Source organism: Zavarzinella sp., assembly GCA_041399155.1.
Taxonomy (GTDB): Bacteria; Planctomycetota; Planctomycetia; order Gemmatales; family Gemmataceae; genus JAWKTI01.
The window spans coordinates 1,845,486-1,960,828 of record JAWKTI010000001.1 but is presented as its reverse complement, the minus strand read 5'-3'; the positions used below and the strand labels follow the sequence as shown (position 1 = coordinate 1,960,828).

Below are 115,343 nucleotides of genomic sequence, written 5' to 3'. Positions count from 1 at the left end.
ACCATTGATCTGACAACAACGGCTCGATCGGGCTTTTGCTGCGGTCGCTGTATTTCAGTGGGACGGTGCGGTCGGTTTTTTCAACAAAATACCCCAACTCTTCCATTTCCAGCACAATCGCTTCCCGTGCATGGTAGCGATCCTGGCCCGCATATTTCCCAGCAGCAGCATTGAGGGTGCCGTCGGGGTTCAGGATGTTGATAATGTCAATTTCAGGATGCCGCTGCCAGCAGGCATAATCGTTTGGATCGTGGGCAGGAGTCACCTTCACACAGCCGGTTCCCAGTTCCGGATCAGCCAGTAAAGCATCTGCAATCACCGGAATTGTCCGTCCACTGTGGGGTAAGAGAACCTGTTTGCCCACAAAGTCCTGATACCGTTCGTCATTTGGATGGACGCACAGCGCGGTATCACCCAGCATTGTTTCGGGGCGGGTGGTTGAAAAGCGAATCCGCTTTTCCGGCTGATCCACCAGTGGGTACTCGAACGTCCAGAAACCGCCCACGGTGTCTTCCGTGTAGGTTTCATCATCCGCAACGGAGGTATTCAACTGAGTATCCCAATTGACCAGCCGTTTGCCACGGTAAATGTAGTCATCGCGAAACATTTTGAAGAAGGTGGTGCGGACAGCACGGACGCACGTCTCGTCCAGAGTGAAACGTGTGCGTTTCCAATCGCACGATGAACCTAACTGCTTTAACTGTCCAAGGATACGTTTTTCGTACTGGTCTTTCCACGACCAGATTCGTTTGACCATTTCTTCACGGCCAAGATCGTGTCGAGTTTTCTTTTCTTTCGACATCACCAGGCGTTCTACCACAGCCTGGGTGGCAATTCCTGCGTGGTCTGTGCCTGGAATCCACAAGGCATTGTCGCCCATGGCACGCCGCCAGCGAATCAGTACATCCTGCAAGGTATTGTTCAGTGCGTGGCCCATATGCAACGCACCGGTAACATTCGGCGGGGGAATCACAATCGTGTACGGTGGGCGGGTGGGATCAGGCACAGTGTGAAAAATCCCGGCTTCATCCCATTGTGTCAGCCATTTTTCGTGTGCGGCTTTGTTGTCGTAAGTTTTCGCCAGTTCAATCGCCATCGCTTTCATTCCACGCAAGTCGTTTTGAGACAAGACTTTTCGAATCAATCCAGGTTCAGGTAAATTTATTTGTTGCAACAAATAAAATTCATTAATTAATAATTTGTCAGCCCCTGATACTGCGACCACTGCAGCAGCCAGGGGTATCGCCATGGGTTAAATGCACAGTATTGTGCGGCAAAAATGCTCAGTCCCAAGCATACATAGGCTGTCCAGCGCAGGATACATTTGCTGCCAAGGTAGTCACTGGCACGCACCAAGCCTAACAGTAAGGAGGGAATCAGCCCGAACAACCACCTTGGCCCACAACTCCATCCCGCGTAATTGTTGGTAGTGGCCACAAAATAGCCAATGACAGCTAAGATCATTGGGATCGATGTCCACCACAGGTACTTTTGCTCTCGTGAAAGCCATTTTGGTGCAAAAAATAGACCGATCAGACCAATGAGGAATACGGGAGTCAGCGAAAAGAGTCCGTGGTGTCCAAAAGTCAGGTTAACAGCGTAAATATGCTTTGGCTGATTCAGGAAATCAATCCCAGTCGGTGGTGGGGTGAGATTGACTTTATTCCAGTGGCTGCCCTCGTATTCATACCAGGCAGTGCCAAATTTGCTGTAAATCGGTTCGTAAATTCCATAGGCCTTGTAATTGATCACTGTTTGAATTGCGGGAAACACCAGCATTGCAAGTAAAAACAGAAGTGACGTTTTCCAGCGTGTGAGAAGCAACACGGCGAAAATACACCCACCCAGGGCTGCCATTGGATAATCGAAAGCAGTTGCAAGCCCAGCCAACAGACCTGCAAGGAATAACCTGCCAACCGACCATGTAGTATCCGGGGCAAACAAGAGATAAACCACATAAAACAGGCAGCACGCGGCTGGGACATGATTGTTAAATGTCATTGCGAATGTGGTCAGGAATGTGCCGAAGCAGGCAGAAGAAAAAGTGAATATTTTCCCCCAGTCCGATATTGCCCAGCTACAGATCAATCTGCCCAGCAAAAATAATGCCAATAACAGTGGCAGAATATGCAGCGTAGTCAGAATGGGAATCACCACGTGCCAGGGCTTTTCAGCCATGCGAATATTACAATATTTTAATATAATTTTGTATTCGCCCGCTGCCATCATCACTAAAAGTGGGGTTTTTGTACCATAAAAAACTTTCCGATCGGGGTGCAGCACCGCATCAACCGATTTGAAGCCGTCTTCAAATAATATCCCCTCATCACGGTAACCTTTTGGTGTTGTTGGATCTTCAATCCGCTGGCCAATTTCAAAAGTGTTGTTTTCGGCCAAAGAACGAACTGTAGCCCACCGAACGCGGTCGTTGGAACTGAAGGTCGGCCACGCACCAGGTGCCGAGGCCGGCCACTTACGCGATGGATTCTGCTTGTAGAGACTGGGTTCGACAAGCAATTCTGCATTCACCAGCCTCGCCATCATGATGGCACCAGTTACCACCAGCAAAATCGAAAAAATGGTTCGGATTTGTTTTTGTTCTGGGGTATTCATTTCATCACTTATTGAGGGGAATGCGATTAGTTTAACGAAGATGTGGGTGAATGCGAGTTAAACGATGTCAGAAACCCGATCTTCTCTGCAATGACATACGGTTTTTTGGGGTTCATGGCAGCTAATTGGTTACTTAACAGGCCGTTCTGGTACACAAGCGTACCCACTGTGGCAAACAGCGAAGCAACAATTCCCCAAAAAGCGAATCTGCTGGTGGGCCAGATCCAGGAAATCAGCACAAAAAAGGTGACCATCAACAGAAAAATCAGGCCCCAACTTCCAAAATAATGCATGGGACGCTGTGCATATCTTGTTTGAAACGTGACGCCGAGCAGATCAAAATAGCCTCTCAAAAACCTGCGAAATCCATATTTTGAACTGCCGAACTGACGTGGACGGTGCTGGATGATGACTTCACCCACACGAAAACCTCTATCTGCAGCTAAAACCGGGATGAATCGATGTAGTTCTCCGTACAAGCGGATTTCTTGACAGATTGCCGATGAGTAGGCTTTCATTCCACAATTGTGGTCATGCAGTGCTACCCCCGTAAGCCAACTGACCATTCCATTAAAGACCCGACTGGGGAAAACTTTATGCCATGGATCATGGCGAATTTTCTTCCAGCCACTCACCAGTTCAAATCCTTCCGACATTTTCTTGAGAAACTGGGGTATTTCTGCGGGATCATCCTGAAGGTCAGCATCCAGGGTCATGATGATGTCGCCACGACAGTGGTCGTAACCAGCTTGCAATGCTGCTGCTTTACCAAAATTTTTCCTTTGCCGAATCCCACCGATATGGCTACCTGCGGCTGAAAATTCCTGAATCATTTTCCAAGATTCGTCGGTGCTGCCATCATCGATGTAAATAATTTCCCATGGCTGGGAAAGTCCTGTCATCACTTCAGAGATTTGTTGGTGCAGAGCATGAAGGCTGTCTGCTTCGTTCCACAAAGGCACGAGAATGGAAATCTTCTTATTCACGTTGACTTTTTTCCTTGCTCATCTGGAACGAAAAGCAGTTAAGGTTAACTGGATCAGGCACTTTGCACGGTGGCAGTTAATTCCTTGGAAATTCCAGGACCAGGTACGAACCAATAAAGGCACCCGGCACAAAGAAGTTCGGCAACTGTCCAGGTCAGTCGCAGAACAATTGCCAATACAACGGCAATTGCAGTTGCCTGATTGGTGGCCATGATTGGTGCCAATTCAAGTGTCAGCAGCTTCTGCATAGCAAATTCACGCACACCGCTGCCAGCCGGCATGAAAAATGCCATAAAGCCAATGACATAGGCAATCGCGTTGATGGAGGTAAAATGCCCCACCTGATCCCAACTCATCAGGCTGGCCTGTGGGATAATTCCTTTGACCACGCACCAAAGGCTGGCACCCATGATAAACCAGCCTAATGAACCCATCAGGATGCCAAAAATCACCATATGTAACTTTACCCGAGGCAGTTGTGGGGCATTCGGGCCCTTTCGCCATCGACTGACACGGTTGATGAATCGATTTAGTCCAACCAGACCAATCGGAATCATCCCGAGTGGGATGACCCAATAAATGCTGATCCCTTCAAGCCCCATCTGTTCCGGTGCAAGTGTCGAGAGGAGCAGGGCACCAACAAAGGCACCAGCAGCCATTGAAACGAATGCTTCATAGGTAGCAGTAATTCCCACTGCGGTGCGGGAAATTCCCAGCGAATTACCGAGCATTCCCACCCGCAGAACTATTACCCAGACTTTTCCGGGTACATATTTGCCCATTTGACTGATGAAATAGGACCGGATCCCGGTGATCCACTTAACTGTTGCACCTTGATTGCGGAGCAGAATTACCCAGTAACTTGCCCACAACGTGTGGGCAGTAAGGTAAAGCAGGGCAGCCAGACACAACCATTGCCATCGAATGGTGATCAAACCGGAATACAGTTCCGGTTGACGCAATTTGGTGTAAAAATACCAGCAGATTGCTACCAAAATAGCAACAGGTAAAATTACTTTCCAAAAATACTCTGCCAATTTTCGCATATTCAAAGTTATAGTGAACAGTTCCTCATTGAACACGGCAACAATGGGGTAGTTTTTGAGCGAAGTTCCTGCATGTCAGCATGCAGACCAGTCAGAAATGAAGATAATGAGTGAAAATTCATTAATAGTGAATTTTTGTATCCGTAATTCGCTATTTGGCCTTGACCTGATTACCACGTATTCGCTAAACTGCCAATTCTAGGCTCCCGACTGGCTCAAAAGCCGGTTCTTACCGTATTGAACGATCTACAACGCAGGAAGCGTCAACACCATGTCCACCGCAAATAGCAATCATTATGGCTTGGTTCGAATCTGGCAAATCCCCGTTTTCCTGTTGGCGTGTGGCGTTTGGGTGGTGCTGTGGCAGTTTGGTGACCGTTTACGCCCAACACCAACGGAGCGATTTCAACATGCACTGGCACCACTGCGCAACTCAATAGACCGTACACCACCGTTAGTGGATCAGATTCATGCTGCCCTGCGGGAGATGCCAAATATTGACCCACCGGATCATCTCAAGACAGAAACCCACTACCTGATGGGTAGCGCATATACCGTACTGGCTGAATTTACGGAGGCCAGTACCGAGGCCGATGAATGGTGGAAGCTGGGATATCGACATTTACAACAGGTGGACCCGTCAAACCTCAGCGAAAAGGATCGGCCGAAGTACCTTTATCGTTATGCAACATCGTACGCACATTTGCCTGAAACAGACCCGAAAACTGCAGTGGAACAGTTAGAAAAATCAGTGGTTCTGGCTGATGATCCATCGGAGGGGCACCTGTTGCTTTCCAGGTTTTATCAACAGCATTATACCGGAGCAGCAAAAGAATTTGAAAAGCAGTTTGCAGAATTTTTTGAAGTATGCCACTAACCGATACGATGCCCGAGTATTGAACCAGGCTCGTCTGCAATTGGCACTGATTCACCAGCAAAGTGGGGAAATTGCCGAATCGCAAGTATTGCTGAATCGCATCGGAATCGAGGCTCCGCCTGAAATTTATGCTCATGCAAAAATTTTGCAGGCACAGATGCACCGTGATAAGAACGAATGGCAACCTGCAGTGAAATTGTGGGAAGAAGTTCGCTGGCTGCGCGGTGCGAAACAAGAACACCAGCAGGCCGCGTTACAGGGATTATCTGAAGGTTATGCAAAGCTCAACCGCCCAGATGATGCAAAAAAAGTGTTGCAACAGGTTCAGGCGTTGATGCCGATTCCTGGTGAGGTGCCCAATCGATTGCCAGATATTTCAGGTGCCGTGCCACAAGAAGTGGTGGCTGCATACACCCAAAAATTGCACGATTTGGATTCTATCGAGAATTATCTACCCAAAGAATTTGGCTCCCTGGAAGAAACCCGCACAAAACTAATGAGTGCTTACTACGCAGCGATTGATGGGGGTGACTTTGACACAGCGTTCAAAGCAGCACAATTAATGAGTAAAGTTTACGATGATGGACGTGGGGAGGAACTGCAGGCAATTATCTTTGATAATCAATCTTATATCAAAAAGAATGTCGAATCGAGCGATTTTTTCAACAAGGCTGCTTCCCTATGGAGTACTGCAGGTTTCCGAGGTAAATCTGATGGGATCAAAACTGTTCGTTGGATGCGTGCAGCGGAAACCTATTTGCAGGCAGAAAACAAGGAATTGGCCCGCACATCGCTGGATCAAATTTCGCAACTAAATCAGCCGTTTCCTGTAAACGCAGTAGAAGGGTGGTTGCATGTTGCTGAATTGTATTTGCAGTCTGGTTCTCGAATACAGGCGAAATCTGCTCTGCAGACCGCCGCACAGATCACCAGCCCAAGTCAGTATCGTGCACAAGTACAATTGGCACGCTACTTTCTGCGTGAAGAACCAGCCGCACAACAGGCGGGAATGCTTTTGCAAACTGTTCTGGCTCGACCAGACATAGATGTGAATGACCCTAAGGTTCATGAAGAGGCCTCTTTTCTCTTGGGAGAAAGTTATTTCCAGCAGGAAAAGTGGCTGGATGCCCGCCAGCAGTTGCAAAAATCCCTGGAAAATTATCCGCAGGGTGAATACCTCCCACGTGGGAAAATGCTGCTGGCACAGACTTCGTGGGCGTTGGCTGGATTGCAGGCACGCAAGATTGAAAATTATCGAAAGGAAATTGCAGAACTTGCCAACAAGCGGCTTTCTTTACGGGATAGCAGTTACAAGGTACAGGAACAGATTCAGTTAGAAAAACTGCGGGATACAGCTTGGGCTTCGTATCAGAACTATCTGAATGAAGCGGGCGAATTGCTACTGGCTGCCGATGAATTATACCAACAGAATCGCTCGCATGAGTTAGATGCCATCCGCACGGTCAAGTTTCTGCTGGCCGATTGTTATTTCTTCACCGGGGAGTACGAAAAATGCTTGCGGCAGTGCGAAAGCATTGTGCTGTTCTACCCGAACAAGGTGGAAAGTCTGGAAGGCTGGCGGAACTATGTCCGGTGCTGTGAAGAAGCAGCGAAACACCGTTTCGAAGCGAAAGATGCCGAAGGGACGAAACTATGGAAAAATCGCCAGCTATTGGCAATTGAAAAGGTCAAACAGGCATTAGAGACTATCCCTACCGAAGAGTGGGACCAGTCGTTGCCAGTGCGAACCAGGAGCCATTGGCAAACCTGGTATCAGGAACAGGTTTCAATGCCGAAGGTGCCCTGAAATTGATCATTCGCATCAATAAAGTCGAAAAGCAACTTCAACAATTCAATTCTGGGATCATCCTTTATCATCACGAAACAGGACACTGACAGATTCATTTTCGTGAATTCGGCGAATCGCATCGGCTAGCAGTTTGTCAACGCTGAGAACAGTAATTTTGTCGATTTGTTTTTCAGGTGGAAGTGGGATCGTATCGGTAATGATCACGCGTTCAATCGCCGATTTCTCCAGACGTGGGATTGCCTCTCCGCACAGCACACCGTGGGTGGCAAATACATGAATTTCACGTGCACCGTTCGCTTTTGCCACTGCCGCTGCACCGCAGATGCTGCCCGCAGTGGAAATCATATCGTCGAACATTAACACAATTTTGTCTTTCAGGTCGGCACCAATCAGATTTGCCTGCGTGGTGTGCATGGCATCTGATCGGCGCTTATCGACAATCGCCAGATTTCCGCCCAAACGGTTCTGGTAGTGCAGGGTCGATTTCACACGGCCTTCATCCGGGCTGAGGAAGACCACTTGATCCATCGGTGGGTTCCATTCTTTGAGGAAATTGATGAAAACAGGTGATGCCATCAGATGATCGACGGGGATATCAAAGAACCCTTGTATCTGTGGTGCGTGCAGATCCATTGCCAGGACACGGTGGGCACCGGCGGCAGTGAGTAAGTTTGCTACAAGCTTGGCCGAAATTGGAACGCGTCCCTGGTCTTTGCGATCCTGTCGTGCGTACGCATAGTAAGGCAGAACCACTGTCAGTCGCATCGGACTGGCACGTTTGAAGGCATCCAGAATGATCAAGAGTTCCATGAGGTTGTCATTCACACGATCGCATGTTGGCTGGATGATAAAAACATCCCGACCACGCACATCCTCTAATATTCGGACGAAAGTCTCGCCATCAGGAAAGGTGCTGACAGCCATTTCTCCCAGACTATCCCCAAGTTGGGCAGCGATTCTTGTAGCTAATGTGGGATTTGCTCTTCCTGTGAAGACGCGCATTTTATTTTCGATCATGTGGGATCTGTTCTGCCGTTCTGAGTAGAATTGATGAATATCGTAGCGATTTCCGACTCATTTTGAATCAGAACCACGTTCGTTGACATTGGCGACATACTCTTTGAAGTCGCCGATCTTGTACGAAATAAACAAAAAAGCGTGGTGTAACGCCAGATAGGTGGGGTCTTCGGGATCGTCTGCGTAATCTTTGCGTATTTCGTACAGTTTTGCCAACAACTGTTCTGTGTTCAACATGATTTCTATCCGATCAGATGGAGATGATGCTAGTTTAGATTTCTACCAGGAATTTTCATGCGAAATCTTTCTTGAATTCGCGGCGAATGTTGATTCTGCCTGACATGAATTGTTCGAAAAAGTTGAAAAAAAACCGCCAGTTAACCCATCACAGGTTAACTGGCGGTCTTGTTCTGGAAGTGTCCAGTTTCCAGAACGCTCTTCTCATCACCAGCCCCGTGCAGGTGGGATTCCCATCTACACGAAAGTAATCAATAGCAAGTTGTGTGCCAATTGGAAATTTATAAGATTTATTGTTGGAATCTTCACTATTTCCCCCCATTTACTTACCACGAATTTCTTCTCACAGCAAAAATTACAATTTTTTGCAAAAGTATGTAAAAAAGTTACAGACTGTGCGAGAGATTCATGCCTGAACTTCCAGAAGTGGAAACTGTTGTCCGCGACCTGCGCCCACTGTTGATTGGTCAAACAATTACTGAATTGCAATATAGTAAAGATAAACTGCGAAAACCCTGGCAGCACCAGTGGGCAAAAAAAATCGTCCGCCAGCAGATTCTTGCCATCGAAAGGCGTGCAAAATGGCTGGTCATTCGATTGGCTCAGCCCAGTGGGTTGGTGGTCCACCTCGGAATGACAGGGCAGTTACAGCTTTTTTCTGCAGATTCCCCACCTGCGGATCATACCCATTTCCGGTTTGTGCTGGCACCTTGTGCTGAAGAACTGAGATATCGAGATATCCGGAGATTTGGCAGTATCCAGTGGTATGCCGATATCCCCAAGTGGTATGCCGAAATCAACCAGACTTACGGCCCAGAGCCATGGGATATTTCACCGGACGACTGGTATAAGAGAGTGCACCAACTCAAAAGAAATTGGAAGGCAATCCTGTTAGATCAATCGATCATCAGTGGGCTGGGTAATATCTACGCCGACGAAACCTGTTTTCGAGCAAAAATCAATCCTAGCAGTTTACCCGTAAATTCTGATAAATCGACAATCATAAAAATATTGGAATCTGCACGAGATATTCTGACCGAAGCGATTGAATTGCGTGGCTCCACCATCCGTAACTACATTGGTGGCAGTGGGTTAAAAGGAAATTTCCAAGACGAATTCGCGGTTTATGGTCGCACGGAATTGCCTTGTCCAAATTGCGGCTCGCCCATCCAGCAGGTGCGTCTGGCTGGCAGATCTACTCATTTTTGCCCACAGTGCCAGCAAGTGTGAAATCAGGAGATTTTGAAGTTATGTCGATGAAATCGTTCAAAAATCTGCTGGGCGAAACAAATCTCGAGCGAAAATGCCGCATTTTGCTTGGTTTGGGAACCTTATTGCTGATGTCAGTCAGTTTCTGGATTTTTGCCCGAGAAACAGAAAATCTGGCTTTCAAGCAGACTACCACTTCAGGACAATTGCTGATCCCCACTATTCTGGCACGTCAACATTTTCAGCAGGAACAATTACAGTTGGTCGATGAATTTGAAAACCAGGCGGAAAGCAACTTTCCAGACGCTTTTGGCGATTACACTTACAAGTTAATCAAACCAAACGCCAAGCAGCCACAATTTAAGCCGGAAGCCACCGAAATTGCGATCGTGAACCGCATTATGGGGAACCCAACTTCAAAAGATGAAACCCAGAATGATCTTGAAAACGGCAAGTTTCACTATTACAGCGTGGTGCGTGCGGAAGCTTCTTGTGTGCAGTGCCACAATGTTACTCAGGCGACCCTGGATAACAACGGTGTTATCAAAGAAGGGGATATGATGGGAATCGTCAAAGTGACGTTATCCACCAAGTCGATTGAAACTGGAAAGAATGTCAACCGTGCTCTGTTGCTGTCATTTGCGATCATGACTTCGCTGCTGATTGTCGCTGGTAGCTATCTCATTATCCGATATGTCATTGTTCGACCTGTCAAGCATTTGAAAGAAGTGGCAAATGCCATTGTTACAGGTCAACTGAATGTGCGGTCGGAAATCCACACAGGGGATGAATTTGAGGATCTCAGTGAGGCATTTAATCGGATGCTGAAGCACCTGATGCAGGCCCAGGAAGAACAGGCAGCAATATATAACAGCCTTGATATGAAAGCAAATGAACTGGCGCGGGCGAATCTGGCACTGTATGAATCGAACAAAACCCAGCAGCACTTCGTTTCCACGGTCAGCCACGAATTACGCACACCGTTGAATGGAATCATTGGTTTCAGTGATGTCCTGTTATCTTCAGGTGGGTCTCTGAACGAAAAACAGGCACGTTGGGTCATGAATATTCGCAAAAGTGGGCAGCACCTGTTGAGTTTGATCAACGATATTCTGGATCTGGCTAAAATTGAAGCTGGGAAAATGGAAGTTCGGATCGAAGATTTCACCATCCCAAGTGTATTTGAACTGATCCAGTTCCAATTTCGTCTGCCATTGGAAGAAAAACAGATTCATTTTCAGGTGGAATTAGATCAGCGCCTGCCCACGGTGCGCCAGGATCCGGTCAAAATTCGTCAGATTCTGACAAATTTAATCTCCAATGCAATCAAATTCACCCCCACCGGTGGGCGGGTAACTGTAAAATCTCTGTTGGATGGTGAAAACGTGTTGTTTATTGTGCAGGATACCGGCCCTGGAATTGCAGAAGCTGATCAGAAACTGATTTTCGAAAAGTTTCGCCAAAGTAGTTCCATATGGACCAGAGAGCATGAAGGCACTGGGCTGGGCTTATCAATCGTGCGGGAATTGTGTGAACTGCTGGGTGGGGAGATTTCGCTGGAAAGCACACCCGGATCTGGTGCAACTTTCATGGTTCATATTCCTATCAATTACGTTGCACAAAATCGGACATCAGAAAGCAGCGAAATGAAAATACCGCATGAGTTGGCTGATAACGCCTAAGAAGCTTGAGAATTTGTCACTAGCTAACAGTTACAGATAAATAATCTATCTGCCCCAAAACCCAATTAAATTTCGGGTGTGTTAGGTGTTTTGTTAGCAATTCGATGCGGGTAGCGATCCTGTGGGGTACCATAACGGTTGGTTACCGTTCGGAAGATCACTTCCAGCAGCATTAATACCGCTACAATCCCGACAGCCAGGAAAACCCAGCCCCAAAGAACGGAAGACTTCATCACTCATCGCACGCATCCTCCTTAAATTAAGTTCTAACCTCAACATTGTTGATGCTGTACAAAAATATGATACACGACTTGTCAAGAAGATTCAACGAAAATTTGAAATTTTTACAGAAATATTCGTGCGAATAACAGAGTATGGAATTGAAAGCTAAATTCAGTCCCAGATGGCGGCATCTTCCCCATCTATCCGGATGGTGAGGCACTTAGCGCTGCCACCCGCTTTCAGGAATTCATCCAGGGTAATCTCAGTTGACGTAAATCCTTTTCTGGCAAGATCTTCCGCTAGTCTCGGGCAGCCACTATTGTGCACAATCTGTTTGCCCACTACCACTGCGTTGCAACCAAAGCGGGCCGCTTCATCATCATGAATCGGTATCAGGTGGGGGATGTGGCTTTCCAGTACCTTCCGACCGTAACTGTCAAACGCGGCGGGGTAGTAGATCGCAATTTCTGGTGCCAAAGGACAAAAACAGGTGTCAAGGTGGTAATAAGCGGGATTAACCAGTTCTAAGGGCAGAATACGTACTCCAATCTGATCTGCCAGCCACTGGTGAGCCACCGCATCGGAACGTGTCCGATAGCCTGCAAAGAGTTCTTTGCCACAAAACAGGGCATCGCCTGCTCCTTCGTGGTACATCTCATCGGGCCAATGGAGTACTTGAAAGCCGTTTCCTGCAAACCAGGCATCAAAATAAGGCGATTCTTTTGCCCGCACTTCGTGCATAAAGTGGGAAGAATAGAATCGATCCCGAAACACAATCCCAGCATTGGCCGTGAAAACCAGGTCGGGCAGGCCGGGTTGGGGTTTCAATTCATGGATGGTGGCACCGAATACAACCAGTTGGTCGCGAAGTGCCTTCCATTGCTGCCAGGCGACATCCCGCACACTGGCCATGGTGCGTTTCATCCATGGGTTAATTTCATATTCGATCCCATAGTGCTCCGGTGGGCACATCAAAATGGTTGGGTGTTCACGCATGACACTTCTCAGGCTGGCTTATTCTCATTTATTCTAAAGTTTTCAATGTGGTGCCGGTGATTTGTTGCCAATCTTGCCAATAGCCGGGGTACGTTTTGACGACGCAACCAGGATTCTGGATGATTACCCCCGGTATGCGGATACCGGCCAGCGCCAGACTCATTGCCATGCGGTGGTCGTTGTAGGTTTCAAGCGATGCTGCCTGCATGGCACCTGGAAAGATTGAAATTTCGTCATGTTTTTCTTCAACCTGCACTCCAAGTCGTTGCATTTCGGTGCAGATCGCCTTCAAGCGATCCGTTTCTTTGAATCGGATATGTTCCACGTTCCGAATTCTAGTGGGACCTGTGGCAAAACAAGCCACCACGGCCAGGGTCATCACGGTATCACTGATTGCGTTCATATCAACATCGATCCCCCGTAAAGGTTGACCGTTGACTGTAAGTGAATTTGCATCTGAAGTAATCCGGCAACCCATTTGTTCCAGCACATCAACGAACCGATGATCCCCTTGCAACGAATTTCGATTCAAGCCAGTCACTTTGATGCTGCCTTGGGTGATTGCAGCCATCGCAAACCAGTAACTTGCCGATGAGGCATCTGGTTCAATTGCATATTCGGTGATTGTTGTTTGTTGGGAGCCTGGAATGAGGTAAGTGCCTCTTTCGGAACGACTTACACTGATGCCAAACTGCTGCAGCATTCGCAGAGTCATTTCCAGGTAGGGCTCAGAAACAGTTTTCCCCACCGGGATAATCGTGCTGTCGCCTGTTGCAAAAGGCAGTGCCAGCAATAAAGCTGTGAGAAACTGGCTACTACGTTCACCATTGATCCGGACTGTACCACCATGTAGGCCATTCGTTGTCAGTTCTACAGGTGGGCAACCATTGTTTCGGGCACTACAGACATCGACATTCAGTTGGCGTAAGGCATCCAGCAAATCTTCGATCGGTCGCTCTCGCATCCGTGGGATGCCGTCGAACAGATAGCACCCGGGATAGAGTGCCAGAAAGGCAGTTAAAAAACGAATAGTAGTACCAGAATTGCCCACATGGATGGGCAGGGGATTGATTGCAGGGTGACTTTCTCTGGGAAAAATGGTCAGGTCATTTTCTACCCAGGTGCTTGACCAACCAAGGCTTGCGAGTGCGGCTACCATCAGTTCCGTGTCCTCACTGCGGAGAATATCTCGGATCAGGAACTTTTTCTGACCTGCCGCAGCCAGAATAAGTGCCCGATTAGAAATGCTTTTTGACCCAGGTACACGCACAGTAGCGGTAACGGGATGGTGAAAATCTGGAATCTGTATCGCTGCTGGATAGGTAAACAATGAATTTCCTTTCGTTTATTAAATAATTTTCATTAACATAACTTTCATTGCGTTGCGCTAACTGGCGAAACCAGGAATCGTGGGGAACTTTCCCAATATACTGGACATTTCATCCCACTGATTGCAGGATGAAGAGTGTAAAGTACTTCCTAGGGTAAATGATGCAACAGACGTTAATTTTATTAAAACCAGATGCCGTGCAACGACGTTTAGTGGGCACGATTCTTGAGCGGTTCGAAAGAAAAGGGTTACGACTTGTTGCATTAAAGCTGATTCATGTTTCGCGTGAACTGGCTGAGAAGCATTATTCGGTGCACAAAGGGAAGCCATTTTACGATTCGCTGCTCGATTTTTTGACCAGTGGACCCACCGTTGCAGTGGTTTTGGAAGGGCGGGAGGCAGTCGCAGTATGCCGCACATTGATGGGGTCTACCGATGGTGCAAAATCGCCCCCCGGAACAATCCGTGGTGATTTTGCACTCAGCGTACAGAATAATTTAATTCACGGCAGCGACAGCCTTGAAAATGCGGCTACTGAAATAGCACTTTGGTTTCGACCTGAAGAACTGACCAATTATGAATCAGTGGATTCCGCCTGGGTTGGCTGAGTCAGGTCAACCGCAATAATTTTAATGCGGTATTTTTCTGCGAGTGCCACTGTTTCTTCCTTTTCCAGCATGATGGTGTTTCCACCTTCGATTGCCAGAACTGTCCCACCTGCTGCCCGCATGGTTTCGATAGTTTGTTTCCCCACCGTGGGGACATCGAATCGAGGATCCTGATTCGGTTTTGCCACTTTGACAACGACAAATCCCCCACGGGTGCGACAAAGTTCGCCTGCTCTGCGGATACAGGCATCGGTACCTTCGATCGCTTCGACAGCCAAAACGGCTCGATCGCGTACGCACACGGACTGGCCAATATCGAGTCGCCCCATTTCCTTTGCTAGGTGGCAGCCAAACTGGATGTCGGCCATTTCACGTTCTGTGGGTATTTGAGCAGTGATCGCACCGGTTTGCACAAGGATCTCCGGACAAATTTCGAAAGGCGAAATACAGGACAGGCCCTCTTTTTGCAGTTCATTAATAATTGCAAGAGTGATTGTGTCGTCGGCGTTATCTTTCCCACCAAAAAACAGCTTCAGCATCCGCCAATCAGGCCATAAAGTAATCATTCTCATGGGGCGAAACAGGGTGATTTTGTGAATTTTCCCCGCAAAAATCAGGTTGGAGACATGAAATTTCTTTAATATTTTGACCGGTCGGTTGAAAGCTGCTAGCCGAGTCCATGCAAAGTGGTGGCAGTATGGGGCTAGTTTTTCCTTTTCTGCCATCCCCCGAATGCCAAGGCAAATCACTGGGATGTTTTTGCTTTGTGCTGTTTTGGCAATTTGAACCGGAAAGTCGCCCCAGCCAGCAATCAAGCCCACAGGGGGTGGCATATCAGGAATCCTTTAAACCCAGGATACGCTTTATTTCATCCAGATCACGCCGCATATCGGGTAATTTGGAGAGGCTAACCATAATCCGTTTTTGATCATTGATAGGAGTTGCGGGTGCCCCCAACAACTTCTGGTTGGAGGGAATCTTGCCGGAGATGCCCGATTTGGCACCAACAACAGTGTAATCGCCCACGGTGGTGTGGTCGGCTGCGCCCACCTGACCTGCAAGCACCACATAATCGCCAGTGGAGCAGGATCCAGCGAGACCTACTTGCGAAACGATGAGATTATGTCGCCCGATCTGGCAATTGTGGGCAATCATCACCAGATTGTCTATTTTTGTGCCTTCACCAATTCTGGTGGCCCCAAAAGTTGCCCGATCAATGGTGACACCCGCACCAATTTCTACATCATTGCCAATTTCTACATGCCCAACATGTGGGATTTTGCAATGTTTGCCACTGATCATTCGATAGCCGAAACCATCCCCACCAATTACAGAATTGGCATGAATACGGACACGGTCGCCAATAATGCAACCATCATACAACACCACACCGGGTGCCAGAAAAACTTCGCTGCCGATCTGGCAGTGGTTGCCAATGGTCACATTCGCGCTGATTTCAGCACCCGGCCCAATAACAGTACCCTCGCCGATGGAAGAAAACTGTGCCACGGAAGAGTGATCACCAACGATTGCGGTGGGATCGACAACAGCCAGATGGTGGATTCCAGTCGATTTTCGAGTAGGCTTCACATGCATTCGTTCAAAAATGGTCGCGAATGCCAGAAGAGGGTCCTTTACCCGGACAAGGGTTTTGCCATTAAGAGGTACTGTCTCATCCACAACCGCTGCACCCGCTTTCGAGCCGTGCAATTGTGGGAGATTCTTTTCAGACAACACCACGGTAATGTCTGTGGGCGCAAGCATCTCCGTCAGCGGGCGAGCAGCATGAATCGCCAGTTCGGGGTTGCCTAACACTTCCCCTTCTACCCATGCCGCCAGTTCTCGTACGGTGAACGTCACTTTCATGCTCCGTGCACTGCATGCCCGATGAAACACCCTCAAACTTCAGGCAGCTTACCTAATTTTACAGCTTTTACCAATGCGATGCAATTGGAATCGCTTACTTGGCTCAAAACCGTAACACCTTTCCGCATCAAATGTTACGACGCATCTGTCTTTAATCTAGATAATTGCGTAACAGTGTATCGGATTTGCTGGCAATTCTGGTGAGAAAAAATACGTCGAGTTTAGCTGGAGAACTGATCGTCGGCTGTCAAAACGATATTCCCGTAAGAATCGGTGCGTCGATCCCGCAAAAATGGCCAGTTTCTACGCACATCCTGTATGCGGGCACGCGAGCACGTTTGTATAATCAATTCATCGTTTGAGTGACTGCCACGCGCTAAAATTACTCCGAATGGATCTGCCACAAACGATGCACCCCAGAATTCCAATCCTTCACCCGTGGGAGAAGGTTCAAATCCCACGCGGTTGATTGCTGTGACGTACAACCCGTTCGCAATTGCGTGAGATCGCTGGATTGTTTCCCAGGCATCGTGCTGAGCAACGCCAAACTCGGCTTTTTCTTTGGGGTGCCAGCCGATAGCAGTGGGGTAAACCAGTAATTCTGCACCTTTGAGTGCTGTCAGGCGAGCCCCTTCGGGAAACCACTGATCCCAACAGATTAATGTTCCCACCTGACCATATCGTGTGGGGAATACTTTAAAGCCGAGATCACCCGGTCGAAAATAGTATTTTTCAAAGAATAATGGGTCATGGGGGATGTGCATTTTGCGATAAATGCCCGCCAGTGAGCCATCAGCATCGAAAACAGCTACGGTATTATGAAAAATTCCTTCTAATCTTTTCTCATAAAGCGAGGCGACGACCACTACGTTCGCCTGTTTTGCTGCTTTCGCCAACAAATCGGTTCCCGGACCAGGAATCGGCTCGGCAAGATCAAACAAATTCAAATCGTGCGTGTTACAGAAATAAGGTGACAAAAATAATTCTGGCAGGCAGACAATCTGGGCACCCAGCTTGCCTGCTTCTGCGATTCGCTCCAGTGCGTGGTGCATATTTTCGTCACGCACTGTCGAACATTTCATTTGAACCAGTGCCACCACAAATTCATCCGTCGGCATTCATGCACCTTTCAGTTGGCAGAAACTTTCGTCAATATATCAATACAGATTACGGCTTGGTATCGAACCCCGAGTGCAAAAATGAGCGATTCGTCTGCTGATGTTCGCCTGGATCAACAACTTATTTCCCACTTGGAATCGTTGTATGCTAGTGGAGTCAGTCGTCTGCCACCAAGTCTGGATGAACTCACCATCGAATTTGTGCCCACAAGTGCAGTAGAAGAAATTGATCCTAACACCTTACGAGCCAAAGAGTTAGCAGTACTTGCTGAGCGAGTGAGTCAGTGCACCCGATGTGGGGAACTGGCTTCTACCCGCACCCAGACGGTGTTTGGAGTGGGACCGATTGATGCTGAAATCTGTTTTGTGGGTGAGGCCCCGGGTGCCGATGAAGACCGACTGGGAGAGCCATTTGTAGGGGAAGCGGGTAAGCTTCTGAACAAAATTATTCAGGCATGTGGACTAAGTCGTGAAGATATTTTCATTTGTAATGTGCTTCGATGCCGCCCACCTGGTAATCGCACGCCAAATAAAACGGAGGCGAATAATTGTTGGGAATATCTTGAAAACACATTGAGACTGGTTCAGCCTAAGTTCATTGTTTGCTGGGGTTTAAGTGCTGCACAGACAGTTCTGAAGGTCAGTTCCCCGCTGGGCTCACTGCGTAACAGGATGCATGAATACGATGGGATACCAGTTCTGGTGACATACCATCCAGCATCATTGTTGCCCCACCGATCGCCCGAAAACAAAAAATTGGTTTGGGAAGACATGCAGAAAATGCTTCGGTATTTGGGAAAACCGATTCCGGAAACCAGAAAGGGTTAATCTGAAAGTCGTATCGCAATTAGCATAAAATTAGAAAATTTTCAGTATTTGGCGCTAATATTATTGTCAGGCGCGAATATTGTTCTGCTCTTAGGTCGAATGGTGCTATTTCGTTGGTGATTAAAGATTGTTAATGCACTAAAGAAATATTAGCCGCGTGGTTGATTCGCACACCTAGGGGTTTTTCCAATGTCCAACCAGTTTGATTCTGGTTTCAACTTTTCAGCCGCGCTGGCCCGTTGTGCAGACGAAAAGATCCAATTTCCAGGTGAGATTCAGTCGTGTGGGATGCTGTTGGCATGTAATAAACAAGGGATCATCGTTCAATGGGGTGGCCAACCAAGTCTTTTTTCGCTGCCCAGTGACCAAAATTGGTGCGGGAAGCCCATTCAGGAAATTGTTGGCAGTGAAAAATATGAAGAAATAATCCAAAATCTGAATAAGTTACAAAAAATTCATTCTGTATGGCATACGCACGTACGATTATTTGAACAACCCCAAGAGATCGAGGTTAAGGCACATCAATCGAATGAGTTGATAATAATAGAATTGCTTCTCGCTACGCCAGAAATTTCGGGGAGTACGCACTTCGAACTGCTCAACTCTTTCGCTAGTCAAACAGAGAATTTAACGACCTATGCACAGTTTTTAGTAGAGGTTTTGCAACGGCAAACTGGTTACCAGCGTATCATGGTTTACCAGTTTGATGAAAATTGGACAGGAGAGGTGATTGCTGAGGCGAGTGAAGACAATTTTAAAAAGTATCTAGGACTGAATTTTCCTTCAACGGATATTCCACCACAAGCCAGAGAACTGTATTTATTAAACAAAGTTCGGATACTAACCGATGCAAACGCTGCGACTTGTAAGTTGATTTCTAGCCAATCCACATGCGATATTTCGTCGCTAGATTTAAGTCATGCACAACTGAGAGCAATGTCGAAAGTTCATATCGAATACCTCAAAAACATGGGTGTGACAGCATCTTGTGTCGTATCGATTATTTGTAACGGGAAATTGTGGGGATTGATTGCCTGCCATCACTCCATGCCTTATTGTCCTTCATTTGCAGTGCAACAACAAATCCTGAATGCTGCTTTACTTTTAGAAACCAGAATTATCCTCGATGCAGAAAATCTGCGACGAGTTTGCCTGGAATCCGCGAGTAACCTTCTGTACACATTGAAAACTTCGTTAGATATGCACAGAGATTTGCATCAAGCGTTGATCCATGCTGATGCCCAATTAATGGAATTAGTTTCTGCCACTGGTATTGCGTTGGTTTCTAAAGATCGGTGTGAAACACGTGGGTCGGTGCCACCAGAATACATCATTCAACAGTTGGTTGAAGTTATCAACAATTCTGATCGTCGGTTTTATCACTCAGCATCAGCGGCATACGATTTTCCCATATTAACTGATTTTCACCAAGTTGCTGCAGGATTAATGGCGACAACTTTTGAATTAGATCAGCCTTACTGGTTGTTTTGGTTTCGACCTGAAGCAGCATCAACCGTCCACTGGGCTGGTGATCCGCGTAAACAACTACAATACGATCAGAAAAATGAACCGCTTCTAGTCCCAAGAAAATCTTTTGACTTATGGAAAGAGGAGGTGCGTGGGAAATCCAAGCCATGGTCCGAAATTGAAGTCAAGTGTATTCAGGAAACAGTAAGAACTAACCTTACCGAAGTGCTGCTACATGCGAGCAAACAGAAACTTTATTCAACGGAATCAGAATTAAGGCTGATGCAGACAGTTGTTGAAACTGCAAAAGATGCCGTTCTTGTACTGCAGGAGATCGATCTGGAAGCAGTGATTTTGTATTGTAATCCGGCTTTTGAACGATTGACAGGAATCCCAAGAACTCAATTAATCAGAAAAACCGCAAAAGAGCTAGACCTATTGTTGAAGACTGATCATCTTAACCGGCAGTTCAAACAATTATTTGACAGCCGGGAACAAGTAACGGTTGAACAACAAGCCGTTCGAGTGGACGGTACGGCTTTCTGGGCTGAAGTGAATGTGACACCGGTTTTACTTGGAAAAGAGCAGAATAAATCGCTGATTATCATCAAACGCGATATTTCAGAACGTGTAAAGACCCAAGAGGAATTAACTAGAAATCATCAACGGCTGGAAGCGATCCTTGCTGCGGTACCGGATCTCTTTTTTCTTTTTGATCGAAACGATTTCTTTGAGGAAATCCATACACGCCACCAGGAACTGTTAATCGCGCCGAGAGAACAGGTATTGCACAAACATATTCGGGACATTGTCCCATCGCAAGTTGCAGAACTGGCGATTGGAGCACTGGCGAATTGTCGTGCAACCCAGGAAATGCAATATTTTGAATATCCCATGCAGATCGATAATCAGGATTATTGGTTTGAAGCACGAATCGTTCCAGTTGATTCTGCCAGCGGTTTAACATTAATTGTGGCCCGTGACATCACAAATCGTATCAATACAGTCCGATCTCTGAATCTTGCAAACGAGCAATACCGTTTGTTGGCGGATGCCATCATGGATGTAGTGGCGATGAAAGACCTGGAAGGTAGGTTATTATATGTCAGTCCTTCGATAACTCGACTTATTGGTTACGAACCGAAAGAAATATTGGGCACCACTTACGTGGATTGGTGCCACCAGGAAGATTTGCCTGGATTACACCGCGCAAAAGAAGAATGCCAGGGGGGATTTACGAATTACACGGAATGGCGCTGTAAAAAGAAAAATGGCGAATGGTTGTGGGTAGAAAGTGTCACATCGCCAATTTTTGATTCCCAGGGGGTGCTTACATCCTGTGTATGCTGTATTCGAGACATCAGTCAGCGAAAGCAGGTAGAAGATCAGCTTCGCCAGGCACAAAAACTGGAGGCGGTGGGCCAACTGGCAGGTGGAATTGCACACGATTTTAATAATCTTTTAACTGTGGTTCTGGGCTGTTGCGATGTGTTATTACAAAACACGGATGTGAATGACCAGAATCGAGAATTTGTTGAGGACATCAAAATTGCCGGTGAACGTGGGGCAGGTCTGACGCAACAACTATTGGCCTTTAGTCGACAGCAGATGGTGCAGGTACAAGATCTCGATCTCGCGGATATCATCCAAAGTTCCTGCAAGATGCTGGCACGATTGCTGGGTGAAGATATTGAACTGGTCACCCATTGCAACGATCTGACAACGACAGTGCGTGCCGATCCGAGCCAGATTCAACAGGTGCTGATGAACTTGATGGTCAACGCTCGCGATGCGATGCCGAAAGGCGGGAAGTTGACCGTGACAGTGGGCAGCAGACTGATTACCGATGATTTTTCTGAGTTTCCCACGCATGGCCGTGCTGGAAAGTTTGCCACTTTTGCAGTTGAGGATACCGGGGGAGGAATTCCAGAAGATGTTGCCAAACGGATTTTTGAACCTTTTTTTACCACCAAAGCACCCGGGAAAGGAACTGGTTTGGGTCTGGCAACGGTTCATGGCATCATTTCCCAGGCTGGTGGGTTCATCCGTATGCATACCACGCTTGGAAAAGGCACGCGGTTTGAAGTGTATCTGCCAGATCAGAACATTTCGTTGCAAAAACAGTTGTATCGGATGGAGCAGAAAATTCAATTTCTGCCCAACATCCCCATTCTTGTGGTTGAAGATGAGCCGGGAGTGCGAAATTTGATGCGTACTATTCTGAGGAAACATGGCTTAGAAGTCATGGTTGCCAGCCACGCCGCAGAAGCGTTTGAGTTGTGTAGCTCTGGTAAAATAATTCCTCAGATTGTGCTGACAGATGTCGTGATCCCAGGTACAAGTGGCAGAGAGTTAGTGGAACAATTAAAGTTGCGTTATCCCAATATGGTTGCCGGGTATCTTTCTGGTTACACAGCCGATGCGATTCTGCGACATGGTGTTGAGGAAAAAGCAGTTGATTTCCTGCAAAAACCCTTTTCACCAGATGCATTGCTCCATTTTGTGGCAAAATTGTACGCCAAAGTCCCACTGACCAATGGGGATGGTGCGAATATCTGATGTGTCAGATAATTAGCATTAAGATGCTATGCGTTAAGTTTCTTTGTGTAAAGATGTTGATGTGTGATTCGTTGATCTGTTGTATTATTATCGGTAAGGAATCAATTTGTAACAAGACAGTTGCGAAAGTCTTCAACTAATTGTGCCCGATCAAGATTCTTGCCAATGAAAACCAAGCGGTTTGTACGAGGTTCATTTTCCTGCCAGGGTTTACCTGGTGCTGCATCAGATGTCATATGAATTGCCTGAAAGACAAATCGATTCGGATCACCTTTCAAGGATAACACCCCCTTGGTGCGATAAAGATCCGCCCCTTTTTCACTTAGCAGGCGGGAAAACCATTCGTTGACCCGCCCGGGGTGCAACTCGCCTGGCAACTCAATTCCTACGGAAGAGATCTCTTCATCATGGTGGGCATGAGCGTCCGATTCATGAGAATGCGAATGTTCGTGGTGGTGTTCATGGTCGCACTCCGGCCCACAATCAGCGTGTTCATCCTCAATCATTGGCAATCCCGAAAATTGCCCAGGGTCAATTTCTGCCACACGATCCAGGTCGAAACTTTGAATATCGAGTAATTGGTTGATGTCAGTCAGAGATCTGACGGTGCGAATTACTTTCGCAGTTCGATTAATATGACGTATTTTCGCTTCAAGCGCCTCTACTTCTGCCAATTCCACCAAATCGGTTTTGTTCAACAGAATTACGTCTGCAAATGCCAGTTGTTCTTTTACTTCGTGGTCATTCCAATGCATTAAGACATGCTTACAGTCGACAACAGTTACCACACCATCGAGTCGGCATTTACTCCGTAACTCATCATCAACAAAAAAAGTTTGTACCACAGGGCCCGGATCTGCCAGTCCGGTAGTTTCGATCAGGATGTAATCGAATTTGTCTCTTCGTTTTAACAGGTTGCCAATGATTTGAATCAGATCTCCGCGAATCGTGCAGCAGATGCACCCATTATTCATTTCAAAAATTTCTTCTTCAGCATGGATTACCAGATCCTGATCCACACCGATCTCTCCAAACTCATTCTCAATCACAGCAATTCGCTTACCATGCTGGCTGGTTAAAATGTGGTTCAGCAATGTTGTTTTGCCAGCTCCCAGGTAACCAGTTAACACGGTAACGGGCGTTTTTTCTTCGTTCTGTTTCATGTTTCTTAACAATTTCGCAAGTGATACCCTTCATTATAGAAATGCCGAGCACATTTGTGGTGCCACAATCAGGAGAGCAACAACTTCGAATTGTCTTCTGATCGACAGTAGCTTTTCTCGCCCCAATGTGGTAAAAGGGTGATACCGTGATTCACTTTCGATGGTCATCGGATTCGTTACTCTCCAGGAGAATGCATTTGAAAACGTTGTTGTTCAGTTCGGCAGTATTACTTTCGGCGATTTTCTCTACTGTTGGAAATGCTGCAGTAAAACTGCCTAGTGTGTTTACATCCAATATGGTTTTGCAAAGGGATAAACCCATTGCCATCTGGGGCTGGGCAGATCCGGAAGAAAAGGTAGAGATTTCTTTTGCTGGTACTAAATCCCTCGTTGATACCACCAAAGAAGGAAAATGGTTTGCCGAATTACCAGCTCAGAAGGCGAATGCCACCGGCCAGAATCTGACCATCAAAGCGTCGAACACCATTGAGCTTAGCGATATTCTGATTGGCGATGTCTGGATTGGTTCTGGGCAATCGAACATGGAATGGTCATTAAATGCTTCTGCCAGCCCGAAAGAGACAATTGCCGGTGCCAACCATCCCACAATCCGCCTGTTTCATGTGCCCAAAGTGCAGGCAAAGGAACCCGCTAACAGCATCAATGCAACCTGGAAAATCTGCACTCCACAGAATATCCCGAATTTTTCGGCAGTGTTGTACCACTTTGGTGTTCGTTTGCAGAAAGACCTGGATATTCCTGTGGGACTGATTAACAGCTCCTGGGGTGGATCTCGCATCGAACCGTGGACGGTTACCTCTTCTGGTTCCGGTGGGATGTACAACGGCATGATTGCCCCCTTGGTTCCGCTGACCTTCAAAGGGGTGATTTGGTATCAAGGCGAAAGCAACGTTTCCGAGGGAATGAAATACTACGAGCGTAAAAAAGCCTTGATTGAAGGCTGGCGAACTGTCTTCAAAAATGACATGCCATTTTACTTTGTGCAGATCGCACCGTGGGCAAATTATCAGCCCGGAAAACTGCCGGAATTGTGGGAGGCACAGGTTGCCAGTTTGAAAATACCAGGTACCGGCATGGCTGTTACGACCGATCTGGTAGATAACATCAAAGATATTCATCCCAAGAACAAGTTTGATGTGGGAAATCGACTAGCACTTTGGGCATTAGCAAAAACTTATGGTAAAAAAGACCTCGTTTATTCTGGTCCGCTTTTTCAATCTGCAAAAGCAGATGGTGCGAAAATGGTGCTGTCGTTTGCACACGTTGCCGATGGACTGAAATCGCGTGATGGCAAAGAATTGAGTGATTTTGAAATTGCCGGAGATGATGGCGTATTTGTGCCCGCTACCGCAGAAATTGTGGGCAAAACTGTCGTGGTAAGTTCCGAAAAAGTGAAAGCTCCTTCACAAGTTCGATTTGGCTGGAGCAATACATGCAATCCCAATTTGATTAACAGTGCAGGGTTACCAGCATCCCCATTCCGCACCAAAGATTGGCAAGGTGGCACTGGGGAATAATCTCAGTGGCAGCACATTTTATCGATTAGAAAAAATTCACAATTTTGTTATGTGGCACTGACCAGTTTTCTCAAGCCAGACTGGGCAGGATTCAGTCTCGAAAAGCAAATATCCTGCACCCGCCCAGCTTCCGATTTCAACACAGTTCGTTCACCGGGTCGCAAAATATCCCAGATCGTAATTGTTCCATCCCAACTGGAGGCTGCCACCAGCCCACCATCGGGACTGATGCTCATGCTGGAGATCCGATCTGTCGGTCCAGTAAGTACTTGTGTCAATTGCCCAGTTTCCACATCCCAGATCCGCACATTTTTATCCCAACTGGCGGTTGCAATGCCCAAGCCAGGAGCGAGAAAACCAACACCTGCAACGGCAGCGGTGTGGTCGGTAAATCGTCTGATTATTGTGTGAGTTTCCAAATTCCACAAAATTGCGGTGCGGTCCCAGCTACCGGAAAGAATACGTTTGCCGTCAGGTGAAAAACAAATTGTTTTCACCAGTTTATCATGCCCACGCAGCGTGCAAACTTCGTTCATGTGGGGGAGTTCCCACACTTTGATTGTACCATCGCGACCTGAAGTAGCTAACCGCTGACCATTGGAGTTGAAAGCAAGCCCCAACACTTCCGCACGGTGATTATGGAATGTAAACGTTTCTTTGCCAGAAGGCAGGTCCCAGAACTTGACCGCCATATCGCTGCTGGCAGAAACCAGGGTACGCCCATCTTTGGAAAACGCGACTGCGGTGATTTCACTGGAGTGGCCCACAAAACTGTATCGCAATTCGCCAGTTTGTACATCCCACAGACGGAGGGTTTCATCGTCGGCACCAGTCAGCAACCAACGACCGTCCGGGCTGAAGTGCAGGCAGGTTGACTCACGCAAATGTGCCCTAAGTTCTTTGGCAGTCTTGGTTTGCAGATCCCACAACCTTACTGCTGTATCTCCACCTACGCTGGCAAGGATCAGGCCTGATTGCTTCCGGAGAATTACCGAATCGTTGGCGTTCGGCACATCAACTGGTTCTGCAATTGGCAATACATCATCCGCTCTTGTACTCTCAGATGCCATCGTGGTCAATGGTACCTGCGATGGTAATGGAGTTCTTTTGGTCATTGGTGGTAACTGTTTCGGGCGAGGTGCCACCATTGTCGGGCGTGGGATGCGTGGTGGCGTAGTACGATGTAATACCACTCCTGGTTGTGGCACGAATCCTTGTTCTGTCAGTAAAGCCAACTGTTGTCCATTCAGTGGATCCCAGATGCGAATGGAGCGATCCCAGCTTGAGCTGAACAGTCTCTTCGCGTCGGGATTGAACGCCACGCCCGTTACTTGTGCCGTGTGTCCCACCAATTCCATCATCGACTGGCCGTTGTTGGCATTCCAGATCCGTACTGCCATGTCAAAGCCACCTGTGGCAATCATCTCTGCTTCAGAGGCAAACGCGATTGACGTTACGGAACGAGAGTGTGCTGGGATATTGAGCAACTGTTCGCCATCGCCGGCATCCCACAGTTTGACCAGGCCATCTCCTCCACCAGTTGCGAACCGTTCCCCTTCCAGCGAAAAGGCCACCGAGGTAATTTCGCGGTAATGGCCACGCACAAGGAACCTTTCGCGGCAAGTTTCGGTATCCCACAAACGGGCCGTACCATCTTCCCCACCAGAGACAAGTGCGGAACCATCGGGAGAAAATGAAAGCGAAGTAACACCGTCGGAATGACCAATCAGCGTGTATTCTTCTTTACCAGACAGCCAATCCCAGATTTTGATGGTTTTATCCCAACTGGCGGTGGCGAGCCACCTGCGGTTGGGTGAAAAAGCCATGGAAGTGATTTGTGCCATATGACCCTTGAGGGCACGCACCTGGGTTCCGCTGGCAAGCTCCCAGAGTTGCACAATCATGTCCGACCCTGCGCTTGCAAGCGCGGAACCGTCTGGTGAAAACGCAGCGCAATTCACGTCCCCACTGTGGCCTCGCAAACCCTGGAACAGTTCTCCAGAAGGAAATTGCCAAATCATTACCGAGCCATCGCCACGGGATCCACAAAGCAAAGTGCCGTCTGCGTTGACCGCAAGTGCATTAAAGGCTGCCCCACGGACAATCTTAGGAGAGGAGCGCTTGGTGGGAGTCAGTGTGCGAATGATGTCCGATGGAGCACTGAACGGATCAATTTTATCTGCATCAGTCTGCAGTGGCTTCGCCATAATTTCATCGATTGCAGAACCTTCAGCCATATCCGGAAGATTGGGGAGTTCTGCAGCTTTGCTCTCATTTATTGGGTTCGGTTCGTTCGAGAGTACAGGATCGAGATCCATGACCGGAAGTGGTGGGGGACTTTCGTAATGAAATTCAGCCACGGGTGTTTCAAGAATGGGGTTATTAACGGGAATTACTGGTTCGCGCACCAGGTTTTCCGGGATGGCAATCGTGGGTGTCGAGCCGGGCTGGGTGGGGGCATTCGGGAGTGGTGCGGTACCCACGGTAGGTACGGTAAATGGGCCAGCCACTTCTGGTTCAGAGGATTCCACGATTGGAGGTGCTATTTTTTCAGTTTTACCCTGTTTCGGCACAAATAATTCCCGCAAGACATCAGGCAGGAAATCCCAGCCCTGCGTTTTTTTCTCTGAGGGTGGCAATTCATTTTGTTTGGCCGGACTGTCTGGGACGGATAACTGTTGAGACTTTGCCAGTTGCTCTAATTCAAAAGGCGTCAGCGGTGGTGCACCCAAGGGGGTGGCTATGTCATTGATATCCGGCAGTGGAGGTGGTGATTGCGCGGGTGGTAACGGTGCGGATTGTTGATTGACTGCTGGAACGTTCAGTCCTGCCTGACCAGGCATGGGTGGCAATTGTTTTTGCAGTTCAAGCGGTTTTACTGGCACAGTTGGTTTGGGCGCTTCCTGTTTGGGGGCTACAGGCACTGTTGCGGGAGGTGTCTCTTTCGTTGGCACCTTGGGAATTAATGGTTCGGTGACTGGTAATTGGTCATCGGTGGGAATAGAAGGCAGAATAGGGGAGGCATTATTGCTGTTCCGAATCACCGGACCCAGAATATCGCCCAGAACAGCTTGCGGTGGTGTGAGGTTTGGATTATTTTCAGCGGTATATGAGGTTGTCTTGGCTGAACCGGAACTGTCATCTGCCCGATATTTCACAGTCTCTGCAGTGGCTAATCCAGATTGTGGGCTCGGCACGGGACCAGTTGGGATGCTGGTGGGAGGTTCCGACAGTAGTTGAATTCTGTATTGAGTCAGCTCGCGGTAGTTGTGTAGATCCCACAACCTAACTGTTTTGTCCAGGCTTGCTGTGGCAAATGAATTTCCAGTGGGGTTCATTGATATTGAAGTGATCACCCCCTGGTGTCCATCAATTGTCGCCAGACAACGCCCTGTTGCTACTTCCCAAATTCGGATAGTGCGATCCCAGCCTGCACTCGCCAGAATGTCCCCTTTCGGTGAAAAGGCAATGGTTGTTACTTCACTGGTATGTCCATTAAATACACGCAGTTCACGAAGCTGGCTTGTTGACCAGATCCGCACAGAACGATCCAGACTGGAACTCGCAAGCAGTTCACCATCAGGAGAGAAAACTACCGAAGTGACATCACCTGCATGTCCTTTTAAAGGTTCTCCAACCAAAGTGCCATTGGACGACCAGATTCGGATAGTGCGATCCCAGCTTCCAGAGGCGAAAAATTGCATTTTGGGGCTGATAGCAACGGAGGTCACCATTCGAGTGTGACCATTCATTTGCAGTTTCACAGAACTGTCGCTTAATTGCCATAAACGTACTTGTTTATCCCAGCTGCCACTCAGGATCTGCTGACCATCTGGACTGAAAGCAATAGAAGTGACTACCCCCGTGTGTCCAAGTAATGTGCCGTTTTCTTTACCAGTGGCTGTTTCCCACAATTTAATGTGCTTGTCCCAGCCAGCGGTAGCAATTTGCTTGCCATCTGGTGAAAATATCCCCTGGCTGATGACACCAAGGTGGCCTCTGAGGTTGAAGACTTCCCTGCCGCTGGCAACTTCCCACAACTTAGCCTGCTTATCCCAGCTGGTCGTCAGAAAATGCTGACCATCCGGACTAAAGGAGATCGATGTGATATCACCCGTGTGACCACGAGAGAGTGCTCCGGAAGATCGGGACGAATCTTTATTGTTCACGTTCGCTGCCTTTTCATTTGTAGATGGTGTGGGCTGTTTTCGACTTTCCTGATTATTTTTGTAATTCAAACCAACCATCGAGTCGAGCATTTCCTGCAAATCTTCGCCAATAAACCCACGAACATCCTCTGCAGAAATGCTGGATGGCTGGTCTGGTGGCATCTCGGCGGGTGCTGGGAACAGGTCGATGGCTTCTGTGTCATCTTTCATCAGCCCCAGGTGGGCTGCCAGTGCTGCATATTGCCGAGAGATCCTTGCACCCGGATCAGTTAGCAGCACGGGTTTATTTTTGTCTGATGATTTTGCAAGTGTTTGATCGTGTGGGATGGCGAAGGGGAGAATCGCCGTTGGAAAAATCTGTCGTAATTCCGTTTCCCAAGTGCCACCAGTGGGCTCTCCCTGAGGCAAAGTTAACAAAATTCCACGAATTTTCAGCCCGGGGTGGTAGTGCTGTGCCGTACGGGCAGTATGAAAAAAGCCCGGAACCGAGCGAAATGCCTGTGCTTCCGCACGCACCACAATCAGGGCATCGTCTGTGCATTCTAACAGTTGTTGCAATGTGTAGGTTGCAAGTGGGCAGGGGGCATCGATTAAAATCCAGTCAAATTCCACTAACTCTTTTGCAGTAAGGATTTGCTGGAGTTCTTTTGTCTGAAATTCTGGTTGATTTTCTTCCCGGTGGCTGGCCAGAACAGACAAATTAGGCATGCAGTCCTGCCAAAACGGTGCATTGTGTGCGAGAGTTACGGGGAATCGGTTATGTTGGCTTTCTGACAGACCCAGTGCTTTTCCTGCCTGTAAACGCGGATCAAGATCAACCAGCAATACCCGATTGCCCGACAGGGCACTTGCAACGGCCAGATTAATTGCTGCCGTAGTCTTACCGACGCCAGTTCGCTGACTTGTAATCAGTAATCGCTTCACAGCTATTTCTCACCCACCCACAATGGAAAAAGGCAATAATTGCCACAATCACGCTATTTTACCAATACGTGCAAATTCCCCAAACATGATGTGTGTGGGAATCTCTTAGAAAATATTCATAAAATGCCTGTTTTGCCTAGTATTCCTATTTTATCATTTCTTGTTGGTAAACTCGAGGCTGTTTTTTCAATGATCTGGGATCTATTTCACAAGAATGTTGCAGACAAATGAAAAATTTGTGATAATAGCTCGATCCTGTCGCGAGAAATTCCCATGGACCACCTGTCAGTATCTGATGATGTTACTCTGGCAAGAAAAATCGCCCGCCTGGTTGAAGAACGTGGGTGGAATCAAGAAGATTTTGCACGAATTGCCAATCTGAATCGGCACACGGTGCGGCAAATTATGAAGGCCGATGGTGATCGCAACTTGCGGAATGCGACCATCAGCCAATGTGCCCATGCTTTGGGCCTGCAGGTAAACGAACTTCGGGAAGTCGCCCTGGAACGACTGCTCCCACGGATGCAGGGGCGAAAATATGCGGACAACACTGCCGTGATTAATCGCCTGCTGAACCACAGCTTAACAGATCGTTTAAAAAATTGGATTCAGGAGAATCCAATCCGAGCTTCCAAAATCCGAAATGAAGAAATTGACCAGATTCTGCACATGGATGGGCCAGAAGGAATTTTCGAAAGATTTGGAATGGAACATGGCATGGAACGCCTGGAACGTCGTCGACGGTTATGCGAAAAAGTAACCTTGATCTACGAGACTGAGTACCTGGATTTCCTGGAACAGTTTGTGGGGATGATCTTCGATAAAATTCAGTCTGGCAAACATTCTTAATTTGTTTGAAGAACTGATTGTTAAATAGGTCACCGGCTATATAATCGTGTAATTATGTTGACTGCAGGCAGGCTTGATGATCTCTACTCGCATATTTCTGGTTCGGCATGCGGAAACAACACGACCAGATTTAATCCACGGTGCCGAGTCTGATGTGAATATTTCGGTGAATGGCTGGCAGCACGCACTGCGTTTGGGGCAGTATTTGCAGGGCCACACCCCCCACGTGATTGCAACTTCGGCGATGACGCGTGCGATTAGAACCGCTATTGCGATTAATCAATATTGCAATACGGAGATATTTGTTCAGCCACGTTTTCATGAACGGAAAGTGGGGCGATTTTCACAAACTTCCGTCCACGAACGCCCTTTTGATATGGACAACACTTTTCAGGATTGGCAGCAAGGCAATCTGCATAGCTGTATCGAAGGCACAGAGTCTTTTCTGGATATGCAGGCGAGAGTGATACCAGCATTTGAGGATTTTGTGCATCGCTTCCAGAATAAAACCCTGGTGATGGTATCCCACGGTATTGTGATTCGAATGATGCTTCACCACTATCAATTACTTCCACCTGAAACGGTGTGGACGACAGTGGGCCGGATTCACAATCTCGCTGTTACCGAACTGATGTGGGATCGCAATGGCCCCACACTGGTGCGTTGGAACGATCGTCAGCCTGTTCACGGAAATTAGCAAAAACTTCTAATTAAAAGTTCGGTCAAGTCACAACATTCCGAAGAAGTGCTTTCTCAAGCAAAATAAATTCGTCCCGTATCGAATCTGAGCCGAATTCGGGATTACGCCTGGGGAGCCATTTCAATTGCCGATGTGGAGCAGATCAGAGCACAGGCACTACAGGAGATGCAATCCGCTGGTGCCCGAAGCCATGGCAAATCTTCGGCAACTACTAGGCACTGCGTCGGGCAAATTAAAACGCAATCTGCACATCCAGTGCAACTCTGCTCATTTACGTACGGCAGTTCAATCATCAAACAACTCCGGATCGGCCTGAACTGGGATTGCCCGCTGAATAGCTGCATTCATTAAGCCAGCAGAGATATCTTCAATTACTGGCTGCTGCAGAGGGGGAAATAATACATAACTGGCACCGAGATCAAATGCCAGACAAGTAAGCTGTTCCCGCTGGGTGGCACTGTCCATTTTCTGGTCGCAGACCACCACAATGGGTGTAGCGGGGTTGGTTCGATGAACATCCACAATTAACTGCAAACTTGCGGGTATGTGATCTGCCAGTTGCAGTATTACCAGTGAAATTCGAGGTTCATCGATCAGTGCCATACAGGATTGCGGATGACGTGCTTCACGTACCAGCCATGAATTTTCCTGTGCCAGCCGCTGCACCTGTTTGGCCAGCCAGGAATCGTTGGCAATCACCACTATTTGAGGGTAGCGCATGTCAGATCAGGCACCAGACCAGGGAACGTAATCCATGTGGAAGGTTTCAGCAACAGCTTCGTTGGTGATTTTCCCATTTCGGATGTTAATGCCTGCTGCCAGTCCCACGTTATCGTTGCAGGCTTTCTCCAGCCCTTTTTTAACCAGTTGCATCGTGTATGGCAAAGTAACGTTGGTCAGTGCATAAGTGCTGGTGCGGCCCACAGCACCGGGCATGTTTGCCACGCAATAGTGCACGACATCATCCACAATGTAAATTGGATTCGCATGCGTGGTAGGGCGAGACGTTTCGATACACCCACCCTGATCAATTGCCACGTCGATAATCACTGCACGATGCTGCATCCGTGCAAGATCTTCCCTGCGAATCAACATTGGTGCACGGGCACCAGGGATCAGCACGGCACCGATCACCAGGTCAGCGGTGGACAGATAATGCAGGATGTTATGCCGATCGCTGAACAAAGTCGTCACGTTGGGTGGCATAATATCGTCGAGGTAACGTAAGCGATCAAGGTTGACGTCAAAAATGGTTACGTTGGCACCCAGCCCTGCTGCCACTTTGGCAGCATTGGCCCCCACGACGCCCCCACCAATGATCATAACATTCGCAGGTGCGACTCCAGGGACGCCTGCGAGAAGAATTCCACGGCCCTGTTGTGGGCGTTCCAGGTATTTGGCACCTTCCTGGATGCTCATTCGTCCTGCCACTTCTGACATTGGCGTCAGCAGTGGAAGGGTACCACGGGTATCCCGGATGGTTTCATAGGCAATTGCAGTGATTTGCTGTTCCAGCATGGCCGTAGTGAGCCGCTCATCTGCTGCAAAATGAAAATAAGTGAAAATCAGCTGCCCCGGATGCATGTATTGCCACTCTTCCGGCTGCGGTTCTTTCACTTTGATGATCAGATCAGCCTGTTTCCAGAGTTTGGCGGGGTCATCGATTATTTCAGCACCCGATTGCGCGTATTGCACGTCCAGAATTCCGCTTCCCAGCCCTGCACCTGCCTGGACCTGCACCCGATGCCCGGCCCGCCGTAATTCTTCCACACCCACTGGAATCAGGCCAACGCGGTATTCATCGGACTTAATTTCGGATGGTACGCCAATGATCATTGAAACTCCAGACCAACGTTTTAGCTTGGTGATTTAATTTTGGTTGTAAGGCATTAATTTATTGATTTATAATACGATACGTGAATGTGATAATATCCTTTCTGGCCTGCGTGGGAGCATCTATTGCCTACAAAACCTATCAGCATAGTAATCATTCTGGCCTGGCTGACCACCATGGGCTGGTTGGTCAAACGGGAGTACTACTATTATTGGAACGCTTCACCCATCCCACCTGTGGTGGCAGATCTGGCGGATGAAGTGGCACCTGAGCGGCATTCCTGGACAATCTATCGGAATGGTGATAAGGCTGGAATGTGCACCACCGTCGTTTCTCCACTGGGTGACGGGCTATACCAGTTGGAATCTACTATCCGCGATTTAAAATTACCGGTTGCACTGGTGACCGTACAAATTCCGTATTTACGAACTCAGAAAAATGTCAATCGGCTGGGCGAACTTCAAACCGCAGATGTGGAAGGTCGCTTTGTCATGATGGCACTGGGATTGCAACTGGAAATGAAAATCCACCTCTATGGTACCGTGGTGGGCGATGAATTCCGATCAGAAGCAGATTTTGATACCGCATTTGGCAAATCACACATTCAACTGGCACCCACAGAAATGCGGACGAAGACCGCTTTTTCCCCGCTGCAGCCCATGCACAAATACCCAGGGATTCGATCGGGACAATCCTGGAAAGTATCGAATTTTGATGTGATTGATTTTGCACTTACCTCAGCCTTTCAGCAATTTGCCCAGGACATGTTAAAAAAAGCAGGTACTGGGAAGTTGCCGATTAATCTGGCGAACAATCAGAAGGCACCGGAGGAACTGCTGGCGGTGGTGTTAAGTGATCGGGAAAATGTGCAATTGCGAAACAAAACCGTTTCTTGCCAGATAATCGAATTTCGTGGCAAATCTGTGCTGGCAAAAAGTTTTGTTGATCCAGCAACCGGTAAAGTCTTGAAACAGGAAGTTGGTGGTTACGGGGAATCATTAATCTTACAACGCGATTGAGGCCTACATGGTTACTGTCGACCACGTCTGGAAACGATATGGCGATAAAGTTGCTGTACGTGACTTGTCTTTCTCCATTCACCCAGGCGAATTGTTCGCTTTTCTTGGTCGGAATGGTGCCGGGAAAACAACGACAATCAAAATGATGTGTGGCCTGCTCTTCCCAACTGAAGGTGCGATTACCATTGGGGGGTTCAATGTCCAGACCCATGGTGAACAGGCACGTCAATTGATCAGTTATGTTCCTGATCAACCCTTTCTGTACGAGAAATTGACAGGGCGAGAATTTTTGACCTTCATTGCGAATCTCTATGGAATGAAGAGCGATTTCATCGCCGATCGATTGCAAACGGTGATCAGACAGTTCGAACTGACAGAGTTTGTGGATGATATCACCGAACGCTATTCCCATGGGATGCGGCAACGGACAGTGTTTGCTGCTGCGTTTATTCATCAGCCGAAATTGCTGATTGCCGATGAGCCCACGGTGGGGCTGGATCCCAGAAGTATTCGGTTGCTGAAAGATCTTTTGAAAACAGAAACTGCCCGCGGCACAACAATATTTTTATCTACGCACTCCTTGGATATTGCCCAGGAACTGGCAGATCGCATTGCAATTGTAGAAAAAGGTCAGCTGATCGGCTGTGGTACTCTGGCTGAATTGCGCCAGCAGGTCAATTCGGATGCATCCCTGGAAGAGTTGTTCCTCAAGCTGACCGAAGAAGTCAATGACCCCGCACCGGAGCTGGTAACATGAGTTCCGTGCAGCAAAGCACTATTTTTCAGCAGCTCCATTGGGCAATCTGGCGGCAGTCGACCAAAGGATTATTCCGTGGGCAACGTACCAAAGTCTTGACAATGCTTCTGTCGTGCCTGGTCATTGCTGGTGCTGCTTTTGTTCTGGGGTACTTTGGCTTTGATTTTCTCAGCCGACTGAAGTTTCCTGTAACTCCGATTGTGGAAATTATTTTCAACATCCTGTTTTTTACATTGGGTGGGATGCTTGTATTTTCCGCTGGTCTGGTGATGTATGCGGGCCTATTTCACAGTCCAGAATGTCGATTTCTGTTAACCACCCCCGCCAGGGAAGACCAGATTTTTGCGTTCAAATTCCGCTCGTCGATTATCTTCAGCAGTTGGGCATTCATTGTGCTTGGTGGGCCCATTCTGGTGTCTTACGGCATTGTTTTTCAGGCTATGTGGTATTACTATCTGATGCTGCCTTTGTTTATCCTGGGTTATGTGCTTTTGCCGGCTGCGCTGGGTTCTATTCTGGCACTGGTGCTGATTAATGTCTTGCCCCAGCGGAAAAAGCAGGTGCTGCTGCTGGTTATTTTTGCCACTGTTGCCGCTGGTGCTTATTGGGTCTATCAAACAATTTCGATTGCCAAAGACAATCTGAACAATCGCGATCAATTACAAAGCGTATTCGACATGTTTACCGGCCCAAGTGGGCCGTTCTCACCAAGTCAGTGGATAGCACATGGACTGGTGGAGGTGGCTCATGGCCATTGGCAGAATGCCTTATTGTCGCTCGCACTACTATGGTCAAACGGATTAATGGCTTACCTCGTCGCCGCATATCTGGCACGCAAACTCTATCGACGTGGGTACAATCGTCTTGCAACAGGTGGTGATCAACGGCGAAAGTATGGCAGTTCCTGGTTAGATTCGCTGATGAATCTGTTGGTCTGTTACCTGGATCCGAAAATCCGCCTGTTAATCATCAAAGATTTTCGCACCTTTCGCCGCGATCCTTCCCAGGTGGGGCAACTGGTCATTTTCATCGGTTTGTTGTTGCTGGCCGTGGTGAATTCCCGCCAGTTTTTTCAAGCCGATATTCCCATCCTGTATCAGCACTTCCTGAGTCTGATCAATCTCTGTGCGTCTGGTTTACTCATGAGTGCTTTCCTGGGCCGATTCATCTACCCCTTGATCAGCCTGGAAGGGAAGCGGTTCTGGATTCTAGGCTTATTACCACTACGCAGAGATCAATTACTGTGGGGCAAGTTTGCATTCGCATTGACCGGTTCGTTACTGCTATCAGGCACGATCATGGTGCTCAGCGATCTGCTACTGGGCATGTCCTGGCTGACCTTGCTGGTTCACATTTGCGTAATTGCGTTTACCGCGATCGGTCTCAGTGGGATCTGCGTTGGCCTCAGTGCGTTGTTACCCAGCTTCCGCGAAACAGACCCATCACGGATCGTTCTTGGTTTTGGTGGCACCATCAACATGCTGATTTCGCTGGGCTATCTTATTTTCATCGTTGCGATAACCTGTGGGCCTTACCACATGTCCGTAACACGGGAAAGTGTTACAGCAGGCAATAACCCCCTGCCATGGTGGGCATTTGCTGGCATGCCTGTCGGGTTGATTGCAACGATCCTGGCAACGTGGATTCCGATGAGGGCAGGCATTAGAAATCTTCGAACAATCGAGTTTTAAGCAGGCTTACTTTCCCGATTTTTTCGGTTCGGTTTTCTTTTTTGGATCCGGAATTGTCCATAAATGCAACGTGTAACTGTCGCCATCGACACCTATCACTTCAATTGTCTTTTCTGGTTTCCAGTCACCCAGCGTAAAGCGGTGCGAAACGATGCGTGCACCTGGCTTTAATGATTTTTGCAGCACCGGTCCCAGGCGTGCACCCAGATCATCACCAATATAAAGCAGAACTAAGGTTGCATCCGCACAATCCTGTGGTTTCACATCAAGGATATCACCTTGCTTAATGATGATCTTCTTTTCTAAATCGGCTTCCTTCACCTTTTCTTTAGCAATCGCTACCATCTTGGGATCGATGTCAATGCCCACCCCTTTGTCTGCTTTGCCCGTTTTGATGGGACGGATCAGCATCACTGCATCCCCACAACCGAAGTCGTAGACGACATCAGTTTTCTGGATTTTGCCGAGCTCGCACATCTTATCCACAATATCGTCTGGTGTGGGCACCCAGCGCACTTCGATTTTGTCTGTGGCTTTGTCTTCTTTGGTCATATCCAAAGTAACATTTTCGCCTGCTTTGAATGTGATTTCGCGGTTGCGAAAGATTTTGGTGTAGTTGTTGGGAATGATCACCACAGAGACTTTGTATGCGTAGGTCTTCCCCAGCTCGAGTGGGGGAGTTTCGATGAGCCGCTGTCCATCCTTCACGCTGTCTGGTGGCTCCACTTTTTTTCCTTCAATCGTTAATTCTGTTTCTGTTGGCTGTTTGGGAATCAGATTTTGATTGTTGTCGATCGCTTTTCCTGAGCGACCGTCATTGCAAGCGGCATCAGGCCGCACACCATAAAGCAGAATAGCTTCAATCGCATCATCGTTGCATCTCCTGGAAGATATCAAAAAGTTATCTTATCATCGGTAGCTCTGGATGGCAGAATACCACCCACTGAACTGATTGTGTGGGCCAGAATAAGCCATCCCCACGATTTCCGTGGATGAATTAAAGTGAAAATTAATTCACTTAACAAGTATAACTAAATCCATTCAAAAATGTTGGTTGTTTACTGATTTTTTTGCGATAATTTTTCTGAAATCGACGTAAATCCTTCATTTGCAATGATTTGTGAAAAATATTTTTTTGTTTTTTGAATCGATTTCTCTGGTTACTTTCGGGGTGTGGTATCACCTTTGAAGCGAAATTCTTTTCCTTCTTTAAGGATCATATTTGAGGTGAAGGTGGAGCAAATGTACTTTTCAATGTACTCAATAATTAACTGGGTGCCTTCAAAATGGCTGACGAATGGGGCCATTTTGGGGTTGTACATGGTGTCGGTTAAATCTCGTACAAGGAAGACCTGTTTGCCATTCTTGGCCATTTGTCGCAGCCCAAATGGGCGCCCCAGCACGCACATATTGGTGTGAACTCCCAGAATGATGACAACTCCCCGTTTTTCCGTTTCCAACAGATTCCAGATCTCAACACCAGAATCACTGATGGCATCTTTGGCATCAATGGTGATCCCTGCGTGCTGTTTCTTCCATGGTGCTTTGGGGTTGAGTCCTTTCGCCTTTAATTTTTCATGCCATTCTGCATGTTCTTTGGGGTCATCGTCTTCACCACCGTCCGATTGATCGATGGGGTATTTGGCTTTTTCTTCAATCGGGATGCGGTAGCACCATTTCCCGATATCTTTGGGCAGATTTTTTGCAGGTGGGGCATTTTGTGCCAGCTTTCGCCCCGGGGTGCCTGCGTAGGATTTCATGCAATCGGAAGGGGCATGGATGATCAATGCACCCTGCTTTCTCGCTTGTTCAATGAACTTATTCATGGTGGGCACCATTTCTTCGACCCGCCTCACCGCATTCAGGCAATGGTGGGCATCCCACACATCGCAAACGATTACTGCGGTGCGTTGGGAATTGATCAACACTTCTTCTTCGATTATCTTGGCATTTTGCTCATCAGCAGTCCGCTTTCGTATTTGAACACGAAATTCTTCCTCACCGCCGTATGAATTGTTGGCAAAAATTGGGGCAAAACAGAAGGTACAGATTATCAATCGCAACGCTTTTCTCATCATTTTCTCACAAATCCAGGGTGCTTTCTTCCATGATGCGACGTTCAACACATTTTCGCAATGCAATTTTAATCCGTTTAATCCGTGCATAAATTGACTGCACGGTGTTCCCGAACTTAGCTGCAAGGTGTTCGGCATCTCCCGATTGGGAATCGTACCGCTCCATGATCAGCAGCTTACTGTTGGGTGGGAGGTGATCCAGGCATTCAAGTAATGCCAATTGCTGTGGTGTCGCGGGCAGTTTTTTATCCACGCGATCTGCCGCATCGGTTAATGCCTGCACCAACTCCGGATCGATCGGTTTTTCTTTTGCTTTCGAACGACGGTGGGCTAAAACTCGGCGACGGGCAATTTCTCTTGCCCATGGCAGAAAACCTTTTTCATCCCGCAGTTGGTGGCAGGATTCCATTGCCGCAATTGTCACCAGTTGCAGTACATCTTCTGAATCGCTGTGATCCCGCAAGCAGGCAAAAATATACCCATACAGCGTTGTACGGTGCTGCATCATCAATCGGGCGATTTGGGTTTCAGGAGACATCGTCATGATCGTTACAACAGGTTTTCACTGTCCTGATTAGCCTATAATGAGTTTTTGTGGCTCATGGGTGGGTATCAAGATGTTAATCGATCATCGGTGTCGAAGGAAGTCCCGTATTGGAAAAATTCATGGAATCGTTCCATTGATTCTGATGGTGGTTTGTTCGTTGGCGTTATTGCTGCTGTGGCAAACCGGCATCATGGCAAGCAATTCATCCAACAAAAATATGATGAAGCTGGTATTTTTTATCACCTTGATCAGTTCGCTGGTGTGGTTTGTACTGGTGCAGAAAAAGCCAAAAATTGTCTGGAGAGCAGCCTTTCTAGTAGTAATTTTTAGTGTCCCAAACATTTTCCTCGTTTACGTGTCGATGGATGGGGAGTTTTTCCCAATCATTCGTTACCGCGACTGGGTGCTGAACACTTTCTTTGGTGGGAGTCACGAACAACGCTTGAAAAAGCATCGGGAAGAGCAGGGCAAGTCGACTATTGTTGCAAAATTAACCCCCAACACGACAGATGTGATTCAGTATCGTGGCCCCGACCGTGGTGGTGTCTACGATGGCCCACCGCTTTCTCATAATTGGGATAAGCAGCCACCGAAAATGCTTTGGCGGCAACCCGTCGGCGGGGGATATGCATCGTTTGTTACTGCAAACGGCTGCCTGATCACGCTGGAACAGCGAAAAAATGAAAATGGCGAAGATCAGGAAATGGTCGTCTGTTACGAGGCTGTAAACGGCAAAGAAATCTGGACTTCTGGCTGGAATGCTCTGTTTTCCGAACGGTTGGGTGGGGATGGACCGCGTTCCACGCCCACAATTGCCAATGGCGACGTATTCGCACTGGGTGCCACCGGAAAACTGGTTTGTATTGATGGCGAAAATGGCAAGCAGAAGTGGGCTGTTGAAACATTAGAAAACAATGAAAATATTACCTGGGGGATGAGTGGTTCTCCGCTAGTGATTGGAGATCAGGTGATTGTTAATCCTGGTTCCCAGACTGAAGCCAGCAAGGGCAGTGCGGTGCGTTCTTATGATCGCAATACAGGTAAGTTACAGTGGCAGGCAGGAAGTTATCAGGCTGGGTATTGTTCCCCACAAGTTGCGAAAATTGGCGAAGATGAGCAGATTCTCATTTTTGATGCTGATGGTCTTGCTGGCCACCAATTATCTGATGGTAAAGAACTGTGGCGTTTTCATTTCCCCACTTATATGGGGATTAATGTTGCCCAACCGGTGGTGATCGATGATCACACGATATTCATCGGTGCTGGGTATGGTGCTGCAGGCGTATGCATCAATGTTACCAAATCGGAAAATCAGTGGCAGGTGAAGGAAAAATACCGCACATCGAACAAGGTGATGCGTTTGAAAATGTCCCCCGCCGTACGGCTAACGAACAAAAACGGTGATTACCTTTACGGACTTGATGATGGTGTGATGCAGTGCATGGATTTGGCCACAGGGAAACAAAAATGGCGAGACGACCGCAGAGCAAAGAAAGGTCAGGCGTATGGCCATGGCCAAATTGCTGCCAGTGATGGAGTGCTGATTATTCTGACGGAATATGGGGAACTTGTTCTGGTCGATGCGACAGAAACTGAATTCCGAGAAATCGGTCGCATCGACGCACTGACACGTGGGCCAAAAACCTGGACTGTACCGATTATTGTTGACGGGATTCTGTATGTTCGGAATGAAGAGCAGATGGCAGCATTCGACCTGCGGCAATAAACTGTAAATGGTTCATTCGTAAGTACTTAGAATTAAATTCTTTCAACGATATCCATCATGAAATCCTGGTAGAACCGTTCCGGTAAGTGAGATGGCTTTTTCTGGATTCGTCTGCGGATTTCCCAACTCGTCAGCCCAACTAGACGTGCAAGATTGGCAAAGGCACACGCTGCACCTGGCAGGTGCCGGTTCATGTAACGGTGACGGGAATTAAACCAGTATTTCGGCCGACGCTTTGCAGTTGCCTGCTTCCCAGTAACTCCGGTTGCCTGACCCTCCAGGTGGGTGACTCTGCTTGAGGGAACGTAACAACAGTTCCAGCCAACATCGGCAGCACGGTGGCAGAAATCTACTTCCTCGAAATAAAGGAAAAAATCTTCATCAAACGGGCCGATTTCTTCAATGACTTCCCGCCGGATCATCATGGAAGCACCGCAAACCCAATCACAATAAGTACTTACAGCGGAATCAGGCAGCATAATCTGCCAGCGAGCGAGTAATCGTGTGCACCACTTAAAGCGGATTGCTTCCTCAAGTTCAGAAAAGATACCTGGGAAACGAAAGCCACCTGTCTGAAAGCTGCCATCCGGGTTTTCCATTCGACTTCCAGCAATGCCCACCGTGGGGTATTGTTCAAATGCCTGTACAAGTTCACGAATGGCTCCTGCGTGGACTAATGTATCTGGGTTCAACAGGTGGAAGAAGTGAGTGTTCGGAAACTTCTGTTGAGCATATCGAATACCCACGTTGTTCCCCGCCGAAAAGCCACGATTGTGGGGAGCTTGGATTAAATGCACCCACGGGTATTTGTGGGACGCCTGCATCGACTGTAACTCCACCCAGGAATTGTCCGGTGAGGCGTTGTCCACGACGATCACGTGGATGTTCGCTTCGCTAAGTACTTGCAAAGCAATACTTTGCAGCAGATCGGCAACGAGTCGCGCGGTCTTGTAATTGACCACGATGATCGACACTTCAGGTGGGGTGTTCATTCAGAAAAAATAGATCCCGCTGACAATTTGGAGAGTGCCACTTTCAAAAATATGGGAAAAAACGAATGCCTATTAAGTTGATTAACATAATAGCTTTACGAAAATGATTGTACCACTGGCATGTCTGTTACAACTGTTACAACTTGCATCCTTAAATCACAGCGCACATCCGTTTCAGAAAACATAACACGCCGTCTGACGGCAAATCCTTGCCACAATTGCGTATTGCGTCTGGGATTCCCAATTTACCCAGTCGATGATGATTCCATGTGTTGCGCGGTATTCCTACCTTGGCAAGTTCGGCTGATGTACCGCGCTACCCCACTGGATAAATGTGGGGCAACAGGAGTTTTTGTAACCGGACAAGAAGACCGGTGAGGAGGCATTCATGAAGATTCGCTTGGGCGTAATTGGGATGATCGCCCTTGCTTTGGGTAGTGTCAATACTACTCATGCAGCGTTAGGCGGTCTGTTCGGGGCTTGTAAGAGTGACAAGAACTGTGGCGATCCGCAGGTCAATTTTTCCGATTGTAATACCCACGTCAAAGCCAGTTATAAACTGGTTTATGACACAGTAATGGAAAAACGGTTTCACACCTGTTACGAAACTGTGAAAGAAACGGTGATGCAGCCTGTTCAGAAAACCTGCTATCGCACCGAAAACAGAACGGCTTATCGGAATTGCACGGAAACCCATTACCGCACTGTGCAGGAAGAAGTTTGTCGTCCCTGCTATCAGACGGTGATGAAGGAAGTTCCGTGCGTTACCTACAAGCCAGTAAAAGAAACACACATGCAGAAAGTGTGCGAAACGGTGAATCGGAAGGTATGTGAAACACACTACCGCGATTGCCAGTACACTGTTTGCAAACAAGTTTGCGAAACGCATTACAAACAGTGCACATACACCGTTTGCAAGCCAGTTTGTGAAACCCACTGCCGGACTGAAAAGTTCCAGGTGTGCCAGACTGTTTGCGAAACCCACTACCGCGATTGCTGCGAAACTGTGTGTCGTCCGGTATGCGAAACCAAATATCGCACCGTGTGCTACACCACCTGCCGCCCAGTGTGCGAAACACAAATGCGGACAATTTGCTGCACAGGATATCGTGATGTGACCTGCACCACGATGCAGACCCGCACTCGTACTGTCTGTCAACAAGTGACCGAAATGAAGACCGTTACCCGCAAGATTCCAGAAGTTCGCTGCGAAACTTACTGCGTTCCTGGCAAACTGACCTTGCAGAAAGTGCCGGAATACAAGTGCTGTTACGATCCCTGCACCGGTCTTTCCACTCAGAAGCAGTGTGGTTCAAAAATCCGCTTCTGTCGTGGGCCTTCGGAAGTACGTACCCGTCAGGTATGTTCATACCGCACTGTGTGTGAGCAAGTACCTTGCACCCGTACCGTTCGTCGGACAATTTGCGAACAAGTCCCTGTAACAGTCTGCAAAAAGGTACCTTACACCTACACCAAGACTGTTCCAGTGACAGTTTCTCGAACGATTCGAGAAACCCACACCAAACAGGTTCCTTACACCACCACCCGGATGGTGAAAGAAACAGTGAACAAGCGAGTTCCTTACCAGGTATACCGCACTGTCCGTGGCTGCTATGCAGATAACGGTGCATGCGCTAATCTGACCAAAGGCCAGGGTGGCATGTATTGCTGTGGTAATGGTGGGGCAATTGAAGGTACTGCAAATGGCGGCGATGGTCGCTCGTTTGTTGAAGGTGGCTTCTGTACCCGTCAAGTGAATTACACCACCACCAAAATGGTACAGGAAACTCACGTGCGTCAGGTCCCTTACACCGTGAAGAAGATGGTGCCAGAAGTGCACACGAAACGCGTGCCATACACTGTTACCCGCGTGGTGCCTACCACTATCGAAAAGCTGGTACCTGTGACTACTTGTCGTTTAGTGAAATGTGAAACGGTGAAGCAGGTTCACACAACCGTTTGTGTGATGAAAAAAGAACTGGTTTGCAAGAAAGTTCCTTACACCGTTTGCAAACAAGTCCCTTACACCGTTTGCGTGAAAGTGCCTTATTGTGTTACTGAAATGGTTCCTCATACCGTTTGCAAGAAAGTACCGGTTACCAAGTGCTACGATGTCTGTGTGCGTAAGCCACGTTGGGTCTGCACCTACGAAGCATGTGCAGCACCTGCACCTGTGTGTGCGGATCCATGTGAAGATCCTTGTGCAGCCAAGCCAGCTTGCAGCATCCAGTCCACCACCTGCTGCAAACCAGTTTGCGGGGATTGCTGCCACGAAGGTCCTTTTGGCGGTTTCTTCAAGAAACTGTTTCATTGCCGCCTGGGCTGCAAACCGATTTCCTGTGGTCCTGTCTGCAAATAATGAATGAGAATTCATTCATTATTCTTTGCTCTGCAATTTCTTTTCAAACATGTAATAGCCCGAATCGAACATTTTTAACGCCCCATAAGTTGTCTGTGCGACGAGATTTTCCTTTTCAACATAGAGCCGTAAGCCCACCACATCGCCTTGCTCGTGGGCTAACTGCTCAACATATTGAAATATTTGTTTGAATATGCCCTGTCTTCGCCACTCCTGGCGTACGTAGACACTTTGAATCCACCAGAACCAGCCATTCCGCCAGTCGCTCCACTCGAATGTGATCATCATCTGGCCCACCACCAATGAGTCATGGCAGGCAACGAAGTATTGTCCCTTTGCGGGGTCGGAAAATACTTTCTGAACTCCAGGAACGATCAGTTCGTCTGGCAGGAATTTGCTTTCAGTTTCAGCGGCAAGGGCCTGGTTAAATTGTGCGATTGTTTGCCAATCGTCGAATTCAGCACGCCGAACAACAACATTTTGCCTAGAACGATTCTGATCGTTATGCATTTGGACCACCAACTACATGAATCTGTTCGATTATATTCGCGATGTGCCTGATTTTCCCAAGCCGGGGATCATGTTCAAGGATATTACCCCACTGCTCAGCAATCCGCAGGCTTTTCAGCACGCGGTGCAGCAGTTGGCCGCGCCTTTTCTTGATCCTTTGCCAGATGTGATTGCGGCTGCGGAAGCTCGAGGCTTTTTGTTTGCTGCCCCACTGGCGTTGGCAATGCAACGGCCGTTGGTGCCATTGCGTAAACCAGGAAAGCTTCCTTACAGCACCCACAGTTTGAAATACGATCTGGAATACGGCAGTGCGGAACTGCACATGCATGTCGATGCGGTGAAACCGGGCGATAAAGTGCTGCTGATTGACGATGTACTGGCCACTGGTGGGACAATGCGAGCAGCAATCGAACTGATTCGCAATGCAGGTGGGGAAATACTAGCTTGCGGCTTCCTGATGGAGCTGGCTTTTTTGAAAGGCAAGCAACTCCTGGATGGCATTCCGTCTCACTCTGTGCTGGTTGTTGATTAGTTTTTCTTCATAATTAGGGAGAGTACCGTGGCTCTTTCGGATTCTGTGGGCCAGTTTTTTGACCAACTTGCTACAGATTATAATATCGCAATATTGCGATGCTTTCCAAAATATCCGGAAATGTTACGCACGGTGGTTGATTTTCTGCCTGATTTCCACGCATCTACGGTGGCGGAATTGGGCTGCGGTACAGGTAACTTAAGCAAATTGCTGGCAGCTAAGTATCCCGAATCCAAGATGACCTTGGTGGATCTGTCACAAGATTCTTTGACTGTTGCCCAGCATTCATTGCCAGAAATGAGGAAATGCGAGTTTTTATGTTGCGATATGAATGATTTGGATTTTCCAGATCATTCATTTCAGGTGGTTACTTCAGCAATTGCAATCCACCATCTGAATTCCGAGCAGAAGAAGCAACTTTTCGCAAAAATAATACGTTGGCTGGCACCAGGTGGGGTGTTCATTTTTGCGGATCAGTTCCGTGGTGACAATGATCGTCTCTACCAGCTACAAATGAATCAATGGTATCAGGCGAGCATGCACGCAGGTTCCTGTAGAGCCGAGTGGGATTCCTGGATGTCCCACCAAAAGGAACACGATCACCACGATCGACTGAGAGATCAAATCAACTGGTTAGAACAGGCGGGATTCAGCACGATTGATTGCGTATGGAAATGTATGCTTTGGACGGTTTTGGTGGCAGAAAAATCAAAATAATTGTCTTGTAATCAACAATTGTCAACATGATTTACCTGGATCATCACGCTACGACACCTACACGTTCAGAAGTGCTGGAAGTGATGCATCGTGCCAGCGTGGAAGCGTTTGGGAATCCGTCCAGTCCCCACCACGTGGGGAAAGTTGCCCGGCAGTGGTTGACAAGCGCTCTTGCAGAAATCGCGACCTGTCTTGATGCCCACCCAGACGAGATTTTATTTACAAGTGGTGCCACGGAATCAAACAATCTGGCAATCTTCGGACTTATGCCAGACAATGCACGTCAGATAATCACATCTGATTTAGAACACCCGTGCGTGCTTGCACCCGTGGAATATCTTGGAAAATCACATTTAACAGTCTCTAAATGTGCGATCAAGTCCGATGGTCAACTTAATCATGAAGATTTTATTAGGAACATTGGGGATCAACCCGGGATTAGCACGCTTCAATTAGTGAACCACGAAATGGGTGCGATTCAACAAGTTTCGAAACTTTCCCATGAGATTCGGCGATTGAACCCACAAATGGTCGTGCATTGCGATGCCGCCCAGGGTGTGGGAAAAATCCCAGTCTCATTTCGACAACTTCATGTTGATAGTCTTAGTGCCAGCGGGCACAAATTCGGTGGCCCTAAGGGAATTGGGCTGTTGATTGTGAAAAAATCATTAAAATTGCGTCCTTTACTGCACGGTGGGCACCAGCAGCATGGTAAGCGACCTGGTACCGAAAGTGTCCCACTGATTTGTGGATTGGCCAGTGCCTTAACTATTGCTAATAAAGAACTTACGGCGAATTTTGCTCAAGTGAGTCTGTTAAAGCAAAAATTTTTGGATTGTTTTTCAGGCACGCTACATGAGGTCAATAGCCCCACTGATGGTTCACCTTATGTGGTCAACATCGCCTTTCCCGGGTGCCGTGCGGAAATGCTTCTCATTAAACTGGATCTTGCTGGTATTGCCTGTTCTGCCGGTTCGGCCTGTTCCAGTGGCTCGTTGCTGCCATCCCCAGTCTTGAAGGCAATTGGGGTGCCATTGGAGAAAAATCGGTCATCTCTGAGATTCAGCTTTCACGCACAACAGTCCGTTGAGGAAATAACCAGAGCAGGTCGCACGGTTGCCGGAATTGTTTCGACTATGGCATCTGTGGGATAGTAGACACCCAAAGATCTGAAAAATCGACTTTCTCTGGGCGAATCAACTAATCAGGCTTCTCGAAGATTCCTATCATGAAAAAAATGGTGGAAATTGCCCCACCTGCGTGAACCAGCAGGCGGGTGCTGAACGTATTTCAGTCAACGCATGGGTGTCTTGGAGAGATGAATGGCTGCAACAATGGAACCACAGGGGAAGGCTCCGGTGTCCAAGACGGGTAATATTGTCGAAACCCGCAACCTGACAAAGATTTACAAAGATTTCTGGGGCCGCAAGAAAAAAGTTGCCCTGAACGCCCTAGACTTGGAAATTCGACGGGGCGAAATCTTTGGTTTGCTGGGCCCCAACGGTTCAGGCAAAACGACAACAATCAAGTTGCTGCTGGGCCTCCTTTTCCCCACCTCTGGCGATGCCACTGTTTTTGACCAGCCTGCAGGTGATGTTCGCAAAAATGAGAAAATCGGCTATTTGCCAGAAGAATCATATTTGTATCGCTTTTTGAATGCGGAAGAAACGCTTGACTTTTACGGCCGCCTGTTTGACATGCCACCCGAAGTGCGTCGGGAGCGTAGTGCCGAACTGATTAAATTGGTGGGTCTGGAAAACGACAAACGCCGTACCTTGCGAGAATACTCAAAAGGGATGCGTCAGCGGATCGGACTTGCTCAAGCACTGATCAACGACCCCGAATTTGTTATTCTGGATGAGCCCACCTCCGGTTTGGACCCACTGGGTACCATCTGGATGAAGGAATTGATTCACAATTTGAGGGATCAGGGGAAAACGGTGCTGATGTGCAGTCACCGTCTGGACGATGTGCAGGATGTCTGTGACCGCATCGCGATTTTATACAACGGCGACCTTCAGGAAGAAGGTATGGTCAGCAAACTGGTGGAGGATTCTGCCCGCATGGAATTGCGTGCCACCGGCCTGCCAATTACGGATGAATTAAAGAAAGACCTGCAAGTCTTGATCGAAAAGCATGGTGGTAAGGTGGAATCGATCGGTCACCCCACCACCACACTTGAAGACCTGTTCAAACGCGTCATTCAGGAAAGTAAAGATCGTCCAGGTCGTCGTTACATGCGTACGGATAAACAGTAACCCACAATTTAACATCAACAAGGAACTCAACGGTGCAAGATTCGCTCCTTCCCATTTTTGGGGTAATGAAGTTTGAATTTGAGCCTCAACGGTTTGGAGATATTCCTCGTCTGCTGTTGCTGATGGTGGAGTACGCTGGTGCCTTTTCCATTATTGCTGTGATTCTCTGGCTGATTCATGCGTTTGTTAACCCCATCTATGTTGATGCTGGTAATGGCAAACGAAAGAATCAACGTCTGGATATTCCGCAGCTTGCTTTTGCAGCGGTTTCAATTGTCAGCTACCTGATTGCGATTTTTCTGCTGGGAACGGTCACCCAGGAAAATCTCTCTGCGGAAGATCGTGCAGCGATCATCGCAGGTAAGTCGAGCAGCAAAGATCTGATATTTAATTGGTCATTGCGTGTTGGCGGATTGTTTGGTTTGGCTGCATTTTTGTGGCCCTTCATTCTTGACTGCACGAAAATGAGTTTCCGTCGGATTTTTGCAATTGCCAAACTCAGTTTTCTGGAAGCAATTCGTCAGAGGGTTTTCCTGGTCTTCTTTGGATTTCTGTTGCTAGCATTCTTTCCGTCTGGCTGGTTTTTTCAAGACAAGGATGAAGACCAGTTAAAAACCCTGATTCAGGTAGCAATGAACGGTATGACTGTACTGTTAATTGCTGTTGCAGTACTGCTTGCTAGCTTCAGTATTCCTAACGACATCAAGAGCTTGTCGATCTACACGATTGTTACTAAACCCGTCCAGCGTTTTGAAATTATCCTGGGGCGATTTTTGGGCTATGTGGGGCTATTAACTATCGCTCTGTTAATTATGTCCACTGGAAGTTTATTGCTTCTTTATACTTCAACCTTACCAAAGGCTGCCGTTGAAGAAACGATGAAAGCTCGTGTGGCACTTTATGGTGATCGTCTGGAGTTCACCTCTCGTCAGGCGGCATTTACTGGTGTTGACGTGGGTCGCGAAGAAGCTTACCGAAAATACATTACTGGTCGTAGCTCTGAGCGTGCAGTTTGGCACTTCAGCAGCTTTCCGAGCAGTTTAACTCGATTGGAATCCATTCCACTGGAAAGTGGTTTTGATATTTACCGCACCACCAAAGGTGATGAGCGGATTAACGTGCTGATGAGTGTCGAAGTGGTGACCCACAACTGGGATCCATCGAAGCAGGACGAATTTGATCTGAAAGTAGAAAAAGTGCGAAATTCATTACCTAACCAGCAGGATCGTTGGAAGCAGGTCGATGAGTTAGCACAACAATATGGCCGCTATGTTTACGTTAATCAGAACATTCGAGACTACCATACACAGGCAATCCCCATCCCACCGGGCATTTTCAAAAACGCATTAAACGGCTCGCCTCCACCGGGCCCCGAAGGGATTCCCGGCACCCGCCTTCAGGTCAGAGTGCGGTGTGATACACCCAGCCAGTATCTCGGCATGGCGAAGCACGATTTATACCTGTTGGAATCCAATGGCAGTTTTGCCTTGAATTATTACAAAGGCGCGTATGGCTTGTGGTTAAGATTGGTGCTGGTTATAGCACTTGCGGTAACTCTGAGTACTTATTTTTCTGGTGTGATCAGTCTCTTAATCACGGTGGGCTTGATAGTAGCTGGTACTTTCATTGATTTTATCATCAGCATTGCTCGCGGTGAGAATCCGGGTGGTGGACCGACTGAATCTGCATTGCGTCTGTTTACCAGAAAAACTGCCGCTGCTGAACTGGAAAGTAATTCTGCTAATGCCTTTCTACAACTGATGGACAAAGGCTATCGGTGGGTGTTACGCCGATTTGAGTATGTGCTGCCAGATACCACCAGGTACAGTTTTTTCGATTACTTGGCTTATGGTTTCAATATTAACTTCGAACTGATTTTTCTGAACAGCTTGATGTTATTTGGTTATTTGTTGTGCTGGTTTGTTTCAGCGTACTACATCATGAAAGCCCGGGAAATTGCAGCCTAATCCTTCACGGGATGACGAAAGTATAGGATAGACCAATGGCAAATATTTATCAACAAGCCGTCAGTAGACGGAAATTATACTACCTGGCAGGGATGTTTATTCTGTTTGTCTGCACCTTGCTGGTGCGTGGCACGATTCGTGTGCCCATGGGCGAAGCAGGCGATGCCATCTACTCGAAAACAATTGATGGCCAGGCAGAATATCTCGAACTGACTGAACTTAGCCAGGGCGATACCCGATTGAGTGGTGCGGCAATTAATCTGTTACTGACAGGTACTCGTGGGATCGTAGTTTGCGGTCTCTGGAATTATGCCATGGAGAAGGCAAAAAAGCATGAATGGAACGAGCTGGATACAACAGTCAAATCGATCACGACTCTGCAACCTCACTTTACTTCGCCATGGTTATTCCAAAGCTGGAATATCGCTTACAACGTTTCAGTGGAAATGGATTCACTGGATGACATGTATTATTACATCGCCCGTGGGATCAACATTCTTGCGGAAGGTGAAGACCAAAACCGCCGTAATCCTGATTTACGCTGGAATATGGGCTTTTATTACCAGAACAAGTTCAGCGTTTCGGATAAAGTGACGACACTGAGATGCCTCTATCAGATGTCGTGCATGACGGAAGAAGATCGGAACAGTGAACGATTGATTAATCCTGAAAATGGCGAAATCAACAAGCAGGCTTTTACAGAATTCTGCCGGAAAAATCCACAGTTGATTCGCCGTCTGAAAGAAAGTGCTATTCGGATGGATCGCGGTGAATACAAGACTCTCGCTGAAAGCCCTCTGGATGTGGTCGATTTTTTGAAGAGAAATCGCTCAATTCCAAGCAGATACATTAAAGGCAGTTCGGAATTAGCAACGCGTTTAAAACAATTTCCTGTCTTTCCAGAATATGATCCTGGACATCAGGTGAATGAACTTCCCTGGAATGTGGAATTAAGGGACCACCAGTCGGACGCCTTTTGTAAAAAAGCGCGGTTGGTTTACGAAATCCAACAATATTGTTCCTCCACCAAATCCTGATCCTTCCGTTGAGGATGGGGAATTTGATAAGCGAAAATATCGCATGCCAAAACGACCGGCGTTGATCATTTTCCGCCAACAGCCAATGCGTGCCCAGACTTATCATGCCGAAAAACTGACGAAAGAAGGTTGGTTGGATGATGCAGGGTGGGACATTGATAACAGCGTCGATGGGAATCGAGCCCCATGGATTGAGAGCAACGATCAGAGTTCGCGGGTAGTGCTCAAAACGGAAGGGAATGCAAAAGCTGCCTGGACAGAAGCTTACGCGCGTTGGCGAAAGCATGGTACTGATTCTGGCTGGGTGAAAGATGCGGATGAATTGAAACGTTGGACGGAGTTAGCAAAGCGGTATGTTGCCCGCCACCCTGGTATCAGCCTGGATACGTTAACACCTGCTGCGACCCCAGAAGAAATTAATAATCCCGACCTCTACGAAGAATTTCTCTCCCACAGGCGGTTGCAAAGACACGTGTATGGCCGCAGAACGACCAACTTCGATTATTTCCTGGTGGAATCTCAGACACTGAGTACCACTGATGCATTAACGGCCATACGTCTCCAGCAGGAAGCTTTATTTGCCAGTCGGATTGAATTACGTCCTGACAAGGCAATCAAACTTTATGAAAAAGCGTTTGATGAGTGGAAGAAAATCCTTCTGATCAGCCAGTTTGCCGGTGATGGTTCTACCCAGCAGGTGGGGCCACAAATCCGTAGTTTCCGGGACCTGACCATCTATCTGGAAAATATTTACGAAGCCAGTATGTTATATAATCAACTGGTAATGGAGCGTGATCAATTTACCCGCAAACAGGCCAGTCAGTTTATTTTTGACTGGCTCAACATCAGCTCTGGTGCTGCCAGTGGAGTGTCATTCAGCAGCATTTTACCAATTGCCGATTTAGCAAAAGAAGTGATTCCAGTATCGGGGCAACGCCCATTGCCACTTCCGGGCCCACTGGATGGTTTCCGACCAAGCGATAATGAACCCTGGATTCCAGACCCAGTCAAACTCACTGTGAAAGAAAAGATGGGTATCAATCGCTGATCTTTTTCATTTTTTCTTCATCTTTTTCACCTCGTATTCACAGATTTGAAAAACAGCCATGGCAGCTCCTATAGCAGATTAGCTGCTCTTTCATAACAATTTACTCATGCAAACCTTTTTCCACAATTAAAGAGAGTGATCGATGTCGAAAACCGCGCTTGCCATTCTGGCTCATCCCGACGATGCCGAATTTTTATGTGCTGGAACGCTGATCCGCCTGCAGCAGGAACATGGGTGGAAGGTGCACATTGCCACAATGACTGCTGGTGATTGTGGGTCCACCGAACATTCGCCAGAAGAGATTGCAGCAATTCGTCGGCAGGAAGGTGCGAACGCAGCTGCACTGATGGGAGCGGAATATACGTGCCTGGAAGTGAGGGACTTGCGAGTGATCTACTCCGAGGCCCTGATGGAAAAAGTAGTTCAATTCATGGTCTCCGTACGTCCTTCCCTGGTAATCACCCACAGCCCGGACGACTACCACATGGACCATGAAATGACCAGCCGCACCGTACGCGGGGCAACTTTTGCCGCTCCGATCCCAAATTACTTGTTCGATAGATGGTCGCACGCACCTCTGGAACATATCCCCCACCTGTATTATTGTGATCCACTGGAAGGAAAGGATGTTTTTGGGCAACCAATTGTTCCACAATTTCGCCTCAATATCACTGAACAGATTCCTTTGAAGGAAAAAATGCTCGCTGCCCACGCCAGTCAGCGGGAGTGGTTAATTCGCCACCATGGAGTTGATGATTACATCATCGCGATGAAGCACTGGGCAGAAACACAAGGAAAAGCTCTAGGTGTCCCATTTGCAGAAGGTTTCCGCCAACACCTGGGGCATAGTTATCCGCAGAACAATCTTTTAGTAGAGTTATTGGGCTAAACGCATTTGAAATTATTGCCAGATCTAAAATATCAGATCTGGCATCAAAATTGTCAAAAAAATGAGAATTCAGCACATTTTTCTCATTCAATCAGACCTGATTGCTTTTCCCGCGTTTACTACCTATCCCAACAGATAAGTAACCACGTATTTCTCTAATGAGTTTTTATGGCGCTTCGATTTGGGCTGGCCATGTTCACCAGTGCGGTGCTGCTCTTTCTGGTGCAACCGATGATTGGCAAAATGATTCTCCCTCTGGTGGGAGGATCGTCGAGTGTCTGGAATACGTGCATGTTGTTTTTTCAGATTATCCTGCTTCTGGGGTACCTCTACGCCCACTACCTGGGCAGTATGCCCAGTTTGCGGAAGCAGATTATTATCCATGGAATTGTGGTGGTACTGGTGGTGCTCTATCAGGCCGGAAGTGCCAGTTTTACCGAACCATCTACCACAATTCCGATAGCAAAAGCACTCGCACCACAGGGAAGTTCATTACCGGTTTTAGGGGTATTGCAAATACTGGTGGTGGCAATTGGACCTGCATTCTTTCTGGTGTCAACGACGGCACCACTGCTGCAAAAATGGTTCTCCCATACCGCCCACCGCACTGCGGATGATCCTTATTTTCTCTATGGTGCCAGCAATTTAGGTAGCCTCATCGCATTGTTGGGCTATCCACTATTCATTGAGCCTGAATTTCGTGTGAATGATCAGGCCTGGATCTGGTCTGGCGTGTTAATGTTGTTTGTGGGCTTGATGGCGTTCTGTATCCCATCCCTCTGGTGGTTGCCAGTGCGTCGCACCATCGCACCCGCACCTAATAAATTAGGTGAAGGTGTAGCCGCACCCACGTGGGGCAGAAAGGGCAGGTGGGTGCTACTTGCTGCCACCGCATCCAGTCTGTTGTTAAGTGTCACCAATGAGCTGACACAAGACATTCTGTCTGCTCCCATGCTTTGGATTATCCCACTGTCGCTTTATCTGCTGACATTTGTGATCGTCTTTTCCAAAACGGTGGGTGGGCCGGTTCACCAGGTCGTCAGCATCATCGCACCGATTGCAGTGTTGTTATTGGTTTTTTTGCAAATATCGAACGTAAAACCGAACCTCTGGATCGAACTTGGCTTGAATGTGTTTTGCTTCTTTATTCTCGCACTCATGTGCCACGGTGAATTGGTTCGATTGCGCCCATCCACGACTTATCTGACTCAATTTTACCTGTACATGTCAATCGGTGGCATGCTGGGGGGCTTATTCAATGCCATCGTGGCACCGGTCATATTTGTTACCTTTGTGGAATACGATGTCGGTCTGATGGTCTGTGCGGTGCTGATTCCACCTGCAATGAAAATAATTGCTGGCAAAGAGCAGGAACCTGCGAAAAGTAATGAATGGATTATCGTGGTGATTGTTGGTCTCAGTATTTTGCTCAGTGTTCGCCTGATGTACGTATTTTTTGACGAAATTGTCGTTGGATTTAAGGCCGTATTCAACGCGATTGGTGTAGGAGCAATCGCAAAAAACAAATCGGGCCCACTGTTAATCTTGTTTGGTGTGCCATTGCTGGTCAGTTATCTCTTTGTAGAACGGCCAGTTCGATTTGCAGTATGCATTACCTGCATTTTTCTCGGTATGTATTTGAACATTTATCGGGAAGAAGCTCGAATCAAAGATCCTGATTTGAAAGCAGCCAATTTCCGCAGTTATTATGGTGCGTTTAAAATTCAATTAGATGATGAATCAGATACGGAAGTATTGAAACTTCGAGTCATGTCCCATGGCAGCACGGTGCATGGCTACCAGCACCTGTATGCAAAAGAGCTGTCAATTATGGATGCACTGATGCCACTGGGTGCGGGTGATCCAATCAGTGCAATGGCTGGACTGATGGAAACCCAGGATGCCCGTGATCGCCCCGGTCGAATCCCGTTGAGTTATTACCACCGCACCGCTGCTGTTGGTGATATGTTTGAATCCTTCCACGAATTGCTTGATGTGGGTGTTCTGAAAAACAGCTCTGTGGCCTGCATTGGCCTGGGAACGGGGACGTTGGCAGCCTACGGTGAGAAAGATCAGAAAATGACCTTTTTTGAAATCGACCCACTGGTTCGCAAAGTAGTTGAACCACCCAAGTATTTTACGTATCTTCAGGACGCAAAAGATGCCGGGGTACAACTGGAATTTGATATGGGCGATGCCCGCCTGAGCCTGGAACGCTCCAGCCAACGCTGGGGGATGATTCTGGTCGATGCGTTCAGTTCCGATTCCATCCCACCACACCTGTTGACCAAGCAGGCGGTGGAACTCTACTTCAACCATGTGGAAGAAAACGGCATTGTGGGGATTCATATCTCTAACCGCTATCTCAACCTGGAACCAGTGGTGGAAAGGATTGCCACGGAACTAGGGCTAAAGGCGATCGTGATGACCGACTACCATGGTACTGATGAAAACAAGCCTGGATATATCGTTGGTAAAAATCCCTCCACTTGGATTGCACTGACAAAAAGCCCCCTGGCATTAAATGCCTTACAGCAGGACAGCCGTTGGACAAGCCTCGAATCAAATCCGAACGTGGGCCTGTGGACGGATGATTATTTCTCAATTCTGAAAATTTTCGGCAAATAGATCGATGATTCAGCAATTGGTGATTGTGGGTGCCAGCATTCGGGCAGCCGTTCAATCGGCACGCAATGCTGGAATCCAGGCGATTGGTGCAGACTTATTTACCGATGCTGATTGCCTGGCTATGAATGCTGGTATTGTACGATTGGGGTTTTCAGATTACCCCCATGGTTTTCTGGCAATTCTTCGCGGATATGTGGGAATACCCTGGCTCTATTCCGGTGGGCTGGAGAACTATGCTGATTTGATTGCGGATGCATGCATAACAAATCAGTTGCTTGGTTGTCAGCACCCAGAACAATTTCGAGATCCATTTCTGTTACAGCAGCAGTTGCTTCCTTACAACGTTTCTTTTCCAGAAATGTCTCACTCCTTTCCCGCTTCTGGTGGGGAAAACTGGTTGTTTAAGAAGTACCATAGTAGTGGTGGTCTGGGAATCGTTTCGGCAAACTCTTCTCATGGTGAAAGTGGCTATTACCAGAAATTGTTGACTGGGCAGGTGCGATCGGCAGCATTCCTCGCTTCAAAAGTGATGGTTAATCTTTTAGGGGTTTTTCAGCTATATCATCAGCAAACACCCGATTTGCCCTTTTTGTATGCTGGAAATATTGGACCAGTTGCCTTGAGTTCAATTGAATCTGATTTCCTCGACATTATCAGGCAATTTATCGTTGAAAAGTCAGGCTTACGGGGATTGTTTGGCGTGGATTATGTGATTCACGAGCAGCAATGTTATCTGCTGGAAGTTAACCCGCGTTACACCGCATCGATGGAATTGTGGGATGCATGGTCAGGCAAATCAGCAGTTGGTTATCACGTTCAAGCGTGTCTAGGAAAACATGTCGTACCACCCTCAGCGAAAGGAAATGAGTCTCTGTTCGCCAAGAAAATAATCTATGCCATTACTCCGTTGAAGGTTACCAGGCAAATGCAACAGTCTTTGCCGTGGTGGATCGATCGAAAAGAAGATCATGCTGGGCAAATTCATCTTGCAGATATCCCGCAGGTTGGCACGGTGATCGAACCTGGTCAACCAGTTTGTAGTGTGTTATTTCAGGCGAAAGATGAAGCTGAAGCAGAAACCCGCTTTCACGATTTTGTGTTGGATTGGTAACTACTTGTCATTCATTGGTGAGTACCAGGATGGGACTGTTTTGTCGAAAAACGCCTTCAATCCCTCTTTACATTCTGTGCCTAATCGTGGTTCGGCACTTTCATGTGCTGTAAGTGTGATTGATTGTGCGCTGGGTGAGAAGGCATTTAATAAATGTTTCGTGCGTTGGATTGCTTTTGGCCCACCCTGACAGCACCAGCTTGCCCACTTTCTGGCGGTGGATAGTAACTCGGGTGGTTCCACAATTGCGTTGAGAAATCCTGCATCAAATGCTTCTTTGGCTGCAAAGAGTTCCCCTGTCAGCAACCAATAGCGAGCGGTTCTTTCTCCCACCAGTCGTAACAGGTGGGGTAAAACCATCGCTGCGACCAGACCTCGTCGAACTTCCGGATAGCCAATTCTGGTTTCAGGCACACTGACAGCGAGGTCGCACACCGAAGCGAGTCCCGCCCCACCTGCAACTGCGTGCCCATTGAGGGCTGCGATTGTCGGATATGGGAAGTGATAAATTAATTCGTACAGCTGTGCCAGTATTTGAGCGTTGTGCCAAATATCTGCTTCCGGTGCCTCGATTCCTGCCTGCAATTCCGCAAGGTCCATACCCGCGCAGAACGCAGACCCATTTCCCGTTAGAATGACGCACCGAATGTTCGGCTGTGTGGCAAGGTGCTGAAACGTGAAGATGAGTTCACGGATCAGCGCAGTAGATAAGGCATTTCGTTGTTCTGGCCGGTTTAGAGTAACAATGGCAACGTTGTCTGAAATTGAAATCGTGCTGAGGCTGTTCACTCTGCCATCTCCTTGGGACGAAAATACTCTTTCGCATCTTCTGGTAATTCGATTTCCATCTGCAGCAGGGCAAGTGCCAGCAATTTTCCCTGGCTATCGCTGCGTAACGACCGCGAAGCACCCCCAGCCAGCACATTTCGCAGAACAAAATTGAGCGCTTTCAGGTGGGGGATTTCATAACGGGTGACCTTTTGTGGTCCAAGTGCCTGAAAGTATTGATTCACTTTCTCGGCAGTCAAATGATCCACTAGCCAATCATAACCTGCAGTGGAATATGCAACGATGGCAATATTGGCATGATTTCCTTTATCTCCACTGCGGCCGTGGGCAATTGCTGAAAGTAACGGCATGCTTCACCTACTTTTCAAGAATTTCGTACTGAACCAGGGGATCCACCAGATGTTTGGATACCAATGTGGGCCAGTATGCAAATACGTCCCGCACGGCTGCTCGGCCCGAAGTGTAGCCACTGATTCCTGGCGGGCCTGATGTAACCATTGAGGCAATTTCTCTGGTGAACCGCTCCACCTTGTTTCGATCAGGGTCGTGTACGGCAATGCAGTACCGCATCGACAGGTTTTCCTGCGACAAGTGTTCCCGGAACCGAATCCCCCGCCCCAAGAACTTCGATGTGGGTCCGCTGAAACTCGAAACCTGCGGACTTCAACCGATCAAGAATCAACTGCCCTGTCAATCGTGCTTTCGCAGTAACTTCTGGTCCCAGAATCACCAGCGTACTGCTCGCCTGATAGCCATCATGGTAAGCCATCGACACCTTATAGGTCGATGTTGCTGGTAAGCCGCGGGTATTGAGGACAGATACTCGATTGTTGCCATTTTGGCATAATCGAACCGAGGAAAAATCGGCAATCAAATCAGGCGTCACATACTGTTCCGGGTCGAAAACTTCATACAGCAACTGTTCGGCGATCGTTTCAGTATTCACAGCTCCGCCGGAGCCTTCTGGTTTGGTAATAATCAACTCACCATTTTCAGACAATTCAGCAAGCGGGTAGCCGATATTGGTAAAATCTGAAATTTCCTGAAAGTTGCACCACAATCCGCCCGTGGCCTGGGCACCGCATTCAATCAGGTGGCCAGCGACAATTCCTGCGGCCAAGCGGTCCCAATCCTGCCAACCCCAACCGAATTCGTGGGCAGCCGGTGCTAAACAGAGCGATGCATCGGCAACACGGCCGGTGATCACTATTTCAGCCCCAGCCTGCAGTATTTTTGCAATCGGTGGGGCACCCAGATAGGCGTTGGCACTGACGATTCTGCCTGAAATCGATTCAAACGGACTGCCATCGTCCAGATTCGTAAAGTGCTCGCCGGCAGCATGAAACTGGTCCAGGTGGGGCAAAATGTCGTCGCCAGACAACACTCCCACCGCACGTGGGCAATTATTCTCCTGCAAAAGTGCGAGTGCCTGCTCGGCACAAGACTTTGGATTCATCCCACCTGCGTTGGTAATGATCTTCAGGTGGGGCTGCTGAATCAACTCTGGCACAAGAGAACGTAAAACGGTGAGAAAATCATGAGCAAAACCTGCCTGTGGATTTTTTTGCTTCTGTCGAGTCAGAATCGACATGGTTAATTCAGCAAGATACTCCAGAGTCAGGTAATCCAGTTTCCCAGCCCGCACCAATCGCTTTGGTGCGTCAATGCTATCGCCCCAAAAGCCGCACCCATTACCAATTCGGATCGTTTTCATTGGTCAGTTCTCCTTGATTTTAAAGAGTGTTTTTGAAAAAAATCCCAAATCAGTTGGGTAGCATCAATCTCTTTGTGGTGCGGTCCACCTAATTTTTCGCCCATCTGACCAGCACCACCTGGCCAGTGGTGCCCCAGGTTGGGGATGATTTGTATCTGAAAACCATCTTGATGAGTGTTTTCTAATGAAGTCAAATGGGGCAGCTGCAAAATGGTTCGCCACCGATTTAATGAGTTCAAAACAGAGGGTCTGTTTTCAATTTTCCCCCACGGGGTGCGTGTAACACCACCTGCCACTGGCATTAATGGATCTGCCCCACCAATCAGGTAGTAGGTGGGAATCTGTCGCACGAACGGTGAATTTTCCAGCCAGCAATGCCCAGCGACTGGGGCAATCGCTGCAAATAGTTCTGGATGGTGTGCGGCAAGGCGAAAAGCCATTCCCGCGCCGTTAGAGAAACCTGTTAAGTAAATCCTTCGTGCATTAATCGGATACCGATCCAGCATAGATGAGATTAGTTTAATGATAAATTCTTCATCTTGGTGATTAAGTGCACGTCCAGATCCATCGTTCCATTCTTGTGGGTTCGTTAGAAACTTTGCAGGTTTTTCTTTATCTGGTGGTAGGCCATCGGGATAAACCACGACGAATTTTTCGTGTTCTGCCAGTTTCGACCAGCCGGTTTCTGTAGCGGAAAAAATGGAGCTCCCGCCCGCACCGTGGAGCATCAACACTAAAGGCAGTGATTCATCCGCGGCTGAATGTGGGGCATAATACATCCAAGTACGTATGCTGGCACCAACTGTCAGCTGGACCCGCTGATGGTTCGCAAGTGTTTCAGATGCCTGCACCACTACTCTCCAATACTAGACACATTTATTTTACAGGAGCGGGGTAGTGCTGAATCGGCTAATTTATGATCGGGTGTTATTCTGCGAGGGAATAGCAGATAATTTCGTTATCATTTCGCAGGTAAATTGATTTGTTTGCAAAAGCTGGGTGGGACCAAATCACCTTACGCCCGAAACATTCATGTGTTGTATCGATTAGTTTGGTGCGATCGATTTCTTCGTAACCTTTTGCGCTCAGGTTTGCAATAATCAGTTCACCAGTTTCCGCAAACAGGAAGTACCGCGAGCCATTTTTCACCATGAAGACAGTCCCCGAATTAATGCGAAAATCGTCTTGTTCTTTACCAGTCAGGGGTTTCATCGAACTCCACAATCGTTTGCCGGTTTTCAGATCAGCGGCAACAAAATTGCCAAGCTCGTGCATGCTGTAGATAATCCCGTCATGTAGAATTGGGTTCGAGTTTACAGGAGACACGGATGTTGTTTTCTTGCCACGCCATAATTCTTTTGCAGTGGGTTGTTTGTCGTCCAGTTTCACACCCACTGCTACGCCACCAATCCCACCTGCATAGAGAATCCCATTTTCAATCATTGGGGACATAATCGACATTTCATAAAGTGGTTCCAGAGAAACATCCCAGTTTTTGCTGCCGGTTTCCGGATTCAGGCTGACAATTGCCTTCGGGTGCCATACGACCAGTTGTTCGGTACCACCTGCTTGAATTAAATTGGGGGCAGAATAACCTGTGGCACCAGGATCAAGTGCTTTCCATTTCTCTTTGCCAGTGTTACGATCGAATGCCACAATCAAGGAACCTCTGCCGCCAACCAGGCAATAGAGGGTATCCTTGTGTACCAGTGGGTGGCCAGTGAAGCCCCACATGGGCACGGGTGACTGGTAATCTTTGACAAAATCTTTCGACCAGATTACTTTTCCAGTTTCTACATCCAGGCAGTTGAGGTGGCCCATGGCTCCAAGAATGAAAACCTGTTTCCCACTGACGGTGGGTGTGCAACGTGGGCCAGCGGGATAGCTGACTTTATATTTGCAGGCATATTCGTACTTCCACAATTCTTTGCCTGTGGCTGCATCCAGGCACAGTACCCGTTCTGTCCCTTCTGAAGCGGCCATCACACTCGGATTGTTGGCTGCATCTCCTGCTGTGCGGACGTAGTCTGTCACAAATACTTTTCCATCAGCCACTGCAGGTCCAGAATATCCACCGGAGATTTTTTGCGACCAGACTTTCTTAGGCCCACCTGCTGGGAACTTGGCGAGAATGCCAGATTCTTTCCATTGCGAATCGCGATTGGGCCCCAGCCACTGTGGCCAGTCTGCCGCTAACAATGTTCCCGTGGTAAGTACCACAGCCAGGCAACTAACTCGAAACATGAAATTCTCCAATAATTGCAAACCAATTTTTCAGGATGATGTGCACCGTTAGTCTAGACGATGGTGGGAGAATTTCGATTCTCTAGAGAAAAATGCGATATTATGAAATTGCAATGTTATTTTATCGCAATATTGCGAAGTTATTCGCCAATAACAATGTTTGCTAAAGTGCCAATTCCTGCAATGGTGGCACGCACCTGGTCGTTGGGGTGCAGCGATTTTCCTTTGGCAGAACCCACACCAGCTGGGGTGCCTGTGGAGATAATATCCCCTGGTTCCAGAGTTACCATCGATGAAATGAAAGAAATGATTTCAGCAACGCTGAAGATCATCTGACCAGTGCTGCCATGTTGCTGAATTTCACCATTCACAGTGAGCGTCATTTCCAGCGATTGTGGGTCTGAAATGTCTTTTGCACGGACTAGGCACGGCCCACATGGACAGAACGTATCAAACCATTTCCCGTGCAGCCAATCGAAAAAAGTGTCTCGTTCTCGCTTTTTACGGCTTGGGTTAGGTCGAAATTGTCGTTGGGTAATGTCGTTAACAATCGTGTAACCGGCAATATGTTCTGCAGCAAGGTCTGTGGGAATAGATTTCCCACGTTTACCAATTACTGCGGCCAGTTCAATTTCCCAATCGACTCCCACGGTTGCAATGTCTGGGATGATAATTGGTTTCCCATGTGCTGTTAATGTGGTGCTGGGGGGTTTCATAAAAACGTACGGAAAGGTTTCATCCCGTTCGGCAACAATGCCCCCACGCTCGACCACGTGGGCCGCGTAATTCCCTGCTAACAGAAAGATTTTCCTGGGAGAACCAATCGGCACCAGTAATTCAATATCCTCAGTAGGAATGCCAGTACGCCTACCGCTTAGCAAAATGTTTTCAAATAACTGAGCGATCAGCGGATCGTTGACAAAATCAACCAGGCAATTTTCATGTGTTTCTAATTCATGCTCAATGGGGTCAATTGGCACCACGAGATCATCAAAATAGAAGCCCACCTGAGTGACATTGTCTGCATTGAAACGGCATAATCGCATCAGAATACCTGCAACAAAAAATGTGGTGTGAATTACTCTCCTGGCACCTTGGGTGTGGGCGGCAGGATTGGTTTGAAAGCTTCTTTCCCTTTCTTATCAAGATTGATGTTCAGATCTTTCGGATCGAACTTTACTGATGCCCCGCCTTCAGGGACTTCCACTTTCGCCGACCACAGAATAGCATTCACTACTAGTTTACGGAAGTTTTCATCCCCCCAGTTTCGGTGGAAATGCCCACCGGTAAAACCAAAGCCCCGCCCACCATCTTTGCGTTCGTACGTCCAGGCAACATGTTCTGGTCTGCCGGGGTGCATGCGGGCTGCTTCGGTACGTCGTGTATTATCTGGTGGGATTGCAGTCAGAATCGGTGTGACATTTTTCATCCCTTCAACGAAACGCATGTTGTAATACCATTCATCATTGATCACGAATGGTTTCACCCCACTGGTTACTGGATGTTTCGGCAGAGCACGAAAGGCAGCATCCCAGTGCGGGTTAATGGAATAATCCGGTTCATAGTACCCACCCATCCAGCCAAGTACTCTTTTTCCATGGACAGGAAGATAATCAACGGCATAGTGAAGATTGACCCAGCCGACACCACGATCAATCAGTTTTTGAATTCGGTCCATCCGGTCACCTTTGTCGTCTTTTTTCACCACGGGGTGTCCACCGCGACCATCCATGTAAAAGACCAGTGCGTCGGCATTGTCGAACACAGCTTCATTTTTGGGCCAGCCGCCACGAACCATAATAGGCCACACATTTTCAGTTTGCTTTAGCAGGTTGCAAAGGATCGCAGTGCCAGCAAAAAACTCATGATCGCCCGCTCGATGGCTGGGTGTGCCAGCTACGAGCACAATCCGTTTTCCTTTGAACCCCGCTGGAGGTAGTTTTTCCAGTTCTACTTTCGACTGATCATACGGATCGACCATCTGTTCCTGGCTTTGGCACCAGGAAGCATTCAGACTGATGAAAACGAGGATGGAGAGGTAACGCATTATTTTTCCTTTGATTATTCAATCAGTTCAATTATGGGAAAATTCATCGTAATTAAGCAAGGATATTTTTCACAACTTTGCCATGGACATCGGTCAGGCGATATTGCCTTCCTTGAAAACGAAAAGTCAGTTTTTCGTGGTCAATTCCAAGCAGATGCAGGATAGTTGCCGCAAAATCATGGGCATCAACGCGGTTTTCGACTGCATTGTAACCAAAATCGTCAGATGAACCATAAGAGATCCCAGGCTTCACTCCACCACCTGCCATCCAGATTGTGAACGCATAGGGGTGGTGATCGCGTCCCCAGTTTTTCTTGTTCGCAAAATCACCTTGTAGAAATGGTGTTCTGCCGAACTCCCCACCCCAGATTACCAGGGTGTCTTCCAGCAGGCCCAGGCGTTTTAAGTCCTGTACCAGAGCTGCAGCGGGTTGATCGGTATCTTTGCATTGCGTTTCGAATTGGTAGGTCAAATTGCGGTGGTGATCCCAGCCAGCGTGCATCAATTGCACAAAACGCACCCCACGTTCCACCAGCCTTCGTGCCATCAGGCAGTTGTACGCAAATGAACCTGCTCGCATAACATCTGGTCCATAAGACTCCAGCACCTGCTTCGTTTCTGATTTGAAATCAGTTAATTCCGGTACGCTTGCCTGCATCCGATACGCCATTTCGTACTGGGCAATCCGAGTCAGAATTTCCGGATCCTGCACCCGCTGATGGTGCATCTGATTCAATTTGGCAAGATCATCCAGCATGCCCCGCCGGGCTTCACGGCTGAAGCCGTTTGGGTTGCTTAAATATAAGACAGGGTCACCACCGCTACGGAATTTCACACCCTGATGACGGGAAGGCAGAAAGCCACTGCCCCAGTAAAAATCGTAGAAAATCTGGCCGCAACTCGCTTCTTTATCTCGAGAAGTCATCACACAGAACGAAGGCAGGTTTTTGCTGGAATCGCCTAATCCGTAACTCAGCCAGGAACCCATACTGGGTCGGCCTGGCATTTCCGAACCTGTCAGAAAGAACGTAATTGCAGGTGCGTGGTTGACCGCACTGGAATGCATCGACTTCACAAAACAAATGTCGTCAACGATCTTTGCCGTGTGGGGAAGAAAATCGCAAACCCAGGCACCTGACTTGCCATGCTGCTGAAACTTCGGGTAGGGTGGAAGTACCAGTTTTTTTGCACCCTGGGTCATTGTGGATAATCGTTGATTCTTGTGGATCGATCCGGGATTTCCTGCCCACGAAACTTTTCCATCTTTGGTTTGTAATCAAACGTATCCAGGTGGGGTGGGGCACCATTCATGAAAAGATAGATCACACGTTTTGCTTTTGGGGCAAAATGAGGTAATCCTGGTAACGCAGTAGTAGCTTCCTGGGCAGCACCACTTTGGTGAAGAAGATCTGCCAGGGCAAAGGTACCCAGTCCACCCGCGGTGTTAGAGAACAACGCACGCCGGGTAAGTTCTGCCTGAATTTGTGATTTGTGGTGCATCATTTACTCCTGGCTCAATACTTCATCGAGATTCAGAACCAGCATCGCCATACTGGTCCACGCAGCTAATTCAACAGCATTCAGGCTGGCTGGTGGTTTACTTTCCCCCACCTGAAGCAGTGCTTTTGCCTCATCTTGCTTTGAAGTGAACGTTTTCAGATAACCCTCATAGCGCTGCAATAAAATGACTGTTTCTTCTGCTGAGGGTGGGCGGGCCGTTGCCTCACGGAACAATTGTTTTATCCGGTCACTTGTGGAAGCGTTTGTTGATATGAGGTTCTGTGCAATTACCCGTGCTGCTTCGACATAGGTGACATCGTTCATCAAGGTTAAAGCATGCAGTGGGGTGTTTGTTTGTGTCACCTGGACAACACAATTCTGCCGGTTGGCGACATCAAAAAACATGGTAGGGCCGACAATTCGACGCCAGAACTGATAGATGCTTCTCCGGTAAAGGGCAGTGCCAGTTTGCTGGGTATATTTGATCTGGCCGAAGGTGGCATCTTCCCAGATTCCAGGTGGCTGATAGCCCCGCACTGGTGGGCCACCCACATGCTCAACCAGTAATCCTGCCATTGCCAGCGCCTGATCACGCAACATCCAACTGGGTAGTCGTCGTCGCCCACTGTGGGAGAGCAGGCGATTTTCAGGGTCACGTTCAGCGATGTCTCCAGTGTAGTTGGAAGATTGCCGATAAGTATGACTGGTTACCAGCAGGCGAAGGAATTTCTTCAGATCCCAATTGTTATCGCGAAACTCCACTGCCAGCCAATCGAGTAACTCCGGATGGGAAGGCCGTTCACCCTGCAAACCGAAATCTTCAGGAGTTTTTACCAGGCCAATACCAAAAAATTGCTGCCAGAATCGATTCGCCAATACCCGAGCTGTTAGGGGATGAGAATCGGCCATGATCCATTTAGCCAAAGAATATCGGTTCATTCCTGTGTCTTTCGGCATCGGTGGCAACACATTTGGCACGCCATGCGAAACTTTTTCACCGTATTGGTTATAGGCACCTTTGATCAACACATGTGTCGCACGTGGAGTGAGGCGGTCTCGCATAATCATCGTTCTGGGTATTGATTTGTTGAGCTGATCCAGATTCTGCTCTAACTTGGTGATCGTTTGCTGCAGCGATTTGTATTCCGCATCCAATTCCAAAAAATGCTTCTGCAATTGCTGTTGTTCGGCTGCTGTAAGTGTTGATGCAGATTTTTCCAATAATTTAGCAAGTGGTGCGGGAAGTTGTTTGCTATCGATTGTTGAAAGCCATTTCGAATAATGCTTCAATAATTCGGCCTGCATTGGTGCCACAGCATCTTTCAGCGCTTTTATTTTTATCTGCAACAATTGTTGCTGGGTTTCCTGTTCGGGTGTGGGCAAGGAAAGTGTTGGTTCCATTAGTCCTGCACGAGGCCCACCTTCTTCAGCAATCGAATTAAAGAACGCACTCAACTGGTAATATTCTTTTTGCAGCAGCGGATCATATTTATGGTCGTGGCACCGACAGCAGTTGAAGGTAAGCCCCATCCAGATGGTCCCGGTGGTTTCCACGCGATCGAACACATACTCCACGCGAGATTCTTCTGCAATACGACCACCTTCACCATTGATCATGTGGTTGCGGTGAAAACCCGTAGCAACAAGTTGATCCCTTGTAGGTTGTGGCATCAAGTCGCCTGCCAATTGTTCAATTGAAAATTGGTCGAATGGCATGTTGGCATTGAAAGCATTTAATGCCCAGTCACGCCAGTACCACATTGCCCGCGTTGGATCGCCCTGATAGCCATTGGTATCTGCGTAACGGGCAGATTCCAACCAGTCCCACATCATCCGCTCACCAAACCTTGGTGATCCCAGCAAGCGATCCACGGCCTTTTCGTAGCGATCTGCAGGATCTGCAGCCAAATAGGTGTCTAATTCTTCCAGCGTGGGTGGTAAGCCAGTTAGATCTAGAGTCAATCGCCTCAGCAGTTTTGCAGGATCCGCTTCAGGAGATTGGCTAATTTTTTCTTTGGTCAGGCGAGCCACAATAAACTGATCAATCGGATTGTTTATCTGGCTACTTGGGGGTACTTCTGGAACAAGTGGCCGCTTTGGCGGTACGAATGCCCAGTGTGGTGCGTATTTTGCACCCTGGTCGATCCAGATTTTCAGGATTGCCTTCTGTTCAGGGGTCATCTTCCGATTGGAATCTGGCGGGGGCATCATTTCAAAGCGATCTTTGCTGTCGATGCGGGCCACCAACTCACTGCCGTTGCTTTTTCCTGGAATAATCCCCACGGCACCACCATCTTTGCCAGTGGCACCTCCGAATGTATCCAGACGCAGGTTTCCTTTCCGTTGCTTGGCATCCGGACCGTGGCAATGAAAGCAGTTTTCGCTCAGAATTGGCTGCACGTCTCGATTGTAATCGAGTTCCTTCAGTGGCTGTGCGGAAACTTGGCAAACAGCAGTGAAAAAAAGTGCGATGGGGAGAGAATATTTTTTCATGATTCCATTTGTTAATGAAAGAACCAGCGGGATGGTATTATTGTAATCGATGTCATTCAGCTTTCCTAATTCAAACTTCTACCAGCAAGTTATGCCCGTCCAGTAGGCAGAAAGTAAATTAAGTGAAATATTTTTCACTTAAATAATATATACTTAAATTCAGTATTTTGTCTGAGTAGGTTGGAAAAATTCGCCAAAAAAAGAAAAAATGAGTGATTATTCATTAGAAATCGATGAAAAAACCAACTTGTTCACGCAAAACAATTTGAAGGGGTAATCAGTTGCTACCAGTCACATATCGCATCGAACGGCAGGGAATCGAAAAAAGACTTGAACAAGGACGAAAAAGAAGGCCAACAGGAAGTTACAGTCATTGGTGAACGAGTGCGTAAATTTCAAACTCTGCACGAATTATTACAAAAACCGACCACTGCTTCACGATTGCAGAAATTTGATGCCATGATCGCCGATCAGCGGGGGCTGATTGCTGTCAATTGAGTTGTGTCGGACCAGATAATTTTCTTGAGCAGGTAACAGCAGTGGAACTTTTTGCACTTTTTCGCTTGATTCGTAAACTAAACGATTGATAGATTTCTGGTACTTTCACCTTTTTGCTGGTTGATGTCATGAGCACGGGTACTGCTGTTGCCGAAATTGCGGAACTGGCAGGGGGTTTCGTGCATGAGGTGAAAAATCACGTCAGCACGCTGAATCTGAACCTGCAACTTCTTGCAGAAGATTTTGCCCAACCGGAAAGCCCAAAGGAAAGGCGAGCACAACAACGAATCAATCGATTATTGAACCAGTGCCAGAGACTTGTTTCAATTTCGAACGATTTTCTTCGTTTCGCACGTGCAGAACAACTCTACAAGCAATCAACGGATATTCATTCCGTAGTTCAGGAAATGATCGACTTTTTTCAGCCCACTTCAAATGCGGCTGGTATCGAAATTGTCCTGCACGCTTCTCCCAGTATTCCGTTGATCATGGTTGATCAGCAACTTCTGAAACAGGCGTTACTAAATCTGATGATGAATGCTGAGCAGGCCATGCCAGAAGGTGGGGAGATTATTTTGCAGACACGTCTTGAAGACGACTTTGTGGTGCTGGATGTGATCGACAACGGAAAAGGCATTCCTTCAGAGCAGATTCCAAAGCTTTTTCAACCGTTTCACACCACGAAACCAGGTGGGAGTGGGCTTGGTTTGCCAACTACTCGAAGAATTGTCGAAGCCCACGGTGGGAAGATTCTGGTTCAAAGTGAAGTTGGAAAAGGTACCATGTTTTCTCTTTATTTTCCAAAATAGTTGGAATTGTTAGGAAATACTAATTTTTCCATTCGCCAGAAAATTGCTCTGGTTGGAAATGTACGTCTTTTTCTTTTGCCAGTCGATCAAGAATATCAAGATAGCATCCACGCGGGATATCAAATGCCCCCATTGATTTCGTATGTGGGGTGGTCATTTGGGTATCCATCACCAGAAAATTCTGTTTTCGAAGGTGCTGCATCAAGTAGACAAGTGCTACTTTCGAGGCATCGGTGGCACGATGAAACATCGATTCCGCTGCAAAAAGAGCTCCCACCGCAACTCCGTAGACACCGCCAATTAACTCCGTACTGTCCCAAACTTCAATACTGTGGGCAAAACCAGTACGGTGAAATCTGCTGTAAGCTCGAATCATTCGTTCATGAATCCAACTGCCTTCCTGTCGCACCGAACACGCTTGCATTACATCGCTGAATGCTTGATTACATGTGATTTTCCACGAAACCGTGCGAAGTCGACGTGCTAGACGGTGGGAAATGTAGATTCCTTCAGCGACGCTGAAAACCCCTCTCGGATCAGGCGACCACCACATAATTGGGTCGTCTTCATTAAACCAGGGAAAAACACCGTCCTGATAAGCCTGTCTCAACGTGGCAGCTGTCAAATCACCGCCCACGCCAATCAAGCCGTCTTCTCCCGCACTTCGGGGGTCGTACCAATAACGAATAATATCCCTGGGCTGCTCGCTCATCGGTGATTTCCTGTTCAGAAATATCTTACACCACATTACTTGTTCTTCGCAAATTTTGATCAACGTTCAGGAGCACATTCACTGGTAAAATGCAAAAATTCTTGCAATCCGAAAATTGCTATCGGCCATAAGTCCTTGCTATAAAAGAATTTGAAACATTTTTTGAAAAAAAATCGAATTTTTAATGAACTTTTGTACATAATCTCTCGTCTTAACATATGATGTGAAATTATTTCCAGTTGCACGTGCCGCAAATGGGAAGGCTTCAGACGGAAATTTCTGATTTCGATCAAATTCGAGATATAAGAGTATCGGAAATGACCGGCAGAGTTTTCATGTCGTTGTTTTTCAAACTCAATAAGAATTTTCTTTGTTCCAAAGATCAAAGGGAGAACATCGTGCGTTGCATCCTGTTAATGACCAGTATTCTGTTCGTCTTTGCCACTTCCGTGGGGGCACAAACCCACACGATTGTACCGGAAGATTATTTTTCGTTGCGGTTAGCCACCGAAGTGGCGCTGTCGCCGGATGGCAAATATATCGCCTACTCTCTGGCCAGTTGGGACGAAAACCAGAATACCCGCAAATCCGATCTGTGGGTGGTGTCCACAGACAAACGTCTTTCCGAACGTCTTTCCAAACGGCTGACTTTTGATCAGGCAGGCGAACGCCATTTGCAGTGGAGCAGCGATTCGCAATCGATTTATTGTCTGGCGAACCGCAAACGTGGTGGAGATGCGGAGCCGTACAATGGCACCACGCAGGTCTGGCAGGTGGGCATCACTGGAAACCAAATTCACCCTATTACCCGCAAGCGAGGTGGCCTTGCCGATTACGCTTACGACCCTGTCACTGAAACTGTTTATTACCAATTGAACGATACGACGCGTGATCAGGATGAATTTGCCCACCTGCGAAAGAAATACACCTCCGTGGAATACGGTCACGGCGTGCGGACCACTTCTACAATCCATCAACTATCATTGAAAAACTGGCGTGAACAGAAAATTATCGATGATCAGCGGTTTATTCGTGAATTTTCTGTTGCACCAGGTGGCGAACGGATTGCGATGATTACGGCGTTTGACGATACTGTGATCCGTTCGGAAGGGGGATCCCGTGTGGATGTCTGGTCGAAAACTACTGGCAATATAGTAACCCCACCGACGGCGTGCTACCGAGAAAAAGCGGCATCACCCCACGCCTGGCTGCAAACGCTGGCGTGGTCTCCCGATGGAACGAAGTTCGCCTTCTGTGCGGTGTTCGATGCCTATCCCGCTGAGATTGTGATTGGTAGCATTGCTGATAGTCAATGGTCTACCGGGTTGATGCCGAGGCCCGATGAAATTCATGTTCAGGGTTACGGTTCACCCATTCAATGGTTTGATGATGATCATCTCTTGTTCTGTCTGGAAAAAGAAGGTACGGTGACTCCGGTATTGTCTGCGGGGTCGTCCATTATTCCGATTGTTTCAGCAGAACTGAAAAATAACGTGGTGTATGGTGTGCATGCCAGTGCCAAAACGAAACAACTGACAATGATCTTATCGACCAATACGGCATTCGCAGACATCTTTGTGTCTGATATTGCGAAGAAAGCACTGCCCACGAAATTGACAGATATCAATCCGCAAACAAGTGATTGGAAGTTGCCCAAAGTAAGCCACATTCGGTGGAATGCGGTAGACGGCAGCAAACCAGGTGGCATTCTGGAATTACCCTATGGCTGGGATGGGAAAACAAAACTCCCGCTGGTGGTTGCAATTCACGGTGGGCCAACGACAGCGACCAAAGTGGATGTATTGCTCGACCCCCACAACGCCCGTGGGTATTTCACCGCTGCTGGTTATGCCGTGCTATGCCCCAACTATCGTGGGTCGACAGGTTATGGTGACAAATATCTCACCGATTTGGTCGGCCGTGAAAATGATGTGGAAGTAAAAGACATTATTGCAGGTATCCAGCATCTGATCAAAGAAGGTATTGTTGATCCCAACCGCATCGGTGTAGCAGGCTGGAGCAATGGTGGCTACCTCACTAACTGCTTGATCACGTTGAAAGACTCGCCCATCAAGTTTAAAGCTGCCAGCAGTGGTGCAGGAATTATGGATACCTGTGCAGAGTGGGGCTTCAACGATGAACCGGCTTATCCACGAGTGTTTAAAAAAGGCCACCCCTGGGAACAACCGGATTTGTACCGGAAAACCTCGCCAGTATTTGATCTTGCGAATGTAACGACACCCACCATTATTCATGTGGGTGGGAATGATGTTCGCTGCCCTCCAGGACATAGTCAGATGCTGTATCGTGCGTTGAAAGAATACCTGCACGTGCCATGCGAGTGGATTACCTACACCGGCGAACCCCACGGTTTATCCAAATTAAACAACCGTCGGGCAAAGATGGAATGGGATCTTGCCTGGTTTGACAAATACCTGAAGAATGCCAAGTAAACAGAGAAATTTGCCTTTCACTCGAATTTTGAGCAAAGATTGATCTTGCAGCGGTTCATTTTCAAAGGTATCGCCAATCAATGTGCTGTATTTTTGGGGAACAGATGCAAATTCGCTTGCTCTTTTGTGTGATGATGTTGTTTGCTTGCCTATCGGGTATGCAAACACTTCTGCACGCCCAGGGTAAACTATCGGAAGTACGCACCGATGTGAAACCGAAGAAAGATGAAGACAACGACGAGGAAGAGCGAAAAAAGCGGAATGCCCAGCATGATGATTACCGCCGACGCAGCAGTGGGGGTAATGTCAACCCGTTTTATGATGATGGTTTGTTCCTGGGGATCTTTTTGTTAGGACCTGAACCACTTCCAAAGGAATATGATCCTGATGCGGATGAAGTTTTTGCCGGAAATCATCGATCATGGATTGGTCATTTACCCTATCCATTTTATTCGGGGATTGATGGCTGGCTGTTAACGGACAGCACACTCCGTGGGTCTGATATCGAATCGTTACATCAGAGCGATCTACACGAAATTGCATTTCGGGGTGGGGCTGAAATTGGTTTACCCATTAACGACATTTTCCGGTTGCGTGGTGAAGTTTCAGTGGAATCAGCAACATACCAATGGGGCTTAAGCACCACGTGGGATTATTACCATGAATCACTTCCAGGTGGGCGTACCGATTCTACAACAATCGGTACGATCAATGCCACCTTGCGTGCATTGACAAGCCAGGTGTTTTTATTGCGTTTGGGGATGGGTGCAAATATCCTGACAGACCGTTACCAGACTAACGGTGGCATTAATTTTCTCTTTCAATCAGATATTTTTGTCGCTGAACCAGTGTCATTAACTATCCTGGGCGAAACAGGAATGCTGGGATCTGCCCGCACGTCCCACATGCGGGCGAGTGTTGGCTACCACTTAGGACATATGCAATTTACCATGGGCTACGATCATCGCTGGATTGGTGATACCAACTTAAGCAGTCCGTTTGCAGGAATTCACTTTTGGTATTGATAGCATTCAGTTGTCTGCCAGCGTGCTGATGCTTCAGCATCCTATAATATCCTTTCAGGCGAATTGAGGGTGCACCATTGAATGCAGATCGTTTTCAGGAACTGGTAGATACGTTTTTTACGTGCAACCGCACCCAGTTATTAGAAATTATTAACGAATTACTGCTGGCCCACGAGGCAGAGCAGTCTTTGCCCCCAGGTGGGGTGATGTCGCGAAATTATGAAACGGCCCAGGCAAATCCTGAAATTCATACACTTCCTGGGAATTTGAAAGATGCACGTGATGCCATTTTTCCATTTTTCTGGGGTACCGATAACTGGCAATCGAAGTTGCATCTGGAAAATGTGAAAGGCCCACCGAATTATGCGTCGCTGATAGGCACCTTCGCTGCGGTTCTGAAAAACCCGAACATGTGTGTTGATACGTACTGTCTGCGATCGAATGAGCTGGAAGTGAAGGCGATTACCGCACTGGCCAATCTCATTTTCTACCACACGCAATCGCCCTGGGGTGTCTTTACCATCGGTGGTACCATCTCCAATTTGTATGCAGGCAAATTGGGGATTGAAAAGGTTGCCCCCGGCACCATGCGTAAAGGAATGCAGGAAGCCAATCTCGTGGGGGTGGTATCTGAAGCGGGCCATTATTCCAACGAAACTCTTGCTGGCTGGCTGGGGATGGGTGTAGATAACCTCCATGCAATTCCCACTGATCGTGACATTGCGATGCGAATCGATCTGCTGGAAGCAAAGTTGGATGAACTCTACCAGGCGGGCAAAAAAGTGGCATTTGTCATCGCGACATTTGGCACTACAGATGCCTTTGGGATCGATGATATCGCTTTAATTCGAGAAGTAATCAATCGCAAAGCAATGCAGTATCAGGCAACAATCCCCCACTTGCATGCAGATGCGGCTGTGGGCTGGGTCAGTTGTTTTCTAACAGAGTATGACCTCACAGCAAATCCGTTGGAAATTCATCCAAGTACTCTGGCATTGGTAGAAAAATCGCAGCAGGCAACCAAAGGTTTTCAACATGCTGATTCTGTAACTATCGATTTTCACAAAATGGGCTGGGGGCACTATCCATCAAGTGCCTTTATTGTCAGCCGACGCGATGATCTGGCATTGCTCACACGATCCTTAGATGAGATACCGTATTTTGCAGAAGCCGATTTTCGCCACGATCCTGCACTTTTTACACTGGAGTGTTCCCGACCAGGTATCGGTCCTTATTCGGTAATGGCATCCTTGAATGGGATCGGACTGCAAGGTTACCGGATGCTGGTAGTGCAGGCAATAGAGCGAGCACGTCAGTTAAAAGAACGGATCGAGCGGTTTGATTTTTGCAAGGTCCTGAACTTAAATACCCCAGGACCAAGTGTTTGCTGGTGGGTGCTGCCACGTGGGCGGGATGCCAAGCGGATTTTTGAACGATTTGAAAATAATGAACTAACCATTGAAGAACGGGAGCAATATTTACACGAGATTCGGCGGATGTATGAAAAGCGGGAATCTGCAATGAATCCTGCTGTGGATGCCCGCTTAAGTTTTACCAGATCCTACGGTTATCATCCCCACGGTCAGACGTTGCCCGCATGGAAAGCAGTGTTCTTCAACCCCCGCACGGACGATGAAGTGATTGATCGGATCATCGCCAGTATTGAAGATCTCACATAACCAACAACTCAATGCTCAGTCGCAACTGTAATGGGTGAAATTCTGAATTGGAAATCGAACTGTCGAATCGTGCTGGTGCAGCCGAAATTTGCAGGCAATATTGGCATGACTGCCCGCGCAATGGCCAATTTCGGGTTTTCCAATTTGTATCTGGTAGACCCACTGGCAAATCATCACGATATCCAGGCGACCATGATGGCGCGGGAAGCAACCCACATCCTTCGTGATGCCAAAGTGGTAGCGACATTGCAGGAGGCAATCGCAGCAACTCATTACGTCATTGGTACTTCCGGCAAAATTTCTCGGAATGAAGCAGATCAGCCCTCACCCACGCCCAAGTGGGTAGTGGGTCATCTGGAAAGTCAATTTCCTTCAGGTTGTGGACTTGCCATTCTGTTCGGTTCGGAAACAGACGGTCTGACCAAAGACCACCTGCAATATTGCCAACAACGGATGCTGATTCCCACGGTGGCAGAACATCCCAGCATGAACCTTGGTCAGGCAGTGGGAGTGTGTCTTTACGAATTATCGCAAATCCGCTGGCATTCGCTCCCAACATTGGCCCCGAATCAACAAAACAGTGCGACCATTGCTGATATTGAAAGACTGGTTCAGGTATTTGAGCAATCGTTGCGTCGCACCACGTCGAAGTGGGATGGCCATCACGTTCAGAACATCATCGCCTTGCGCCAGTTATTGGCGAAAGCCTCATTACAGAAAAAGGAACTTCAGGCACTTTACCAAATCGCCCGCACGCTCGAACGACTGGTTGAACTTGGTGGTGCCGCTGATTCTCCTGAGTGAATAACCGTTACCGAAGCGAAATCAGGAATAGTATGAGAGAACCTTCACTTTTAACCGCACGTCTGGTGTTGCGTGACATCACAGAACTGGATGCCAGGTCACTGCTTGAACTGGATGCTGATCCTGAGGTGATGCGGTACATGGGGGATCGACCAGCGACAACGATTGACTGGTACCGCGACCGTATTCGCACTGTTTACATGTTGAACCTGAGCCATCCCTGGCATGGCATACGAATTATTGAAGACCGCACCACTGGGCAGTTTTTGGGGTGGATATTCATCAGACCGGCGATCAAGGCACAATTTGCTGCAGAAATTGGCTGGACAGATCCCAATGCGGAAGAGATTGGTTATCGCCTGCAGCAATCTGCGTGGGGACAGGGTATTGCGACAGAAGCCGCAACTATCTTGCTGCACATTGCCGAAAATGACCCAAAAACCAAGTCCATAGTTGCCTGTGCCCACGCGGAAAACGCTCGCTCAATTCGAGTGGTACAGAAGCTTGGATTGTTGCAGGTGGGAAATTGTTTTCTTGATGAATGTGGGAAGCCAGTAGTAAAACTTGAAAAAGAACTCCACCTGCAATAAGTGAATGAAAATTCACTAATTTTATTCGGCTTGGTTATAACCGATTCTCTTCCACCAGTTGCAGTTTTTTGGCAAGACGTAAATAATCCTGTTCGCGTGGTGTGCTTCCCAATCTGGGATTTTTCCGATTTACCAGATTCATATGATCTGCATGCCAAACTTCGCAGGATTCGCCATATTGAGCAGAGGAAAGGGAAACAACCCCGTCGTTGTCACCTTCAATCGCCTTCACAATTCGGTGCATCGGCCTCCAGGTGGGCGTCAGAACGGCTCTGCTGCAGTTTCCTGCTACAGAAAAGTACCTAACGTTGGGAATGTTGGGTGTATTCTCATTAAAGCGGCGGCAAGAAGTCGTGGTCAAGTCTTCAAATGCCTGGCAGGGAATCCGCAACGCACGCAGAAGTGGCATGTAAATCCGGCCTGGATAACGAATGCACCAATCGGCAAAGCTACTACCACGGTGGGGCGTTCCAATCGTGGTCAGCGAATGGACCTGATCTGCCATGCCCAGGTGGGTGATCATATGGCGTGCATCCAACCCACCCATGCTGTGGGCGATGATATGCACTTGTTCATTTGGAAATCGCCGGATGATATATCTGCGGAGCTCGACTGCACGTTCTTCAATGCCCCGGGTTAGGCTCAATTGGGGAATCCCCACCCGCAAGCCAGACTGGTTCAATGTTTGCTCAATTCCCGGAAAATAACGAGCAAATGTAATCGGTCCGAGATAAACTCGACCAAAGCCAAACAGCCCATGAACCAATACAATCGGCCTTTGAAGAACAATATCTGGCATTAATGGTCGCTACTTGCAATCATGAAGTTTGTAAGAAATATTCACGAACTCTTCATGATAGCATCCTGACAGCGAAATGCAACTGGAGAAACGAATGAGCATCGTGATTGCCCAGCCTGGTAAAACTCGCATTGGCTGGATTGGCACAGGAGTGATGGGACGCTGGATGTGCCAGCATGCCATGGAAAAAGGCTTTCAGGCAACAGTTTACACACGCACGCCAGAAAAAGCCCAGCCACTAGTCGAGTTGGGGGCGAAATTAGCTGGAAGCCCACGCGAAGTGGCAGAAAATTCTGACGTGGTTTTTGCGATTGTGGGCTTTCCCAGCGATGTACGGGAGGTCTTTTTGGGTGAAAAAGGTGCACTTTCGGGTAGTAAGGCGGGCACAATTCTGGTTGATATGACCACCAGTGAGCCCACTCTAGCAGTAGAAATATACAAAGCTGCGCTCGAAAAAGGGGTGTTTTCGCTCGATGCACCTGTTTCGGGGGGCGATGTCGGTGCTAAAAATGCCGCACTTTCCATTATGATTGGGGGCGATGCAGAAGTAGTGGCTGCGGTTCAGCCAATTTTTGAATGTATGGGCAAAACAATTGTGCACCAGGGCAAAGCTGGTTCCGGACAGCACACCAAAATGGTGAATCAGATTTTGATTGCTGCCAATATGATTGCGGTTTGCGAAGGATTGCTTTACGGTTATAAATCCGGGCTGGACCTGGAAACTGTATTCAAATCGGTTTCTGTCGGTGCGGCAGGCAGCAAAGCGCTGGAGGTGTTAGGCCCACGGATGATGGCACGCAACTTTGAACCTGGCTTCTATGTAGAGCACTTTATCAAAGACATGGGGATTGCCCTGGCCGAAGCCGAAAAAATGAACATCTGTCTTCCTGGTTTGGCACTGGCCAAGCAATTGTACGAAGCGGTCCGTGCCCAGGGTTATGGCCGCAAAGGCACCCACGCCCTGTTACTTGCACTGGAACATATTTCGAACGTGAAACGGTAGTTGATTACCTGAAATCATAAATCCAGTTAAGAAGTTTTTTTCGAACAGATCGCAAGAAATTCAATTCTTCTTAAAACAATTGTAGTGCAGTAGATTTTCTGAGTCATCTTCATATTTCTGTACACTATCAATTATCCTTCAACTTGAAGGGGTGATATCAATTTTCCAAAAATTCACAAAAAAGTTTCCGTTGACGTAACTTATTATTGGATTAGCACTTGCGACGGATGCATTTCGCAAAAACAACGCCCATGCGAGAAAAAAATGCCAAAATCTGAAAGCTCGAGGATATATTAATATAGCGTGGAAATAATTCCATGCTTCCAAGAGCGATCTTCCAGTGATATCTGTGGGAAGGCGTTCGGGCAGTGATCGGCGAGCAAAGTGGAAAGCCTATTGTTTCTCATGGTTTTCTCATCACCACTTCTGCTTGAAACGTGCTGGGAAATGTAACCAGTCCGTAACAGCCCGGTAATATTGCAATCCCCAATAGCACCGCTTTCGTTTATACTTGCGGGAGATAGTTTGAAGAGGAGATGGACATGTTGATTCGCCAATATTGTGTCGCCCTGATGCTGGTCTTTGCTACGCAGCAATTGTGCTTCTCACGTGGCCTTGTTGTGCCACATGACAAGCAAGTGCCCCCACTGGGGATGGTATTCCACCGAGTTAATATCGATATTCAGGATCAGGTTGCCATCACTACCGTGGAACAGGCATTTCGAAACCACACCAACCGTGCCTTGGAAGCAGAATACCTGTTTCCGGTGCCTAAGGGGGCCAGTGTCAACAAACTGACTATCTGGGTGAATGGCAAAGAAGTTCATGGGGAATTGCTGCCTGCGAAAGAAGCGACAGTCATTTACAATGAAATAGTTCGCAAAACCAAAGACCCTGCTCTTCTGGAATACGTCGGTGGGGATCTGGTACGCTTGAAGTTGTTTCCAATTCAGCCCCGCAACGATCAAAAAGTAAAAGTCAGCTATACTTCCATTGCCAATCAGGACAATAAAGTTGTTGAGTATGTCTACCCGCTGAAAACGGATGGCAAAGCCCTGGCCACATTGGAAGAATTTTCCATCTCTGCCGTGCTTCGGTCCCAACAGGCGATTCAGCATGTGTATAGCCCCACCCATGCGGTTGATCTGTCGCGGCGCAGCGACAAAGAAGTGCGTATGGAGTTCCGAAAATCGCAATCAATCTTGGATCGCGATTTTCAATTATTTTACACACTGGGTGATCAGGAAATTGGTCTGACCCCACTGTTTCAACGGCATGTGACAGGTGAGGCGGGACATTTTCTGTTTCTGCTTTCGCCTGAAATGGAAAAAACAAAGGAAAAATCGGTTGCCCGTGATATGGTGCTGGTGCTCGATACTTCAGGCAGCATGACTGCGGTAAAAATGGACCAGGCACGCAAGGCTATTAAGCATTGTCTGGCGAATCTGCGGGCGGAAGACCGATTTAATGTGGTCAGCTTCAGTACCACAGTGCGGCAGTATCGCGAGCAGCTGGTCGATGCAAAACAGGATCAGATTGAAGATGCCATGAAATGGGTAGATGACTTACGATCGGGTGGTGGAACGGCAATTGAACTAGCATTGCTCGATTCCATGACGTTACGCACAGCAGATAAGGGTAGATCTTTTACGATGGTATTTTTCACCGATGGTCAGCCCACGATCGGTGAAATGAAGCCCGAAAATATCTTAAAGCATGTGCAGGAAAAAAATACTGCCAACACACGTATCTTTACTTTTGGTGTGGGCGACGATGTGAATACTGCACTGCTGGATCAACTGGCAGAAACTACCAAGGCAATCAGCACGTATGTGCGACCCGCTGAAGATATCGAAGTGAAAGTATCCAGCTTGTACAGCAAGATCAGCCATCCCATTATGTCTGATCTGCGGTTGCGATCATCCACAAACGTCAAGTTATTTGAAATGTACCCCACGTCATTGCCGGATTTGTTCTATGGCAGTCAATTAGTGGTGCTGGGCAAATACACTGGCAGTGGAACTGGCACCATTACACTTAGCGGTCAGGTGAACGGTAAAAAGCACGAGTTCAAATACGAAGTCAAGTTCCCAGAACGCACCAAAGACGAACGGGGCTTTGTGGAGAATCTGTGGGCACGCCGCAAAGTAGCTTTTCTGCTCGATCAGATTCGATTGAACGGTGAAAACAAGGAATTAATGGATGAATTGATTTCGCTTGCAAAACTACACGGAATTGCAACACCCTACACAAGTTACCTGGTAGTGCCTGATGCTCCAGTACCATTGGCTCAGAATCCTGCACCTCCGGCTGGTTTGCCAGCCAACCCCACGAAACCAGTTACTGGATCACATAGCCAGTTTGGTGGTCAGTTTGGTGGAGGTGGATTCAGTGGAGGCTTTGGCGGCCAATTTGGAGGCCAGTTTGGCGGTCAGTTCGGAGGCGGATTTGGTGGTGGGAGTATTCCTGGTGCACCCGCACCCGTCGTGGGGGCAGGGGACAAGAATCAGAAAGTAGAAGATTTTGCCAAAGACATCGCGAAAAAGCCTGGCGAAATTGGATCTTCCCGAGGTGTTTACGAAAAAGATCGTTTGAAAGAACTGGCAAAGCAGTTGGATGATAATATCGAGAAATTGGATCGGGCTCGCCGAGACAATAAAACCGATCCTAAGGGATTGCAGCAACTTGAAGAGCAGGCAAAGGAAGTGAAAAAAGAACTGGAATCTGCCCAGGTGCAGATTCGAGATCTGACACTGGCAGGAAAGTTATTGAACTCTGGCAATTACCGCCAGGCACAGTCCGGTGCCGTGGGTGTCAACGTGGCAATTGTTGCCAATAATTTGCGAAATCAAACCCGCCTGACTCCCACAGCGAATCGTCGAGTGCAAGGAAGAAACTGCATTGAGGTTGGTGGCCTGTGGATTGACGAACGGTTTTCAGCCAACATGAAAACGGTGGCAGTCAAGTCGCAAAGCAATGCCTACTTCAAAATTCTCCAAGCCCAGCCAGAAATGAAAGAAGTGTTTGCTTTGGGGAACTATCTGGTATTTATTACTCCCAGCAACACCGCATTGATTCTGGATGAAAACCATGGTCTGGAAGAACTGACGGATGCTGCCATCGAAGATCTGTTCCGTAGTCCCGCGAAGAAGTAGTTTTTGTAATTCAGTTCAGTACTATTCCTGAGTTATCAACTAATCGCCCAGGCAATTTCGACTTCGTTGAAAACATTTTTCAACATCAGATCCCACATTACTGATTATTTTAATTTGACAATATGTAGGAAAATTCGTGTTGCTCAAGTTATGACAAATTCTCATTTGTTACTATATACGGGTCTAAAAAAAATTCTCATTTGAATTGGTGGCATTTCATTTGCATAGGTTTATACCGACCCAGAAAAGTAGAAGGAGAGAAGAGATTTAACAAGAAAATCCGCCGAAACAACCCAAATTGTGCTGGGAAAACCAGCAAGTTGTGCTCAAAAAATCAGCACACAGAAACTCATCACGAAACAAAGGAGAATGATTTTTATGTTGATGAAAAGAAAATTAAAGAGTGCAGAACGGACAGCGTTCACCCTGATTGAACTACTGGTAGTTATTGCCATTATCGCAATTCTTATCGGTCTTCTCTTACCAGCAGTGCAAAAAGTGCGTGAAGCTGCAAATCGGAGCAAATGCCAGAATAATCTGAAACAAATTGTTCTGGCATTACACAATTATGAGGACGCATACAAGCGTTATCCAGCCGGCAACAGCAGAATGTTCGTAGAACTGATGCCATTCCTGGAGCAGGACAATATCGTCCGCTCTTATGCATCGAATGCAGCAGTTACTTCAGTAAACAAGGTAGCCATCCTGACTTGCCCTTCCAACGAGCGTGGTACAGGGTTGCACGTAATTACCAGTTCATCAGAAAGTTCTTACAGTAGCAGTTCTGCATCAATCACTTATGGAAGAGTTGATTACGTTGCCAGTGCTGGCAGAAGCACAGCACCGTATGAAGGAGTTTTTCGCACAAATAATTTACAACCTACTCACGCTTCAGTTACGGATGGCTTGTCCAATACGATTGGCTTTGGTGAATATGCCGGGAAAAATTGCCATGCGACAACAGGTAGTTGTTACATGGCCTGGGCAGCTGCGCCATGTGTGAAATGGAGTAATTATTCACCGACACCTGTAAATGGACCACAATGGAACAGTAATTTTGGGTTCTCATCTGCCCACACTGCTGGTGGTAACTTTGCCATGATGGATGGTTCTGTGCGAATGGTGCGATATTTCGGCTACTACACGAGCGGGACCAATGCAAGTTATTTAACCTGGTTGCGAATGTGTGGGAGAGCAGATGGTGAGGTGATGAGCAATGAAATCTAATCGAGAAATCGGATTCATTCGCTTGTGGCGTGCTGGGATCCTGTTTGGTGTGTTGATAGCTGGTTGTGATAGTTCTACCAAAAAAACTGGTAACCGTTCACCGGTTCGGGAATTGGCCTTTCGCAAATTTCAGCCATTTTCTATAATCCGGTGATGGAAATCGAGTCGTTCAATTCCGAATGTCCTGGGTGCCAGCAATTGCTCAAGCAGGTTCATTTGCTGCAACAACAGCTGATGGATCAGCAACAAATTATTCAGCAACAACAAAAGACAATACTGGCGCTGGAAGCTCGCATTCGTGATCTGGAAGACAAGCTGAAACCGCCTAACAAGCAAGAACCTGCAGAAAAAGAAAAATTAGCTTCCCAAAAGCCGACTGGTCGCAAACGCGGGGCACAACATGGTCACAAGGCAAATCTGCGAAAACCCTTGCCTCCTGAAAGTGTGGACTCCTTTATCAAGTTCGTGCCAGAAACCTGTTCTCGCTGCCACAAATCACTTGTTGGCTGTCCGAATCTACCTGAACCCAGGATTCATCAGCAAGTTGAACTGCCACAGCAGCCTTTAATCGTAACACAATATGAAGGTCATTCCCGGAAATGTGCTGATTGTGGACACACAACGGCGATGACCATTCCTGCCGAGTACCGCAACCATTGCACCGGTCCTCGATTGACAGCTGCTCTGCTATGTATGGTGGGTCAGGATGGATTGAGTAAACGGTCAATCGAACGAACTTGCAAAACGATTTTTGGCATAGACATATCCTTGGGAACCATCAGCAATCTGGAAGCCGAGGCAATTCCGGCATTGGACGCACCTTATGAGGAAGCTCGTGAGAAAGTTAAAAACGCTGATGTAAAGGGGTTTGATGAAACGGGCTGGAAAGAGGCGGGCCACAAACGCTGGTTATGGACAGCGATTGCGGCAAAGATTCATATCGTAGTATTTCTCATTCATGCACGTCGCAATATTGATGCATTGAAAACGTTTATGGGTGAAGCACTCCCTGGATTTGTCAGTACGGATCGCTGGAAGGTATATGTGAAGAACCTTCCTGAAGATAGCCATCAATTATGTTGGGCACATTTGAAACGCAACTGGGAGGCATTGTCCAAACGAAGTAAGCGAGCGACAAAACTCGTGGATCACTGGCTTGAATTACACAAGGAAATATTTGAGCTATGGCATATTTTTACGAGAGATCATCAGATAAGTCGCCAAACATTGCAACAGCGGATGAAACCGTTGAAGGAACGCGTACGCACGCTGCTGAAACAGGGGCAAGGTAGTAAGGACCAAACAGTTGCAGGGTTTTGCGAGAGGGTGGCCAAAGTAGAAAGGCGTTTATGGCTGTTTGTCGACCATGAGCATGTTCCGCCAACGAATAATGATGCGGAGCGTGTACAACGTCGCGCTGTGTTGTGGCGGCGACGCAGCTTTGGTTCTCAAAGTGCTCGTGGCTGTCGGTTCGCAGAGCGAATCCTGACGGTATGTGAAACATTGAAACTACAGGGGAGAAACGTATTAGATTATCTGGAAGAAGCGATCAACGCACACCGGAAAGGCAAACCTGCACCGAAACTTGCAACAACATAAGTGAACGGTTACAAAAACTGAAACGCCCGAAGCACAGCCCAAGCACGAAGAAGTAATTGGTAAAGATGGAAAGTCGGGTATGAAATCTTCTTTACCAGAACAGTAAATAGCTTGATTTAACTTTCTTAATCATGCCAGTACTTTCAACCGAATACGTTGGGCGTGCTGGTATATTTCTTCTCTCTCCGTGTTACTCAACCGTTCGAGGTTTCTCATCTGCAAACTCATTCGCTGATTTTTGAGAAGTGCTTTTTCGTTACGCAATAAAAATTCCCAATAGAGGGTGGTAAAGGGGCATGCATCGTCGCCGGTTGATTTTTCAGGACGATAGCGACAGGTTTTGCAGTAGTTACTCATGCGAGATATATATTTGCCAGTTGCAGCGTAAGGTTTGGAGGCCATGATGCCACCATCTGCAAATTGCGACATTCCCAGGGTGTTGGGCAGTTCCACCCATTCCACTGCATCCACATAGACGGCCAAATACCATTCATGAACTCGTTGCGGATCGACACCAAGCAGCAATGAGAATAATCCTGTAACCATCAACCGCTGGATGTGGTGGGCGTAGCCAAATTTTAATGTCTGGCCAATAGCTTGCTGTAAACAGTGGTAATCGGTATCCCCGGTCCAGTACATCTTTGGCAGGGGGAGAGTTGCATTGAGTGCATTTTTTGTGAGATATTCCGGCATGTAGAGCCAATAGATCCCACGCACGTACTCCCGCCAACCCAGAATCTGGCGAATGAACCCTTCCACAGCTTCCAACGGTGCGGCACCACACTGGTATGCTTCTTCTGCTCGCTTTACCACTTGCAGTGGGTGGATCAGTTTGAGATTCAAGGCAACAGAGAGCCTGGAGTGGTACAGAAATGGTTCTTCTGTCCACATAGCATCTTGATACGTACCAAAGTTCGGCAGCAGGTGCGTCACAAAATGCTCGAGTACCCTTCGACCATCCGTGGGCGTCACTGGCCAGGCAAAGTGCTTTAATTCTCCTGGATGTTCAGGAAAATGCTGATCGACTAGTGCCAGCACTTCCTTTGTCAACGAATCTGGTTGAATCTCGAGGGCGGGGAATGCTGCCCGGGCCAGATTTTCCAAAACTTCCACGATTCGCCTGATCGAAATTCCAAGCCCCTCCTTCAGGCTGTTTGCCTGTCATTAAGATCTGGTACTTCTGCCGCATTTCTCGATAAAAATATTCCAGGCGAAGTTGTTTCCGCCCGCGTGCATGTTTTGCAATTCTTCTGTTGTGCAAAGAAAGTGGCGATCAGTCACCCAATCAACTGGAACTGAAAGTTCTGTTATTACTGCTTTCAGTTCTTTCCACACACGAAAGTCCCCAGGTGGGACGCAAAGGATTTTTTCAACCTGAATTTCTTTCAGGGTTTTACTCAATTCACCACCTAATGTGTGGCAGTTGTTTGGGTCTCCCAGTTCCCGATAGTGTACCACATACTCTTTATCTAACAGTTCGTTTCGAAAATGCCGCATCGCGCTGAGAAAAACCGCGATGCGGGCACGGTGCGACCACACATGCGTCGATTCTGTTTTCACTTCCGCCATCCAAACTGCATCCTGGTGCTGGTCAAAATCGTCGAATACGACAGATTCGCGGTCGAGTTGGTCACCGAGAACGATCACCAGATTTCTGATAGTACTTTTAGACTTTGGCACAGACACACCTTTCAGGTTGTTGAACACAATTGATAGGCACAAAAGAAGAAATTTTCCGCACAGTACTTGCCGACCGTCAGTTATATAATACTATGTTTATATAGTATGGAGGTTACATAAATGGATATGAATTTGGATGCTGTTTTTGCGGCACTTGCGGACCCCACTCGACGAGCAATTTTGGGTATTCTGGCAAAAGGGGAGGCCACTGTGCAGCAATTGGTTAAGCCCTTCCGAATGAGCCAGCCAGCGATCTCGAGGCACCTGAAAGTGCTTGAAGGTGCTGGGCTGATTGATACGAACACCCAGGGGACTTCTCGCCCACGGAAAATCCGTGGGGAAGCGTTGGCCCAGGTGGCTCATTGGCTGGAAGAATACCGCCAGATCTGGGAGCACAACTTTAAGCAATTAGATGAATTGCTGGCAGAAACTGCTAACCAGGATGATTCTGCTGGCAACAAAAAAGACTGAAACCGGACAAATATCTGAATTAGAAATTACCACAATGACGGCATCGTAGATAACTGAAAAGTGATTTTACGGAGGAGGAGGGATTCGAACCCTCGATACGATTGCTCGTATATCGGTTTTCGAAACCGACGCATTCGACCACTCTGCCACCCCTCCAGGTGATTGTGGACGTTAAAACTACACCCAGCTGGATTCGAACCAGCAACCTTCGGTTCCGTAGACCGATGCTCTATCCAGTTGAGCTATGGGTGCATTAATTTTGGAAAGTTCATCCTACAAACCTGTTCCAGATAGTCAACAGATTTGCAATTCGAACTCGAATTAGTGACCAATTCAGATCGATTCAGGTTCACACCTATGGGCAAGGTGCGGGGAAAAATTTATTTTTTGGCAGGTGCTGGCATCAGCGAGTTAGGAGAATTCTTGATCGTGGTGGTTTGCTTTTGCTTCAATTCCACAACGGTGTTGCTGCCACTGATTTCCAGCGTCAGGGTGCCAGCCAGGTTTACAGTAACTTCTGCAGTTTCAATCATACCGGTTTTGGTGTTGAACTTAATCACCCCACCGTTCGTTGCGGCGGAGTTGGCCGGAAGTTTGGCATCCTTAATCTTGAATGGCAATTCGCTTCCCTGTTCGGTTGCGGGTGGTGCTTTGTAAGCAAGGTTCACATCAACTTTAATCGAAGCAATGTCGCCATCCTGCTTTTCATAGGTGTACTTGTAAGTGTTGTCGTAGCTGCCCAATGGTCCCAGTTCCAGCAGAACTTTCCGTTCCCAGGACTCACCAACTTTCTTGGCTTCTTTCGGAACGATACCAAAAGTGGGATCAGCCATTTGCTTCATCGACTCTTCACCCAGAATTCGGTTCAGCAGTGGTTCCAGTGTTTTGTTTGCAGTCGAAAGTTTCTTGATCAACTCTTCGCGACCTTCAATTTTTTCAACAGCGAAATCTTTGTTGATCGTCAAAGTGAACTCGGAACCTTTCAAGCCTTTGAAAAATTCGTTCAGCGCGTTGCTGGCACCAGTGGCACCGCCTTCATTGGTGGAGTCATAGTTGATCGGTGAACCAGCAATTTCAATCTTCATTTTCAAGCCTTCAATCGATTGCTTGACGGTCCATTTTTCTGCTTCTTGTTTTAAAGGATGAAACTTGAACCAAAAGGTTTGGGACTGGTTTTGGCCAACATTCAGGCCCTGCACGGTAATGTTCTGTTCGGTAGTCGTGGTTAATTCCTGGAAAATAGGAACATCTTTGGTGAATTTCCAGGTCAACGATGGACCCGCAGGTGCTGGAACGGGTTCTTTTTTCTCAGGAGGTGTTTTGGGATCTACAGGTGGATCCTTCTTCTCCTGTGCGAAAGTAATCGTCAGCACCGACAACAGCAATGTACTGATTGCAAACAACCGATATCTTGGCACGTTTCGTATCTCCGTACTATCTTGTAGCCAACTTTGAAGAAGTAATTGTAAAGAAATCCAGAGGAAAAAAGTAGAGTTTCTTACAAAAGTTCACTAACAAGATACGAAAAACAGGCGAAAATAGTTCACTGATCAGATAATTGCCTTGACATTCGTACCGATATTGGTGTTCCACGTGGAACACTCAAATTCATTTGATCGTTTGATTATTGGTACTAGTGGCTCTTCTAGATCTGACTTTCTGAGAAAGCAATCCTGGCACAGAGTATCGGTAGGCAAGGGCACTGAGAATCAGCATCCCGCCAATCAGAGTAAAGTACGTGGGGGTATCGGTTTCCGGAGAAATCAGGTAAGCCCACAGTGGGTTCAACAGTGGTTCCAGTAATGTAATTGCACCCGCTTCCTGTGGGTTGACAGTTCGCAGTCCACGTGCAAACAGCCAGTAAGGTAATCCCATCTGAATTGTGCCGAAAAATAACAGAAATAAGAGTTGTTGCCAGGTAGGTGTGGTAATCCATTCCAGAAAATAGCTTCCACCGTGCAGAATGAAAATCGCCAACGAGAGAAAAAATGCACTCCCCAGGTGATTGATACAGGTTAGCCATTCTGCGGGTTGATCGCGCAGTGCACGCAGGAAAAGAATAATCCCTGCGTACGTGACACCACTCGCCAGTCCCAGCAGAAGAATATCCCAGCGACTGCCCGCAAGACTACTGCCACCCACCACAATGATGACAATTCCCAGCATCCCAACCAGGAGTGCATAAAGGCTCCGCCGATCTGCGGGTTCTTTCATTACCAGCACCACATACAGAAACACAAAAAATGGCGATGAATTCTGCAAGAGTATGGCGTTGGCAGAACTTCCCAATGCCATAGCAGTAACGTACGTTGCATTCATCAGTGCAAAACAACAAACCATTGGTGCCATCAGTGGGCGAAAATTCCAGTTTCGCACCCGAACCAATAGCGGTACAAAAAAGATTCCGGCAAAAAACGCACGAAAGACGGCAATTTGAATCGAAGTCAGTGCTGGTTCATTGAGATGCAGTGCCGTGGGTAACTGCAACATCCGTGTCAGCAGGCCGCTACAACTCCAGAGAATTGCAGCTGATAGGATGCACCACCTGCCACGGTTGATTGCCCGCTGATCTGTGGGTGAAATATGCTTTCCGTTTGTCACCGGAGTTCCCAGATGTAATGTAGGGTTGATGCAGCAAAAACAGTGAAAATAATCGCAATAAACAGCCAAAGGATCGTTTCCAGCAAGATCCTGCTGAATTGTTGCTTCGGAAGATAGGAATTCGGTATCGCCGACTGCGGGATAAACCGATTTTGGCCAAAACGGATTTTCTGGAAAGGACCATCCGGCTGCTTACTGACTTCAAAGTAGCTGGGTAATTCCCCAGCGAGGCACTTTTGCCGCATTTCGCTTTTGGTCGCACGGATCGATTGCGGTTGATTGGCAGAATCCCGATATTGAACATACCAGACTAATTCGGGTTTTTTTCTTGGGTTTGGCAATATGGCACCTGCATCGGCGGCCAGTGCCGTAATAGCCACCGTCGGTGATTCGGAATTTAAATCCGTTGCCTGTTCCCAGAATAAAGATTGCTGCAAACCTGAAAGTTGCAACACATCGATCAGATGGGCAGCGGAACTATACCTTTCTGCCGGATTACGGGACAAAAGTTTGATGATAATCCGATCAAAGTCACGTGGGATGCCTGGCACCAAGTGGGAAGGCAGCAGGAAATCGCCATCCATTTTCCGCTGATGGACTTCTTCTATGGTTTCTCCTGGGAAGGGTAGTGCACCCACCACCATCTGATAATAGGTAGCACCCAGAGCAAATAAATCGCTACGCTCATCCACGACCCAGCTATTCAGAGATTGCTCCCACGGCATGTAATAGGGGGTGCCGACTAGCTGGTCGAATGCGGTCAACCCTTCTGCGTTGGAAATATCGCGGCTGACGCCAAAGTCGCCTAATTTCGCCGATTGATCATCGGTCAGAAGAATGTTCCCCGGTTTCACATCACGATGAATTAGTTTCTGGTGGTGGAGGACTTCCAACCCGCGAGCAACATTCAGAATGATCGAAGTGGCAGCGCCCAGGGCCATGCTCCCCTGGCGGTCGAGGTGGTCCTGCACACTTTGCTGCGGGACATACTCCATGATGATGAAATAACGTTGTTGTTCATAACCGGAACGGTGGTAATGTACCAGATTTGGGTGCTGAAAGCGGATTCCGATTTCACCTTCACGTTCAAACCGTAATCGGTGGGTGGCAATTCGTGCAAGGTGATGGCTGAGAACCTTGATGGCAACGTTCTCACCTGTGGTTAAATCCAACCCCAGGTAAACTTCACTGGTGGCACCTGATGCAATCCGCCCAAGAATTCGACAGCCACCAATCACTTCCAGTTCGGGAAGTTCTTCCTGCCGATCACGATAGGGCGGGTGCTCGATCACGGGAGTCGAAGGAACCATGGAAATCTCTGAGGATAAACACTCTGGTTAATTATCGTGAAAAAACTGCAATCAGTTGGAAGTTCGAAATTGAACCAAGGAGAGTTTATCTTGTTCTAGCTGTTCCAATAACTGGAGCAATGCCTGCTGATTCGATACCAAATTTGGGGTTAGCTGCAATATCAGTTGGCTCCAGGTGGGGAAAAATCGAGACAACATCCCCAATCGCCATGGTAGTTGAGCAATTTCCTCGTGGTTTTCTAATTTTTTCTGCTGACACATCCGTAGTCGCAGTGGGACTGCGAGATTCTGTTGCAGGAAATGATTCAGGGATACCTGAAGGTGCTGCAATAGTTCTTCAACAGGTATATCGTGAAATTTTTCTAATACGACGTCGGAGTGCCATAGTTCCAGAACTCCAACATACCCTTTTTTGTTCTGGAGCCCAGGCTGCTGAAGTTTAGCGCGGCGGGCAATTTCAGCAGCACACAATTGCAGAACAGACGATAATTTATTTAGGAAATAGCTGAAATTATCAGTGCTTGTAAAATTAATGAGTTTAGCAAGATCAATTTTTATCCGACCCACGATCACATTCGGAGTTGCATCAGGATACTGATCGCTGTTCCAATTTGCAGAAAAATCCCACCACAAATTCTGGATGTGGGGGAAGTGGTATGCGATGATTCTGGCAATTTCCTGCTTTTCTACTGGTGGCACCACCCAGCGAATCCTGTTTTTGGGCTGCAGGAAATGCTGAATGATGTCCCACTGTTCGTGAAAGCTGCGTGGGAAATTATCAGGACCTTCAAATAATGACGATTCTGTGTCGAAATCGCTACTGATGTGTAATTCAAGTGGCTGGGTAACATTTACTAATTGATGAATTTTCTCTAATGAATGTTCTTGAAAGTCTACCAGCCAGCAGTGGGGCTGTTTCAATTTATCTGAAGTTACTTCGTTCAATAAATGAATTTCTTCTAATAAACAGCCGATAGGCTGTTCAGGCGAATCCCAATGTTCAATTTGCACCACCCCAATTTGATGCAGTGAGCCAAGCTGAACTTCGATGGAATCAGAAGAATTCCTCAAAAAGAAGTTGTTAATCGCCCCCACCACGCTGTCTGCCATCTTAAATTGTTGAAATTGGCGGAGGAACTTTTGACAGCACGGCACAAATTCATGTCTGGCAAGAATTCCATTGGCTGATTCTTCGTAGAGAAAGTGAAAAATTGCTTCCGATAATTCCGCAATGAGGAGTGGGGATGTTGGAAGATCGATCGAATCCTGCAAAATTTCTGCTAACTTTCCCACCGACAGCGGTGTTTGGTGCAGGTCATTCTGGTTAACTATCGAAATAAACTTCTCCATGCGGGCTATTGTAGAATCTGCTATTCAGTCGACGATTCGAACGATTCTGCTTGCTACCACCTTCACACCAAACACATACAATTACAGCTAACACGGAACAATAAAGAGCGATCTGGGAATGGAAGGAATACAGCATGAATGTGGTATTGCAGCACTCTATCAGCTACCGGGGGGTGATGTTTCGAAGCTGATTCCGGGTCAGAATCCCAATAATGTCCACCGATTAATCCCACGCATGCTGATTGATATGCAGAACCGTGGTCAATTGGCTGCCGGCATGACCAGTTATCAGCCAGAGCGAATTGAACTGCTGGAAACTTATAAAGAAATCGGCACGGTGATGGAGGCTTTCCGGCTGAGTCGCTCGGATAAGATGGAAAAAATCCTGAACGACCATTCCGGGCGTGCAGCAATCGGCCATGTGCGATATGCCACCAGTGGTTCCGATGATAATTCCCGATCCTACGCCCAACCATTCGAACGGAAGCACGGTTGCAAATGGAAGTGGTTCTCTTTTGCATTTAACGGTCAGTTGGCCAATTTCGAACATCTGCGTTCAGAATTATTGAAAAGTGCAGACTATCACCTCGTTCGTGACAACGATACCGAAGTTATTATGCACTACATTTCCCACCAACTGGGTCAGGTCAATGATCGCCCTTCTCTCAAGGAAGTTTTTACCCGTCTGAGCAGTCTGTTTGATGGTGCGTACAACATCGTATATTTGAATGCTCTTGGCGACATGGTGGTGATGCGAGATCCCAAGGGGATTCGTCCGCTTTCCTATGCCATTGATGGTAACTTTTTTGGTGCTGCCAGCGAAAATATCGCCCTTTCGAACTTGGGTTTTCAGAACATTCAGGTACTGGAACCTGGCGAGATGATTGTCATTGAAGATGGTAAGCTTGAAAAGTTTCGCTACGCACCGAAGCAGGCATCTGCGCATTGCTTTTTCGAATGGGTTTATTTTGCAAATGCTGCAAGTACGATCGACCACAAAAGTGTCTACCTGACTCGAGTTGCACTGGGCAAGGCCCTTGCGAAACAGCAACTGGAAAGAAATGATGTGGTGATTGATGAAGACACGATTGTGGTGCCCGTCCCGGATACAGCCGCGTGGTGCCGCCGATGCCATGGCACGGGAATTGAACATCCCTTGTATGGAAGGATTGATGAGGAACCGTGCGGTTGGCCGCACCTTCATTGAAGGTGCCAATCGGGCGGATCGGGTGCGGCTGAAGTACACACCACTGGAAGATGTGCTACGGGGCAAAAAAGTCCTGCTTGTGGAAGATTCGATAGTCCGCAGCACCACCTTAAAAGAATTGCTGGGTCACATCCGGGAGAGGGGTGGGGCAAAAGAGATTCATGTGCGGGTCGCCTGCCCACCGATTATTGCAACCTGTTATTACGGCATTGATATGTCGACAATGATGCAATTATTTGCGCCTAAATTTTTAGGTAAGAATCTGCTCGAAGGCGATTTTGATGAAAGATTTAATCGATTTCGAGTTGCCCTGCAACGGTATCTCACACTTGGATATTTGGATCCCCAAATCGAAGTAGAAATGGCCAGACAGCTTGAAGCAGATTCTCTGCGTTATCTGCCAATCAATGCAATTGCAGATGCGATTGATATTTCTGGTGATCACCTTTGCCAGGCCTGCATCAATTCAGAATACCCCACCGAAACGGGTCGACTCTTGCAACTCGGCTCGACAAAACGCTGGCTGGAAGGTGTTGCAGACAATGGGCGGGATTATCAGACAACTTGATGTGTGAGGCAATTGTCTGACACTTCTCAGGCACCGTGTGGTTGTTCCGCATCATCCGAAACGAGTGCTTTTTCAATCACTGTAGCCATTTGCTCAAACAGGTATGGTTTCTGCAAAAATCCAGCCATACCGTAATGGACAAATCTGGTGCTGGCTACCTGTTCGTTGTAGCCACTGGTGAGTACGATTCGAACTTGGGGATTGATCTTCCGCAACTCGACACTTGCTTCCACACCATCCAGGCGGGGCATCAACAAATCGAGCAGCACTAGTTGAATTGATGATGCATGAGCTTTGTACTGTTCAATTCCTTCCTGGCCGTCTCTGGCAACAATCACTTCGAAGCCCATGCGTTGAAGCATGTTCGTTGCCAGTTCGCGGATGACCAATTCGTCATCCACCACCAGAACTTTGCCTTGCCCATGATACGTTGAAACCGGTAGAAGTGGCATCTCAACAACTCTCTGTGCACTACTGCTGACAGGGAACAAGGCACGGAATGATGATCCTTCTCCTATGATACTGGAAACTTTGATCGCACCATGATGGCCGCGGATAATTCCAAATACAGCCGCTAATCCCAAGCCTCTGCCTGTAAACTTGGTAGTAAAAAACGGATCGAACAATCTCGATTGGGTTTCTTCAGACATCCCACTGCCGTTATCTTCCACTTCCAGGTACACGTATTCCCCTTCGGGCAGCGTTTCATCCAGATAAGTATCGCTGAGATAGGAACGCTCGCAATACATTACTCCCGTTCGCACATGAATCTCGCCAGGCTGATCGTGCAGCGATTCAGAGGCGTTGATTACCAGATTCATTAATACCTGATTCAGTTGTGTCGAATCTGCATCGCATTCAGGTATTGAGTCGTCTAAATCGTAAGACAATTTGCATTTTTTAGAAACAGAAATGGCACATAACCCCTTCCCATCTTCAACAAGATTGGAAAGGTTAACTGGTTCAACAACGAACTTGCCTTTTCCAGAATATGCCAGCATCTGATGTGCTAAACCTGCCGCCTTCTGGGCATTATTGACCACTTCGTTCATGTAGTGCTGCACTGGGGAATCTTCAGGCAGATCCATGCGAGCAAGATCGATATATCCCAGGATACCTGTGAGAATATTATTAAAATCATGGGCGATCCCACCTGCAAGGATGCCCATGCTTTCCAGTTTCTGTGCTTGAAGCATTTGTGTTTCGAGTTTCTGCCTTTCCTGCACGGCGATCTCTCTGCGGGCAATTTCTTCGCGGAGTTGTTTGTTGACTGCCGCCAGCCCAGGCAATGATAGTGCCTTCGGAATCAGTGGGATTAAACCAATGACTGTGGCCCATGATACAATCGCAGTGATCATTTTCACAAAACCCGACAGGCGATACCATGGGTGCCAGAAAATCGATGCTTCAATGGCGTGACCAATCCCACAGCTCAGGATAAACATCGCAAACAACCAGAAGATAGGCGGGAAAGGTAAATCCCGTCTTCGTAATACAAAGTATGCCAATAAGCATGGGATTGCAAAATAAGCCGCAAAAATAGCAGAATCTGCGATAATGTGCAGCCAGCCATGCCCGGCAGTCCACGTGCCACAATTCCAACGAGCTGGAAAACCGTTCGTATTAAATAAATTGAAGAAAAAATCAGCCATCAGTTCACCATTTCGAGAAGGCTACAATCCAGGCAGGCAATTTTGTAAGCAATTGATGCAATATTGGAGTTTAGGTCCTAATAAACAGCCCAAACTAGCTAAATTTTCATGTAACACAAGAAATCTGAATATAAAGTCAACAAATAGTGAAAAAATCAGCTAGTTATATAACAAGATGCGTATGGAAGTGTCTTTTTTCAAGAAATCTTCACAATTAAAGCGTTGTGCGTGCGATTATTGCTTTCGTTCAAACGGTAATGGTGCAGCAAAAGTCAAACGATAAAGCGACTTTCCAGCAGTCACAAACAGAATTTTTTCGTCCGCACCGCCAAAACAGCAGTTCGATGGATCTTCCGGCAAGTTTATCGTTTTCAACAACTTCCCCGTAGGACTGACACAATAAATTGCGGCAGTTTTGCCTTTCCCTGCTGTCAGTACGAGTGTTCCTTCTTTGGTGCATGCCATGCCATCAATTCCACGATCTGTTTTGAAGTCGTAAACAATCGTTCCTTTACCTAATTTGAGGTCTTTTTTCGAAAACGGAAACTGCCAAAGGTAACGATGCCCACCTTCTTTGCCATTGTTGTCGGCCACGTAAAGGGTTTTTTCGTCTTGTGAAAATACAATTCCGTTCGGTTTCTCCACACCGGGTGCTGGGAGATGAATTACAGTTCCGTCTGGCTTTACGCAAAAGATCCCTTCAAAATCGATTTCGCGTGACTCGTCTCCCACGTAGCGTGGGTCGGTAAAATAGACCCAGCCTTCAGAATCCAGCGTCAAATCATTCGGACTGTTGAATTTCTTGCCTTTCCAGGAATCTGCCAGTGTTTCTGGTTTACCACCTTTACGTGTGATGCTGATGCGCCTGCCCCCACCTGTATTTGCACCTTCGCACGAGATCAGTTCGCCATTTTTATTGAATTTCAGGCCATTTGAACGCATGGAAGGATCGCGGTAAGTGTTTGTTTTTCCTGTACTTACCGTGAATTTCATGATGCGATTACCAATATCACTGAAATAAATGTCTCCATCGGGAGAGCGGCAAGGGCCCTCTGTAAATTCACCTTCCGACCAGAGTTTTTCAATTTTGACGCCAGTTTCATCTGCAATCAGTGGGTTCATCGCCACTGCTACCAAGCCCAAAGCGAGCCATTTCATACACAGTTCTCCAAATTTCCTTTCGCCCGCATTTTGCCATGTTCGTGTGCTAACTGCCAGATTTTTTCACCACCGTGGGGATTGTTGGAAAAGTTTTTCTGAAAATCGGGGTTTTTCTGCTTGAGTAAAAGGTGGGGGCAAGTTAACATTCACCCCACACCAAAAAAGCTACAGGATGTAGCGGGGCAGGGCAGCATGGAAACGCTTTCTTTTTACGCAGGTGCGTTGGCACGCATTGAACAATATCTTCTTGACCAGAACCACCAGTCTGCACGGGTTTTATTAACAAGGCTTTTGTCTCAACATACGATCCCAGCAGATGTTGCTTCCTCAGCGGAAAAACTGCGCGACCAATTGTTGGGTGCGAAAGTCCGAAAACCCGCTCCCCACCTGCTGCACCGAATTTCCTGTCCAGTTGAACGATTGTTTCAACGTGCGAATATGGCTTGCCGTGCTGGGGACAGCACGACTGCTGCGAAATATCTCAGAAAAGTGGCACAACGCACCGATTTGACAAAAGAACAGTTCAAGACGTTGTTTCGGCAATATTGTAATATTGGAATGTATAAGCGGGCAGAGAAAACCATTATCGATGCCACATTTCGCTTCGCTGATGCCAGTATTTCAAGTATCTGGCAGGATGAACTGGCAGCACGCCGAGCTGCACGTCATCAGAAGCGACTCGCGAAGATATTGACATTTACCCACTTTGATGGTGCCGATGCCTCCGAATTGCATTCGCACTCTGACGATTGTGCAATTATTCGAATCGATACTGGTTTCCAGCATCGTCGACATCAATTTCCTGCCGATGGAGCAGGGGAGCCGCTAAAGGCTTCGTAGCAAAAGTAATCGAACCCAGAAGTTGAACGCCATGCATTCTCGAAATGAGAACGTTTTCTCATCTTTTGCTTACGCAGTAGCAAATCGGTGTTCAATTTGTGGGAAAATCTGAGGCAGATCAGCCACAGAATCAATTACGAAATCCGGCTTTGCCTGGTGCAGTCGAGCATAGGCAACTTCTCGCCGCTGAAACTGATCAGCAGTACTTAGTTTTTCATAATCTTCGCAACTGAGTCCGAGGGCATTGCCACTCATTGCGACGCCGACAGCAATCATTCCGGCATTTTTGGCCGCAATCAGACCAACTTCGGTATCATCTACGGCCACAATCGCTGGTATCGGGTACGCACCTAACAGTTCGGCACTTCGCAGTGGCATCCAGGGTTCCGGACGGCCAGCGGGTACGTCGTCGATGCACACCACATTGTCTGGTGCGTATCCAGCCGCTTTCACGATAGAACAAAGCACAGACATCAGCGCAGTAGTATATCCGGTGGTGGAACCGATCCCGATGTGGCGTTCCCGCAACCAGGCGATCGTTTCGATCGTTCCGGGGATGATATCTGCATGTTGTGCCAGGGCATCTTTCTGGACAGGCAGAAAATCGTCGTAGATTTTTTTCACATCTGTATCGTTGGGAAGGCGGCCATGAACACGTTCCCACTCTGCTGACACGCGGGGCATTCTGGTGATCATTTCGATGTGGTCGTACTTGCCGCGGCCCATCGGTTCACGTGCTTCCTCAACCGTAATGTTGATTTTTAAGCGACGAAAACTTTCGATAAATGCCGAAACAGGCCCACAACTGCCAAAATCGACGGTGGTGCCAGCCCAGTCAAAAATTACCGCTCGAATTGGAGAAGTTAATATTGCCATTTTTATCATTCCTTTCAGTTTTAATTTAGCCAGAATTGTTCTGTAATTCCAAGGGAAAGCGTCATTCCCGCTCCTCCAAATCCCGTGTGGATTAAAACATTATCCACTGGGGTGGCAATATATGACAGTTCCGTGGGATGTTTTGCGTAAATCCCTTCCCACCGTTGGGAAATAGTCCAGTCTGGCAGAGAAAGGATTTTTCGCAACTCCCGCATGATCAAGTCGTCGATATTTGTGGGTTGGAAAGGCTGGATATCATTCCCGTATTCATGAGAATCACCTAATATTACTTCACCATCTTCATTCTGAGAGGCCATCACATGAATACCAAACTGGTTAAGTTCTGGTGTTTCCGCTTCAATTCGGTCAATTAATTTGGGTAAGCTGGGGCATCCAGCAAAACTTTTGTAATGGCGTAATGTCAGCCCACTGGCCAGGTGGGGCCCGATTCGCCATTGGTTTTGTTGTGCAACAGTTTTCAACATGTGCAGCTTACACCGCCTGAGTTCAGACTTTGCAAGTACTTCGGGAAAAAGCAGGTTGAGTTCACTCCCACTGGCAATAATGCACCGATCAAAGGATAATTCCAAACCGTGCGCCGTCTTTATCACATTTGATGCCACAGAAACCACAGGTGAGTTCCAGTGAAACTTCACGTTGTACCTTTCCTGTAAAAATCTCGCCAACTGGGCTGGCACACGACGAGGATTGACGCACATTTCCGTGGGACTGAAAAGTCCTCCCAACAATCCCTGGGGGTTGGCTGCGGGCGTTTTTTCAACGACTTCATTCGCTGTAAGTAACTTGCATTCAATACCTTGCGCAACTGCCCCCGCTTCGAACTCCTGTAAAACTTGCCATTCATCATCGCGATGGGCCAAATGAATGGAGCCGCACGGATTGCACCAGAAATGTGCTTCGGATGCCAGTTCCAGCCACAAATCCCTACTTCGTTTAGCAACTTGGTAAGGATTGCCGGGTGGTTGCCCAATCGGCCAAACCATACCAAAATTCCTGACCGTGGCTTCACGCGTATCTGGTTGGCGATCAACCACGGTCACGCTGTGGCCTTTTTTGGAAGCATGCCACGCATGGGCCAGTCCCACAATACCGGCACCAACAATTACCACTCGCTGTTGATTCATATTAATTGCCGATTTCATTGATTGAAGAATTGCTGATTACAACTTGCTCTAAAACGGGTATAAAGTGGTTGAGATCCAGAGTAGGCAATCCCGCAACTTTCGCCTCATCATCCCAGTGCCTTAATTTGATGGCATCTTCAAATGCTGGGTGTGCCTCGAATCTTGCTAATTCATCATTCGACATTGGCCCACCTTGCAGTTCAAGGCTGGCGATGGAAGGTTGACTGAGCATTTCAAAGTAACCAGCTTTTGTCGCACAGAGATAACGTTTGCTTTCAACATGCAGACGAATAGGTGCAATGACGCTGTGGTGCACCAATTTTGCAAGATATTGGGCCGCAAGAAGTTCATGGGCGTCATCAATACCACGGTCAGGTGCGTCTTCTGGTAAATCGTGGATCAAATGTCCTACATCATGTAGGAGGGCAGCAGCAATCAAATGAGGTGGGGCACCTTGTTGCTCAGCGAGAAGTGCGGCCTGGAGTGCATGTTCCAGTTGCGAAACTGCTTCGCCACCATACTGGGACTGCCCACGTGATTCAAACAGATTGATGATTGTTTTTATGTTTGAATGTGTCATTCTTTTCTTGATTTTGAAAGTTCTGTGAAATCTTTTGCACTGCCAGTAAGGACGTTCAGATGAAAATATACTGATCGTTTGCCATGGTACCAGAACAAAGCGAATCTACGTGAATTCTTCATCAAAGTTGCAGGTTTCGAGCAATTGGAATCGCGCTGTCTGGGCTATGGCCGCAGCGTTTGGTGCCTATTTTTGTATGTACGGTTTCCGTAAGCCATTTACGGCTGCTACCAGTGAAAATTTCGGCAATCTGCTGCTTTGGGGAATCGATTACAAAATTCTTATCGTTACGACCCAGGTGCTCGGATACCTCTTGGCCAAGTTCATTGGCATTAAAGTAATTTCAGAAATGCCCCAGCAGCGACGGGCACTAAGCATCCTGGGGATGATTGCGATTGCGCAATTGTCTCTGGTGATATTTGGGCTGATTCCCGCACCTTGGAATTTTCCGCTGATGTTCATCAACGGGCTAATGCTGGGGATGGTTTTCGGTCTGGTCATGAGCTTTCTGGAAGGTAGGCAAGTCAGCGAATTGCTGATCGCCGGATTGTGCAGCAGTTTCATCCTGGCAGATGGGGTGATGAAAACTGTAGGCACAAGGGTTTTGCAAGCAGGGGTCTCTGCGTATTGGATGCCCGCTGTGGCAGGTACGATATTTATTCTCCCACTCTTGATTTCAGTATGGATGTTGACTCGAATCCCACCGCCAAGTGACGACGATAGAAACCATCGCAGTAATCGCGAACCGATGAGCAAACACGATCGGCGGGAATTTTTTGCCCGCTATGGCATGGGATTGTGGCTGATCGTGGGGGTCTATGTACTGACCACCATTCTGCGAAGTGTTCGGGCCGATTTTGCACCAGAAATCTGGAAAAGTATCGGATATTCCAAAGCACCAGATGTGTTTACAACGTCCGAAATGTATGTCGCATTAGGGATCATGCTGGTCAATGGATTAGGAATTCTAATCAAGACGAACCGTACTGCGTTTTTCAATTCTCTTGGTGTGTCCGGTTTTGGATTTTTGCTGGTCATTCTCGGTTGGATTGCCTATCGCAGTCACTTCATTGGTGGTTTTCCGTTAATGGTGATGCTTGGGTTAGGGCTTTATCTGCCCTATGTTGCTATTCACACAACAGTTTTTGAACGATTAATCGCCTGGACAAGGCAACGGGGGAACCTGGGCTTTCTGATGTATTTTGCAGACACAATGGGTTATGCTGCATATGTGTTGGTATTGCTTGGAAAAGGACTGATTACTTCGAAGGATCGTGTCTCGGAATTATTCCCCACGTTATGTATTATTGTGGCTCTTTTGTCGATTGTTTGTCTTGTGGCGGCAGGGCTGTATTTCCGATTTAAGACAATTCATACACGAGCAGAACAGGTTGCGAATTGATAGAACAACTCTGTTAAAATCCTTTCATTTTTAATCGATGCCAATCGATGCTTTAATGTCAACCTGCAACCAGGCGCGGGCATATTTCCAGGCACGTTCTGCGGTTGCCGTCGAAATTCCAATGGCAGTGGCGGCTTCTTCATTCGACATCCCACCGAAAAAGCGAAGTTCGACGATTTTCGCATGATCTGGTTTCGTTATCGACAATCTTTCCAGTGCTGCGTCCAAAGCCAGTAATTGCTCATCTGGCAGTGAACAAGCAATATCAGAAACTTCGACCCGTACCCCACCATCTCGTTTGGCGGTTTTTTTTGCTCTGGCTCTGTCAACCAGAATTCGTCTCATTGCCGTTGCAGCGGTACGGAAAAAGTGGGTGCGGTTTTCCCAATCAATCCCACCCTGGGCAATTTTTAACCAGGCTTCATGCACCAGTGCAGTCGCATCCAGCGTGTAGCCCGATGGCTCGCGGGCCAACTTGCTTGCAGCTAGCCTTCGCAGATCATCGTAAAGTTGTGGTAGAATTTCTTCTGGATTCATTCTTCGCTGATGGTTTACACTTTCAACAAACTCATTCTAACAAGTAATCTACTATTGTGTGGGAGTAGCCACGAAGGCAGTGGGATGAAGATTAATGAAAATTAATTCATTTATTTTCAAGTTGCCCCACTTGAAGCACTAATTTGCCTGATTTTTTGGCAATTCCTGTGCCAAATCGGTTGTGGTCCACTTGGAAACGGTTGAATGTTATTCGTTTCGTTTTCATAATAACCACTTATTGGTGCGTTTTGCTCGGTGCTGGTTAGGAAAGTTGCCTAACCCGATCAATCCCGCCAAACCTTGAACACAATTGAACGCTGATCCGTTTTCATGTCCTCTGGGGGAATGTTGGTAATGCCACGTGCATTGGCCCACATTTTGGTTTGGCTGATTCGCATTTTTTGCGAATTCGCCCACTGTTTGCTCAGTGGTTTGGTTTCCACATCACCATCGAAACGATGCTGGATGGGCACCGAAAACCTTATCTGCCATTGGATGAACGGATTGTTGCGGAGGAGTATTAGGAATGTCCACCGAGGTAGCCATCCTCGGCATGTCACTGGCGTTGATCGTTGGTGCGGCGATAGGATTTTTTCTGTTTCGTATGCAGAACAAGGCGGTAGCCGCCGATGCCGAAACCAAGGCACTAGCACGCGAAAAAGAAACGGAAATCCGCTGCAAAGAACTGATCGAACAAGCCAGACGTGATGCCGAGAGAATTACCAAAGATGCGGAACTGAAAGCAAAAGACGATTTCATTCAGCGTCGAGAAAAGTTTAACGCAGAAATTGAACAGACTCGCAACGAAATTCATGACCGCGAACTAAAGCTGGAAAAGCGTGAGGCAACCCTCGACGCCCGCCAGAAAGAAATCGGCCGCAAAGAAAAATCGATTGAAACCACCCGCAAAAAGGTGGAAGAGCAGTCTGCAAAACTGGAAATCATCCAGTCAGAAGGGGAACGACTGATCGCGGAAGAAATGATGCGATTGCAGGCGATTGCCGGAATGAATCGCGAATCTGCCGAACAGCAGCTTTTTGTGCGTCTCGAGGAAAAACTATCTGCCGAGCTTGCGATTCGAATTCAAAAACATGAAGAATCGATTAAAGCTACCGTAGAAGTCAAAGCTCGGGAGCATCTGGCGACAGCAATCCAGAGATTTGCATCTGCCCATACAGCCGATGCAACTGTCAGTACTGTCGATATTCCCTCAGATGATATCAAGGGCCGAATTATTGGGCGAGAAGGCCGGAATATCCGCACATTTGAAAAACTGACTGGTGTTGATGTCATTGTCGATGACACCCCCGGGGTGGTTATTGTCAGTGCATTTGACAACGTTCGGCGAGAAGTGGCACGTCTCTCTTTGCAGAAACTTATTGTAGATGGTCGAATTCATCCCACACGGATCGAAGAAGTAGTGCAGGAAACCCAGAAAGAAATTGACCTGAAAATCATGGAATACGGTCGGAACGCTGTCCAGGATGCGGGGATTGCCAATCTTCATGAAAAATTAGTGCACTTATTGGGTCGATTACGTTTTCGCACCAGTTACAGCCAGAATGTGCTGGTCCACAGTCTGGAAGTGTGCCACTTAACTGGAATGATGGCGGCAGAACTTGGGCTGGATGCCAAGTTGGCGCGCAGATGTGCATTATTGCATGATATTGGCAAGGCAGCTGACCACGAAATGGAAGGTGGGCACCCGAAAATTGGTGCTGAACTGGCTAAACGTTATGGCGAAACGAATAAAGACGTGCTGCACGCGATTGCCGGTCACCACGATGACATTACGGTGGACCACATCTATACAGTGTTGGTTGCTGCTGCAGATGCCATCAGTGCTTCCCGCCCAGGTGCCAGACGCGAGACATTAGAAAAATATGTGAAACGGCTGGAAGAACTGGAAGCATTGGCATGCGGTTTCCCCGGTGTAGATCAGGCATTTGCTATCCAGGCGGGCAGAGAACTTCGGATCATTGCCAATTCTGAAATGACTACCGATGCCGAGGCAATCAAGCTGGGGCACGATATTGCTCGTGCGATTGAACAACAGTTAGACTATCCTGGTGAAATTAAAGTAACCATCGTACGGGAGATCCGTGCGGTAGAATTCGCACGGTAACCGAAAATGAAAGTGCTTTTTATCGGCGATATTGTCGGTTCGCCCGGTGTATCGATCATCCGAACCTACCTGCCCATGATTCGCAGGCGATTTCAGTTGGATTTTGTCGTTGCAAATGCTGAAAACGCTGCCAATAGTGGCTCAGGATTATCTCCCTCCATTTATCGCCAACTGCGGGATTCCGGTGTCGACGCCATTACCATGGGCGATCACATTTACCGAAGATCGGAAATTATCAGCATCCTGAATGGTGATCATCCGATTGTGAAACCGGCAAATTATCCCCCACAGTCACCCGGTAAGGAATATGTGGTACTTGAAAACGATCATGGAGGATCACTGGTTGTTTGTGCTTTTCAGGGCCGAACATTCATGAAGTCAGTCGATTGTCCATATGCGGCCCTGGAACGCCTGCTCCCACAAATGAAGGTGCATAGCAATGCCATACTAGTCGATTTTCATGCGGAGGCTACGGGAGATAAATATGTGATGGCCCACCACGCTGCTGGCAGGGTTTCTGCGGTGCTGGGCACGCACACCCACGTGCCCACAGCAGATGAACAGATCCTACCAGGTGGGACTGCATTTATCAGTGATGTGGGGATGACAGGCCCACATGACAGCATTCTGGGCCGACGTGCAGATCGCGTATTAGCAACCACCACCAGTTTTATTCCCAGCATGTTTGATGTTGCCAGTGGGGATGTGCGAATTTCCGGCGCTGTCGTACGGATGAACAGCGTTACTGGAAAAGCAGATCAGATTCAGCGGATTCAGTGGTCTACTGAACAACTGGCAGAATGGAAAACGGAAGCTGCCAGGGACTTACCACGTGCGAAATCCAACTCCCCGGAACTGCCCACTCCAACGTAATTTGGTTCTCGAACCAGGAAATGTACAGTCGAGATCGGTTTCTCGATCCCCAAAGCTGATTTCACACTCTGGCGTTATTTCACCGCCAATATTGCGGTTCATTTATTAAGTTTGATTTTCTGAATCCGTATATTACCACTAGTTATCAGGAACATTTCATGTCAACAACATTAACCAAAAGAACCATTCATGTGGGGCATAGTCCCGACCCGGACGATGCCTTTATGTTCCATGCCTTGGCGAATGGCAAGATCGACACTGAAGAATTGCATTTTGAGCATGAATTACAGGACATCGAGACACTGAACCGCAGAGCGCTGAATGGGGAACTGGAAGTAACTGCCGTTTCCATCCATGCCTACGCCCACCTGATGGATAAATATGCGTTGCTTCCCAGTGGGTGCAGCATGGGAGATCATTATGGCCCGATGGTAGTGAGCAAAAAGCCGTTATCGAAAACCGATTTGAGTTCGATTCGGATCGCGGTTCCCGGTACGATGACGACAGCATTTCTGGCACTGAATTTGTATCTTGGTGGGCCATTTTCTTATGATGTGCTACCGTTCGACGAAATACTGCAGGCTGTGGAGCAAGGCAAGTACGATGCGGGTCTGATTATTCATGAAGGCCAACTTACTTTCCAGAACCAGGGCTTGCAACTGGTAGTTGATCTGGGTGTATGGTGGCAGCAGGAAACCCAGCTCCCACTGCCTTTGGGCGGTAATGTCGTGCGCAGGGATCTGGGTACTGAAACCATTCAGCGGATCAGCAAATATTTGAAACAAAGTATCCAATATGCCCTCTATCATCGTACAGAAGCCTTGCAATATGCGTTACAATATGCAAGAGACATGGAAATGGATCTGGCAGATCGATTTGTGGGTATGTACGTCAACAACTGGACACTTGATTACGGCGACCGTGGTCGACAGGCTGTTCAGCGCTTGTTGGAAGAAGCATATCGTATTCGCTTGATTCCAGAGCCTGTCCATGTGGAATTTGTTGTCTGATTTCTGATGTTGTTATGCTAATTATCCATCAGTTCACGTCCCCGCCTTGTAGTTGCCCATATCTGCGTGAGCAGAAGATGGAACTTTATTTTCAGTTTGTGCTGTCAGCAACGCCTGCAGAATACGAACAGCAGATGAAACAGGGCTGGCGCCGGTTCGGTTATTCGATGTTTCATCCAGTCTGTAACGGCTGCCGAGCATGTCAGTCATTGCGAATTCCCGTAAAAGAATATCGGCCGAATCGCAGTCAGCGACGCTCTCTTCAGGAAAATAACGATCTGACTCTGGAGATTACTTCCCCAAGCGTTACCGACGAAAAATTAGAACTGTACCACCGCTACCATCTGTTTCAATCGGATCATCGTGGATGGCAGGATCGGGCACCAATTAATTCCACTGCTTATGCCGATTCCTTTTGTGACAATCCCTTTGACAGTGAAGAATGGAATTTCCGACTGGATGGCAAACTGATTGCAGTTGGGTATGTGGATCGCTTGCAGGAAAGTTTGTCGGCGATTTACTTTTACTACGATCCTGCTTACCGTGATCGATCACTTGGTACCTATAATGTGTGCAAAATCATTCAAGCCGCAACCCAGGCTGGGCTAAAATATGTCTACCTGGGCTACTACGTCCAGGGGTGTCAGTCACTGGAATACAAGGCAAAGTTTCGCCCAAATGAAGTAATCGATGCCCATGGCAACTGGGTCACTTTTCACGAGTAGCCATTAATCACTGGGTATTTCTGTTCAGGGAATTATTTCCAATCTGACTTTGGTTCAACCTGGGGTGATAACGTCGATTCTGGATACTTCAGCAGTCGTTCACTATCCTGAAAACGAGCGGTCAGTGCTGCAGGGTTCTTGCTGGCAGCCAGCCGAATTTCCAGAATGTTCTCCCCTTGTTGTATTTGCACTGGATAAGCCTCATCATCTGGCCGAAAACTATCTTTCGGCAGTCCATTTCCTTTGGCAATTTGCTTACCATTCATAAACACCTCATACTGCCCCACCACACTTAGCAGAAGATTGGTGGTAAGCGTTTTCGGTGATTCAATCTTTGCTTTGACTGAGGTGGATTCAGTTCCAGAAGTGGGAGATAGTTTCAGAAAGCCACTTGTTCCTAGCGAAACTGGTTTTCCATTCACGACATATTCATTCACATAAGGATGAACCATGACATATCGAACAAGATCGCGAAAATCCTGTTTCGACATTCCCGCGGTCAATCCTTCCGGCATCAGCGATTTCTCCTGTACTTTGATAGTATCAATATCTTTCCTCTCAAATCGCTTTAATGTTCCATTTTCGCCCTTGATGGTGATGGATTGGGCATCTTCTTCTGCAAGTAGCCCTGCTTCATTGCGACCATCCAACAAAATGATGGTACGCATGAAGTATGGGGCACCTATCACCCGGTTGGGATCGATCACATTTCCAAGAATATATTCAATGTCCCGTGCTGCACCATCCAGTGCAGGGCCAACTTCGGCTCCTTTGCCATCAAATTTGTGGCACTTTGCACATTGGGCTTCAAAAACCTTTTTGCCGCGTTCGTAGGAGGCGGGGGTACGGTCTAATTCTTCCCGCATCTGATCAATAACTTTCAATAGATCTGCCGAAGTGGGACGGGTTTTGCCCCAGGCACTGGAAATCAATTTTTCCAGTTCAGAGTCACCAAATGACTGGATTCGGGTGATGACATTGTCACTCACTTTCATTCGATCAATTTTCTTTGCGGACATTGCTGAGAGTAAGACTTTTGCCCATTCTTTTCTGCTGGCAAGAACATTCAGGATCTCTGACTGAACAACTGTGGGCGACGCTGCCCATTGTTCAACAAGTGTGGTAGCGACTTTACTGTCTGAAAAATTTGGCAACAGGCGAATTGCCAGTAACTGCAATTCTGGATTAGTGCTTTGCTTTGCGAACTCCTGACAGACCTGTAGTGCCTGAGGGTGCTTCAGCAGTACCACAGCACGCAGACCTTCGGCACGCTCGGAAACACTTGCCTTAGCAGAAGTGGCCATGTTAAATGCACGTTGCAGAGCGGCAGGATCGCGAAAATGAACCGCAAGTTGATCCAGTAACTTCGTCAAATCCTTATCTGCTTCATGGTTCAATCGCACTTGCAAAGTGAACCATTTTTTGGGTGGTTGAATGGTGCGTCCTTCCAGGGCTTTCACCAATGCATTCAGTGCAACTTTCCGCACCGCATTATCACGCGATTGCTCCACGATTTCCAGGCATAAATCATAGGATTGGGGATCTCCTTTTGCTACGAGACGTCGAATCGTTTTCGGCAATAATTGCTCCCGCACCAGAGAGCTTTTGGGGGCCTGATCTATTAACCAGGTGATCTGGTCTGTGATCGATTGTGCATCACTAGCAAACTGTTTTTCGAGTGCAAACCAGGCCAGATAGGGCAACAGTCGATCTTTTTCTACACCAGTGGTTGTCGAAATCTGTTGGGCGAAACTGATCAGTTTCGCTTCATTCGGAAATCGGATGGATAACGATAACATTTCCCGTAGCACCACCACATCGGGATTGGTGCGGGCAACCTCATCTAATGCTGTCAGATCGGCCTTCGAAAGCGTTTGTTTATTCCCCAGTGACCGAACTGCAATTGCCAGTTGTGTGGTATTGGGCTTGGTTTTCACAAAAGCTGCGAACCAGTCGCTGCCAGCGAATGTTACTTCATTCCAAGCTGCGTTAGACAGAAGCTGATCCATTTTGAACGGCTGCCGTGCAGCTTCTTCGGAGATCAAACGCATGATCTGCCGGTTCAGCCATGGGTCATCTTCTGAAATATCTCTCAGCCAATCAGGGACAACGGCGAATTTTTTGTTCCTGTAGCTTGCAAATTCGAACAATTCTTTTCGCGTAAGTTTGCTTAAGTCCGGAGCAACTGTGGTAGTAGCTGATTTCAGTTTGATTCGATAGATCCTACCACGCTGGTAATCCCAGCTTTCTGGCAATGCCTGGTGGCACGGATTCTGATCGTGCCAATCGCTGAGATAGATTTCCCCGTTGGGTGCCCACTTCAGATTAATCGGTCGAACGTTTTTATCGCCAGAAATCAGGAAGTCATCTTCTCTCGTGGCTTTAAAGCTGGCACCGTCCGAAGTTAATTTGTTCTGCTTCACAGAACAGCCGTGGATGCTGCCAAAGATCACATTCTGGTGATATTTTTTTGGAATGTGTGGGGCATCCAAAGCAATCAGTCCCGCATGTGCCCAACCACTTTCACGGTGGAAGGTATGGTCGCATATTTCTGGAATATAGTCGTAGGCATAGGGATTAAAACTCGCCCCGGCCTGTCGTCGGTAGATCCCACCTGGAACCATGTGGTACAGGTGGGGAATGACGCAGCACGCCAGAATGAATTGGCCATCCTGATTACGCCAGTCCATACCCCACGGATTCGAGGTGCCTTCCGAGAAAATTTCAAACTTTTTTCGGGTGGGATGGTATCGCCAAACCGCAGCGTTCATTTTGATTGCATCTTCATTTCCAGGTTGTTTCACATTCGAGTGAGTGAAAACCCCGTGTAAACCGTAAAGCCAGCCATCCGGTCCCCACTGAAATGTGTTTAAAGTCTCGTGGGTATCTTCGCTTCCAAATCCACTGAGCAGCACTTCAAATTTGCCTGGTTTGTCATTATTATTTTCAATGTGCCATAAATAAGGCGGTGCACCAATATAGACTCCACCATGGCCCACTTCGATACCACTTGCCATGTCGAAGGCTCCCCGCTGGTTTTTGGCACGTTCGGGCATGACAGGAAAATCTTTCCTTCGGCGAACACGGTGCGTTTGTCGCACTTTCCATCGCCATTGGTGTCTTCCAGAATCACAATCCGGTCGCGGGGTGCCTTCCCTTTCGGCGTGCGGCTGGGATATTCAAACGATTCAATCGCCCAGACCCGCCCACGTTCATCAATGGTAAAGGCAATCGGATTTGATAAATCAGGTTCGCCCGCGAACAATTTGACTTCAAATTCTTCTGCAACTTTCATCCGTGAAATTGTCTGCTCTGGAGTTAAATACTCCTGGCCCGATGGTTTCCGGTTATCAAAGCCGAACTGTTTCTGTGCAAATCCTGTAATCGGAGCTGCCAAATACAGAATTGTAAAAAGCAACGGGACAAAACGGTGGAGAGTGATAAGTTTCATTGTTGGTGCCTCAAGCTCCTTTGTTAATGATTGGGTTCTGAGTTGTTGGTGAAGGGGCATCGTAATTCAACGATGTCGATTGATGAAAATCAGCATTGTCGACATCCCACTGATAACGGTTGATCAGAACACGATCTTCTTCAAACAGGTATTCATGGTAGGCCCATAGAAATTCCTGCGTGGTGCTGCCATTACATACCTGCAGAAAGGGCAATTTTTCACTGGGTTGGCGGACGAAGGGACGGTGCTGATGCCCATGTACCCACATGTCTACCTGATTTTCAGCGATCCATTGGTGCACCAGGGGTGCCGGGCGGAGTCGCCGCCAATAAGGTTCTGGCGTGCCATCTGCCAGTGCGGCAGGGTAGTGGGTGACCAGTACTTTTCTTTCATGGGTCAACAGCTTCGACAGTGGGAATAAATCCCGCCCGGAATTCGCAAATTGCCCACGGGAATCCCAGGCCAGATGGTTTGGCCTTGCGGAATTCGCTGCCACAAACCAGATTCCCTGATGGTATTGTGCAAACGGAAAAATAGCCTCTCCTACGCGTTCACCCACGAACCACTTGCTGAATGCCGTTTCAAATTGTCGCACATGTGCGTTTTCAAAGCGATAGAAATCGTGGTTCCCAGGTACCGCTATTTTGGGAATGGCAGAGTCGGTCAGTGGTTTTAATAATTCCATCGCTGCCTGAAATTCAGGCGTGGCGCCCACGACAACGGCGTCACCAGTAAACAACACCAGATCTGGTGGGTCGTTGAGAATACGCTTCACAAGCTGTTGCACAATCGGAATCGCATACCGAAAACGCTGTTTGCGGCGGAAGGAATAATTCAGCAATCCTGTCACCTGTTTGGATAACAAGGTTCCCGGTAGGTACCAGGGTACTTTCGCACTGATGTGAATGTCGCTGAATTGAATTACTCGCACAGGGTTACTCGCAGGGCTGAAAGGATAATATGGCTTTGATAGAAGAAAGTGTCGGATAAACCGACTCTCCAGGCATCTTTTTCATAGTATACATTCAGGCATCGATCATCAGGACTGAAAATGCCCGGGCAATTCGATACCGTCGTGCAACTGACACTGGCTGGCCTGGTCGTGGCCCTTGTGGGCGGCTTGGCTGCGCTGGTTTTGTATTTATTTCGCCAGCGTCGTGGGTCTACCATCCATGTGGCACCAAAGCAGCCTGCGCCAGATGGCATCACAGTAGTGATTGTTTTTGCCATTTTTCTCCTCCTGCCCATGACCGTGCGGCTCTTACTCACTGAATTGGGCTTTTTTCAGTTTGTCTACGGCCAACAATTCGTTGGCCGTTTGAATGAAGAACGCTCCCTCATCCTCTATTACCTATGGGCATCGTTGTTCGCATTGCCACTGGAAGTGCTGCTGATTACTGCAATTACGCACTACCGATGTAATTACCACCCACTGCGGCTAGGGCAGTTTTCTCATAATTTACTCACAGGTTATTGGACCTGGCTGCTGATTACGCCAATGGCTTTTCTTTGCTACGCCATTGTCAGTGCCTTGCAAGTATATCTTTTAGGTCAGGAACCAGAACAACATCCCCTGGGTATCCTTGGAGAAACCGCAGGCAGGCTCGAAAAATTGCTGATCATTCTGGTTGCTGTTGTTTCTGCACCGATTCGTGAAGAACTGGTCTTCCGCGGGGTGTTGTTGCCTTGGCTGTCTGCAACGAAACAGCAACCAGCAAACGGTCCTATGAATGTGGAGCCAGAACAACGGCATTTGCTGACCATGCTCATGGCGGTCATGATTGCCGCGATGCCGCACATCCATCAACTCATGGAAGTAGTGCAGATTCGACTGTTGATTTTGCATTCCATTCCAATTATTTTCATCTGTTCTCTACTCCCATTAATGTTTTATCTGCCCAATAAAGCTGGTTTGCGACGCGAATTTCGCTTACGCAGTCGAATGCAGGTGGCCGCTCTGATTACCTCATCTGCATTGTTTGCAGCATTTCATGCATCGGTATGGCCCACACCGGTGCCGCTGTTTGTGCTATCAATTGCACTGGCCTATCTTGCCACGCGAACACGAAGTCTGGTGGGGCCGATACTTGTACACAGCATGTTTAATGCAGTATCCACGATCTACCTGTTCCTGGGCACTAACGCCCGCTAACGATTCAGTAAATGATCGCCAGATGATTGTGTAATTATATTCAGTAATTTTTATGTACGCAAGTGCATTTGTCGAAAATTTGGGAAAAAAAGGAAACACTGAGATGCGAATTCACTCAACTGCTTACTAATGAAGCAGTTAGCGAATAAAGATAAATTCTTTGGTATTCACCATCATGTGGGTGATCATCCCCCACAGTGCATCCTGACCGAGTTTCGGGTTGAGTTCCTGTTCGTGCTGCAAGTACGACATGATGAGATTTCTTTCATCAACCGATGGCTTTCTTCCTAATGACTGAAGGTAGATTCGCGAAATCCGCTCATCGGCATCAGGATATTTTTCCAGTAAATGTGCAGCCCATTTCCTGGTCTGTTGTTCCACCATCGGGTTGTTCATCAGAGCCAGTGCCTGTGCTGGAACATATGAGATTGAACGTTTGCCAATAGCTGTGAATGGCTGCGGTGCATCGAACGCCAACATCATGGGATTTAAGAAGTTACGGCGAACCTGCAGATAAATCGATTTCCGGCCGTGACCATCCAGAGGCCCACCTGCGGGCCTACCACGCCCGATCATAAAAGGCGTCAGATGCGGGGCAATTCCAGGCCCACCCATGTTCTGGCTAAGATTACCTGAAAGTTGAAACACCGTGTCGCGAATGACTTCCGCTTCCATTCGCCGCACATTGGTGCGATGCCACCACATATTTTTGGGATCTTTCTCATCACTTTTGGGATCTGTCTGACTTGACTGCTGGTAGGTACTGCTTGTCAGCATCAGGCGATGCATCTTTTTCAACGACCAGTTCCCCCGTACCAATTCGGCTGCCAACCAGTCCAGCAACTCTGGATGTGTTGGTGGTTGACCTTGGACGCCAAAATCATCGGGAGTGCGAACGATTCCCTGTCCAAAATGATGGTGCCATAACCGGTTAACAATAACCCGCAGCAATAGCGGATTGGGTGTTCTGGTAATTTTCTCGGCCAATTCAAGTCGCCCACTCCCACCTGCAGTGGGCGATCCACCAAAACAATCGAGAAATTGCCGAGGTGCCGTAGGGCCTTCATTGCGGTGGTTTCCGCGAATAAAAACATATTCGTCCAGACCAGGCCCATCAGTTAACGCGATACCTTGTTCTGGAGTTGGTATCGTTTGCTGCAATCTGTTTATTTCTTGAATCGCAGCCAATTCTGCTTCTGAGGGCTTTGGTAAAGGTATTGTGAAATGGAGCAAACTCTCGATCAGTTTGACTTCTTCAGTGCTGAGTTGTCCATTTTTTGCCCACGATTGAACGATTTCCAGCACGGTCGTACGAACTTTGGTGGTGAAATCGGCTTGATCTGAGTTGCCTAGTAAGTTGATCAGTTTTGTAGGCATTTGAACAGGTGGGGGATTTCGATCTGGTCGTTGGGCAACGGAAATTACCCCACCGTGGCCGTTACCCTGTGCCAGCACTTCCACATATACACGACGGCCTTGCCACATTGACATGTCGATCGCGTGCCAAGCGGGTTCTGGGTGATTAATGTTGAATTTCAGACTACCGTAGATCGGATTTTGGATCAACTGGAAGCCTTCCATGACAATTTTGGTCGTCAGATTTCGCCCTGCAACCTGCAGTAGTAGCCACTTATCTTTGATGACAAAAGTTTTCGACTGGGCGGCACCAGGTAGTCTGTTGACAGGTCCCAACCATGCGTGGGGTGAAGTCAGTTTTGCAGCACCCACTGCGGGTAAAGCAAAGGCCTGACCGTGAAAGAGCCAAGGAGTTGATGGATCAGGTTCGACGTTGGTCTGCTGTTCACGCAAGTTTTTCGCCAGCGTCGGTCGTTGAGCGATTGGTGCCTGAGCGATTGCTCGAAACAGTTTTATGAAATCGTTTTTGGAGAGGATTTCAGTCCATTTGGCATCATTGATCAACGAAGTTTGTAAATGGTTGCTGATACGTTCTGTTTCCAACTCGCCCAGTTTTTTCAGTTGGTTTTCTAGTAAAACAACCTGCGGGATCGCCAGTGGTTCCAGATACACCTTCGTCTGGCGTGAGCTGGACAGGATGCCATAAAGCGCGTAGTAATCGCGTGCTTTGATAGCATCAAACTTATGATCGTGGCAACGTGCGCAACTCACCGTCAGCCCGAAAAATGTCTTTGAGAACACATCAATCTGGTTGTCGATCCGATCTGCCTGTTCTGCTTTAACATCGACTGGCGAGTGTTTGCCTTCTCCTAACAGCCAGAACATGGTGCCTTGTACCGATTGATTCAAACCTGCTTGAAAACGTGGCATGGGTAGTAAATCGCCTGCTATCTGCTCCCGCACAAAGTCGTCGTATGGCAAATCTTCGTTGAGTGCGCGAATGACATAATCGCGATATCGCCATGCCTGAAAGATTTCAAAATCGAATTCATGCCCCATGGTGTCAGCATAACGAGCAAGATCCAGCCAATGCCGTGCCCACCTTTCCCCGTAGGCGGGGGAAGAGAGTAAGCGATCAACCAATTGTTCATAAGCATCAGGTTGGACATTGTCGACAAACTCCTGCACGGCTTCCGGTGGGGGAAGTTGACCCAGCAAATCAAGGTATACGCGTCGAATCAGTGTCTGGCGGTCTGCACGTTCGGCAGGTTGTAACTGATTATCCTGTAAGGATTTCAGAATAAATTGATCTATGGGATTGCTTGCCCAGTTCGAGTTTTCATTCAGAGGAATCGTGGGATTGGAAAGTGGCTGCAAAGACCAGAATTCTCCCCGTTTTTTCCAATCGATCTGCGTTTCAGGCTTCACTGGTGCGGGAGAACTACTGCCAGGCCAGGGAGCGCCCGATTTCACCCAATGAGTCAAATCGGCAATTTCCTGATCGCTCAATTTGCCACTTGGTGGCATTTTCGTATCCCCGGCATATTTCACGACCTTAATCAGCAAGCTTTTGTCCGGATCATTTGGTACCAGTGCAGTGCCGGATTCACCCCCTGCAAG

The 115,343-nt window shown here is 47.7% G+C and carries 95 protein-coding genes, 2 tRNA genes and 1 pseudogene (2 of these 98 cut by a window edge); 47 read left to right on the top strand and 51 right to left on the bottom strand.

All coding sequences use genetic code 11. The features are described 5' to 3' along the window. From R3B84_08115 to R3B84_08100, 4 genes are all read right to left on the bottom strand, one after another. Nucleotides 1-1,129, bottom strand: partial view of a valine--tRNA ligase gene (locus R3B84_08115; GenBank protein ID MEZ6140521.1) — the beginning only. Its footprint begins 1,862 nt before the window's first position; the window shows 1,129 of its 2,991 coding nt (coding positions 1-1,129); it begins with the start codon at nt 1,127-1,129; its stop codon lies off the left edge, out of view. A gap of 62 nt (nt 1,130-1,191) precedes the next feature. Further along, nucleotides 1,192-2,613 carry a hypothetical protein gene (locus tag R3B84_08110; GenBank protein MEZ6140520.1) on the bottom strand — a complete coding sequence of 474 codons (1,422 nt, stop codon included), beginning with the start codon at nt 2,611-2,613 and terminating at the stop codon, nt 1,192-1,194. Nucleotides 2,614-2,639: 26 nt separating this feature from the next. Further along, a complete protein-coding gene (locus R3B84_08105) occupies nt 2,640-3,599 on the bottom strand; it encodes a glycosyltransferase family 2 protein (GenBank protein ID MEZ6140519.1) in 960 nt (319 codons plus the stop codon). A 53-nt stretch (nt 3,600-3,652) separates the two neighbouring features. Continuing rightward, nucleotides 3,653-4,636 (bottom strand): lysylphosphatidylglycerol synthase transmembrane domain-containing protein, encoded by a 984-nt coding sequence (locus R3B84_08100; protein ID MEZ6140518.1) that lies wholly within the window; start codon nt 4,634-4,636, stop codon nt 3,653-3,655. A gap of 280 nt (nt 4,637-4,916) precedes the next feature. Between R3B84_08100 and R3B84_08095 the strand changes: the two genes are divergently transcribed. Both R3B84_08095 and R3B84_08090 read left to right on the top strand, forming a co-directional pair. Continuing rightward, the gene (locus R3B84_08095; GenBank protein ID MEZ6140517.1) at nt 4,917-5,522 is read left to right on the top strand and encodes a hypothetical protein; all 606 of its coding nucleotides are present in this window, start codon (nt 4,917-4,919) and stop codon (nt 5,520-5,522) included. Continuing rightward, a complete protein-coding gene (locus R3B84_08090; protein MEZ6140516.1) occupies nt 5,506-7,329 on the top strand; it encodes a tetratricopeptide repeat protein in 1,824 nt (607 codons plus the stop codon). Before R3B84_08095 ends, R3B84_08090 begins: the two co-directional genes overlap by 17 nt. 57 nt (nt 7,330-7,386) lie before the next feature. Here the strand turns inward: R3B84_08090 and R3B84_08085 are convergent, their stop codons facing one another. Next, nucleotides 7,387-8,349, bottom strand: coding sequence for a ribose-phosphate pyrophosphokinase (locus tag R3B84_08085; protein MEZ6140515.1), 963 nt, complete (start codon nt 8,347-8,349; stop codon nt 7,387-7,389). Nucleotides 8,350-8,406: 57 nt separating this feature from the next. Further along, nucleotides 8,407-8,586, bottom strand: coding sequence for a hypothetical protein (locus R3B84_08080; protein MEZ6140514.1), 180 nt, complete (start codon nt 8,584-8,586; stop codon nt 8,407-8,409). Nucleotides 8,587-8,994: 408 nt separating this feature from the next. Between R3B84_08080 and mutM the strand changes: the two genes are divergently transcribed. Together mutM and R3B84_08070 are read left to right on the top strand one after the other, a co-directional pair. Continuing rightward, nucleotides 8,995-9,816: a bifunctional DNA-formamidopyrimidine glycosylase/DNA-(apurinic or apyrimidinic site) lyase gene (gene mutM, locus R3B84_08075; GenBank protein MEZ6140513.1), complete on the top strand. Its 822-nt coding sequence runs from the start codon at nt 8,995-8,997 to the stop codon at nt 9,814-9,816. Between the two features lie 20 nt (nt 9,817-9,836). Continuing rightward, nucleotides 9,837-11,477, top strand: a complete 1,641-nt coding sequence (locus R3B84_08070; GenBank protein ID MEZ6140512.1) for an ATP-binding protein — start codon at nt 9,837-9,839, stop codon at nt 11,475-11,477. Nucleotides 11,478-11,542: 65 nt separating this feature from the next. Here the strand turns inward: R3B84_08070 and R3B84_08065 are convergent, their stop codons facing one another. The 3 genes from R3B84_08065 to aroA form a co-directional block, all read right to left on the bottom strand. Next, nucleotides 11,543-11,710 (bottom strand): hypothetical protein, encoded by a 168-nt coding sequence (locus R3B84_08065; GenBank protein MEZ6140511.1) that lies wholly within the window; start codon nt 11,708-11,710, stop codon nt 11,543-11,545. A gap of 160 nt (nt 11,711-11,870) precedes the next feature. Next, the gene (locus R3B84_08060; GenBank protein ID MEZ6140510.1) at nt 11,871-12,695 is read right to left on the bottom strand and encodes an arginine deiminase-related protein; all 825 of its coding nucleotides are present in this window, start codon (nt 12,693-12,695) and stop codon (nt 11,871-11,873) included. Between the two features lie 28 nt (nt 12,696-12,723). After that, nucleotides 12,724-14,025: a 3-phosphoshikimate 1-carboxyvinyltransferase gene (gene aroA / locus R3B84_08055; protein ID MEZ6140509.1), complete on the bottom strand. Its 1,302-nt coding sequence runs from the start codon at nt 14,023-14,025 to the stop codon at nt 12,724-12,726. 158 nt (nt 14,026-14,183) lie between these two features. On the opposite strand from aroA, the gene ndk reads away from it, so the two are divergent. Beyond that, a complete protein-coding gene (gene ndk, locus R3B84_08050) occupies nt 14,184-14,633 on the top strand; it encodes a nucleoside-diphosphate kinase (GenBank protein ID MEZ6140508.1) in 450 nt (149 codons plus the stop codon). Here ndk and lpxI read toward each other — a convergent pair. From lpxI to R3B84_08035, 3 genes are all read right to left on the bottom strand, one after another. Continuing rightward, nucleotides 14,600-15,466 (bottom strand): UDP-2,3-diacylglucosamine diphosphatase LpxI, encoded by an 867-nt coding sequence (lpxI, locus tag R3B84_08045; protein ID MEZ6140507.1) that lies wholly within the window; start codon nt 15,464-15,466, stop codon nt 14,600-14,602. The genes ndk and lpxI overlap by 34 nt on opposite strands. A gap of 1 nt (nt 15,467) precedes the next feature. Continuing rightward, entirely contained in the window at nt 15,468-16,499 is a 1,032-nt protein-coding gene (gene lpxD / locus R3B84_08040) for a UDP-3-O-(3-hydroxymyristoyl)glucosamine N-acyltransferase (GenBank protein MEZ6140506.1), read from the bottom strand. A gap of 221 nt (nt 16,500-16,720) precedes the next feature. Beyond that, nucleotides 16,721-17,617, bottom strand: a complete 897-nt coding sequence (locus tag R3B84_08035; GenBank protein ID MEZ6140505.1) for a carbon-nitrogen hydrolase — start codon at nt 17,615-17,617, stop codon at nt 16,721-16,723. A gap of 81 nt (nt 17,618-17,698) precedes the next feature. On the opposite strand from R3B84_08035, the gene R3B84_08030 reads away from it, so the two are divergent. Together R3B84_08030 and R3B84_08025 are read left to right on the top strand one after the other, a co-directional pair. Beyond that, nucleotides 17,699-18,445 carry a uracil-DNA glycosylase gene (locus R3B84_08030; GenBank protein MEZ6140504.1) on the top strand — a complete coding sequence of 249 codons (747 nt, stop codon included), beginning with the start codon at nt 17,699-17,701 and terminating at the stop codon, nt 18,443-18,445. 189 nt (nt 18,446-18,634) lie between these two features. Further along, nucleotides 18,635-22,471 (top strand): PAS domain S-box protein, encoded by a 3,837-nt coding sequence (locus R3B84_08025; GenBank protein ID MEZ6140503.1) that lies wholly within the window; start codon nt 18,635-18,637, stop codon nt 22,469-22,471. 101 nt (nt 22,472-22,572) lie between these two features. Here R3B84_08025 and R3B84_08020 read toward each other — a convergent pair whose 3' ends face one another. Then, nucleotides 22,573-23,634, bottom strand: a complete 1,062-nt coding sequence (locus tag R3B84_08020; GenBank protein ID MEZ6140502.1) for a GTP-binding protein — start codon at nt 23,632-23,634, stop codon at nt 22,573-22,575. A gap of 197 nt (nt 23,635-23,831) precedes the next feature. Between R3B84_08020 and R3B84_08015 the strand changes: the two genes are divergently transcribed. After that, a complete protein-coding gene (locus R3B84_08015) occupies nt 23,832-25,172 on the top strand; it encodes a sialate O-acetylesterase (GenBank protein ID MEZ6140501.1) in 1,341 nt (446 codons plus the stop codon). A gap of 47 nt (nt 25,173-25,219) precedes the next feature. Here R3B84_08015 and R3B84_08010 read toward each other — a convergent pair whose 3' ends face one another. Further along, nucleotides 25,220-30,265 (bottom strand): AAA family ATPase, encoded by a 5,046-nt coding sequence (locus R3B84_08010; GenBank protein MEZ6140500.1) that lies wholly within the window; start codon nt 30,263-30,265, stop codon nt 25,220-25,222. 273 nt (nt 30,266-30,538) lie between these two features. Here R3B84_08010 and R3B84_08005 point away from each other — a divergent pair, with 273 nt between their 5' ends. Next, nucleotides 30,539-31,114: a helix-turn-helix transcriptional regulator gene (locus R3B84_08005; GenBank protein MEZ6140499.1), complete on the top strand. Its 576-nt coding sequence runs from the start codon at nt 30,539-30,541 to the stop codon at nt 31,112-31,114. A gap of 76 nt (nt 31,115-31,190) precedes the next feature. Next, complete coding sequence (locus tag R3B84_08000) at nt 31,191-31,811, top strand: histidine phosphatase family protein (GenBank protein ID MEZ6140498.1); 621 nt, start codon at nt 31,191-31,193, stop codon at nt 31,809-31,811. Nucleotides 31,812-32,099: 288 nt separating this feature from the next. Here R3B84_08000 and R3B84_07995 read toward each other — a convergent pair whose 3' ends face one another. Beyond that, nucleotides 32,100-32,534, bottom strand: a complete 435-nt coding sequence (locus tag R3B84_07995; GenBank protein ID MEZ6140497.1) for a hypothetical protein — start codon at nt 32,532-32,534, stop codon at nt 32,100-32,102. 6 nt (nt 32,535-32,540) lie between these two features. Then, nucleotides 32,541-33,650: an alanine dehydrogenase gene (gene ald / locus R3B84_07990; GenBank protein ID MEZ6140496.1), complete on the bottom strand. Its 1,110-nt coding sequence runs from the start codon at nt 33,648-33,650 to the stop codon at nt 32,541-32,543. A 123-nt stretch (nt 33,651-33,773) separates the two neighbouring features. On the opposite strand from ald, the gene R3B84_07985 reads away from it, so the two are divergent. From R3B84_07985 to R3B84_07975, 3 genes are read left to right on the top strand one after another with little or no spacing between them, the layout of a single operon-like run. After that, a complete protein-coding gene (locus tag R3B84_07985) occupies nt 33,774-34,667 on the top strand; it encodes a hypothetical protein (protein MEZ6140495.1) in 894 nt (297 codons plus the stop codon). Between the two features lie 7 nt (nt 34,668-34,674). Next, nucleotides 34,675-35,424, top strand: coding sequence for an ABC transporter ATP-binding protein (locus R3B84_07980; GenBank protein ID MEZ6140494.1), 750 nt, complete (start codon nt 34,675-34,677; stop codon nt 35,422-35,424). Then, complete coding sequence (locus tag R3B84_07975; GenBank protein MEZ6140493.1) at nt 35,421-37,115, top strand: hypothetical protein; 1,695 nt, start codon at nt 35,421-35,423, stop codon at nt 37,113-37,115. The genes R3B84_07980 and R3B84_07975 overlap by 4 nt, the downstream gene beginning before the upstream one ends. 6 nt (nt 37,116-37,121) lie before the next feature. Here R3B84_07975 and R3B84_07970 read toward each other — a convergent pair whose 3' ends face one another. From R3B84_07970 to R3B84_07960, 3 genes are all read right to left on the bottom strand, one after another. Continuing rightward, the gene (locus tag R3B84_07970; protein MEZ6140492.1) at nt 37,122-38,012 is read right to left on the bottom strand and encodes a class I SAM-dependent methyltransferase; all 891 of its coding nucleotides are present in this window, start codon (nt 38,010-38,012) and stop codon (nt 37,122-37,124) included. 263 nt (nt 38,013-38,275) lie between these two features. Continuing rightward, nucleotides 38,276-39,178, bottom strand: coding sequence for an isochorismatase family protein (locus tag R3B84_07965; protein ID MEZ6140491.1), 903 nt, complete (start codon nt 39,176-39,178; stop codon nt 38,276-38,278). A 19-nt stretch (nt 39,179-39,197) separates the two neighbouring features. After that, nucleotides 39,198-39,728: a sigma-70 family RNA polymerase sigma factor gene (locus R3B84_07960; GenBank protein MEZ6140490.1), complete on the bottom strand. Its 531-nt coding sequence runs from the start codon at nt 39,726-39,728 to the stop codon at nt 39,198-39,200. A 166-nt stretch (nt 39,729-39,894) separates the two neighbouring features. Here R3B84_07960 and R3B84_07955 point away from each other — a divergent pair, with 166 nt between their 5' ends. Further along, complete coding sequence (locus R3B84_07955) at nt 39,895-41,463, top strand: PQQ-binding-like beta-propeller repeat protein (GenBank protein MEZ6140489.1); 1,569 nt, start codon at nt 39,895-39,897, stop codon at nt 41,461-41,463. A 32-nt stretch (nt 41,464-41,495) separates the two neighbouring features. On the opposite strand, the gene R3B84_07950 is transcribed toward R3B84_07955, so the two are convergent. Further along, nucleotides 41,496-42,455, bottom strand: coding sequence for a glycosyltransferase family 2 protein (locus R3B84_07950; GenBank protein MEZ6140488.1), 960 nt, complete (start codon nt 42,453-42,455; stop codon nt 41,496-41,498). A 388-nt stretch (nt 42,456-42,843) separates the two neighbouring features. Between R3B84_07950 and R3B84_07945 the strand changes: the two genes are divergently transcribed. Next, nucleotides 42,844-44,814 (top strand): hypothetical protein, encoded by a 1,971-nt coding sequence (locus R3B84_07945; GenBank protein MEZ6140487.1) that lies wholly within the window; start codon nt 42,844-42,846, stop codon nt 44,812-44,814. 18 nt (nt 44,815-44,832) lie between these two features. Here the strand turns inward: R3B84_07945 and R3B84_07940 are convergent, their stop codons facing one another. Then, nucleotides 44,833-45,324, bottom strand: a complete 492-nt coding sequence (locus R3B84_07940; GenBank protein ID MEZ6140486.1) for a GNAT family N-acetyltransferase — start codon at nt 45,322-45,324, stop codon at nt 44,833-44,835. A gap of 16 nt (nt 45,325-45,340) precedes the next feature. Here R3B84_07940 and R3B84_07935 point away from each other — a divergent pair, with 16 nt between their 5' ends. The 10 genes from R3B84_07935 to R3B84_07890 all read left to right on the top strand — a co-directional run bounded on the left by R3B84_07935 (nt 45,341) and on the right by R3B84_07890 (nt 57,511). Further along, nucleotides 45,341-45,856 (top strand): adenine phosphoribosyltransferase, encoded by a 516-nt coding sequence (locus tag R3B84_07935; GenBank protein MEZ6140485.1) that lies wholly within the window; start codon nt 45,341-45,343, stop codon nt 45,854-45,856. Between the two features lie 27 nt (nt 45,857-45,883). Further along, complete coding sequence (locus R3B84_07930) at nt 45,884-46,573, top strand: class I SAM-dependent methyltransferase (GenBank protein MEZ6140484.1); 690 nt, start codon at nt 45,884-45,886, stop codon at nt 46,571-46,573. 26 nt (nt 46,574-46,599) lie between these two features. Next, the gene (locus R3B84_07925; protein MEZ6140483.1) at nt 46,600-47,727 is read left to right on the top strand and encodes a cysteine desulfurase family protein; all 1,128 of its coding nucleotides are present in this window, start codon (nt 46,600-46,602) and stop codon (nt 47,725-47,727) included. 168 nt (nt 47,728-47,895) lie between these two features. Next, entirely contained in the window at nt 47,896-48,831 is a 936-nt protein-coding gene (locus R3B84_07920) for an ABC transporter ATP-binding protein (GenBank protein MEZ6140482.1), read from the top strand. Nucleotides 48,832-48,863: 32 nt separating this feature from the next. After that, nucleotides 48,864-50,798: a hypothetical protein gene (locus tag R3B84_07915; protein MEZ6140481.1), complete on the top strand. Its 1,935-nt coding sequence runs from the start codon at nt 48,864-48,866 to the stop codon at nt 50,796-50,798. A 35-nt stretch (nt 50,799-50,833) separates the two neighbouring features. Further along, nucleotides 50,834-51,835: a hypothetical protein gene (locus R3B84_07910; protein MEZ6140480.1), complete on the top strand. Its 1,002-nt coding sequence runs from the start codon at nt 50,834-50,836 to the stop codon at nt 51,833-51,835. 43 nt (nt 51,836-51,878) lie between these two features. Continuing rightward, a complete protein-coding gene (locus tag R3B84_07905) occupies nt 51,879-52,883 on the top strand; it encodes a hypothetical protein (protein MEZ6140479.1) in 1,005 nt (334 codons plus the stop codon). Nucleotides 52,884-53,025: 142 nt separating this feature from the next. Then, nucleotides 53,026-53,772 carry a PIG-L family deacetylase gene (locus R3B84_07900; GenBank protein ID MEZ6140478.1) on the top strand — a complete coding sequence of 249 codons (747 nt, stop codon included), beginning with the start codon at nt 53,026-53,028 and terminating at the stop codon, nt 53,770-53,772. 168 nt (nt 53,773-53,940) lie between these two features. Beyond that, complete coding sequence (locus R3B84_07895; GenBank protein ID MEZ6140477.1) at nt 53,941-56,400, top strand: hypothetical protein; 2,460 nt, start codon at nt 53,941-53,943, stop codon at nt 56,398-56,400. A 4-nt stretch (nt 56,401-56,404) separates the two neighbouring features. Then, a complete protein-coding gene (locus R3B84_07890; protein MEZ6140476.1) occupies nt 56,405-57,511 on the top strand; it encodes an ATP-grasp domain-containing protein in 1,107 nt (368 codons plus the stop codon). On the opposite strand, the gene R3B84_07885 is transcribed toward R3B84_07890, so the two are convergent. From R3B84_07885 to R3B84_07840, 10 genes are all read right to left on the bottom strand, one after another. Next, nucleotides 57,512-58,300, bottom strand: coding sequence for an enoyl-CoA hydratase/isomerase family protein (locus R3B84_07885; protein ID MEZ6140475.1), 789 nt, complete (start codon nt 58,298-58,300; stop codon nt 57,512-57,514). Next, nucleotides 58,297-58,650, bottom strand: coding sequence for a hypothetical protein (locus R3B84_07880; protein MEZ6140474.1), 354 nt, complete (start codon nt 58,648-58,650; stop codon nt 58,297-58,299). The genes R3B84_07885 and R3B84_07880 overlap by 4 nt, the downstream gene beginning before the upstream one ends. A 188-nt stretch (nt 58,651-58,838) precedes the next feature. Then, nucleotides 58,839-60,014, bottom strand: a complete 1,176-nt coding sequence (locus R3B84_07875) for an acyclic terpene utilization AtuA family protein (GenBank protein MEZ6140473.1) — start codon at nt 60,012-60,014, stop codon at nt 58,839-58,841. Further along, a complete protein-coding gene (locus tag R3B84_07870) occupies nt 60,011-60,865 on the bottom strand; it encodes a PHB depolymerase family esterase (protein ID MEZ6140472.1) in 855 nt (284 codons plus the stop codon). The genes R3B84_07875 and R3B84_07870 overlap by 4 nt, the downstream gene beginning before the upstream one ends. A gap of 76 nt (nt 60,866-60,941) precedes the next feature. Then, nucleotides 60,942-62,258: a PQQ-binding-like beta-propeller repeat protein gene (locus tag R3B84_07865; GenBank protein ID MEZ6140471.1), complete on the bottom strand. Its 1,317-nt coding sequence runs from the start codon at nt 62,256-62,258 to the stop codon at nt 60,942-60,944. 140 nt (nt 62,259-62,398) lie between these two features. Further along, nucleotides 62,399-63,304, bottom strand: coding sequence for a fumarylacetoacetate hydrolase family protein (locus R3B84_07860; GenBank protein MEZ6140470.1), 906 nt, complete (start codon nt 63,302-63,304; stop codon nt 62,399-62,401). A 32-nt stretch (nt 63,305-63,336) separates the two neighbouring features. Continuing rightward, nucleotides 63,337-64,305, bottom strand: coding sequence for a ThuA domain-containing protein (locus R3B84_07855; protein MEZ6140469.1), 969 nt, complete (start codon nt 64,303-64,305; stop codon nt 63,337-63,339). A 52-nt stretch (nt 64,306-64,357) separates the two neighbouring features. After that, complete coding sequence (locus tag R3B84_07850; GenBank protein ID MEZ6140468.1) at nt 64,358-65,506, bottom strand: DUF1501 domain-containing protein; 1,149 nt, start codon at nt 65,504-65,506, stop codon at nt 64,358-64,360. Continuing rightward, nucleotides 65,503-65,808 (bottom strand): DUF1501 domain-containing protein, encoded by a 306-nt coding sequence (locus R3B84_07845; protein MEZ6140467.1) that lies wholly within the window; start codon nt 65,806-65,808, stop codon nt 65,503-65,505. Before R3B84_07845 ends, R3B84_07850 begins: the two co-directional genes overlap by 4 nt. Further along, entirely contained in the window at nt 65,809-68,298 is a 2,490-nt protein-coding gene (locus R3B84_07840; protein MEZ6140466.1) for a DUF1553 domain-containing protein, read from the bottom strand. It lies immediately after the preceding gene. A 330-nt stretch (nt 68,299-68,628) separates the two neighbouring features. On the opposite strand from R3B84_07840, the gene R3B84_07835 reads away from it, so the two are divergent. Both R3B84_07835 and R3B84_07830 read left to right on the top strand, forming a co-directional pair. Continuing rightward, the gene (locus tag R3B84_07835; protein ID MEZ6140465.1) at nt 68,629-68,796 is read left to right on the top strand and encodes a hypothetical protein; all 168 of its coding nucleotides are present in this window, start codon (nt 68,629-68,631) and stop codon (nt 68,794-68,796) included. A 128-nt stretch (nt 68,797-68,924) separates the two neighbouring features. Beyond that, on the top strand, nt 68,925-69,605 hold the full coding sequence (locus R3B84_07830) for an ATP-binding protein (GenBank protein ID MEZ6140464.1): 681 nt from the start codon (nt 68,925-68,927) through the stop codon (nt 69,603-69,605). 19 nt (nt 69,606-69,624) lie between these two features. On the opposite strand, the gene aat is transcribed toward R3B84_07830, so the two are convergent. Further along, nucleotides 69,625-70,317: a leucyl/phenylalanyl-tRNA--protein transferase gene (gene aat, locus R3B84_07825; protein ID MEZ6140463.1), complete on the bottom strand. Its 693-nt coding sequence runs from the start codon at nt 70,315-70,317 to the stop codon at nt 69,625-69,627. A gap of 398 nt (nt 70,318-70,715) precedes the next feature. Between aat and R3B84_07820 the strand changes: the two genes are divergently transcribed. From R3B84_07820 to R3B84_07800, 5 genes are all read left to right on the top strand, one after another. Further along, a complete protein-coding gene (locus tag R3B84_07820; protein ID MEZ6140462.1) occupies nt 70,716-72,770 on the top strand; it encodes a prolyl oligopeptidase family serine peptidase in 2,055 nt (684 codons plus the stop codon). A gap of 104 nt (nt 72,771-72,874) precedes the next feature. Continuing rightward, a complete protein-coding gene (locus tag R3B84_07815) occupies nt 72,875-73,795 on the top strand; it encodes a hypothetical protein (GenBank protein ID MEZ6140461.1) in 921 nt (306 codons plus the stop codon). A gap of 77 nt (nt 73,796-73,872) precedes the next feature. After that, nucleotides 73,873-75,474: a pyridoxal-dependent decarboxylase gene (locus tag R3B84_07810; GenBank protein MEZ6140460.1), complete on the top strand. Its 1,602-nt coding sequence runs from the start codon at nt 73,873-73,875 to the stop codon at nt 75,472-75,474. A 30-nt stretch (nt 75,475-75,504) separates the two neighbouring features. Then, on the top strand, nt 75,505-76,278 hold the full coding sequence (locus R3B84_07805; GenBank protein ID MEZ6140459.1) for a TrmJ/YjtD family RNA methyltransferase: 774 nt from the start codon (nt 75,505-75,507) through the stop codon (nt 76,276-76,278). 32 nt (nt 76,279-76,310) lie between these two features. Further along, on the top strand, nt 76,311-76,868 hold the full coding sequence (locus R3B84_07800; GenBank protein ID MEZ6140458.1) for a GNAT family N-acetyltransferase: 558 nt from the start codon (nt 76,311-76,313) through the stop codon (nt 76,866-76,868). Between the two features lie 34 nt (nt 76,869-76,902). Here R3B84_07800 and R3B84_07795 read toward each other — a convergent pair whose 3' ends face one another. Then, on the bottom strand, nt 76,903-77,667 hold the full coding sequence (locus R3B84_07795) for a hypothetical protein (protein MEZ6140457.1): 765 nt from the start codon (nt 77,665-77,667) through the stop codon (nt 76,903-76,905). Nucleotides 77,668-77,761: 94 nt separating this feature from the next. Between R3B84_07795 and R3B84_07790 the strand changes: the two genes are divergently transcribed. The 4 genes from R3B84_07790 (at nt 77,762) to R3B84_07775 (ending at nt 84,651) form a co-directional block, all read left to right on the top strand. Further along, nucleotides 77,762-78,670, top strand: a complete 909-nt coding sequence (locus R3B84_07790; protein MEZ6140456.1) for an NAD(P)-dependent oxidoreductase — start codon at nt 77,762-77,764, stop codon at nt 78,668-78,670. 542 nt (nt 78,671-79,212) lie between these two features. Then, nucleotides 79,213-81,825, top strand: coding sequence for a VIT domain-containing protein (locus R3B84_07785; GenBank protein ID MEZ6140455.1), 2,613 nt, complete (start codon nt 79,213-79,215; stop codon nt 81,823-81,825). 378 nt (nt 81,826-82,203) lie between these two features. Further along, a complete protein-coding gene (locus R3B84_07780; protein MEZ6140454.1) occupies nt 82,204-83,052 on the top strand; it encodes a DUF1559 domain-containing protein in 849 nt (282 codons plus the stop codon). A gap of 153 nt (nt 83,053-83,205) precedes the next feature. Continuing rightward, entirely contained in the window at nt 83,206-84,651 is a 1,446-nt protein-coding gene (locus tag R3B84_07775) for an IS66 family transposase (GenBank protein ID MEZ6140453.1), read from the top strand. 129 nt (nt 84,652-84,780) lie between these two features. On the opposite strand, the gene R3B84_07770 is transcribed toward R3B84_07775, so the two are convergent. Beyond that, nucleotides 84,781-85,764, bottom strand: a complete 984-nt coding sequence (locus R3B84_07770; GenBank protein ID MEZ6140452.1) for a cryptochrome/photolyase family protein — start codon at nt 85,762-85,764, stop codon at nt 84,781-84,783. Between the two features lie 51 nt (nt 85,765-85,815). Further along, nucleotides 85,816-86,331: a cryptochrome/photolyase family protein gene (locus tag R3B84_07765; GenBank protein MEZ6140451.1), complete on the bottom strand. Its 516-nt coding sequence runs from the start codon at nt 86,329-86,331 to the stop codon at nt 85,816-85,818. A 120-nt stretch (nt 86,332-86,451) separates the two neighbouring features. Here R3B84_07765 and R3B84_07760 point away from each other — a divergent pair, with 120 nt between their 5' ends. Further along, a complete protein-coding gene (locus tag R3B84_07760) occupies nt 86,452-86,802 on the top strand; it encodes a metalloregulator ArsR/SmtB family transcription factor (GenBank protein ID MEZ6140450.1) in 351 nt (116 codons plus the stop codon). 69 nt (nt 86,803-86,871) lie between these two features. Here R3B84_07760 and R3B84_07755 read toward each other — a convergent pair. The 6 genes from R3B84_07755 to R3B84_07730 all read right to left on the bottom strand — a co-directional run bounded on the left by R3B84_07755 (nt 86,872) and on the right by R3B84_07730 (nt 92,063). After that, nucleotides 86,872-86,958: transfer RNA gene (locus R3B84_07755), tRNA-Ser, on the bottom strand. Nucleotides 86,959-86,980: 22 nt separating this feature from the next. Then, nucleotides 86,981-87,054, bottom strand: a tRNA-Arg gene (locus R3B84_07750). Nucleotides 87,055-87,182: 128 nt separating this feature from the next. After that, nucleotides 87,183-88,220: a DUF6263 family protein gene (locus R3B84_07745; GenBank protein MEZ6140449.1), complete on the bottom strand. Its 1,038-nt coding sequence runs from the start codon at nt 88,218-88,220 to the stop codon at nt 87,183-87,185. Nucleotides 88,221-88,410: 190 nt separating this feature from the next. Next, nucleotides 88,411-89,403 carry a DMT family transporter gene (locus R3B84_07740; GenBank protein MEZ6140448.1) on the bottom strand — a complete coding sequence of 331 codons (993 nt, stop codon included), beginning with the start codon at nt 89,401-89,403 and terminating at the stop codon, nt 88,411-88,413. Beyond that, nucleotides 89,400-90,713 carry a serine/threonine-protein kinase gene (locus tag R3B84_07735; protein MEZ6140447.1) on the bottom strand — a complete coding sequence of 438 codons (1,314 nt, stop codon included), beginning with the start codon at nt 90,711-90,713 and terminating at the stop codon, nt 89,400-89,402. The genes R3B84_07740 and R3B84_07735 overlap by 4 nt, the downstream gene beginning before the upstream one ends. A gap of 51 nt (nt 90,714-90,764) precedes the next feature. Further along, complete coding sequence (locus tag R3B84_07730; GenBank protein MEZ6140446.1) at nt 90,765-92,063, bottom strand: hypothetical protein; 1,299 nt, start codon at nt 92,061-92,063, stop codon at nt 90,765-90,767. A 118-nt stretch (nt 92,064-92,181) separates the two neighbouring features. Here R3B84_07730 and R3B84_07725 point away from each other — a divergent pair, with 118 nt between their 5' ends. Together R3B84_07725 and R3B84_07720 are read left to right on the top strand one after the other, a co-directional pair. Further along, complete coding sequence (locus tag R3B84_07725; GenBank protein ID MEZ6140445.1) at nt 92,182-93,270, top strand: class II glutamine amidotransferase; 1,089 nt, start codon at nt 92,182-92,184, stop codon at nt 93,268-93,270. Further along, nucleotides 93,236-93,838, top strand: coding sequence for a hypothetical protein (locus R3B84_07720; GenBank protein ID MEZ6140444.1), 603 nt, complete (start codon nt 93,236-93,238; stop codon nt 93,836-93,838). Before R3B84_07725 ends, R3B84_07720 begins: the two co-directional genes overlap by 35 nt. A 26-nt stretch (nt 93,839-93,864) precedes the next feature. On the opposite strand, the gene R3B84_07715 is transcribed toward R3B84_07720, so the two are convergent. Together R3B84_07715 and R3B84_07710 are read right to left on the bottom strand one after the other, a co-directional pair. Next, nucleotides 93,865-95,490 carry a response regulator gene (locus R3B84_07715; GenBank protein ID MEZ6140443.1) on the bottom strand — a complete coding sequence of 542 codons (1,626 nt, stop codon included), beginning with the start codon at nt 95,488-95,490 and terminating at the stop codon, nt 93,865-93,867. 234 nt (nt 95,491-95,724) lie between these two features. Then, the gene (locus R3B84_07710) at nt 95,725-96,648 is read right to left on the bottom strand and encodes an SMP-30/gluconolactonase/LRE family protein (GenBank protein ID MEZ6140442.1); all 924 of its coding nucleotides are present in this window, start codon (nt 96,646-96,648) and stop codon (nt 95,725-95,727) included. A 120-nt stretch (nt 96,649-96,768) separates the two neighbouring features. Between R3B84_07710 and R3B84_07705 the strand changes: the two genes are divergently transcribed. Further along, nucleotides 96,769-97,491, top strand: coding sequence for a hypothetical protein (locus tag R3B84_07705; GenBank protein ID MEZ6140441.1), 723 nt, complete (start codon nt 96,769-96,771; stop codon nt 97,489-97,491). Nucleotides 97,492-97,560: 69 nt separating this feature from the next. Here the strand turns inward: R3B84_07705 and R3B84_07700 are convergent, their stop codons facing one another. From R3B84_07700 to R3B84_07690, 3 genes are read right to left on the bottom strand one after another with little or no spacing between them, the layout of a single operon-like run. Continuing rightward, nucleotides 97,561-98,367, bottom strand: a complete 807-nt coding sequence (locus R3B84_07700; protein MEZ6140440.1) for a phosphonoacetaldehyde hydrolase — start codon at nt 98,365-98,367, stop codon at nt 97,561-97,563. 20 nt (nt 98,368-98,387) lie between these two features. Next, on the bottom strand, nt 98,388-99,512 hold the full coding sequence (locus R3B84_07695) for a TIGR03364 family FAD-dependent oxidoreductase (protein MEZ6140439.1): 1,125 nt from the start codon (nt 99,510-99,512) through the stop codon (nt 98,388-98,390). Between the two features lies 1 nt (nt 99,513). Continuing rightward, a complete protein-coding gene (locus R3B84_07690; GenBank protein MEZ6140438.1) occupies nt 99,514-100,092 on the bottom strand; it encodes a metal-dependent phosphohydrolase in 579 nt (192 codons plus the stop codon). 109 nt (nt 100,093-100,201) lie between these two features. On the opposite strand from R3B84_07690, the gene R3B84_07685 reads away from it, so the two are divergent. Beyond that, nucleotides 100,202-101,494, top strand: coding sequence for a DUF5690 family protein (locus R3B84_07685; protein MEZ6140437.1), 1,293 nt, complete (start codon nt 100,202-100,204; stop codon nt 101,492-101,494). A 30-nt stretch (nt 101,495-101,524) separates the two neighbouring features. Here the strand turns inward: R3B84_07685 and R3B84_07680 are convergent. Further along, a pseudogene (locus R3B84_07680) lies at nt 101,525-102,043 on the bottom strand (ECF-type sigma factor). 389 nt (nt 102,044-102,432) lie between these two features. On the opposite strand from R3B84_07680, the gene R3B84_07675 reads away from it, so the two are divergent. The 5 genes from R3B84_07675 (at nt 102,433) to R3B84_07655 (ending at nt 106,764) form a co-directional block, all read left to right on the top strand. After that, nucleotides 102,433-102,555: a hypothetical protein gene (locus R3B84_07675; protein ID MEZ6140436.1), complete on the top strand. Its 123-nt coding sequence runs from the start codon at nt 102,433-102,435 to the stop codon at nt 102,553-102,555. 2 nt (nt 102,556-102,557) lie between these two features. Further along, nucleotides 102,558-104,156 carry a ribonuclease Y gene (rny, locus tag R3B84_07670; GenBank protein MEZ6140435.1) on the top strand — a complete coding sequence of 533 codons (1,599 nt, stop codon included), beginning with the start codon at nt 102,558-102,560 and terminating at the stop codon, nt 104,154-104,156. 6 nt (nt 104,157-104,162) lie between these two features. Continuing rightward, a complete protein-coding gene (locus R3B84_07665) occupies nt 104,163-105,029 on the top strand; it encodes a TIGR00282 family metallophosphoesterase (protein MEZ6140434.1) in 867 nt (288 codons plus the stop codon). 158 nt (nt 105,030-105,187) lie between these two features. Then, nucleotides 105,188-106,039: an MqnA/MqnD/SBP family protein gene (locus tag R3B84_07660; protein ID MEZ6140433.1), complete on the top strand. Its 852-nt coding sequence runs from the start codon at nt 105,188-105,190 to the stop codon at nt 106,037-106,039. A 14-nt stretch (nt 106,040-106,053) separates the two neighbouring features. After that, complete coding sequence (locus R3B84_07655; protein MEZ6140432.1) at nt 106,054-106,764, top strand: arginyltransferase; 711 nt, start codon at nt 106,054-106,056, stop codon at nt 106,762-106,764. A gap of 32 nt (nt 106,765-106,796) precedes the next feature. Here R3B84_07655 and R3B84_07650 read toward each other — a convergent pair whose 3' ends face one another. The 3 genes from R3B84_07650 to R3B84_07640 are packed head-to-tail and all read right to left on the bottom strand — an operon-like array spanning nt 106,797 to nt 111,146. Next, a complete protein-coding gene (locus tag R3B84_07650; GenBank protein ID MEZ6140431.1) occupies nt 106,797-109,742 on the bottom strand; it encodes a c-type cytochrome in 2,946 nt (981 codons plus the stop codon). Next, entirely contained in the window at nt 109,634-110,215 is a 582-nt protein-coding gene (locus R3B84_07645; protein ID MEZ6140430.1) for a hypothetical protein, read from the bottom strand. Before R3B84_07645 ends, R3B84_07650 begins: the two co-directional genes overlap by 109 nt. Nucleotides 110,216-110,225: 10 nt before the next feature. Further along, entirely contained in the window at nt 110,226-111,146 is a 921-nt protein-coding gene (locus R3B84_07640; protein MEZ6140429.1) for a metallophosphoesterase, read from the bottom strand. A gap of 120 nt (nt 111,147-111,266) precedes the next feature. Between R3B84_07640 and R3B84_07635 the strand changes: the two genes are divergently transcribed. Then, nucleotides 111,267-112,367, top strand: a complete 1,101-nt coding sequence (locus tag R3B84_07635; protein ID MEZ6140428.1) for a CPBP family intramembrane glutamic endopeptidase — start codon at nt 111,267-111,269, stop codon at nt 112,365-112,367. Nucleotides 112,368-112,505: 138 nt separating this feature from the next. Here R3B84_07635 and R3B84_07630 read toward each other — a convergent pair whose 3' ends face one another. Continuing rightward, nucleotides 112,506-115,343, bottom strand: partial view of a PSD1 and planctomycete cytochrome C domain-containing protein gene (locus R3B84_07630; protein MEZ6140427.1) — the 3' portion only. 138 nt of this gene lie beyond the right edge of the window; only the last 2,838 of its 2,976 coding nucleotides appear in the window; the start codon falls outside the window, past its right edge; its stop codon occupies nt 112,506-112,508.

Excerpts from the sequence above, each read along its gene's own strand:
- R3B84_08025 (MEZ6140503.1), top strand. The coding sequence starts at position 18,635 with ATGTCCAACCAGTTTGATTCTGGTTTCAACTTTTCAGCCGCGCTGGCC.
- R3B84_08095 (MEZ6140517.1), top strand. The coding sequence starts at position 4,917 with ATGTCCACCGCAAATAGCAATCATTATGGCTTGGTTCGAATCTGGCAA.
- R3B84_07830 (MEZ6140464.1), top strand. The coding sequence starts at position 68,925 with ATGAGCACGGGTACTGCTGTTGCCGAAATTGCGGAACTGGCAGGGGGT.
- R3B84_07690 (MEZ6140438.1), bottom strand. The coding sequence starts at position 100,092 with ATGACACATTCAAACATAAAAACAATCATCAATCTGTTTGAATCACGT.
- R3B84_07865 (MEZ6140471.1), bottom strand. The coding sequence starts at position 62,258 with ATGTTTCGAGTTAGTTGCCTGGCTGTGGTACTTACCACGGGAACATTG.
- aat (MEZ6140463.1), bottom strand. The coding sequence starts at position 70,317 with ATGAGCGAGCAGCCCAGGGATATTATTCGTTATTGGTACGACCCCCGA.
- R3B84_07860 (MEZ6140470.1), bottom strand. The coding sequence starts at position 63,304 with ATGCGATTATGCCGTTTCAATGCAGACAATGTCACTCAGGTGGGCTTC.
- R3B84_07660 (MEZ6140433.1), top strand. The coding sequence starts at position 105,188 with ATGTCAACAACATTAACCAAAAGAACCATTCATGTGGGGCATAGTCCC.
- R3B84_07920 (MEZ6140482.1), top strand. The coding sequence starts at position 47,896 with ATGGCTGCAACAATGGAACCACAGGGGAAGGCTCCGGTGTCCAAGACG.
- R3B84_07855 (MEZ6140469.1), bottom strand. The coding sequence starts at position 64,305 with ATGCGTTACCTCTCCATCCTCGTTTTCATCAGTCTGAATGCTTCCTGG.
- R3B84_07975 (MEZ6140493.1), top strand. The coding sequence starts at position 35,421 with ATGAGTTCCGTGCAGCAAAGCACTATTTTTCAGCAGCTCCATTGGGCA.
- R3B84_08110 (MEZ6140520.1), bottom strand. The coding sequence starts at position 2,613 with ATGAATACCCCAGAACAAAAACAAATCCGAACCATTTTTTCGATTTTG.
- R3B84_08000 (MEZ6140498.1), top strand. The coding sequence starts at position 31,191 with ATGATCTCTACTCGCATATTTCTGGTTCGGCATGCGGAAACAACACGA.
- R3B84_07815 (MEZ6140461.1), top strand. The coding sequence starts at position 72,875 with ATGCAAATTCGCTTGCTCTTTTGTGTGATGATGTTGTTTGCTTGCCTA.
- R3B84_07635 (MEZ6140428.1), top strand. The coding sequence starts at position 111,267 with ATGCCCGGGCAATTCGATACCGTCGTGCAACTGACACTGGCTGGCCTG.
- R3B84_07980 (MEZ6140494.1), top strand. The coding sequence starts at position 34,675 with ATGGTTACTGTCGACCACGTCTGGAAACGATATGGCGATAAAGTTGCT.
- R3B84_07895 (MEZ6140477.1), top strand. The coding sequence starts at position 53,941 with ATGGCGCTTCGATTTGGGCTGGCCATGTTCACCAGTGCGGTGCTGCTC.
- R3B84_07730 (MEZ6140446.1), bottom strand. The coding sequence starts at position 92,063 with ATGGAGAAGTTTATTTCGATAGTTAACCAGAATGACCTGCACCAAACA.
- R3B84_08085 (MEZ6140515.1), bottom strand. The coding sequence starts at position 8,349 with ATGATCGAAAATAAAATGCGCGTCTTCACAGGAAGAGCAAATCCCACA.
- R3B84_08005 (MEZ6140499.1), top strand. The coding sequence starts at position 30,539 with ATGGACCACCTGTCAGTATCTGATGATGTTACTCTGGCAAGAAAAATC.
- R3B84_07695 (MEZ6140439.1), bottom strand. The coding sequence starts at position 99,512 with ATGAATCAACAGCGAGTGGTAATTGTTGGTGCCGGTATTGTGGGACTG.
- rny (MEZ6140435.1), top strand. The coding sequence starts at position 102,558 with ATGTCCACCGAGGTAGCCATCCTCGGCATGTCACTGGCGTTGATCGTT.
- R3B84_07935 (MEZ6140485.1), top strand. The coding sequence starts at position 45,341 with ATGAATCTGTTCGATTATATTCGCGATGTGCCTGATTTTCCCAAGCCG.
- R3B84_07710 (MEZ6140442.1), bottom strand. The coding sequence starts at position 96,648 with ATGAAATGGCTCGCTTTGGGCTTGGTAGCAGTGGCGATGAACCCACTG.
- R3B84_08065 (MEZ6140511.1), bottom strand. The coding sequence starts at position 11,710 with ATGAAGTCTTCCGTTCTTTGGGGCTGGGTTTTCCTGGCTGTCGGGATT.
- R3B84_08020 (MEZ6140502.1), bottom strand. The coding sequence starts at position 23,634 with ATGAAACAGAACGAAGAAAAAACGCCCGTTACCGTGTTAACTGGTTAC.
- R3B84_07720 (MEZ6140444.1), top strand. The coding sequence starts at position 93,236 with ATGAGGAACCGTGCGGTTGGCCGCACCTTCATTGAAGGTGCCAATCGG.
- R3B84_07655 (MEZ6140432.1), top strand. The coding sequence starts at position 106,054 with ATGCTAATTATCCATCAGTTCACGTCCCCGCCTTGTAGTTGCCCATAT.
- R3B84_07780 (MEZ6140454.1), top strand. The coding sequence starts at position 82,204 with ATGTTGATGAAAAGAAAATTAAAGAGTGCAGAACGGACAGCGTTCACC.
- R3B84_07890 (MEZ6140476.1), top strand. The coding sequence starts at position 56,405 with ATGATTCAGCAATTGGTGATTGTGGGTGCCAGCATTCGGGCAGCCGTT.
- R3B84_07900 (MEZ6140478.1), top strand. The coding sequence starts at position 53,026 with ATGTCGAAAACCGCGCTTGCCATTCTGGCTCATCCCGACGATGCCGAA.
- R3B84_07875 (MEZ6140473.1), bottom strand. The coding sequence starts at position 60,014 with ATGAAAACGATCCGAATTGGTAATGGGTGCGGCTTTTGGGGCGATAGC.
- R3B84_07940 (MEZ6140486.1), bottom strand. The coding sequence starts at position 45,324 with ATGCATAACGATCAGAATCGTTCTAGGCAAAATGTTGTTGTTCGGCGT.
- R3B84_07785 (MEZ6140455.1), top strand. The coding sequence starts at position 79,213 with ATGTTGATTCGCCAATATTGTGTCGCCCTGATGCTGGTCTTTGCTACG.
- R3B84_08035 (MEZ6140505.1), bottom strand. The coding sequence starts at position 17,617 with ATGCCGACGGATGAATTTGTGGTGGCACTGGTTCAAATGAAATGTTCG.
- R3B84_07725 (MEZ6140445.1), top strand. The coding sequence starts at position 92,182 with ATGGAAGGAATACAGCATGAATGTGGTATTGCAGCACTCTATCAGCTA.
- R3B84_07850 (MEZ6140468.1), bottom strand. The coding sequence starts at position 65,506 with ATGACCCAGGGTGCAAAAAAACTGGTACTTCCACCCTACCCGAAGTTT.
- R3B84_07840 (MEZ6140466.1), bottom strand. The coding sequence starts at position 68,298 with ATGAAAAAATATTCTCTCCCCATCGCACTTTTTTTCACTGCTGTTTGC.
- R3B84_07700 (MEZ6140440.1), bottom strand. The coding sequence starts at position 98,367 with ATGGCAATATTAACTTCTCCAATTCGAGCGGTAATTTTTGACTGGGCT.
- R3B84_07905 (MEZ6140479.1), top strand. The coding sequence starts at position 51,879 with ATGCCAAAACGACCGGCGTTGATCATTTTCCGCCAACAGCCAATGCGT.
- R3B84_07995 (MEZ6140497.1), bottom strand. The coding sequence starts at position 32,534 with ATGCGCTACCCTCAAATAGTGGTGATTGCCAACGATTCCTGGCTGGCC.
- R3B84_07790 (MEZ6140456.1), top strand. The coding sequence starts at position 77,762 with ATGAGCATCGTGATTGCCCAGCCTGGTAAAACTCGCATTGGCTGGATT.
- lpxD (MEZ6140506.1), bottom strand. The coding sequence starts at position 16,499 with ATGAAAGTGACGTTCACCGTACGAGAACTGGCGGCATGGGTAGAAGGG.
- R3B84_07880 (MEZ6140474.1), bottom strand. The coding sequence starts at position 58,650 with ATGCCGTTACTTTCAGCAATTGCCCACGGCCGCAGTGGAGATAAAGGA.
- ald (MEZ6140496.1), bottom strand. The coding sequence starts at position 33,650 with ATGATCATTGGCGTACCATCCGAAATTAAGTCCGATGAATACCGCGTT.
- R3B84_07645 (MEZ6140430.1), bottom strand. The coding sequence starts at position 110,215 with ATGAAACTTATCACTCTCCACCGTTTTGTCCCGTTGCTTTTTACAATT.
- R3B84_07950 (MEZ6140488.1), bottom strand. The coding sequence starts at position 42,455 with ATGAACACCCCACCTGAAGTGTCGATCATCGTGGTCAATTACAAGACC.
- R3B84_07735 (MEZ6140447.1), bottom strand. The coding sequence starts at position 90,713 with ATGGTTCCTTCGACTCCCGTGATCGAGCACCCGCCCTATCGTGATCGG.
- lpxI (MEZ6140507.1), bottom strand. The coding sequence starts at position 15,466 with ATGCCACCCCCTGTGGGCTTGATTGCTGGCTGGGGCGACTTTCCGGTT.
- R3B84_07775 (MEZ6140453.1), top strand. The coding sequence starts at position 83,206 with ATGGAAATCGAGTCGTTCAATTCCGAATGTCCTGGGTGCCAGCAATTG.
- R3B84_07795 (MEZ6140457.1), bottom strand. The coding sequence starts at position 77,667 with ATGCCAGATATTGTTCTTCAAAGGCCGATTGTATTGGTTCATGGGCTG.
- R3B84_07910 (MEZ6140480.1), top strand. The coding sequence starts at position 50,834 with ATGGCAAATATTTATCAACAAGCCGTCAGTAGACGGAAATTATACTAC.
- R3B84_07760 (MEZ6140450.1), top strand. The coding sequence starts at position 86,452 with ATGGATATGAATTTGGATGCTGTTTTTGCGGCACTTGCGGACCCCACT.
- R3B84_07925 (MEZ6140483.1), top strand. The coding sequence starts at position 46,600 with ATGATTTACCTGGATCATCACGCTACGACACCTACACGTTCAGAAGTG.
- R3B84_08080 (MEZ6140514.1), bottom strand. The coding sequence starts at position 8,586 with ATGTTGAACACAGAACAGTTGTTGGCAAAACTGTACGAAATACGCAAA.
- R3B84_08030 (MEZ6140504.1), top strand. The coding sequence starts at position 17,699 with ATGAGCGATTCGTCTGCTGATGTTCGCCTGGATCAACAACTTATTTCC.
- R3B84_08060 (MEZ6140510.1), bottom strand. The coding sequence starts at position 12,695 with ATGCGTGAACACCCAACCATTTTGATGTGCCCACCGGAGCACTATGGG.
- R3B84_07805 (MEZ6140459.1), top strand. The coding sequence starts at position 75,505 with ATGGGTGAAATTCTGAATTGGAAATCGAACTGTCGAATCGTGCTGGTG.
- R3B84_07960 (MEZ6140490.1), bottom strand. The coding sequence starts at position 39,728 with ATGTCTCCTGAAACCCAAATCGCCCGATTGATGATGCAGCACCGTACA.
- R3B84_07845 (MEZ6140467.1), bottom strand. The coding sequence starts at position 65,808 with ATGATGCACCACAAATCACAAATTCAGGCAGAACTTACCCGGCGTGCG.
- R3B84_08070 (MEZ6140512.1), top strand. The coding sequence starts at position 9,837 with ATGTCGATGAAATCGTTCAAAAATCTGCTGGGCGAAACAAATCTCGAG.
- ndk (MEZ6140508.1), top strand. The coding sequence starts at position 14,184 with ATGATGCAACAGACGTTAATTTTATTAAAACCAGATGCCGTGCAACGA.
- R3B84_07800 (MEZ6140458.1), top strand. The coding sequence starts at position 76,311 with ATGAGAGAACCTTCACTTTTAACCGCACGTCTGGTGTTGCGTGACATC.
- R3B84_07945 (MEZ6140487.1), top strand. The coding sequence starts at position 42,844 with ATGAAGATTCGCTTGGGCGTAATTGGGATGATCGCCCTTGCTTTGGGT.
- R3B84_07715 (MEZ6140443.1), bottom strand. The coding sequence starts at position 95,490 with ATGGCTGATTTTTTCTTCAATTTATTTAATACGAACGGTTTTCCAGCT.
- mutM (MEZ6140513.1), top strand. The coding sequence starts at position 8,995 with ATGCCTGAACTTCCAGAAGTGGAAACTGTTGTCCGCGACCTGCGCCCA.
- R3B84_07665 (MEZ6140434.1), top strand. The coding sequence starts at position 104,163 with ATGAAAGTGCTTTTTATCGGCGATATTGTCGGTTCGCCCGGTGTATCG.